Source organism: Roseburia lenta (genome assembly GCF_014287435.1).
In the GTDB taxonomy this organism is placed as follows: domain Bacteria; phylum Bacillota; class Clostridia; order Lachnospirales; family Lachnospiraceae; genus Pararoseburia; species Pararoseburia lenta.
The window spans coordinates 1-115,343 of sequence record NZ_JACOPG010000004.1 but is presented as its reverse complement, the minus strand read 5'-3'; the positions used below and the strand labels follow the sequence as shown (position 1 = coordinate 115,343).

Annotated in this window: 85 protein-coding genes and 4 pseudogenes (1 of these 89 running past the window's edge); 17 read left to right on the top strand and 72 right to left on the bottom strand. The window is 44.0% G+C overall.

The window, feature by feature from the left end; translation table 11 throughout:
- Positions 1–2,736: the 5' portion of a pyruvate:ferredoxin (flavodoxin) oxidoreductase gene (nifJ, locus tag H8R94_RS10335; protein ID WP_186854605.1), read on the bottom strand. Its footprint begins 813 nt before the window's first position; only the first 2,736 of its 3,549 coding nucleotides appear in the window; the start codon lies at positions 2,734–2,736; the stop codon falls past the left edge of the window.
- Positions 2,737–2,988: 252 nt separating this feature from the next.
- On the opposite strand from nifJ, the gene H8R94_RS10330 reads away from it, so the two are divergent.
- Positions 2,989–4,629 carry an ABC-F family ATP-binding cassette domain-containing protein gene (locus H8R94_RS10330; protein WP_186854604.1) on the top strand — a complete coding sequence of 547 codons (1,641 nt, stop codon included), beginning with the start codon at positions 2,989–2,991 and terminating at the stop codon, positions 4,627–4,629.
- Between the two features lie 119 nt (positions 4,630–4,748).
- On the opposite strand, the gene H8R94_RS10325 is transcribed toward H8R94_RS10330, so the two are convergent.
- Together H8R94_RS10325 and H8R94_RS10320 are read right to left on the bottom strand one after the other, a co-directional pair.
- Positions 4,749–5,369 carry an ECF transporter S component gene (locus H8R94_RS10325; protein ID WP_186854603.1) on the bottom strand — a complete coding sequence of 207 codons (621 nt, stop codon included), beginning with the start codon at positions 5,367–5,369 and terminating at the stop codon, positions 4,749–4,751.
- Positions 5,370–5,448: 79 nt separating this feature from the next.
- Positions 5,449–8,127, bottom strand: a complete 2,679-nt coding sequence (locus H8R94_RS10320; RefSeq protein WP_186854602.1) for a glycoside hydrolase family 3 protein — start codon at positions 8,125–8,127, stop codon at positions 5,449–5,451.
- A 265-nt stretch (positions 8,128–8,392) separates the two neighbouring features.
- Between H8R94_RS10320 and H8R94_RS12205 the strand changes: the two genes are divergently transcribed.
- The gene (locus tag H8R94_RS12205) at positions 8,393–9,262 is read left to right on the top strand and encodes a chaperonin (RefSeq protein ID WP_243098746.1); all 870 of its coding nucleotides are present in this window, start codon (positions 8,393–8,395) and stop codon (positions 9,260–9,262) included.
- A 175-nt stretch (positions 9,263–9,437) separates the two neighbouring features.
- Here H8R94_RS12205 and H8R94_RS10310 read toward each other — a convergent pair whose 3' ends face one another.
- From H8R94_RS10310 to H8R94_RS10255, 12 genes and pseudogenes are all read right to left on the bottom strand, one after another.
- The gene (locus tag H8R94_RS10310; protein WP_118535618.1) at positions 9,438–9,989 is read right to left on the bottom strand and encodes a GNAT family N-acetyltransferase; all 552 of its coding nucleotides are present in this window, start codon (positions 9,987–9,989) and stop codon (positions 9,438–9,440) included.
- A gap of 143 nt (positions 9,990–10,132) precedes the next feature.
- Positions 10,133–11,503, bottom strand: coding sequence for a TrpB-like pyridoxal phosphate-dependent enzyme (locus tag H8R94_RS10305; protein WP_118282094.1), 1,371 nt, complete (start codon positions 11,501–11,503; stop codon positions 10,133–10,135).
- A gap of 491 nt (positions 11,504–11,994) precedes the next feature.
- Positions 11,995–13,623 (bottom strand): annotated as a pseudogene (gene ppdK / locus H8R94_RS10300) (pyruvate, phosphate dikinase); the annotation flags it as partial.
- A gap of 268 nt (positions 13,624–13,891) precedes the next feature.
- A complete protein-coding gene (locus tag H8R94_RS10295) occupies positions 13,892–14,116 on the bottom strand; it encodes a DEAD/DEAH box helicase family protein (RefSeq protein WP_186854601.1) in 225 nt (74 codons plus the stop codon).
- Between the two features lie 33 nt (positions 14,117–14,149).
- Positions 14,150–15,628 (bottom strand): family 43 glycosylhydrolase, encoded by a 1,479-nt coding sequence (locus tag H8R94_RS10290; protein ID WP_186854600.1) that lies wholly within the window; start codon positions 15,626–15,628, stop codon positions 14,150–14,152.
- Between the two features lie 217 nt (positions 15,629–15,845).
- The gene (gene ppdK / locus H8R94_RS10285; RefSeq protein ID WP_118535626.1) at positions 15,846–18,482 is read right to left on the bottom strand and encodes a pyruvate, phosphate dikinase; all 2,637 of its coding nucleotides are present in this window, start codon (positions 18,480–18,482) and stop codon (positions 15,846–15,848) included.
- Positions 18,483–18,767: 285 nt separating this feature from the next.
- On the bottom strand, positions 18,768–21,332 hold the full coding sequence (locus H8R94_RS10280) for a family 78 glycoside hydrolase catalytic domain (protein ID WP_186854599.1): 2,565 nt from the start codon (positions 21,330–21,332) through the stop codon (positions 18,768–18,770).
- A gap of 6 nt (positions 21,333–21,338) precedes the next feature.
- The gene (locus H8R94_RS10275; RefSeq protein WP_186854598.1) at positions 21,339–22,358 is read right to left on the bottom strand and encodes an alpha/beta hydrolase; all 1,020 of its coding nucleotides are present in this window, start codon (positions 22,356–22,358) and stop codon (positions 21,339–21,341) included.
- Positions 22,358–23,743, bottom strand: a complete 1,386-nt coding sequence (locus H8R94_RS10270) for an MFS transporter (RefSeq protein ID WP_118282617.1) — start codon at positions 23,741–23,743, stop codon at positions 22,358–22,360. The genes H8R94_RS10275 and H8R94_RS10270 overlap by 1 nt, the downstream gene beginning before the upstream one ends.
- Positions 23,740–24,546: an MBL fold metallo-hydrolase gene (locus H8R94_RS10265; RefSeq protein WP_118282621.1), complete on the bottom strand. Its 807-nt coding sequence runs from the start codon at positions 24,544–24,546 to the stop codon at positions 23,740–23,742. Before H8R94_RS10265 ends, H8R94_RS10270 begins: the two co-directional genes overlap by 4 nt.
- Positions 24,547–24,552: 6 nt before the next feature.
- Positions 24,553–25,761 (bottom strand): serine hydrolase domain-containing protein, encoded by a 1,209-nt coding sequence (locus H8R94_RS10260; protein WP_118282624.1) that lies wholly within the window; start codon positions 25,759–25,761, stop codon positions 24,553–24,555.
- Between the two features lie 65 nt (positions 25,762–25,826).
- Positions 25,827–27,242, bottom strand: a complete 1,416-nt coding sequence (locus H8R94_RS10255; RefSeq protein ID WP_186854597.1) for a GGDEF domain-containing protein — start codon at positions 27,240–27,242, stop codon at positions 25,827–25,829.
- 420 nt (positions 27,243–27,662) lie between these two features.
- Here H8R94_RS10255 and H8R94_RS10250 point away from each other — a divergent pair, with 420 nt between their 5' ends.
- Positions 27,663–29,294 carry an alpha/beta hydrolase gene (locus tag H8R94_RS10250; RefSeq protein ID WP_118282629.1) on the top strand — a complete coding sequence of 544 codons (1,632 nt, stop codon included), beginning with the start codon at positions 27,663–27,665 and terminating at the stop codon, positions 29,292–29,294.
- Positions 29,295–29,369: 75 nt separating this feature from the next.
- Here the strand turns inward: H8R94_RS10250 and H8R94_RS10245 are convergent, their stop codons facing one another.
- Genes H8R94_RS10245 through H8R94_RS10230 form a run of 4 tightly spaced genes read right to left on the bottom strand, consistent with a single transcriptional unit; the run spans position 29,370 to position 35,042 of the window.
- Positions 29,370–30,809 carry a methyl-accepting chemotaxis protein gene (locus H8R94_RS10245; RefSeq protein ID WP_186854596.1) on the bottom strand — a complete coding sequence of 480 codons (1,440 nt, stop codon included), beginning with the start codon at positions 30,807–30,809 and terminating at the stop codon, positions 29,370–29,372.
- A gap of 16 nt (positions 30,810–30,825) precedes the next feature.
- The gene (locus H8R94_RS10240) at positions 30,826–31,866 is read right to left on the bottom strand and encodes a family 43 glycosylhydrolase (RefSeq protein ID WP_118282634.1); all 1,041 of its coding nucleotides are present in this window, start codon (positions 31,864–31,866) and stop codon (positions 30,826–30,828) included.
- Positions 31,867–33,435, bottom strand: coding sequence for a tannase/feruloyl esterase family alpha/beta hydrolase (locus tag H8R94_RS10235; RefSeq protein WP_118282637.1), 1,569 nt, complete (start codon positions 33,433–33,435; stop codon positions 31,867–31,869).
- Between the two features lie 2 nt (positions 33,436–33,437).
- A complete protein-coding gene (locus tag H8R94_RS10230; RefSeq protein ID WP_186854595.1) occupies positions 33,438–35,042 on the bottom strand; it encodes an MFS transporter in 1,605 nt (534 codons plus the stop codon).
- Between the two features lie 89 nt (positions 35,043–35,131).
- Here H8R94_RS10230 and H8R94_RS10225 point away from each other — a divergent pair, with 89 nt between their 5' ends.
- Positions 35,132–36,091, top strand: a complete 960-nt coding sequence (locus H8R94_RS10225; protein WP_186854594.1) for a helix-turn-helix domain-containing protein — start codon at positions 35,132–35,134, stop codon at positions 36,089–36,091.
- Between the two features lie 8 nt (positions 36,092–36,099).
- Here H8R94_RS10225 and H8R94_RS10220 read toward each other — a convergent pair whose 3' ends face one another.
- Entirely contained in the window at positions 36,100–37,455 is a 1,356-nt protein-coding gene (locus tag H8R94_RS10220) for an MFS transporter (protein ID WP_158573089.1), read from the bottom strand.
- A gap of 20 nt (positions 37,456–37,475) precedes the next feature.
- Positions 37,476–39,839, bottom strand: coding sequence for a beta-glucosidase (locus H8R94_RS10215; protein WP_186854593.1), 2,364 nt, complete (start codon positions 39,837–39,839; stop codon positions 37,476–37,478).
- Positions 39,840–39,992: 153 nt separating this feature from the next.
- Between H8R94_RS10215 and H8R94_RS10210 the strand changes: the two genes are divergently transcribed.
- Positions 39,993–40,799, top strand: coding sequence for a helix-turn-helix transcriptional regulator (locus H8R94_RS10210; protein WP_186854592.1), 807 nt, complete (start codon positions 39,993–39,995; stop codon positions 40,797–40,799).
- Positions 40,800–40,836: 37 nt separating this feature from the next.
- Here H8R94_RS10210 and H8R94_RS10205 read toward each other — a convergent pair whose 3' ends face one another.
- From H8R94_RS10205 to H8R94_RS10190, 4 genes are read right to left on the bottom strand one after another with little or no spacing between them, the layout of a single operon-like run.
- Positions 40,837–41,799, bottom strand: a complete 963-nt coding sequence (locus H8R94_RS10205; protein WP_118282654.1) for an aldose 1-epimerase family protein — start codon at positions 41,797–41,799, stop codon at positions 40,837–40,839.
- A gap of 32 nt (positions 41,800–41,831) precedes the next feature.
- Positions 41,832–43,349, bottom strand: a complete 1,518-nt coding sequence (locus H8R94_RS10200; protein WP_118282656.1) for an FGGY-family carbohydrate kinase — start codon at positions 43,347–43,349, stop codon at positions 41,832–41,834.
- Between the two features lie 23 nt (positions 43,350–43,372).
- Positions 43,373–44,779, bottom strand: a complete 1,407-nt coding sequence (locus tag H8R94_RS10195) for an L-fucose/L-arabinose isomerase family protein (RefSeq protein ID WP_118282659.1) — start codon at positions 44,777–44,779, stop codon at positions 43,373–43,375.
- Positions 44,780–44,822: 43 nt separating this feature from the next.
- The gene (locus tag H8R94_RS10190; RefSeq protein ID WP_186854591.1) at positions 44,823–45,689 is read right to left on the bottom strand and encodes a class II fructose-bisphosphate aldolase; all 867 of its coding nucleotides are present in this window, start codon (positions 45,687–45,689) and stop codon (positions 44,823–44,825) included.
- A gap of 113 nt (positions 45,690–45,802) precedes the next feature.
- Here H8R94_RS10190 and H8R94_RS10185 point away from each other — a divergent pair, with 113 nt between their 5' ends.
- A complete protein-coding gene (locus tag H8R94_RS10185) occupies positions 45,803–46,675 on the top strand; it encodes a PocR ligand-binding domain-containing protein (protein ID WP_118282664.1) in 873 nt (290 codons plus the stop codon).
- Here the strand turns inward: H8R94_RS10185 and H8R94_RS10180 are convergent.
- Positions 46,648–47,724, bottom strand: a pseudogene (locus tag H8R94_RS10180) (glycine--tRNA ligase); the annotation flags it as partial. The gene H8R94_RS10185 and the pseudogene H8R94_RS10180 sit on opposite strands and share 28 nt — an antisense overlap.
- A gap of 106 nt (positions 47,725–47,830) precedes the next feature.
- On the opposite strand from H8R94_RS10180, the gene H8R94_RS10175 reads away from it, so the two are divergent.
- Positions 47,831–48,778 (top strand): DDE-type integrase/transposase/recombinase, encoded by a 948-nt coding sequence (locus tag H8R94_RS10175; protein WP_186854590.1) that lies wholly within the window; start codon positions 47,831–47,833, stop codon positions 48,776–48,778.
- 237 nt (positions 48,779–49,015) lie between these two features.
- Here H8R94_RS10175 and H8R94_RS10170 read toward each other — a convergent pair whose 3' ends face one another.
- Both H8R94_RS10170 and H8R94_RS10165 read right to left on the bottom strand, forming a co-directional pair.
- Positions 49,016–51,784, bottom strand: coding sequence for an alpha-L-rhamnosidase (locus H8R94_RS10170; protein ID WP_186854589.1), 2,769 nt, complete (start codon positions 51,782–51,784; stop codon positions 49,016–49,018).
- An 86-nt stretch (positions 51,785–51,870) separates the two neighbouring features.
- On the bottom strand, positions 51,871–53,382 hold the full coding sequence (locus H8R94_RS10165; RefSeq protein ID WP_186854588.1) for an MFS transporter: 1,512 nt from the start codon (positions 53,380–53,382) through the stop codon (positions 51,871–51,873).
- A 166-nt stretch (positions 53,383–53,548) separates the two neighbouring features.
- Between H8R94_RS10165 and H8R94_RS10160 the strand changes: the two genes are divergently transcribed.
- Positions 53,549–54,781: a helix-turn-helix transcriptional regulator gene (locus tag H8R94_RS10160; protein WP_186854587.1), complete on the top strand. Its 1,233-nt coding sequence runs from the start codon at positions 53,549–53,551 to the stop codon at positions 54,779–54,781.
- A gap of 67 nt (positions 54,782–54,848) precedes the next feature.
- Here the strand turns inward: H8R94_RS10160 and H8R94_RS10155 are convergent, their stop codons facing one another.
- The 33 genes and pseudogenes from H8R94_RS10155 to H8R94_RS09995 form a co-directional block, all read right to left on the bottom strand.
- Complete coding sequence (locus H8R94_RS10155; protein ID WP_118282124.1) at positions 54,849–56,246, bottom strand: glycine--tRNA ligase; 1,398 nt, start codon at positions 56,244–56,246, stop codon at positions 54,849–54,851.
- 57 nt (positions 56,247–56,303) lie between these two features.
- A complete protein-coding gene (locus tag H8R94_RS10150; RefSeq protein WP_186854586.1) occupies positions 56,304–57,017 on the bottom strand; it encodes a hypothetical protein in 714 nt (237 codons plus the stop codon).
- A gap of 103 nt (positions 57,018–57,120) precedes the next feature.
- Positions 57,121–57,849, bottom strand: coding sequence for a DNA repair protein RecO (gene recO / locus H8R94_RS10145; protein ID WP_118282129.1), 729 nt, complete (start codon positions 57,847–57,849; stop codon positions 57,121–57,123).
- Positions 57,850–58,012: 163 nt separating this feature from the next.
- Complete coding sequence (gene era / locus H8R94_RS10140) at positions 58,013–58,924, bottom strand: GTPase Era (RefSeq protein WP_186854585.1); 912 nt, start codon at positions 58,922–58,924, stop codon at positions 58,013–58,015.
- 16 nt (positions 58,925–58,940) lie between these two features.
- Complete coding sequence (locus H8R94_RS10135; RefSeq protein ID WP_186854584.1) at positions 58,941–61,844, bottom strand: insulinase family protein; 2,904 nt, start codon at positions 61,842–61,844, stop codon at positions 58,941–58,943.
- Positions 61,845–61,894: 50 nt separating this feature from the next.
- Positions 61,895–62,761, bottom strand: a complete 867-nt coding sequence (locus H8R94_RS10130) for a mechanosensitive ion channel family protein (RefSeq protein ID WP_178009255.1) — start codon at positions 62,759–62,761, stop codon at positions 61,895–61,897.
- A gap of 165 nt (positions 62,762–62,926) precedes the next feature.
- Complete coding sequence (locus tag H8R94_RS10125) at positions 62,927–64,090, bottom strand: phosphoglycerate dehydrogenase (RefSeq protein ID WP_186854583.1); 1,164 nt, start codon at positions 64,088–64,090, stop codon at positions 62,927–62,929.
- Positions 64,091–64,111: 21 nt separating this feature from the next.
- Positions 64,112–65,194, bottom strand: a complete 1,083-nt coding sequence (serC, locus tag H8R94_RS10120; RefSeq protein WP_118282140.1) for a 3-phosphoserine/phosphohydroxythreonine transaminase — start codon at positions 65,192–65,194, stop codon at positions 64,112–64,114.
- A gap of 2 nt (positions 65,195–65,196) precedes the next feature.
- Positions 65,197–66,882 (bottom strand): biosynthetic-type acetolactate synthase large subunit, encoded by a 1,686-nt coding sequence (gene ilvB, locus H8R94_RS10115; protein ID WP_186854582.1) that lies wholly within the window; start codon positions 66,880–66,882, stop codon positions 65,197–65,199.
- A 23-nt stretch (positions 66,883–66,905) separates the two neighbouring features.
- Positions 66,906–68,573, bottom strand: a complete 1,668-nt coding sequence (gene ilvD / locus H8R94_RS10110; RefSeq protein WP_118282145.1) for a dihydroxy-acid dehydratase — start codon at positions 68,571–68,573, stop codon at positions 66,906–66,908.
- Positions 68,574–68,780: 207 nt separating this feature from the next.
- Positions 68,781–69,887 (bottom strand): 3-isopropylmalate dehydrogenase, encoded by a 1,107-nt coding sequence (gene leuB / locus H8R94_RS10105; protein WP_118282148.1) that lies wholly within the window; start codon positions 69,885–69,887, stop codon positions 68,781–68,783.
- Between the two features lie 215 nt (positions 69,888–70,102).
- Positions 70,103–71,578, bottom strand: coding sequence for a methyl-accepting chemotaxis protein (locus H8R94_RS10100; RefSeq protein ID WP_186854581.1), 1,476 nt, complete (start codon positions 71,576–71,578; stop codon positions 70,103–70,105).
- A gap of 179 nt (positions 71,579–71,757) precedes the next feature.
- A complete protein-coding gene (locus H8R94_RS10095; RefSeq protein ID WP_118282153.1) occupies positions 71,758–72,324 on the bottom strand; it encodes a GtrA family protein in 567 nt (188 codons plus the stop codon).
- 11 nt (positions 72,325–72,335) lie between these two features.
- Positions 72,336–74,732 carry a beta-glucosidase family protein gene (locus H8R94_RS10090; RefSeq protein ID WP_186854580.1) on the bottom strand — a complete coding sequence of 799 codons (2,397 nt, stop codon included), beginning with the start codon at positions 74,730–74,732 and terminating at the stop codon, positions 72,336–72,338.
- Between the two features lie 220 nt (positions 74,733–74,952).
- On the bottom strand, positions 74,953–78,381 hold the full coding sequence (locus H8R94_RS10085) for a glycoside hydrolase family 3 protein (protein ID WP_186854579.1): 3,429 nt from the start codon (positions 78,379–78,381) through the stop codon (positions 74,953–74,955).
- 113 nt (positions 78,382–78,494) lie between these two features.
- Positions 78,495–79,877: an ATP-binding protein gene (locus H8R94_RS10080; protein ID WP_186854578.1), complete on the bottom strand. Its 1,383-nt coding sequence runs from the start codon at positions 79,875–79,877 to the stop codon at positions 78,495–78,497.
- On the bottom strand, positions 79,874–80,578 hold the full coding sequence (locus H8R94_RS10075; RefSeq protein WP_186854577.1) for a LytR/AlgR family response regulator transcription factor: 705 nt from the start codon (positions 80,576–80,578) through the stop codon (positions 79,874–79,876). Before H8R94_RS10075 ends, H8R94_RS10080 begins: the two co-directional genes overlap by 4 nt.
- Positions 80,579–80,646: 68 nt before the next feature.
- A complete protein-coding gene (locus H8R94_RS10070; RefSeq protein WP_178011161.1) occupies positions 80,647–81,939 on the bottom strand; it encodes an O-acetylhomoserine aminocarboxypropyltransferase/cysteine synthase family protein in 1,293 nt (430 codons plus the stop codon).
- 233 nt (positions 81,940–82,172) lie between these two features.
- Positions 82,173–82,610, bottom strand: a complete 438-nt coding sequence (locus tag H8R94_RS10065) for an RrF2 family transcriptional regulator (protein WP_118282168.1) — start codon at positions 82,608–82,610, stop codon at positions 82,173–82,175.
- Positions 82,611–82,687: 77 nt separating this feature from the next.
- Positions 82,688–83,623 (bottom strand): cysteine synthase A, encoded by a 936-nt coding sequence (gene cysK, locus H8R94_RS10060; RefSeq protein WP_186854576.1) that lies wholly within the window; start codon positions 83,621–83,623, stop codon positions 82,688–82,690.
- Between the two features lie 151 nt (positions 83,624–83,774).
- Positions 83,775–84,032: a zinc-ribbon domain-containing protein gene (locus H8R94_RS10055; RefSeq protein WP_118282174.1), complete on the bottom strand. Its 258-nt coding sequence runs from the start codon at positions 84,030–84,032 to the stop codon at positions 83,775–83,777.
- Complete coding sequence (locus H8R94_RS10050) at positions 84,023–84,508, bottom strand: hypothetical protein (RefSeq protein ID WP_186854575.1); 486 nt, start codon at positions 84,506–84,508, stop codon at positions 84,023–84,025. The genes H8R94_RS10055 and H8R94_RS10050 overlap by 10 nt, the downstream gene beginning before the upstream one ends.
- A 150-nt stretch (positions 84,509–84,658) precedes the next feature.
- Positions 84,659–85,039 (bottom strand): metal-dependent transcriptional regulator, encoded by a 381-nt coding sequence (locus tag H8R94_RS10045; protein WP_186854574.1) that lies wholly within the window; start codon positions 85,037–85,039, stop codon positions 84,659–84,661.
- A gap of 259 nt (positions 85,040–85,298) precedes the next feature.
- Positions 85,299–85,637: pseudogene (locus H8R94_RS10040) on the bottom strand (hydrogenase maturation nickel metallochaperone HypA); the annotation flags it as partial.
- Positions 85,638–85,816: 179 nt separating this feature from the next.
- Positions 85,817–88,690 (bottom strand): FAD-dependent oxidoreductase, encoded by a 2,874-nt coding sequence (locus H8R94_RS10035; protein WP_118282340.1) that lies wholly within the window; start codon positions 88,688–88,690, stop codon positions 85,817–85,819.
- Between the two features lie 89 nt (positions 88,691–88,779).
- On the bottom strand, positions 88,780–89,520 hold the full coding sequence (locus H8R94_RS10030) for a carbon monoxide dehydrogenase (protein ID WP_178011153.1): 741 nt from the start codon (positions 89,518–89,520) through the stop codon (positions 88,780–88,782).
- Positions 89,517–89,684, bottom strand: coding sequence for a hypothetical protein (locus H8R94_RS10025; protein WP_178011150.1), 168 nt, complete (start codon positions 89,682–89,684; stop codon positions 89,517–89,519). The genes H8R94_RS10030 and H8R94_RS10025 overlap by 4 nt, the downstream gene beginning before the upstream one ends.
- A gap of 1 nt (position 89,685) precedes the next feature.
- Complete coding sequence (locus tag H8R94_RS10020) at positions 89,686–90,492, bottom strand: acyl-CoA dehydratase activase (RefSeq protein ID WP_118282184.1); 807 nt, start codon at positions 90,490–90,492, stop codon at positions 89,686–89,688.
- Between the two features lie 13 nt (positions 90,493–90,505).
- Positions 90,506–92,068: a 2-hydroxyacyl-CoA dehydratase family protein gene (locus H8R94_RS10015; RefSeq protein ID WP_118282187.1), complete on the bottom strand. Its 1,563-nt coding sequence runs from the start codon at positions 92,066–92,068 to the stop codon at positions 90,506–90,508.
- Positions 92,068–93,264, bottom strand: coding sequence for a 2-hydroxyacyl-CoA dehydratase family protein (locus tag H8R94_RS10010; protein WP_118282190.1), 1,197 nt, complete (start codon positions 93,262–93,264; stop codon positions 92,068–92,070). The genes H8R94_RS10015 and H8R94_RS10010 overlap by 1 nt, the downstream gene beginning before the upstream one ends.
- 12 nt (positions 93,265–93,276) lie before the next feature.
- Positions 93,277–94,056: an ATP-binding protein gene (locus H8R94_RS10005; protein WP_118282193.1), complete on the bottom strand. Its 780-nt coding sequence runs from the start codon at positions 94,054–94,056 to the stop codon at positions 93,277–93,279.
- A 315-nt stretch (positions 94,057–94,371) separates the two neighbouring features.
- Entirely contained in the window at positions 94,372–96,354 is a 1,983-nt protein-coding gene (locus tag H8R94_RS10000) for a hypothetical protein (protein ID WP_186854573.1), read from the bottom strand.
- A gap of 17 nt (positions 96,355–96,371) precedes the next feature.
- Positions 96,372–97,442, bottom strand: a complete 1,071-nt coding sequence (locus tag H8R94_RS09995; RefSeq protein ID WP_186854572.1) for a hypothetical protein — start codon at positions 97,440–97,442, stop codon at positions 96,372–96,374.
- Positions 97,443–97,650: 208 nt separating this feature from the next.
- On the opposite strand from H8R94_RS09995, the gene H8R94_RS09990 reads away from it, so the two are divergent.
- Together H8R94_RS09990 and H8R94_RS09985 are read left to right on the top strand one after the other, a co-directional pair.
- Entirely contained in the window at positions 97,651–98,379 is a 729-nt protein-coding gene (locus H8R94_RS09990) for a LytR/AlgR family response regulator transcription factor (RefSeq protein WP_186854571.1), read from the top strand.
- Positions 98,380–98,399: 20 nt separating this feature from the next.
- Positions 98,400–99,668: a sensor histidine kinase gene (locus H8R94_RS09985; RefSeq protein WP_186854570.1), complete on the top strand. Its 1,269-nt coding sequence runs from the start codon at positions 98,400–98,402 to the stop codon at positions 99,666–99,668.
- Positions 99,669–99,836: 168 nt separating this feature from the next.
- On the opposite strand, the gene H8R94_RS12390 is transcribed toward H8R94_RS09985, so the two are convergent.
- From H8R94_RS12390 to H8R94_RS09945, 8 genes are all read right to left on the bottom strand, one after another.
- Positions 99,837–101,240, bottom strand: coding sequence for a sensor histidine kinase (locus H8R94_RS12390; RefSeq protein WP_178011135.1), 1,404 nt, complete (start codon positions 101,238–101,240; stop codon positions 99,837–99,839).
- Positions 101,233–102,000 carry a response regulator transcription factor gene (locus tag H8R94_RS09975; protein WP_243238498.1) on the bottom strand — a complete coding sequence of 256 codons (768 nt, stop codon included), beginning with the start codon at positions 101,998–102,000 and terminating at the stop codon, positions 101,233–101,235. Before H8R94_RS09975 ends, H8R94_RS12390 begins: the two co-directional genes overlap by 8 nt.
- A gap of 103 nt (positions 102,001–102,103) precedes the next feature.
- Positions 102,104–102,481, bottom strand: coding sequence for a PAS domain-containing protein (locus H8R94_RS09970; protein ID WP_118282214.1), 378 nt, complete (start codon positions 102,479–102,481; stop codon positions 102,104–102,106).
- 27 nt (positions 102,482–102,508) lie between these two features.
- The gene (locus tag H8R94_RS09965) at positions 102,509–103,387 is read right to left on the bottom strand and encodes an alpha/beta hydrolase (protein ID WP_118535672.1); all 879 of its coding nucleotides are present in this window, start codon (positions 103,385–103,387) and stop codon (positions 102,509–102,511) included.
- 76 nt (positions 103,388–103,463) lie between these two features.
- Positions 103,464–105,908: an ABC transporter permease gene (locus H8R94_RS09960; RefSeq protein ID WP_186854569.1), complete on the bottom strand. Its 2,445-nt coding sequence runs from the start codon at positions 105,906–105,908 to the stop codon at positions 103,464–103,466.
- The gene (locus tag H8R94_RS09955) at positions 105,905–106,579 is read right to left on the bottom strand and encodes an ABC transporter ATP-binding protein (RefSeq protein WP_118535676.1); all 675 of its coding nucleotides are present in this window, start codon (positions 106,577–106,579) and stop codon (positions 105,905–105,907) included. The genes H8R94_RS09960 and H8R94_RS09955 overlap by 4 nt, the downstream gene beginning before the upstream one ends.
- A gap of 161 nt (positions 106,580–106,740) precedes the next feature.
- Positions 106,741–108,006: a sensor histidine kinase gene (locus H8R94_RS09950; RefSeq protein WP_186854568.1), complete on the bottom strand. Its 1,266-nt coding sequence runs from the start codon at positions 108,004–108,006 to the stop codon at positions 106,741–106,743.
- Complete coding sequence (locus tag H8R94_RS09945) at positions 107,982–108,671, bottom strand: response regulator transcription factor (RefSeq protein ID WP_186854567.1); 690 nt, start codon at positions 108,669–108,671, stop codon at positions 107,982–107,984. The genes H8R94_RS09950 and H8R94_RS09945 overlap by 25 nt, the downstream gene beginning before the upstream one ends.
- Before the next feature lie 344 nt (positions 108,672–109,015).
- Here H8R94_RS09945 and H8R94_RS12455 point away from each other — a divergent pair, with 344 nt between their 5' ends.
- The 7 genes and pseudogenes from H8R94_RS12455 to H8R94_RS09910 all read left to right on the top strand — a co-directional run.
- Entirely contained in the window at positions 109,016–109,282 is a 267-nt protein-coding gene (locus tag H8R94_RS12455) for a helix-turn-helix domain-containing protein (RefSeq protein ID WP_186854566.1), read from the top strand.
- Between the two features lie 137 nt (positions 109,283–109,419).
- Entirely contained in the window at positions 109,420–109,692 is a 273-nt protein-coding gene (locus tag H8R94_RS09935; protein ID WP_118535682.1) for a type II toxin-antitoxin system RelB/DinJ family antitoxin, read from the top strand.
- A complete protein-coding gene (locus tag H8R94_RS09930) occupies positions 109,689–109,970 on the top strand; it encodes a type II toxin-antitoxin system YafQ family toxin (RefSeq protein ID WP_118282235.1) in 282 nt (93 codons plus the stop codon). Before H8R94_RS09935 ends, H8R94_RS09930 begins: the two co-directional genes overlap by 4 nt.
- A 98-nt stretch (positions 109,971–110,068) precedes the next feature.
- Positions 110,069–110,506 carry a radical SAM mobile pair system MarR family transcriptional regulator gene (locus H8R94_RS09925; RefSeq protein ID WP_119226565.1) on the top strand — a complete coding sequence of 146 codons (438 nt, stop codon included), beginning with the start codon at positions 110,069–110,071 and terminating at the stop codon, positions 110,504–110,506.
- Positions 110,503–111,192, top strand: coding sequence for a radical SAM mobile pair protein A (locus H8R94_RS09920; protein ID WP_118282241.1), 690 nt, complete (start codon positions 110,503–110,505; stop codon positions 111,190–111,192). The genes H8R94_RS09925 and H8R94_RS09920 overlap by 4 nt, the downstream gene beginning before the upstream one ends.
- Positions 111,180–112,088 (top strand): radical SAM mobile pair protein B, encoded by a 909-nt coding sequence (locus tag H8R94_RS09915; protein WP_186854565.1) that lies wholly within the window; start codon positions 111,180–111,182, stop codon positions 112,086–112,088. The genes H8R94_RS09920 and H8R94_RS09915 overlap by 13 nt, the downstream gene beginning before the upstream one ends.
- 131 nt (positions 112,089–112,219) lie before the next feature.
- Positions 112,220–112,861, top strand: a pseudogene (locus H8R94_RS09910) (phage tail tape measure protein); the annotation flags it as partial.
- A gap of 110 nt (positions 112,862–112,971) precedes the next feature.
- On the opposite strand, the gene H8R94_RS09905 reads toward H8R94_RS09910, so the two are convergent.
- The 3 genes from H8R94_RS09905 to H8R94_RS09895 form a co-directional block, all read right to left on the bottom strand.
- Complete coding sequence (locus H8R94_RS09905; RefSeq protein WP_118282246.1) at positions 112,972–113,304, bottom strand: type II toxin-antitoxin system RelE/ParE family toxin; 333 nt, start codon at positions 113,302–113,304, stop codon at positions 112,972–112,974.
- A complete protein-coding gene (locus H8R94_RS09900; protein WP_118282249.1) occupies positions 113,301–113,609 on the bottom strand; it encodes a type II toxin-antitoxin system RelB/DinJ family antitoxin in 309 nt (102 codons plus the stop codon). The genes H8R94_RS09905 and H8R94_RS09900 overlap by 4 nt, the downstream gene beginning before the upstream one ends.
- 576 nt (positions 113,610–114,185) lie before the next feature.
- Positions 114,186–115,343, bottom strand: a 1,158-nt coding sequence (locus H8R94_RS09895; protein WP_186854564.1) for a tyrosine-type recombinase/integrase, incomplete at its 5' end; no start/stop codon positions are given.

Genomic DNA, 115,343 nt, shown 5'->3' with positions numbered 1-115,343 from the left:
TTCTGCGGATGCCTTGTCGCTTTCAGCGCAAGCCTTTGCAGACTCGATAGCCATATCACGGATATATTTCTGTCCAACGTACATACCAAGACCATGCTCAGCGTTGTCTTCGAACAATGAGTTAGACCATGCCGGTCCCTTCTTAGAGTCCTTATTTACTGTGTATGGTGATGTTGCTGCCGGGTTACCCCAGATAGAAGAACATCCTGTTGCGTTAGAGATGAACATCTGCTCACCGTAGAGCTGTGTGATCAATCTAGCGTAAGATGTCTCAGCACATCCTGCACAAGAACCAGAGAACTCAAGGAGTGGCTGGTTGAACTGTGATCCCTTAGGAGTGATGTCTGATAATCCAACATCCTTCTTACCAACGTTTGCAACTAAGTAGTCAAATACCGGCTGCTCATCTGCCTGTGATTCCTGTGGAACCATAGCGATTGCTGCTGTAGGACATACAGTAACACATTCGCCGCATCCCATACAGTCAAGAGGAGATACGCTCATTGTGTACTTGTAATCTCCACCCTTAGGCTTCATATCAGCAAGTTTGATATTTGAAGGTGCAGCCTTAACTTCGTCGTCACTCAGTAAGAATGGACGGATGGTTGCATGTGAACATACAAATGCACAGTTGTTACACTGAATACACTTCTCTGCATCCCACTCTGGAACCATAACGGCTGTACCACGCTTCTCGTATGCAGAAGCACCTGTTACGAACTGACCATCTACGCAATCTGTAAATGCAGATACCGGAAGGCTGTCACCATCCATCTTTGCGATCGGATCAAGTAAATCATTGACAAGTTTAACAACTTCCGGACGACCTGTACGCTCTGCCTTAGGAGCATCTGCTTCTGGGTTAGCCCAAGATGCAGGAACTTCTACCTTATGTACAGCGTCTACACCGGCGTCGATTGCCTTGTAGTTCATTTCTACGACTGCGTCACCCTTCTTGCTGTAGGACTTCTTAGCAGCCTGCTTCATAAATTCAACAGCCTCGTCGATCGGCATAACATCAGCTAACTTGAAGAATGCTGACTGTAAGATCGTGTTGGTTCTCTTACCCATTCCGATTTCGATAGCCTTATCGATAGCGTTGATCGTGTATAACTGAATGTTGTTATCAGCGATATACTTCTTTGCTTCAGCGTTCAGATGATGTCCTAATTCTTCATCAGACCACTGGCAGTTGATCATGAATACTCCGCCCGGCTTAACATCCTGAACCATCTTCATACCCTGTGTAACGTATGCTGGGTTGTGACATGCAACGAAGTCAGCCTGGTTGATGTAGTATGGGCTTCTGATTGGGTTGTCACCAAATCTCAAGTGAGAAATTGTAACACCACCGGTCTTCTTAGAGTCATACTGGAAGTATGCCTGGATGTACTTGTCTGTATGGTCACCGATGATCTTTGTAGAGTTCTTGTTAGCACCTACAGTACCATCTCCACCAAGACCCCAGAACTTGCATTCCTTTGTACCAGGAGCAGAAGTGATCGGAGCCGGCTTAACCTCTGGAAGTGAAAGATGTGTAACATCATCTTCGATACCGATTGTGAAACGATGCTTAGGAGCATCCTTCTCTAATTCCTTATATACTGCAAATACAGATGATGGAGGTGTATCCTTTGATCCAAGACCATAACGTCCGCCAACTAATACAACGTCATTCATACCTGCTTCACGAAGTGTGGTAGCAACATCAAGGTATAATGGCTCGCCAAGAGATCCTGGCTCTTTTGTTCTGTCAAGTACAGCGATCTTCTTTGCTGTCTTAGGGATAACCTTAAGTAATGCTTCTGATGACCATGGACGATACAGACGAACCTTAACAAGACCAACCTTCTCGCCTGCTGCTGTCAAGTAATCGATAACTTCTTCAGCAACATCATTGATAGATCCCATTGCTACGATAACACGCTCTGCATCCGGAGCACCATAGTAGTTGAATAAGCCGTAGTTTGTACCAAGTTTTTCGTTTACCTTGTTCATGTACTTCTCTACAACTGCAGGTAACTCATCGTATGCTGTGTTACATGCTTCTCTATGCTGGAAGAATACATCTCCGTTTTCATGAGAACCACGAGCTGCTGGGTGGTTAGGATTCAAAGCGTGTGCTCTGAACTCTTCTACTGCTTCCATTGGACACATTTCTTTCAGATCTTCATAATCCCATTTCTCGATCTTCTGGATCTCATGAGATGTACGGAAACCATCAAAGAAGTTAAGGAATGGAACCTTGCCTTCCAATGCTGCCAAATGAGCAACCGGGCTTAAGTCCATAACTTCCTGTGGGTTTGTCTCACATAACATTGCAAAACCTGTCTGACGACAAGCGTAAACATCACTGTGATCACCAAAGATGTTCAGTGCGTGTGATGATACTGTACGAGCAGATACATCAAATACACATGGCAACTGCTCACCAGCGATCTTGTACATGTTAGGGATCATAAGTAAAAGTCCCTGAGAAGCGGTAAATGTAGTGGTAAGTGCACCAGCTGCAAGTGAACCATGTACAGTACCTGCTGCACCGGCTTCTGATTCCATCTCTACTACTTTAACAGTGCTTCCAAAAATGTTCTTCTGTCCTGCTGCAGACCACTGGTCTACCATATCAGCCATTGGACTAGAAGGGGTGATCGGATAGATACCTGCTACTTCTGTGTAGGCGTATGCTACATGAGCTGCGGCGGTATTACCATCCATAGATTGTTTTGATCTTCCCATGTCGTTTCCTCCTAAAAGACTCTTTTCTTAATATGTACATAAGCATTTGCCGGGCACCAAAAAGGGCGCAGTAAATGCGTAATGTCTCTAATTCAATAATATAAGATTTTGACAAAAAAAAATCAATACTTCCCACTGTTTAAAATCAAGTACATTCCAGCACATTTTATCCCGAAAATCCTTGCAAAATAAGGAAAGTACGATACAATAGTAGACGGTGTTTAAATTTAGCAAATTTATGAGGTGTAAAAAATGATACAGGCAAGTAATATCACCCTGCGTCTAGGGAAAAAGGCACTCTTTGAAGATGTAAATATCAAATTTACGGAAGGTAACTGTTATGGACTGATCGGTGCCAACGGTGCCGGCAAGTCAACATTCTTAAAGATCTTATCCGGACAGTTGGAGCCGACCAGCGGCGATGTCATCATCACGCCGGGACAGCGTCTTTCTTTCCTGGAACAGGATCACTTTAAATATGATGAGTTTACGGTCTTAGATACTGTCATCATGGGAAACCAGCGTCTTTATGACATCATGAAGGAAAAAGATGCTATTTATATGAAGGAAGATTTCACGGATGAAGACGGTATCCGTGCAAGCGAACTTGAGGCTGAATTCGCTGACATGGACGGATGGAATGCAGAAAGCGACGCTGCTACTCTCTTAAACGGTCTTGGCATTGAGCCGGATATCCACTACTCTCTGATGGCAGATCTGACCGGTGCCCAGAAGGTCAAGGTTCTTCTTGCAAAGGCACTTTTCGGAAATCCTGACATCCTGCTTTTGGATGAGCCTACAAACCACTTGGATCTCGATGCCATCGCATGGCTGGAAGAATTTTTGATCAACTTTGACAATACCGTTATCGTTGTATCCCACGACCGTTATTTCTTAAATAAGGTATGTACCAATACCGCGGATATCGATTACGGCAAGATTCAGTTGTATGCCGGAAACTATGACTTTTGGTATGAATCCAGTCAGCTTCTGATGAAGCAGATGAAAGAAGCAAACAAGAAAAAGGAAGAAAAAATCAAGGAATTGCAGGACTTTATCTCCCGCTTCTCTGCCAATGCATCTAAGTCAAAGCAGGCTACTTCCAGAAAGCGTGCTTTGGAAAAGATCGAACTGGATGAGATCAAGCCTTCCAGCCGCAAATATCCTTACATTGATTTCCGCCCACAGCGTGAGATCGGTAACGAAGTTTTGAGCGTTGAAAATCTGACAAAGACGATTGACGGCGAAGTTGTGTTAGATCATATTTCCTTTAACCTGCGTCGTGAAGACAAGGTTGCTCTTGTTGGTGCAAATGAGCATGCCAAGACTATCCTTTTCAAGATCCTTGCAGGCGAGATGGAACCGGATGAAGGTTCTTACAAGTGGGGCGTGACCACTTCACAGTCCTACTTCCCGAAGGATAATACAGAGATCTTTGATACCGATGATGTCATCGTAGACTGGCTGACACAGTTCTCCGAGATCAAGGATGCGACTTATGTCCGCGGTTTCCTTGGCAGAATGCTTTTTGCCGGTGAAGATGGTGTCAAGAAGATGCGCGTCCTCTCCGGTGGTGAAAAGGTGCGTGTTCTTCTCTCCCGCATGATGATCGAAGCATCCAACGTCCTCATGCTCGACGAGCCGACAGACCACTTGGATATGGAGTCCATCACCGCTTTAAATAACGGTCTGATCAAGTTCCCGGGTGTTGTAATCTTTTCTTCCCGCGATCATCAGTTTGTGGAGACAACCGCAAACCGTATCATCGAGATCATGCCAAATGGTCAGATCATCGATAAGATCACGACCTACGACGAATATCTCGAAAGCGATGAAATGGCACGTAAACGTCAGGTCTACGCCATGAGCGATGATGACGCTGCCGACAACTAATTGATTTTAACATGCTTTCTAGCCCTTGCATGCCAAAAGCCATCCAGTGCCACGATTACAAAATCGACACTGGATGGCTTTTTCCAATAACTTTTTTCAATTGTGACACACTTTATGTGCTATTTTTCTTCCTGTAAGATCAGCCGCGCTTTTTTGAGTGCTACGGAGATCACACCTGTTAAAATGGTTGCAGAGATCATCTCGCAGATGGCATTGACACCTACAAAAGCACAGATAAATACGATGATGTTACGTCCACCGATCAGATTCTTCACATAGTCTGTATTTCCGAACAGAACAACCAATGCCACCATGAAAAATACCGTGTTTAAAAAGGCGGATAAAAATCCGGTGATATAGCCGGCCAGTGTCGTATTTTTGGTTACTTTACGAAGCCAACGGAACAGATAGCCCAAAAGCCAGCCATCTAAAAATCTTGGTACAAAACGCTGGATAAAAGCAAGTATCGGGCTAATACTAAAAAGTGTTGCCCCCATGGCACTGACACCACCGATACCGATACACTGTCCAAAACTGGTCAGTCCAAATACGGCTCCAAGCACGGCTCCGCCCAATGGGCCACAGGCAATGGCTGCGATTGCCACCGGAATCATATTAAATGTGATCGCAAGTGGTCCGATATTAAGATATCCTAGCGGCGTGTATGACATAAGTACCAAAACTGCGATCATGAGTCCTAATACCGTCAACTGTTTTGTTGATAATTTTTTTGTTTTCATTTCTCTATCCCTTATGCTGAATGTTAATATTTACCATAGAGATAGTACCACAGCACAAGGCACACCGCAAGGAAGAACTTTATTTGGTCATCAGACGATAAGATACGGAATCCGCCAACTGCTCTAAAGTTCTTGTAGCACAGGTCTTGACATCCTCCATATCCAGATACTGTCCTCTGTTGTAACCGCGATAAGTAACCGTCTTACTTCCGTCTGCATTTTCTGTCACCGTAGCGATTCCTTCTTCTATTTTTTTCTGCACTTGGTCGGAAAGTTCCACACCAGGAGCAACCGTCGTTGCGACCCAGTCCGGGCCTTGTGCATCCGGTTCAAAGGCATTCCAGAACTCAACTACATTTTTAAAGAATCCACCATAGACCTTAAATTCCTGTTCACGCACATAGCCGTTGTCTGCAAACTCTGCCGGCGTTCCGTGTACGGCTACCTTTAAAAACTGGCTGCGATATCCTCCCATGATCAGATCATTTCCTGCTGCAAGGTCAAGATGTTTTTGACTCTTTGAACCCCAGTCTGTCATAACCAGTCCTCGGAATCCCCACTCACCGCGCAGTACATTTGTGATCAGTTCATAACTTGATGATGTGTGCGTGCCATTTAAGCAGTTGTAACTGGTCATCACGGTCTTTGGATCTGCTTCGCGCACGCAGATTTCAAACCCTCGGAGATAAATCTCTCGCAGTGCACGCTCTGTCACCGTGTTGTTTTCCCGCGTTCGATCCTCCTCCTGGTTGTTCGTTGCAAAGTGTTTGATGGAAACACCTGCGCCCGGAGTCTTCTGCACACCGATCGTCATGGCAGCAGCCATTTTACCGGAAAGAAGCGGATCTTCAGAAAAATATTCAAAGGCACGACCGCCTAAAGGATCTCTGTGAATGTTCATACCAGGACCTAGGATAATGCTATGGCTGTATGCTTCCAACTCTTTTCCAATGCCACTTCCCATCAGATCTGACAGGTCGTTGTCCCATGTCTGTGCTAGAACCATACCTACCGGATATCCTGTCACGCCCATAAACGGCAGATGACAGCCCGCCGGACCATCCGTCACTTTCCAGTTTGGAATACCAAGAGAATCTACATACAATGCTGTGGTAGAGCCGGAAGAAGTCGGACCACCTACCGGCTTATACTTTCTGTTGGTTCTCTTTGGAACAGAATGTGGCACCTCATCAGCTGCGCCCGCTACCAGACGAAAAAGCACTTCCTCGTCCAAGGAATCCACAAAATCAGCCATAGGCACACGTTTTTCCACAACATCGATAAAAGTAGCCTTGGCATTGCCTTTGCCGGAAACACGTTTTTCAACCGGCTTGGCTGCGCCGTCAACAGTCTGACAATCTGCCGCTGATAGTTGGATCATTTTCAAGTTTCCGCTCTCGGCCTGATTTCTTGCTTCTGCCGTTTCCTTTTGTACACGTTCTATACATGCCTGTGGTGTCGTAAGGACATCCATCTCACGATCTGCCTGCAATTGATTGCTTACCTGACGCAGTCTTGCTGTCGCATCTAGGCAAAGTAATGCCGCCACTGCCGTATTCTTAGAATCGCTTCCCAGACGGATCAGATAATCTCCGGCTTCCATGATAAAAGCTGCGGTTTCCATATCATAACTTGCTAAAGATTCCGTTGGAATTTTAAGGGTAAGTTCCTCTGCTTCTCCTGCTGCAAGTGCTTTCGTCTTGCCATAGGCTTTTAATTCCTGATATGGTTTGCAAAGTTTACCATTTGGTGTGCTCACATAAACCTGTGCCACAAAACGTGATCTTATAGGACCAACATTTTTTACCTTAACCTTTAATGTGACCTCTTTCCAATCTGCTGCGATCTCCACCAGTTCATACTCCGGTTTGCCATAAGAAAGTCCATAACCAAACGGATAGAGTGGTTCTACGCCAAAACTGTCAAAATAGCGGTAACCGACAAAAATATCCTCCACGTAATCTTCCTGCAGATTGTTGCCGTCATTGGAACCAAAAGTAGCACTTGCCGGATTATCCTGGTAATTTTTTGCCCAGGTATCGGTCAGATGACCGGATGGACTGCTTTTTCCTGTCAGAATATCTGCCAGCGCATTTCCGGCCTCCATACCTGCCTGTCCTAAAAGAAGTGCCGCATCAATTCCTTCGATCTCCCCGATAAAATTAGCGTCAATCACACAAGTATTCAGTACGATAATGGTATGTTCAAAGGATGCTGCAATCTTTTTTATGTTATCCATTTCCCGATCAGACAGATAATAATCCCCTTTTTTTGCACGTCGATCATGATTCTCTCCGGCATTTCTTCGGACAACATAAAGCGCCGTCTTTGCACTACTACTTTCTTTGATATCTGCATCTGTCACTTCAATATCATCAATCAGAATGCTAAGGCCAGACCATGACCGATCCAGTTTGGACAAAGTCTTATCTTCCTTATTTGCTTTTTTACTGGCCTCCTGATAACGCTTTAACCAGTTTTTTGATGTAATTTGAATGCCTGCATTTTCCAATCCCTGCATGACATTTATCGTATAAGGTGCCATAACATAACCAGAGCCGGATCCGCACACAATGGTATCCACTGCGCCCGCCCCAAAAAGTGCCAGTTCTTTTTCAGCCAGCGGCAATAGATCCCCCTCATTCTTCAACAGCACAATACCGTCTGCTGCGATCTTTCTTGCATCCTGCATATGCTCCGGATATGGATGTTTTGCTGCTTTTCCGGTGATAAAGCCAATCGCCTGCCGAATATCCATAATAAAAACCTCCTGCCTGTTTTTTTATTATTTTAACATCTTAAAGATACAAAAAGAATATTCATTTTATATGATTGATTTACTTAATAAACATAATGTATACTTAAAGACTCTATCCGGGATTATCTGCATCGGAAAATATCATCATAAGCACTCATGCACGCCCCTATGTTTATGATTCACTATTGACCCGGTAGTATTCCCATGCACATTGTGCTATCATAGATTACTGAACCAAAACACATTTTAACAGAAAGAAAAACACATGAAGATAAAAAATACACTCAGCATACTTCTTTGCATCATCACCATCGCTCTTACTCTTATTTTCCATGAGCGTTTGGAAGAAAAAATACCGCATCTGCATGCACAAAATGTAAACGCTGCCGAGGATTTCTTGCCAGATTCACTGTATGCCGGCATTGTTTCCCAGACCTATCAATACAACCACAAAATCATAACCGGAGAGATTTCTCTCGATGATATTGCTCCTTTTTCCGAAGACCAGGTCTACACCTTTTTACAGGGACACCGTGCCTGGAGCGCCGGTGCCACATGGTCTGGCCAATGGTGTCAGAAATACGCCAAGGGACAGTATTTCAGTGGTTTTGGCTGTGGTTTCTGCTGTGTTGCCAATGTCTATAGCACCCTTTCGCCTTACACTTGCTCTCCCCTTGACGTCTACGATTATGCCTATAAGGAAACCGGCTATGCTCCTACCAAGGCATCCGCAGCTTTGGATTGGGGCAATATGAAAGTCATTCTTCGAGATATGGGAATGGACTGCGATGTGTATTATAAGGCGAACGACTATGCAGATTTTCAAAAGCAGGTAAAGACCAGCAAGATGACCATCGCCCTCGTCAGCAGTGCCAATGATGACAAACTCTGGCAAAGAGTTCCGGGTCACTATGTGACGCTCTGCCTCTATAACCCCACGGATGACACGATTCTCCTAGGTGACCCGGGATCTCCGACCAACAACCGGTCGCGCGTTCCCCTATCCTACGTTTATGACGCACTAAAAACGACCAGCAAGTTTCAATACCTACTGGTCGATGATTACGCAGAGGCAGACAATACTTGGCTGCATGACGGGATCGATGACAACTGGATCGCACCGGAGAATTTATAAATCTACCGATATTCCATGTCGGCGTAGACAGAGGCTACTGTAGTTCTGGCGGATTGCTGCTGAAGGACGAATATTCATATTGGCACCTCCTTGAAATAGCTGCGATAGTAATATTCTACTCATCTCATACAACAAATACAGAAAAATTGATCAGATTGGTTCTTAATGAAAAAACCTATCCCTCCAGATCTAGGCGCATATAGATCAGTTCCTGATATCCACTCATTCTGGAACAAAAGCCCTTGGGATTGCGTCCATATTCCACAAAACCCAGTTTCTGGTATAAGTGGATGGCAGATACATTATCCGCTACCACATCTAATTCCACTTGCGCATAGCCTGCATCTTTTGCACACTGCACACAGGCTTTGGTCAATGCCGTACCAAGTCCCAGTCCCCAGTATTCCTTTACAAGGCAAATACCAAATTCTGCCCGATGGCTGACTTTGTGACATGCGCCCACAGCATCGATCCCTGCCATTCCTACCACCTGATTTCCCACCAACGCAAGGATTTCCACCTCATTTGCACTTGCTGTTTTTCTTTCCAAAAACTCGCTTTCCTGTTCAGCATCCATAGAGGACTCATCCGGATAAGATAGAAGGAAATCTGTTTCTTCATGCGTAAGGTTAAAAACTTCCAGCGCTGCCTGCCCATCAGAAGCCACTCCACTTCTTAAAATTGCCGCCTGTCCATTTTTCATGATCAAATTTTTTCTGTATTGCATACCTGTTCCTTTCGTGTCATGTACTTTTTATCCATCATAACACAAAGAATAAAAGCATTGGTGAGTTCTCTATTTTATCAAGATCATCAATGCTTTTTCCTCGTTTTTTCTCCGTGAAATCTTACGATTTTCCTACAAATATTTTAGGTCTGTGGTAAGTCAGCCAATGATTTTGCCAGTTCTTCATCGGTCGGGATGTAATCGCCCATCTCGCCGTCATTGTATTTCTGGTATGCCACCATATCAAAGTAACCGGTTCCCGTCAAGCCAAAGACAATATTCTTTTCTTCTCCGGTCTCCTTGCAGCGCAGGGCTTCATCAATAGCAACCTTGATGGCGTGGCTGCTTTCCGGTGCCGGTAAAATACCCTCCACTCTGGCAAACTGCTCTGCTGCTTTAAAGACTTCAGTCTGCTCTACGGAACGGGCCTCCAACAATCCCTGATCGTATAATTCGGATACGATGGAACTCATGCCATGATAACGCAGGCCACCGGCATGGTTGGCAGACGGAATAAATTCACTTCCCAAGGTGTACATCTTTGCCAGCGGGGTAACCTTTCCGGTATCGCAGAAGTCATATGCATATTTACCTCTTGTCAGGCTCGGACAACTTGCCGGCTCCACTGCGATGATCTGGTAATCATTCTCGCCCCTTAACATTTCGCCCACAAATGGGGAGATCAGACCGCCCAGATTGGAACCGCCTCCGGCGCATCCGATGATAACATCTGCTTTGACGCCATATTTATCCAGAGCTGTTTTGGTCTCTAAACCAATGACAGACTGATGTAACAAAACCTGTGCCAAAACGGAGCCTAACACATATCGGTAACCTTCCTGCTTGGTCTCAGCCTCGACTGCTTCGGAAATAGCACATCCCAGACTTCCGGTCGTTCCCGGAAATTCTGCATTGATCTTTCTTCCGATCTCCGTTGTCATGGAAGGGGAAGGTGTTACCGTCGCACCATAGGTTCTCATTACCTCCCGGCGGAATGGCTTTTGCTCATAAGAACATTTCACCATATAGACCTGACAATCCAGATCAAAATAAGAGCATGCCATGGAAAGTGCTGTTCCCCATTGTCCGGCTCCGGTCTCTGTCGTCACGCCCTTCAGACCCTGCTTCTTAGCATAATATGCCTGGGCTATGGCGGAGTTCAACTTGTGACTGCCGGATGTATTGTTGCCCTCAAACTTATAGTAAATATGTGCCGGTGTGCCAAGTTTTTCCTCCAGGCAATAGGCTCTTACTAAAGGCGATGGGCGGTACATTTTATAAAAATTCCGGATCTCTTCCGGGATATCAAAATACGCTGTCGTATCATCCAGTTCCTGCTTTGCCAGTTCCGTGCAGAATACCGCTTCCAGATCCTCAACGGTCATAGGCTGCAAGGTTGCAGGGTTTAAGAGTGGTGCAGGTTTCTTCTTCATATCTGCTCTAACGTTATACCATTGCTTTGGCATCTCCTGTTCATCCAGATAAATCTTGTAGGGAATTGTTGTCTTGTTCATGTTTCTTCCTTTCCTTGCTTTGCGAAATTTATTTACATGGAATGAGAGTGTGCGCTTACCTGATCTGATTAGCGGTCGTCAAATACACCATATAAATGCGTGTATTTTCCTCGTTGCCATAACAAAAAAACTCCCGTCCTAAATACATAGGACAGAAGTTATACTCCTGCGGTGCCACCTAATTTCATCCTGCTTCGGACAGAATACCCTCATTTATGTACCAACATACATAATCTGCTGTAACGTGCATCCCACGTCTCCCCTACTCGCCTGTGCTTTCAGTTCGCCCTCTGCAGTCCATTCTAGCACCCTTTCACCACTGTTATCCCACCACCAACAGTTCTCTGTGCACTTCCAAATGCTATACTCGTCTGCATCATCGGTTTTAATATAGTGACAGGATAATACATTAGTGCGGTAAAGTCAAGAGGTTTCTAAAAAAATATCTCCCCACCATACGGTAGGGAGATAAATTACATATGAATCCGCAATTACTTATTAGCAATAGCTGCCTGTGCTGCTGCCAAACGTGCAATAGGTACACGGAATGGTGAGCAAGATACATAGTCAAGACCGATCTTGTGGCAGAACTCAACGGAAGAAGGATCTCCACCATGCTCTCCACAGATACCAACATGAAGTGCCGGGTTGACTGGCTTACCAAGTTTGATAGCAGTCTCCATCAACTTACCAACACCTGTCTGGTCTAACTTAGCAAATGGATCGTTCTCAAAGATCTTCTTGTCATAGTAAGCATCTAAGAACTTACCAGCATCATCACGAGAGAATCCAAATGTCATCTGTGTCAGATCGTTTGTACCAAAGCAGAAGAAGTCTGCTTCCTTAGCGATCTCGTCAGCAGTAAGTGCTGCTCTTGGGATCTCAATCATAGTACCAACTTCGTATTCTAATGTGACGCCTGCTGCTGCAATTTCAGCGTCTGCTGTCTCAACAACGACTTTCTTAACATACTTCAATTCTTCCACTTCACATACAAGTGGGATCATGATCTCAGGCTTAATGTTCCAGTCAGCATGCTCTTTCTGAACTTCGATTGCTGCACGGATAACAGCCTTTGTCTGCATCTTGGCGATTTCAGGATAAGTAACAGCAAGACGGCATCCTCTGTGACCCATCATTGGGTTGAACTCATGGAGTCCATCGATGATTGTCTTGATCTGCTCTACAGTCTTGCCCTGAGCATCTGCTAACTTCTTGATGTCTGCTTCTTCTGTAGGAACGAACTCATGAAGAGGTGGATCCAAGAAACGAATGGTAACCGGGCATCCTTCCAATGCTTCATAAAGAGCCTTGAAATCTCCCTGCTGATATGGAAGAATCTTCTCAAGTGCTGCTTCTCTTTCTTCTACTGTATCAGAACAGATCATCTCACGGAATGCTGCGATTCTGTCTTCTTCAAAGAACATATGCTCTGTACGGCAGAGTCCGATGCCTTCTGCTCCAAGTTCGCGTGCCTTCTTAGCATCTGCAGGAGTATCTGCATTTGTACGAACCTTTAACTTTCTATACTTGTCAGCCCAAGCCATTACACGACCGAACTCACCAGCGATGGTTGCATCAACTGTCTTGATCTCGCCATCGTAGATATTTCCTCATGTACCATCGATAGAGATGTAATCTCCTTCGTGGAATTCCTTGCCTGCAAGTGTGAACTTCTTGTTCTCCTCGTCCATAGCAATGTCGCCACAACCAGACACACAACAGGTTCCCATACCACGGGCAACAACTGCTGCATGTGATGTCATACCACCACGAACAGTCAGGATACCCTGAGAAGCCTTCATACCTGTGATGTCCTCTGGTGAAGTCTCAAGACGAACAAGTACGACCTTCTCGCCACGCTCGTTCCAAGCCTCAGCATCTTCTGCTGTAAAGACGATCTTACCACAAGCTGCTCCAGGAGATGCTCCTAAGCCCTTTCCAAGTGGTGTTGCAGCCTTAAGTGCTGCTGCATCAAACTGTGGATGAAGAAGTGTATCCAGGTTACGAGGATCGATCATTGCTACTGCTTCTTCTTCTGTCTTATGTCCTTCGTCAACAAGATCACATGCGATCTTAAGAGCAGCCGGAGCTGTTCTCTTACCATTACGGCACTGCATATGTTCCTATATTATAAACAGAATTTCAGGACTCTGCCAAGTACTTTATGCTCGAGGCATCTGCAGTATCTGTTCGAATGACCTTATATTTCAAATCCTATCCCTCCCGCAGCATCTGTCTTAAATCATCAAATGTTCCACTAATCGGTGCCACTCTATCAGTTCTTACAATACCTCTCTTTCTTCATAGTCACATTATATTCTAATTTGCATATCTTATATATCATTTCTGTATATAGAAAAAGTGTGCTTTACCGCACACTCTTTGCTATAAATATACTCTTAAATCACTACACAAATCAGTTTCCAAATTGATCAATTTCTTCGTGATTGCCTTTGCCCTATCATCCGCTGCCTTATACTGATTTAAATACCGACTCAAAGATTTCACTCCCATATTACATCCGTCCGTCATAAGTTCCGCAATGGTTTCATCCGATGTATTCATCGCAAGTCTCATATTCGTTTTGATCCAAGACATTCCTTGCGCCATTACGTTCGGCTCCTTAGTGACATGTATGAACATTTATTTTAGTTCAAAACTATAAAAATCTAGATATCCCTTACCCTTGTATTCAAAGTAAAGTGCACTATTCTTTTTTGGAACAGTTAAAGAGTCTTTTACACAGCAAAAATTCTTCTTGTCATTCACAACTATAGCGATCTTTCCTAGTATATTTTTCTTGTCAGCGTCATCGTATATGTAGAAATACCCATTAGCCTTTCCACGAATCTTTACAGAAATCGAATCCGGCTCATAGCTTTCAAAATCAAAATACCGAAATCCAGCAACAGCACCATCTTTCATATTCTGAATGTATTGGTTTGGATTGTCCTCGCGATCTAATCCGTCTTGCATAAAGGCTGGATGCTCTTTGTTTTGGACCAGTTTATGAGCAGACCAAGTCGGACCTTTCTTTGAATACAAATGACAGGCTATCCTTGCCTCATATTCACCAACTCCCATCAGAGGGCCGTCATTAAGACCGCAACTTGTAAGTTCGGCATATTCAAATTTTCCGTTTTTAAACTTTATCTCCTCTGCATACCCCTGTCTGGAAAACATATTTCTGGCAGTATGTCTATGTCCAAAAACATAATACCTGTCCTTTATCTTTTCTACACTACCATGATTATTTCCAATGTAATTCTTGACTTCGTATCCCAATGGCTTAGCATAACTTTTTGTAGATGTAAAGCCAAGAGGACCCACATCACCATTAGAAGTTAATACACCACCATAAGTAAAATCTCCATCTGGTCTGTCAGATACAGCCCAACACAACTCGTGACTCTGCACGGATGAATAAATAAAATAGTATTTATCGTCAAATTTTCTAATGGAATTTGCCTCAAAAAACTCATGGTTCTCAAAGCCCGTGCCTGCAGAATCCATTATATTTGGTAATAATCTAACCGGTTCTTGTTTCATCGTAAGCATATCGGTCTCAAGTTCCACAAAATAAGAACTATCTCTGAAATGTCGCTTATACTCACTCTTGGCCATTTTTTCCATCATAGGTCCCTGACCTGCGTAAAGATATACTCTGCCATCGTCTACAAGAATACCCGGATCAAACGGCATAAAATCCTGCGGTCTTCTCCCCCAGTATTCACCATTTTTATCCTGCACACAACCTAAAAAATGATATTTTCCAGCCGGGCTATCACACACAGCCACACCAATTTTGTTGTCGTTTTCAAGACCATAGTAGAGATAATATTTTCCATCTACTCCTCTTGCCACATCCGGAGCATACATCACCTTATCTCCATTTGCATTGTCAATATCCTGCGTCTTTTTATATATAACTCCTTCATATCTCCAATCAGCCAAATCATCAACTGGAGTTGACCATGCCACATAGTCATTTTCACAAAATCTTTTGCCATTAAACTTGTCATGAGAACCATAAATATATAATCTGTCCCCAAAAACATGTGGTTCTCCATCCGGCACATATTCATAACTTGGTAAATATGGATTAAATGCTTGCTTTTTCATGTTTGTTCTCCTTCTTGTATCACTGTCTTGAAATTTCACTGTAGTGATTTCTTACATCTGCTGATGGTCTCCTGTAATACCTGCATATTCCTCTCCTTCGTCATAGTCCTAGTATATCCTAATTTGCATATCGTATCAATCATTTCTGTATAAAAAACAGCCCTGCATTGAGTGCAGGGCTGACTCTCAAAATCCTTATTTGAATTTGAATTTTAAATTACTTATTAGCGATTGCTGCCTGTGCTGCTGCCAAACGTGCAATAGGTACACGGAATGGTGAGCAAGATACATAGTCAAGACCGATCTTGTGGCAGAACTCAACGGAAGAAGGATCTCCACCATGCTCTCCACAGATACCAACATGAAGTGCCGGGTTGACTGGCTTACCAAGTTTGATAGCAGTCTCCATCAACTTACCAACACCTGTCTGGTCTAACTTAGCAAATGGATCGTTCTCAAAGATCTTCTTGTCATAGTAAGCATCTAAGAACTTACCAGCATCATCACGAGAGAATCCAAATGTCATCTGTGTCAGATCGTTTGTACCAAAGCAGAAGAAGTCTGCTTCCTTAGCGATCTCGTCAGCAGTAAGTGCTGCTCTTGGGATCTCAATCATAGTACCAACTTCGTATTCTAATGTGACGCCTGCTGCTGCAATTTCAGCGTCTGCTGTCTCAACAACGACTTTCTTAACATACTTCAATTCTTCCACTTCACATACAAGTGGGATCATGATCTCAGGCTTAATGTTCCAGTCAGCATGCTCTTTCTGAACTTCGATTGCTGCACGGATAACAGCCTTTGTCTGCATCTTGGCGATTTCAGGATAAGTAACAGCAAGACGGCATCCTCTGTGACCCATCATTGGGTTGAACTCATGGAGTCCATCGATGATTGTCTTGATCTGCTCTACAGTCTTGCCCTGAGCATCTGCTAACTTCTTGATGTCTGCTTCTTCTGTAGGAACGAACTCATGAAGAGGTGGATCCAAGAAACGAATGGTAACCGGGCATCCTTCCAATGCTTCATAAAGAGCCTTGAAATCTCCCTGCTGATATGGAAGAATCTTCTCAAGTGCTGCTTCTCTTTCTTCTACTGTATCAGAACAGATCATCTCACGGAATGCTGCGATTCTGTCTTCTTCAAAGAACATATGCTCTGTACGGCAGAGTCCGATGCCTTCTGCTCCAAGTTCGCGTGCCTTCTTAGCATCTGCAGGAGTATCTGCATTTGTACGAACCTTTAACTTTCTATACTTGTCAGCCCAAGCCATTACACGACCGAACTCACCAGCGATGGTTGCATCAACTGTCTTGATCTCGCCATCGTAGATATTTCCTGTTGTACCATCGATAGAGATGTAATCTCCTTCGTGGAATTCCTTGCCTGCAAGTGTGAACTTCTTGTTCTCCTCGTCCATAGCAATGTCGCCACAACCAGACACACAACAGGTTCCCATACCACGGGCAACAACTGCTGCATGTGATGTCATACCACCACGAACAGTCAGGATACCCTGAGAAGCCTTCATACCTGTGATGTCCTCTGGTGAAGTCTCAAGACGAACAAGTACGACCTTCTCGCCACGCTCGTTCCAAGCCTCAGCATCTTCTGCTGTAAAGACGATCTTACCACAAGCTGCTCCAGGAGATGCTCCTAAGCCCTTTCCAAGTGGTGTTGCAGCCTTAAGTGCTGCTGCATCAAACTGTGGATGAAGAAGTGTATCCAGGTTACGAGGATCGATCATTGCTACTGCTTCTTCTTCTGTCTTATGTCCTTCGTCAACAAGATCACATGCGATCTTAAGAGCAGCCGGAGCTGTTCTCTTACCATTACGGCACTGCAGCATGTATAACTTCTTGTTTTCTACGGTAAATTCCATATCCTGCATGTCATGGTAGTGATTCTCAAGAGTCTCACATACCTGAATGAACTCTGCATATGCTTCTGGGAATTCCTGCTCCATCTGAGCGATCGGCATTGGTGTACGAACACCGGCAACTACGTCCTCGCCCTGGGCATTGATCAGGAACTCACCCATCAACTTCTTCTCACCTGTAGCAGGATCACGTGTAAATGCAACACCTGTACCGGACTCATCATTTAAGTTACCAAATACCATTGGCATTACGTTAACTGCTGTTCCCCAAGAGTAAGGGATGTCGTTGTCACGACGATATACGTTTGCACGTGGGTTGTCCCAAGAACGGAATACAGCCTCGATTGCTAACTTCAACTGCTCTACAGGATCAGAAGGGAAGTCCTGTCCTAACTGGTTCTTGTACTCAGCCTTGAACTGCTCTGCTAATTCCTTGAGGTCAGCAGCGGTAAGTTCAACGTCATACTGAACGCCTCTTTCTTCCTTCATCTTGTCGATCAACTGCTCGAAATACTTCTTACCAACTTCCATAACAACGTCTGAGAACATCTGGATGAAACGTCTGTAAGAGTCATATACGAAACGCTCGAACTTCGGATCAGGGTTACCAGCGATCATTGCTGCTACTACCTCATCATTCAGTCCTAAGTTAAGAATTGTATCCATCATACCAGGCATAGATGCTCTAGCACCGGAACGAACGGAAACAAGAAGAGGGTTCTTCAGATCGCCGAATTTCTTTCCGTTGATCTCCTCCATTTTCTTAACGCCTTCCATAGCCTGTGCCATGATCTCGTCGTTGATCTTGCGTCCGTCCTCATAATACTGAGTACAAGCCTCCGTTGTGATTGTGAATCCCTGTGGTACCGGAAGACCGATATCAGTCATCTCTGCAAGGTTGGCACCTTTACCACCAAGAAGATTACGCATGGTCATGTCGCCTTCACTAAACATGTAGACCCATTTGTTTGCCATTTTCAATTTCCTCCTAAAAAATACTTTGTGTCCTTCAACTCATTCGTATCTGAATGCATATGGAACACACCACTCCATGTGCTAAGCCGCACATAATTGATTTTAGCATAATTTCCAATTTATTCAATATCTAATCTTCTTTATTATGACAAATTTATCCAACAGACAGAGCCATCTTCTTCTCTTTCTTATTCACCTTCCATAAATAAGTAAGAATTCACACAAGCAAAAACCAGCTTTTCAACACCTGTTTGTGTAAAAAGCTGGTTTTTGATACATTATTTTTTAAAAACGATATTTACCGCTGCCGATATTTTTTATCTGTCCTTTCCAATAAACTGTTGCACTTGCATTACATGGAATTTGTACATCCAAGACATCCTGTGTCCATTCCACTGTAATCGGTCCTGCTTCGCTGACATAGGTACATTTGCATTGTGTCAAACGGTCATCCATATTTGGTCGGATAATAATGTGGGAATATCCTGGTGTATCGGTGTCGATACCAGCCACATAACGGCAGATCCAATCATAAACACAACCGAATGCGTAGTGATTATAACTGATATATGCGCCTGTATGTTTAGCATCGTCTGCATCCCATCCCTCCCAGATGGTTGTTGCTCCATGATCTACCTCATACAACCAGGAAGGTCTTTTATCCTGCCACAAAATCTCATATGCCAGTTTTTCTTCTCCCAACTGGCACAACACATCCATCAGATACGGCGTTGCTAAAAAGCCGGTATCCAGACAATTTCCATTCTTTTTTACCAAAGAAATCAGTTTTTCCTTATAAGCTTCTTTCAAATCATCCGGAACAAGATCAAATGCAAAAGCTAGCACATACGCCCCCATCAGATAATCTGGCAGCATATCCCGGCGGATAATACCCCCAACAATCGCCTGCTTCATTTTCGCAGCAATCCCACCATAATAGGAAGACATCTCTTCATCTTCTAAAATATGGCAGATTTCTCGCATTTTAACCATAGTCATATAGCCAAAGAATGGTGCAATATAGAATGCCGACTCTTTACACATGCCATACGGATCGCCGGTTGTATTCGGTCTGCTTGGCACCAGCCACTCTCCAAAATGGAATCCTGTATCCCATATTTTTTCATCATATTCCTTCGGAATCCCCCAGGTTCCTTCCTTCTGTGATGCAGTTCTTATAATATTATCTGCCCACTTTTTCATAGCATCATAGTTTTCAGTCAGTACACTGGTATCTCCTGTCATCTGATACATATCATATGGAACCCAGACAATGGCATCACTCCATCCTGCAACACCGGTAATATCCGCATCGCCAAAAGTCTGACAGACATTCCGAAGCATGCCATCATATAACTGCATATAAGGCGAAACAATCATAACCGTTCCATCTGCTGTCTGATCCATACGCACAGAGTGTAGCCAGCTTTTCAAAAATGGCGTCATCTGTTCATTCAACATTGCTGTTCTCGCATAAATCAGAATATCTCCCGTCCATCCGGCCTTTTCCCTGGAAGGGCAATCGGTAGGGACCGACATCATATTGCTGTACTGTGACCAGCGAATATTCTGGTAAAGACGATTTAAGCGTTCATCTGAACATACAAAGTCTCCCGCATTTTCTTTCTGGCTTGTCAATAAAACAGCCGTAAAGTCTTCCTTTCTTGCATCCGGCATACCGGTTACACGAATATAGCGAAAACCATGAAATGTAAACAACGCTTCATGTTCTATCGGTCTGCCATCCGATACCACGGTATCTTTCTGTGGTGCAAACATGGTATTAATATAATTTTCATTTTCATCCAATGTCTCAAAATATTCAAAAACAACTTGCTGTCCCTGCGGCACATCTACGTGGATTCTGGCTCTGCCTGCCATAACCTGACCAAAATCTACCACCATTTCCCCTGCCGGTGTCACCATAAGATCAATTGCCGGAATCAAACGGTAAGGAATGACCGGATCCAATGGTTGGGCCTTTAGAAATTCATACCCATAGTCCTTAATATTAACCGGCTGCTCTTCCTGTTTTTCCAGCGTAAAATCCTGTTTTTCCCCTTGGTAGAGATCCGAATAAACAATATAATCGGTCCGGCATGTCTCACTTCCATCTGAAAAAAACCACTCGCGGCTTTCATCCTCATATTCCACCCGCATCTGATAAATGACAGATGGTTCCTCATGGTGTTCTTTCATAACCGGTCTTGCCTGGGCACTAAAGTACCACCCATCTCCTACATACATTTCCAATATATTTTCTGCATCCTGTAAGAGTTCTGTTACATCATATGTCTGATAGTACATCAGACGATCATATGGTGTAAATTCCGGAGCCATTTCTCTGTTATCCGGTCTCTTTCCATTTACATATAACCGGTATACCCCATGAGCAGATGCATATAGAACTGCTTTTTTAACTTTCCGGTTCAACGAAATTTTTCTGGTAAACATAACCGCAGGATATGTTGCACCAAATTTATACTCATTAGCAGCTTTTCTTGTAAACGGACATTCCACCCAGCAGGCTTTCCAGTCCTTTTTATCCAAAAAGGCTGTAGTAAAAGCAGACGTCTTCTCTGCCATATCTCCATGATTATCCCAGACTTTGACACTCCAGGTGTAGTCCACACAGGATGCCAGCATATCTCCCTGGTATTTGATAAAATTCTGTTTTGGCGATACGACAATCCCGGAATCCCACACAGTCTTTTGCGCATCTTTTACAATAATCTGATACTTTTCCTGCAATTCGTTCTGTGCATCACTCTCTATCTTCCATGAAAATTCCGGCATTTCATCGATAACCGGTTGATTCCTGTGCAAAACTTTTAATTCGTGTAATTTCATACTATTCTAGTCCCTTTCCAACTTGTTCCAAAAAGCAAATGCCCGATCCACCCAGCCAACTGCCTCCGTATTTGTTCCCAATCCAAATCCATGCAACCCATGCTGCGGATGTTCATAACAATATGGTATCTGCAGCGTTTGTAATTGTTCTATGAACACCTGACTGTTCCATACCGGTACGGTTGGATCGTCTTCTGCCTGCACCACAAATGCCGGTGGATATGTTATATCCATATGTTGTTCAACATTATAAACGTCACACACCTTCTGGCTATGATCCTTTCCCAGATAACCGGAAAGCATCATAGCGCGAATAGGAAGCGGTGCCAGGGAGACTGTCTTCCATACATCAATCATAGGATATGCCAGGAGGATGATATCCGGTTTTGACACCTGATATGCAGCATACCCCAGTTCCGGTGTGCCCCAGCAGGCTGCCAGATGTCCACCTGCCGAAAAGCCTCCAACTGCATAATGTTCCATATTGATTCCCAGTGTATCCTGATGTTGCATCAGGAACTGGCAGGCTGCACCCATATCCTCCATTGGACGTGGAAACAAAGCCTTGCCATCTGCCACCCGATAATTCAAGCAAAAAGCGTCTACGCCAAGTTCAGCCAATCTGGCTGCCACCGGAAAGGATTCCACCATAGAACAAACACTTCCATAAGCGCCACCTGCTGCAAGAATAATCGTCTTTCGCGACCCATTATTGCATTGTTTTGCAGGAAAATAGATTAGTTTTACACATTCCTTATCCGGACTTTCCTGCACTTCTTTGGAATCGTACACATCAAATAACACCTGACCGCCAGATGCACAGATTTGTTCCAATTGGCGCAGACCATATACCATATCCTCGGCTGCCCAGGTTGGATTTTTCTGTTCTATCTCTTTCAGACATGTAGCATCTTTTTTAAAATTCCCGGCGCCATCTCCCACCTGATTATAAATAAAATAAGGAAACAAGGTTTTTAAATCCTTATGTTTTCTAAGGTCTTCTACCTTCGTATTCTCTGTAATCATCAACGTAATCCCTTCTCTCTCAGTTCCTTCTGAATTTCTGCGATTCCATTTTTCTCCAGATCTATCTTATAAAAACATAATGCTGCAAGGGCAAATAAAATAGCCGGATAGAAGCTGGACAATATGCGAATCATGAAAATGGCAGAAACCGGCTGACTTACCAGCGTCTCGGCAGAACTGCTGACATATCCTGACACCGCCAGCATAACGCCTGAAATACCTGCTGCCAGACCAATACCTATTTTTCCACCCATAGTAGCGGCTGATGAGATTGTTCCATCCATCGGTTTTCCACAACGATACAATGCATAATCACAGATTTCACCGGTCAATGGGATTAAAGAAATTGTAAACGGTACCACTGCTATACTGGCAACGGATTTCGCTAACATAAATAGTGCAAGATTATCGTTGGCAAAGAAAATAATCGTATGTCCAACAGCTGCAAGAAGCATACCACCAACAACGCAGTTTCGTTTTCCAAATTTGTTCATCATTGGCACAGCAAATGGAAGTAGGAAAATCATAATCATTCCCGGCAGATTGATGAGTGTCGTAACCCCCACATCATGGAACACATATTTTGCATAATAGGTTGCCACTGGTGCAGATGTCAAATTGTAGAGAATTGTCCCGAGTGCAAGGAAAATAAAATACTTGTTATGTAATAACTCATGTAAAGTCTCTTTCACCGGCTGTTTTTCTACCAACTGTTCCTTAGATCTTTCCGTAACTGTCTCTCGAACACAGGCAACGCCAATAATGGAAGCCACAATAGACATAACGGCAAAAATTAAGGTTGCCGTAGTATATGCTGCCTGGCTCTCGTGCATAGCAGATAAAATCTTCGGAACCACCAATCCGATAATAACAACAGGAACCAAAGTACCATAAGCAGAAAATACACCGAGTACACCTCGCTTTTTAGAATCTGCAGTCAAAAGGTTGTTTAGCGTTCCACAGGAAACACTTGCCATAGTTCCGAAGAATGGATTGGCAAGAAAATACATACCTGCACAAAATGCCACCTTTGCGCTGGTAGATAGCGATGCCGGACAAGAAAATAAAAGCATGATCGATACACCAATTCCTATGCCGCCTGCTAAAACCCACGGACGAGCCTTTCCTAATCTGGTATTGGTTCTGTCCACAATCATTCCCATAATAATATCTGTCACACCATCAGTAATCTTTGTAATCATGAGAATCATTGCAACTGCACCCATAGAAATTCCTACTGTATCTGTATAATACAAATTGATATACCCAGGTACATATCCGGTTGCGACTGCACTGACCATAGCGCAGAACATGATTCCGATTTTCTGATTCGCACCTAATTTTTCTGTCATTGTAACAGTTTCATCTAATTTTTCTTTTTTCATTCTTCTTCTCCTTTTTGATACTGATCCTCCGGTATAACAAAATCAAAAAATTCCACATCTTCTTCTGTTTCCCCTAACAGAATGCGGCGAAAGATTCTGCCATCCACCGGAGATTCCCATTTTTCCTGTGTACTCGCAATATTGCCTCTTATATTTGCAATCATCCTTGCCGGCATATCTGCCGGGAGTTCCACATCGTCATGGGCAGAAAAGACTCGTGCAATCGGCAATGCCTGCAAAGCCGCCAGATGCTGCAAATATATCTCTAATGGTGTCCAATCAGACATGCCATACAATACTCTCCGTGTAACTGCATCGCCCCCAAACAAGGTTTTTGTCATGGCATCATAAAACACATAACATCCTCTTGTGTGCCCCGGCACATGAATTGGCAATATCTCCCGGTTTCCGAGCGAAATTATCTGTCGATCCACCAACGGATGCAATTGGTAGGGAAGTTTGCTATCCTGGTATCCAGCAGGATCCGGGGCAATACCGCCGCCACAGGCAAGAGCCCAATCCTCTTTTGCCATATAGACCTCTGAAAACTGTGCGTTGCATCCTATGTGATCGATATGGCCATGAGAATTGACCATAATAACCGGCAGCCCAAAAGTTGTTTCTATACTATCCCGAAAAGCAGGATTCTCCGGCACCGGACTATCTATCACCATAACTGCGTGACTTCCGGTTACGACCCAACTTTGCATAATGGCTCCTCCTGCCGTCTGTCTCTGCATCCATCGTTCTGTTCGCAAGGCATAAATTCCATTACCATACTCTGTAAAATAAATCTCATCCATGCTGTTTTATTTCTCCTCCTTCTCCCAGATGGAGGCAACCAATTCTTCTATCTTTGCACTAATATAGGATCCTGACCCCTCCAGATCTGAACGATTTGTCATAAACACAACCTCCAGGTCATCTGCAGGGCTGATAAAAAAATGGGTTCCAAATGCACCACTCCATCCATAAGTACCTTCTGATACTGCAAATCCACCTTTTTCCTTGTCCTGTCGGATCTTCATTCCCAGCCCCCATACAAATCCCTGTTCTGGCTCTAAATGTTCTTTTGGTGCTTCTGTATGTAACAGTTGTACAGTCTCCGGTTTTAATATCCGCTTACCGTGATAAGAACCTTCATGCAACAACATATCACCAAAATGGTCATAATCATGCAGTGTGGAAAATAATCCACCGCAGCCATGTTCAAAAAGTATTTCTTTCTGATGCATGATGCCCTGCATATCTTTTTTTGTTCCTGTAACATTTACCAGTTTGTCTTTCTTTCTTTTATAAACATCTACCAAACGTTTTTTCTGTTCATCGTTCAAAAAGAACGTTGTATCTTTCATGTCAAGCGGCTGGCAAATCTCCTTTTGCATAAAGTCTTCAAAAGGCATCCCTGATACTACAGAAACCAGGTAACCTAAAATATCAAAGCCTGCCAGTGGAGAATATCCTGTTCCTCTTCCCGGCTGGAAGTCCAGAACATAATCTGTATAATGCAGCACAAAATCACGCAAGTTGTCATACTGCTTCTTTTCTTTCATAAGAGCCAGCAGACCTACCAGCCCCTGCTGCAGACCGGAAGAATGAGAAAGTAAATCCCGTATCGTAATCTCACGTTCAGCGTCTGTTCTCTTCACTTTATTCATAGAAAAGGTCAACAGCAAAAGTGGTATCTTTTTCATCTTATCCATAGAAAATTCATACCGTGGATCCTCCATAACCTGCATTCCGGCAAATTCCGGAATATATCTTGATAATGGAGCATCGAGTTCCAACAATCCTTTTTCGATACAAATCATAACAGCCACAGCAGTAATGCACTTTGTCATAGACATCAGTCGATATATGCTGTCCTCTTTGATTTCTTGATTCGTCTCACATCTGCTATATCCCCACCGGTTCTCGTACAGGATCTCATCCCCCCTGCGTACCAAAAGTGCTGCTCCTGATATCTCCTGATTTTTCACATAATCTTGCATGACTTCATTGATTTTATCCATCCCCATGATTTTTCCTCCCTGTATAGTATTATTCTAATAATTCCGGTTATCATCTGCACATACCATCTTGCTCAAAAATCATATAATTTTGCGTTTTGTTTCAGTTCCTTTTTATTCTCATACATCATCTTATCCGCCTGCTCTATCATTTCCTGCAAGGTAGTTTTATCGCTGGCTTGTGCATATCCCACGGCAATCTGAAAAACAAAACGATGTTCCTGCTGTCGAATCCTATCCCATTCCCCTTGTAATTCTTCCAGCATACTCGCAAAGGAATCTTTTGAAATATTTAAAAGTAAAACAACGAATTCATCCCCGCCGATGCGGTAACAACACCCATGAGGTTCTAAAATTTTACGGATGCTTGCTGCTGCTTTCATAATATAATCATCCCCGACCCTGTGCCCCAGGATATCATTACATTGTTTCAGATTATTCAGATCCATCATAAGAACATAGGACGCTGCATCTGTCTTAGAATTTTCCATCAGATACTCTTCATAGGCTGACCGGTTATGTAGCCCTGTCATCTCATCTATATACGCAAGCTGCTTGTAAAGTTCTCCCTCTTCAGCCTGCTTCAATTTATGATTACCCATCCAGACGGTAATCAAAAACAACATAATATCAAGAACCAACAAAGCAAACAGATCCAGATGGGGAAATAATAAAACCCCTAGTATGGTGAGCAGACTCTTTAGTTTCTGCCCCAGATTCAAATGTTTGTAGTGAAGACACAGACAAATGGCAAAAACCAGACACAGACCTGCAAAAACCATATAAGAAGCATACATACAGGCATCCAGTGAAAGTACACCGATCATATGCAGACACAAAATGCCAACAAAAAGCAGATTCATTGCTCTTGTTAACATAGTTGCATGCTTTTTCTTCATATTGGTATTGCATTGCATAAAGCCAATAAAAGGCGTCACGCACAAAATCCCTTGTAGAACTGACAAGTACAGAAAACCCATAGCATTATCATACATAATGGTGGTCATTCTGAAATCATTAACCTTCACCAGGCTAAACAAAATGCAAAACTTTCCAAAATATAAATTACCACTAACTGCCTCTATTCCCGGATCCAATGTCTTAGATAACATGATAGAAATAGCACCTAATATAATCGTTATGGTCAGTATGGTCATACGCGTCATCTCATCTTTCAGAATCATGCGCATAAAACCGTCACCTGTACCATAATAGAACTGTATATTTTTAATTTCATCCTTACCGGCTGTCACAAGCACCTGAATTTTTTTCCCTCCATCTGTTTGCTTGAGAGGAACAGATATCATGTAATCTCCTGTGTCCGAGAAATACCATCCATCCTCTTCTTCAATTTTCGGAGATTGATATATGATGTGATAATCTTTATAAATGGTGACGTTAGCATTGCGCACATAACCATACAATGACATACGGTCATCCGGCAACTGTGGCAATGTATAATAAAGAATCTTCGTTTGTATTTTTTCCATCATGTGTCTGTCTTCTGCTATTTGTTCCTCTTGCTGCAGGTGCAGAATGTTGCAAATCAGCTCCTCATTCCACATATCATATAATCGGGTTTTGCCAATGACGATTCCTACCATAATCACACATAGTCCTAGCAAAACCATATACAAAATGTCCACACCTTTTAATTTTTTCTTCATAACGTTCTATCTCACCGCCTCCAAGCCACTCCCACATCCCTGATCCTTTTTATTTTAACTACTCTTTTTGGGACGGTTTCTCCCTTTCTTGCCCTAATTTCATAGAATGTTGCGCAATCTCATCAGGCTCAAAAAAGCGCAACATTCTATGACAGAACAGCAATTTTCTATGGCTCGTCCTCATATTTCCGCCACTATAATCACAGAGTAACCATATAATTACTATTTTAGAAAGGGGTTTTCATGAAAAGGAGAAGAAAACAACTATGCAGCATCCTATTTGCTGCTGTCATGGTATTCATGACATTCGGAACCTGCGTAAATGCACAGGAAGTCACTAATACAACAACCATCAGACGTAACACGACCTGGTCCGAAGATACAGACATCTACGGAACCTGCGTTGTAAATTGGGGAAAGTGCCTGACGATTCCTGAAAATGTAACCGTGACCATCCATGATGGTGGAGCCTTGCAAGGCTGGGGAGATATCATTGTCAAAGGACGAATCATCGTAGAAGCAGGTGGACACTTCTACCGTCACGAATATGGTGTTTACCAGCAGACAGTTGGACCGGAGTCTGACATCAAAGGTAGTATCTATATCCCGGTACTAGCCATCAAATGTGGTTCTGTTATCATCAGTTCCGATGCACTGACCATCACTTCCGGTTCTGCCGTAAGAGCAGCTCGTTCCAGTTTGAGACCATGGTTTGAAAAATGGAACTTAGAGGCTGAAGCCGAACTTATGTACATGAATGGTGTCACAACCAATGTGCCAATTGTTTGTCCTGACTACACTACTAATCCAACCACTGATTTTTCCCGTCTCATTCTAGGACTCAACGCTTCCAACAATCAATTGAACTTAGATGGGCTTTCTACCTACTACTGGATTTATGACTCCGTCAACGGTGGTGGAAAATGGTATAAACTGGATGGATTCAAGCTCATGTCTGATGGTAACCCTTCTGATCTGTCCGGTGATGACCTGACATTGTACAATGCTTTTGCAGCTGCATCAAGACAAAATGAACCTGCGCCAACGGAAGATGAGGCAATCGTATTACGCAATCAGGTCTATGACACTAGCCGTGATACCAGAAACACCTATAATTTATTCATTCCAAAAAATGCGCCAAAGAATCGGCCAGTTTCACTTATCCTCTACACCCATGGAGGAAGCTGGATTAGTGGTAATAAAGAATCCATGGACTATGCCTGTGGCAAAATGACACGTCAGGGTTATATCACTGCAGATATTGATTACCGTCTCTTTGAAGCAGAACGCAATGCAGCAACCAGTATGAATGACATCATGGATGATATGCAGAACTGCATCAACACCATTGTTGCACAGGCAGCCGAACTCGGTTATACCATTGATTCCGTAGCTACTTCCGGTTATTCTGCCGGTGGGCACTTGGCTCTTCTATACGCTTATAGCCGTACCAATAGTGCCTGTGTACCTGTTAATCTGGTATTTGAGCAGGTCGGTCCAGCCGACTTATGTCCAGAGGCCTTTGCTCCGGGCGTGATGTCTTCATCATTGACTTTTAACGCATTTGCGCAGAAACTAATTCCAAATTATCAAAACATGTCTGATGCAGAAAGAAAATCTGCACTGGCAGAGATTTCACCAATCTCTTATATTTCGCCACAGGCAGTACCTACCATCATGGTATATGCAGATGAAGATATCATCGTCGGCAATATACATGGTGCACATATGAACGATGCATTAGCATCCAACGGCATAGATTATGCCTACCTGTATATGCCTCGTTCCAATCATACCTGCGAGTTTGATAGTGCTGTAATGGATCAATTCTGGAATACCACGTATCAGTATGCCAATAGCTATCTTCATAGATAAAACACTTCATGCTACATAACAAAAACAAGCGTCCGGTCTAAAGCCGGGCGCTTGTTTGTTATTTTTCTACACTTGTTATCCTGCCATATGGATAACAAGTTCTGTTATCTTATCTAATTGTTCCTGTACCGTCTGTATGCATTCATCAATATGCACATTATTGTTTTCTGCTTCAGATACAGAAGCAGATACTTCCTCACTGCATGCTGACAAATCCGTCGATTGACTGGAAATGCTATAATTCATCTTATCCATATAATCCATCTGCTCACGTATCTTGTCCATACTGCTGCGGAACTGATTAAATTCCTTTTGCAATTCATCAAAATCCTCTACCATGACAAGAATAGATGCACTCTGCTGATTTGTCACATTATTATTATCCGTTATCTGTGTATGAACGATATCCGTTCCATCACACAATTCATTCAAAAGATTAGAAATGTTTTCTGTAGCTTTTTTTGTCTGTTCTGCCAGCTTACGAATCTCTTCTGCCACCACTGCAAACCCTTTGCCAACCTCACCTGCCCGTGCTGCCTCAATGGATGCATTTAGGGCTAAAAGATTTGTCCGCGAGGAAATATTGAATATCGTATCAGTAATCGTACGAACCTCCTCCGTTTTGTCTTTTAACTGTGCAGATGCTTTTTTCATATTTTCACCAGTCTGCATAGACTGCTTCTCCTGATCCACAATCCGCGTCAGTACACCTGCGTTTTTATCAAAAGCTTTTGCTAACTGGTCAATATAGGTATCCGCCGTAGAGACCGTATCGTTTGTATGTACAATCACTTCCTGTATTTCTCCAGCCATCTCTGTTAGTCTTGTCGCAGCACCTACCGTTACTTCATTCCCTTCGCCAATACTCTTCATATTCTCGTCAGAAATAGAAGTTGCTTCCTTTACATTCTGCAGATTTTCTTTCAGGGTATTCACTTCCTGGACAACTCCCTTTGCCTCATTTTTGAGTTTTCTTGCCCTGTCCTGATCATGGCGTGCGGCCTCAGCAATCTCACACATGTTTTCTGTGTTCTGCTTTACCAGGCACCAGATTGTCAACTGTGCAAAAATAAGGCACATAAGCAATGGTGTAAAAACCATGGAGATGAATGCCTCTTTTGCTCCTCCTTTTGCCACAAACTGCACATAAAAAATGGAATCAATAAGATATACTATGTTCATAGCTCCCACAAATTTACGATTCTGATATAGCATAGATACCATCACAACTACAACAGCTGTAGGCAGTTCACGTACGCCACTGATATTTAATCCCACAAAATAGATCAAAGCATATGCAACAACCGATACCGGTAGAAAAAGCTTTTTTCCTTTTTCCAGATTTGCTGTCACAATAACCAACAATAAAGCAACGACGCTGCATATACTGAATATTCCAAAAATTGTTTCACCTTTTATGGCACGTACAATTGCGGTAAATAATCCTCCGGCGCTATATAAACACAATATGCCTACAAAAATCCTATTTGCCCTTGTCTCTTGTAGTCTGTTCATAGTTGTACCTCCCACACTATGCAAAATCATCCAATGACCACGTATCCATCCATTTTATGTACGGTCTGTCTCCATCGAAAAAAATGGGAAGCCAGACATAATCTGCGATTGCTGTATTCTCTATCACTGCCTCTCCCATCATATCTGGACTGATTTCATCCCTACGCCCCGAAAACAAAAGTTCAAAAATCCGACTGTAGTTTTCATATTTCCGATCCATATGTTCCGGCAGCCAGCGATCAGCACACGCAATATACAAATCCTTTTTTCCTTCCACCTTGAATACGGATGAAATTTGGGAATGAAAAGAAGTCTTACTCTCATCCTGTCTGTGAATAAGTCCCAGTTCTCTATATGGACCATGCCAGGTATCTGCCACTGCCACCTCGGATGGATTCGGATAATAGCCCGTCGTTCCCGAAGTAATCAGGTAATGCTTTCCATTTCGCATAAAGTGCGCTGGTGCCTCTCTTACAAAAGGCGGATATAGTCTCGGAAAATGGGTACTGTAATACCCCGTCACATTCGTATAATCCTCTGTTAAATCTGCGCAGATCAGTTCACTATGAACCCTTTCAAAATAATAGTATGCCTTTCCATCCTCTGCCACAGCCAGATCAAAGTCGCCCGCACTCATTCCCAAAGGACGTAATCCCGTATGAATAATCTGATAAGGACCTAATATATCGTCTGCTTCCAAGATTGTTTCACTCTGACTTCCATCCTTTTCCATGATTTTGAGCCAACAGATAAATTTTTTTCTTTTTTGATTGTAAATGATATGCGGTCTGTCCATGCAATTTTCAGGATATAGGGGAGACTCCGGATTTTCCGTATCTGGCGGAATAATGATGCCACAGTCCTCCCAATTATATAAGTCAGAGGATTTATAACACCTTACCCCCCAATGCCAGATACCATTTTTTCCGTCCGTTTTTTCCTTGTTCTCCCCGTACCAATAATAAACATGTTTCAGGCAAATCACAGAACCTCCATGTGCCTGGATACGTTTGCCATTGGTATCGAGCCACACACCACCCGGTATAAATTCTCCCATTTATTCATCCTCCAAACGAAAAGGAGCTTCCATCCCTTCTTCCAAAGTCTCACCTGTTTTCCTGTCTACGCGAACCTTTCGCATTTCTTCGGGTACACACCCATCTTCTACCCATGCCATCAAAGCACGCATACCATCCGACTCTGTCAGACCAGGACCATTCCCCTGACAGTTCCCATGATTATCCCCCGGCGTGATGTAAACACGCAGGAACTTGTCCAAAGCTTTCCAACCACCAAAATGCTCCTTAACTTTCTGCAGATAATCTAATGTGCCATCTACCGGAATCAGAGGATCATCTATACCATGATCTATCATCAGTTTTCCTCCACGTTCAACAAATGCATCAATAGCCGGATTATCGCCCAGATTGTCAGAAAACTTTTCCAATCCTGTATCATATAAAGTTTCATATTGTTGTCTTGTCATTTGTTTAAAATTGTCTTTCGGATGATTTGTAATCCATCGTATATAAATCGGTCCTAATGCAAACGGCTTAATCCGATGTCCAAAAAGTGGATAGTAATAGGTGCCTATTGGAATTACACATTGCCAGTTCTGTACACCCGGGCGGAATCCATACCACATCTGTTCTCCATTTGCCCTTCGCGGTCCATCCAGAATGTCTTTCATAACCGCGGCATCCTTGTCCGTAATGATACCACCTTTTGTCTTCGTTCCCACATACCTGTATGGATCAAATTCCTTGCATGTATCCAGATGAAAATACTTGTCCCGTCCACCATTTTCATTCCAGACCGCCTCCAAAAAGAACTGATTCTTTTTTGCATTCAGAAAATGGTTCTGTTCCTGCATCACAACTTCCGGCCAATAACCACCCATCAGAAACTTATGCCAGTTAATTGCCGGACAGGATGCCCACACGCCATCATAATCCTCCGGATAATTCTGCACCTCCATCAGACACTGTCTGCCACCGCCAGAACCACCATTCATATAAGAATAGCGTATAGGACGGTCGTGTAAAATCTCTGTCACGGCTTTTCCAAACATTGTCATGTTATGTGTACTGCGCAAACGCCAGTTTTCATATAAATCCTGTTGCAATTCACCTGTCTTAGAATCAATCGTGTGGTCATTCCAGCCTTCGATATTTCCTGCATACATGGTGGCAGCTGAAAATCCATTCATGACAGCAAATGGTACGGTCCAGCCTCTCTGGGTATTATTGGGTCTGGTCAGGTACCCCCTGCCACCTATACCGGTTCCACCACCGGCGGTACCAGCAAAGCGGTCATTCCAGGCCAAAGGGCTCCAGACGATAAGCTGTTCTTCATAATCACCCGTCTTATGAAAGAGTTCCACCTCGTAATAAGGCGGCAGATTCTCAATTGGCTTACCTCCACCAAAAAACTTCTCAATCAGGCTTACCTTTGCCTGATATCTGCCGGTATCATTAAAAGACACCTGAATCCGGTTAAAAACTTCGTCTGGAAATCTACATTCTAATTCCTTTCTGATGTAGGATACCTCTGCCCTCTTTTCTATGCCTTCTGTGTTTTTCAATGTTGATGTGTCAAAAAATTGGATTTTATCTTTTTCCAGCATGATTATTCATCTTCTCCCTGTGCTTTCTTTTCAAAATATGATGTCACACCCGGTGCATACTTTCCTTCTTCCAGATCCTTTTGAATATCATCATAGAATTTGTCCAAATCATATCGGGTAACTGCAATAATAGCTACGAATTCCAAGATAATCGGAATATAAATATAAATCGCCTTAAATCCCATGATAGCACTGGCAGGCTGCACGGCAAGTCCAGCCACATATCCAGTAGCTGACATAATAGCGCCCATGACAATCGTACCCAGACTATTTCCCACTTTGTTGCAGAACGAATTGGCTGCATTTCCCATACCAATCATACTAAAACCATTTTTCCACTCGCCATATGTCAACGTATCCTGAATGACAGATGCAAATGCACAACCGGCAATACCATAACCAATACCTGCCATGACGCCGCCAAGCAGAATTGTCATCTTGCTGATATTAACTGCCATAACCAGTCCTCCACCAACGCGGATAACGAGCCCCAGTAAAACTGCGTTTCTCTTGCCCATTTTACGAAGCAGAACAAAGCCAAGCAGCATGGAAAGCAACATGGCAACAGCATTAACAGAAGCAGACACCTGATAGAAGGCCACATCCTTTAACACATAGGTACAAATCAAAGATGCAACCGTAGATTCCAGACCCATCAAAAAGCTGATTACGAGTCCACACACCAGATTGATAATCCAGTACTTGTTGGTAAAAAGGGCTTTCATCGTCAGAAGGAATGGAACATTTAAGGATTTTTCATGCGCCTTCTTTTTCTCATCCTCTGTCATCTCTTCCTGTGTTTCCATTACCCCGGTATTTTCCTTCACACGTTCTCTGGTGCCGTAGATCAGGATCAGTTCGCTAATAACATAAATAATCATATAGATCAGAACAACCATGAGCCATCCGCGACGATCACCGTAGGCAGAATGCTGAACGTCCCCGCTAAACTTATGTAAAAGGGTAATAATCGTCGCATTACCAAGAACAGATAGGAGTACGGCTCCCATCATCTGCAATCCTGCATTCATACCTCTCGTCTTCTGATCTGTTGTGATCAGACCGTTAAGCGTCATATAAGCCACATACACCATCGTATAGCAGACAGTTGATGCCAGATTATATGTAATAAACATATATACTGCCTGAGCTGCTTTTCCCATGTTCATTGGCATCAGATACATTGAGAAAACAGATACAATAGTAAATGGTATCATTCGAAGCAGCCATATTCTGGCCTTACCCATTTTATGATGGGTATTATCCAGGATTCGTCCTGCCACAAGGTCAGACAGACCATCCAGCAATTTGGATATACCAATAACAGAAGATGCCAAAAGTGGGTCAACTTTCATAATCTCTGTATAAAAAATCAAAATAAAACCAGCCGTAAAAAAATTAATGGCACTGGCTCCAAAAGAGCCACCAAATCCATAGGCCAGTTTTTCTCCCATGTCAATTTTTGCATTTGACGACATGTCACGTTCTTTTCTTTTCATATTGTTCTCTCCATTCTGTCTGGCATCATTTACCTTCTCCTCATTGCTATGCGATACCAGACTCTTGTATTTTTCTATACTTATCTTACTTCTCCAAAACTTGTTCATCTCATGTCATCTTGTTGTCTTATCATATTATCTTGCTTTTTTCAATCTATCTGTTATGATAATAAAAAACATTTAAAGGAGGCATTCACATGGAAAATCTGTTCCCTGACATTCATTTTTTAACTACAGTATCCCAAGGACGCTTGTCCTCCAAACATATTGATACGACTTGTCTGACTGCAGAAGTAAATCAAGCTGCCGTGCACAACACCAATTTTTGTATTTCCGGAAGTGTAGATGCTTTCCAGCGCCCACCCATTTCCGATTTTGCCAGACAGAATCTCTTTTATATACAAGATTTTGATATCTTTCACTATCAGTTTGGCTCCTTTACAGAACGTTCCGGTTTTGACTCATTTTTATTGCTTTATACCTATGACGGTAGCGGTTCCCTTACATACGAAGGCAAAACCTATCCGTTAAAATCCGGTGACGGTTTCTTTATCAATTGCATGAACTACCATCTTTATAAGGTTGAGGGAAACCATTGGGATACTGGCATACTGCACATAAACGGTATTCTGTTACCAGCTTTCTATGAAATGTTTCAGGAACATTATGAGCCAATTTTTCATGAAGAGCTTAATGGTCAACTACATCAGGATATCCATAAGCTTCTCAAGACCTATCAAGACCCCCAATACTATCGCGACTGGCAAGCCTCATCCTGTATCGATCAATTGCTAAACCACCTGTTAATTCTCTCACACGCCAACAATGTTTTACATGATACACCTGACAATATTCGTTATCTCATCAAATATATCGAAAGTAATTTTGCACAGCCGCTAACACTGGACTCTCTTGCGGCATTTGCCAACACAAGCAAATTTTACCTTTCCAGAGAATTCAAAAAACATACCGGATATTCGCCAAATGAGTACATTATCTCCCTGCGCATAGAACGGGCCAAATCGCTTTTAAAGAACACCACTCTCCCTGTCTATGCCATAGCTCACGAGATTGGTATACATGATATAAACAACTTTACGAATCTGTTTAAAAAACGGGTGGGAATGACTCCCACCCAATATCGCAAATATTTATAAAAATCTTCCTAGTGTTCCTGATGTAATACTTTTTGAATATCCCAGAATGCCATTGCCACGATGCAAATGATACACATCAGAATTGGAAGACCATAAATCAATGCCGTTTCTGCAGTTGCAACCGATGCCGGCTGTACATCAAGGGCTCCATTATATTGACCTATGGCAAGTCCCCATCCAAGAAAAGCAGATGCCAGTCCCGTTCCGACTTTGACACCGACGCTATTGACAGCAGTAACCATTCCTTCAAATCTTTCCCCTGTCTGTACTTCCAACAAATCAACAATATCCGGTGCAAAGGTAAAGATTCCAGTAACATAAGGTGCCAGACCAAGGCCGGTAATCGCTGTAGCTAATAATACGAGCGGCAGATTTCGTGCACCAAGTAATCCAACAACACAACCTATAATATAAATAACGGAACCAAACATCAATGTTCTACGTTTCGTAAGTTTTACAAACATTTTCGGAGCAATAGCAATTCCTATGATAGTAGACACAACACTGACAATCGCAACAATACTGTAGAAATCTGCGTTACCAAGTACATCTCTTGTAAAATAAACGTGTGCTGCCAAAACCAGTCCATTTAAAATATAAGTACATACGAAAACAATAATAGAAATATAAAAATACTTTGTGTGAAGCAACGCCTTGAGACCTACCTTAATATCACCATGTGGCATTTCTGTTGTGTTATCTTCGCCAACATTTCTCTTTTCTTTTACGGTAAAGAACGTAATTGCCTGCAAAATCAAACAGAGAATAGAGAAAATTAATGCCGTTTTTGTCCATGCCGCCTGCACCTTAGACCCACCATTTCCATTTAAGATGGCCGGTGTCATAATTGATAAGAGCAATCCTGCAAGAAAGGCAAATATGCCTCTCACAGAACTAACTTTAGATCTGTCATCCGGATCCAAACTAAAACGGGATAACATAGCATGATAACTCAGATTATTGATTGTATAAAAAACAACTGTCAAAAGGAAATATGTCACGATAACCCATACTGTTTTTGCACCTAAAGACGCCTGTGAAGGCACATTATAGACCAATAACTGGGTTACAACCAAAGGGATAATACTTGCACCAAACCATGGTCTTGCTTTCCCCATTTTCGTATGAGTCTTTTCTATCATAATCCCAAATAGGATGTCGCTAACGCCATCAAATAAACGTAAGATTAACATCATTGTTCCTACCATACCCGCAGCTAATAAAACACTGTCTGTATAGTATAAAGTCAGCCAGGAAGAGCAAAAAGTCCATACAAAATTTGATCCCAGATCACCCAATGCGTACGCCAGTTTTTCCCCTCCACTTGTCACACCATAAGGTTTTTCTTGTTTATTTTTCGCCATAGTGAAACCTCCTTTTACCATCATAGTTTCTTAAATTCTTTTACTATATAATCCCACGCCTGCTTTTTCTCTTCTGCTGTCTTACCTTGTTTGCTAAAAAGCGTTGAAACTGCCGAACTTTCTGTCTCCCATAATTCCTTTAATGTATAGTCCGGTGCATACTGGATTGGAACTGCTGCCACAAGATTAATATCATCTCCGATTGCTTGGTTCATGATTTCTACAGCCTTTGGATTAGATACCAGTTTTCCGATTCCGGTAATCACATTCCAGCCAAAAGGATCATGGCAAATCACTTGGATTTCCTTCGATAAAACAATATCTCTGGACGAATTTCCAACTAGAATTCTATAGGTTCCAGATTCTGTCACAAACTCTTCCAAAGCAGTGTGATAATGTGCAAGATCCTCCTTTGACACTGTCAGCGTAACTTCAGTTTTTTCTCCTGGCTGCAGATATACTTTTTGGAATCCTTTTAATTCTTTTTCCGGTTTGTCAAAGGATGATTTTGGAGAGGCCACATATAATTGCACGACTTCTGCTCCCGCCATATTACCGGTATTTTCTACAGAAACCTTTACCATAATATCTTCTTTTTCCACGTCCGTATCTTCTACCTGCAAATCAGAAAATGCAAAACTTGTATATGAAAGTCCGTAACCAAATGGGAAGAGCGGTTCAATCTTTCTGGCATCATACCATCGATATCCTACATAGATGCCTTCTCCATACCAGACTTCCTTGTTCTCCCCACCATAGTTCTTGTATGACGGTGTATCACAATATGCTTTTGGCCAGGTATCCGTCAGTTTTCCAGATGGATTGTACAATCCAAAAATGGCATCTGTCACAACCTTTCCTCCTGCCTGTCCTGCAAAATATGGGCACAGAATTGCATTACAGTCCTGCACATATTCCGTAAGTGTAATCGGTCCTGACGAGTTGCAGACCAGAACCAGTTTTCTATTATGCTCTTTTGCTGCTTTGATAGCATTTTGCAGAGCCTCCTGATCCTCTACATCCATATCCATTGTTAATCGGTCTGCCCCTTCCTGTCCGTCTGCTCCTACAACAGCAACATATAAAGTTGTATCTTCTGATGGTGTTTGATATGACACATTTTCGCTTCCTAATATTTCCACTGCCCGGTCATACGGATTGCTAATGAAACTGGAAGGTACCTTGCCGCTTCCTTCTGAATTAGCTGCAAATTGTTTTGCCCGCTTTCCATAAAAACAAATCTTTGTCTGCTCTGATTGAACCGGAAGTGTCCCGTCATTCTTAAGCAGAATCATTGCTTCTCTGGCTGCATTTTCCACAATTTTCTTTGCTTCTTCTAAATCAAATGACACCTCTTTCTTCTCAAGCATGCCACTCTTTAAAATCACATACATGATGCGACGACAAGAATCATTTAAGACTTCTTCTGACAAACTTCCATCAGCAATCGCATCCAAAATGCACTGAATACCACGAGGTCCTGGCATAGTAAGATCTGTTCCCGCAGCGAGTGCAGGAACCTGTTCATAAGAAGCGCCCCAATCAGAAATTACACACCCTTTAAATTTCCACTCATCTTTTAAAACATCTGTAAGAAGCCACTTATTCATTGCGCAGGATTCATCATTGATCTTATTATATGCACTCATAACAGTAAGCGCTCCGGCGTCAATACATGCTTTAAATCCTGGCAGATAAATCTCACGAAGTGCCCGCATAGGAATCTTTTCATTAATCTTCAATCGATCCTTTTCCTGTGAGTTTGCTGCAAAATGTTTTGGATCAGCAATAACACCCTCATCCTGTAAACCACAGACAACTGCCTCGGCTATACGGCTGACCAAATATGGATCTTCCGAATAACTTTCTGTAAGGCGACCACATAACGGATCCCTATGAATATTAATATTTGGAGACAAAATCAAATCCACGCCATATTTAACAAATTCTTTTGCTACTGTTTTTGCACATATATTTGCCACGTGCGGATTCCAGGTGCTTGCCTGGGAAATTCCTGTAGGATAACTGATAACGTCATGCGTCTTTTGTCTCTCTATACCAGCTGCTGCCTCTTCTTTTGCCTTTTTTTGCATTTCGTTTACCGTGACCAATAGTCCGCCCATCGTGCCAAACGACTCTCTATCAAATTTCTCTCCTTTTTCCTTCTTTGCAGCCTCCAGCGCACGATATGTCTTTTCTACTGTATACTGAAAAATATTTAAGCCATTACAACAGTCACTCGTCCATATACTAGGAATTCCATACTTTTCCATTGCCATGGAACTCATCGGCGATCCTCCTATCACCAGACTTGCTTTCTCGACCAATGACATCTCATTCAGTATCATTTCCACAGATGCCATATCTTTTAACTTAGTTCCCATAGTTTTCCTCCAATACACTTTCATTGTCCAATGAATTATTTATTCTAATCTCATTATGTCTTGAAAAACACCTTTTCAATATCATATAATTGATATAAATATAATTTTTTTCACATTATACAAAGATTTTTAGTGAATACACGGAGTAATACAATGGAAAGAGAGAAAATCACCCTTAGCAAAACCTATTTAAATCAATATCAGGCTTCTTTTGAGAAAAGATACGAAGCTTTGGTTTTTGAACGACAAGAACTTAGTTATCTTCATAATAGTGTAGAATGGGGAAACTGGATCTACGATTGTCTAAAACAAAATGATATTGATAGTATGATTGATGCCTTAAGCACTGTCACAGTTGATTATCATCCAGGCAGATTGGCTGTCAACGATCTTCGTTCCAAGAAAAACCTATTTATAGGCCTCATAACAGCTGTTTCCAATTGGGCAGCCCGAGATCGTCTGGTTGATAATGAACTTGTACTTACTGCTGCAGATGTATGTATTCTCATGTGTGAAGAAACCAATTCCTATCCTGAATTATTACAATGCGCCTATGCCGGTCTTGCTAAAATCAGTGATTTAATGAAGCAATACCGGGAAAGACAATATCATCCGTTAGTCAAAGCCACCAAAGAATATATTTATCAGCACCTACATGGCGACATAAAATTAACAGATATTGCCTCCTATCTCGGGGTTACCTCCGGGCATCTGTCTCGTACCTTTCACCATGCAGAGGGAATTACTTTAAAACAATACATTACCGAAGAACGCATTCATCGTGCCAGAAACCTACTTCGTTACTCAGACTATCGTATCACCGAAATCGCATCCTATCTTGCTTTTTCCTCCCCTAGTCATTTTACCGAAATATTCAAAGCTTCCACCGGCAAAACACCTACAGAATATCGTAGAGATTTTTCCACTTCTCCTATAGAAAAAATTTCTCCAAAAAAATAAGGGAGAATCCTATCAAACGGATCTCCCTTATCTTCTTCTATTCAAGTGTCACTTTTACCTGATATCTCTTTTTTTCACCCGGCTTTATAAACTTTAACATACCTGTATTACGCATAACATCTCTTCCATCAGGATAACAATTTCCGCATTCTAAACCCAGCACGTAATCCCGTACCCCCATCATTTTCCATTCCACAAAACCATCCAGTTCATTTGCATCAAAAGATATACTAAGTCTTGTTTTCAGTTTCGGTTGATAAATGGTTGCCATTCCACGCGCATCTGCAAACCGGTGATAGTAACAGCGTTCCTGATAGCCTGCTGTTGGCTTTTCCATCTGCATCCAATGTTCGATATCATCTTTTGCATGTTCATTTCTTGGTCTTACTTCTACCGAAGGAATTACCAGTTCACTGTCTTCATCCAATAGCGGGTATCCCATATTCATATGATATAATATTTCAAATGGTATTTCCTGATCCCCTGTATTTTCAATTTCATCAGAAATTGTAAATGTATTCTCTGTCTTAGACAAACAAATTTCCCTTCTTAATGCTAGTTTTCTGCCAAAGATTGTTTCGTCGTATGTCACCAGATGCAAACAAATTTCTTCTTCATTCTCTGTCACATAAGACTGCGCGCAGGGTTGATTTGCAATACTTCCATGCAAAGGAATTTCTTCTCCTTCATCACAACAGGGAGTACCTACACCCTGCAATCCACATGTTGTCAAAAATCCTGCTGTAAAAGATTGAAGCCAGTGATCTCCTATAGCATCATAGTAGGCTGGGGCTACATAGCCACAAGGACTCATATAATTCATCTGTATGCCCCGAAAACGTAATCTCGTAATATCTCCACCACGATCAGGAGACACCGTCAATTCTATTCCTTTTCCATTGTATGCTTCATAAAGGCGCATACCATCACCTTTTGCTCCAACAAGCCGATGCTCTTCTACACCACAGACCTGACTTCTATGACCTATATATGGATTCATTATTCTCTCCTCCTCTTCTTCACACCATGCATTTATACCAACGGTCGGATAGCATCATACAATTTTTCATATCTTGCAAAATGTGCCATGTATTTTTCATGCTGTTCCTTTCGTGGTTCATAAGTCTTTGTTTTTTCTACCATATGCTGTGCTGCATCCTCCAAGTCACGAAATATTCCTATGGCAATCCCCGTCATCATGGCGCAGCCCACGGTTCCAGCATCTACCGTGTTAAGTGCCACAAAAGGAACATTTAATACATCTGCCTTCATCTGCATCCAGACAGCTGAATGCGCGCCTCCGCCTGTTGCATGAAACCTTTTATAACAAATACCTGTTGTTTTCAAATATTGATAGGTTTGGAACATCTCATAACAAACGCCTTCCAGACATCCCATATAAATCTCTTCCACAGTCGTATCGGTAGTCAACCCTATCACAGCCCCCTTGGAACCGGTATCCATATAGGGTGTGGCCGCCCCTGCAAAATGGGGCAACACTAAAAGACCACTTGGTTCATCCTCTGCAAATCCCATTTTTTTCATTTTGGCGGCATATTTTTCTTCCAATAACAGATTTACTGTTTTATTCTGTTCTTTTGCCTCTATGATTTCCTGCTTTGCCAAGGTTTTTGTACACCATTGTGTCAAGGCTCCCCCTGTATATGAAAATGCATAAGTCACATACTTACCAGGAACGACATACGGAACTGTCGCAAAATATCCCTTGTACAATTCTTTTATATCTGGTCTGGTATCAAAAATAGGTGTCATACATTCCACCGTTCCTGCACCGTCCACCGCAACATCTGAGGTAAACGCTCCGGCACCGATTGCTGCTGCCACCTGATCCTGCGACACTGACACAATTATCGTATTTTCGCACAAACCTGTTCGTTCTGCCATCTGCTTTTTTATTTTTCCTGCTGGTGTTCCTGTCGGCACAACCTTGGAAAATAGTTTTTTATCTACATCTGCTGCACGTATAATCTCATCACTCCAACTAAGATGAGTCACATCTAATACCATAGAACGAGTTGCAAGCGAATAGTCAATCTGCGCCACGCCGCTTAACACAAAGACAATAAAATCTTCCACCTGAAACATATGCTTGGCAGCATGATAAATCTCTGGCTTATGCTTTTTCATCCACATCAGTTTACAGATACCATACATCTCATGAGGACGTAATCCTGTAATTTCAGCAATGTGCATATCTCCTAACTTTTCTATCAGTTCCTGACACTCTTCTTTCCCTCTTGGGTCTGTATAGAGCATAGCGACATCCAAAGGATTTCCTTTTTCATCTGTCAGTACAAACGTTTCTCCAAAAGATGTCACCCCCAGACCCATAATATCCGGATATCTGAATGCCATCTCAGAAACGACATGTAAAACTGCATCCCGAAGTACCCACATATCAATTTCATGACCTGACATACTTCGCTTTACCGGGTAATCCTGATAAGCATGATCCAGATACTTGCCCCTTTCATCAAAAACCGTACATTTACATCCGGTTGTGCCAATATCAAGTCCAGCAATTTTCATCTTCTTCACCTCGCCAAGTACTTTTATGCATCAATATCTACCCACTCATAGCCTAAATACGTCGTAAATGCTTCTTTTAAAATTTCTTTCATATGTCCAACACCAACGCAAGTATGATGTTTGAAACCTCCCCTTGCAAGTCGTATCATCTTGTCCTGCATATTTTCCATTTTACACACACCTGCACAGCCAAAATACGCATCTTCAATTGGATCATCCGTAAACTCTGCTTCACTGGCATAAATCACAATCTTACCATCCACTGTCAGACAATTTGAAATTGTTGTCTTCATTGGGCGGATTCTTCCTTCATTCGTTCCCCAGCCAGAACCCGGATCCTCCTTTGCGAACATTTTATGCTCTGTGACCTTACCCTTTTCTGTCATAAGCCCCTGCGCTGTCGATCCGCAATGGAATAAAATCACTTTATTTTCATCATCCCCATAATTATTATTCCAATCTAGAACTGCAGTTGGTTCTTCACTTGCCAATGCCATAGCACGCATAGAAATGGCGGACGTCAGATCAATCTCGCAAGAAGTCACAATACCTCTGTCGTTCAATTCCGATAACAGAACACAAGGGCACACACGAAGGATTGTTTCCATTTCGTTCCAACAACGAATGGCCAGCGCATCCAGATGATAGCATTCAATATACGAGTCAATGACAACAGAAATCTTTGCCAAAATGTTCCTGTTTTTCTCCGGAACACCACTAAAATCTGCGTACTGCATCAAATGTGCTTTTTTCGTCAAAACAGCATCGTCCTGATCAGACAGTGCATTTACTTTAAAGATTAATTCTGACAGATCGAACGATTCCACCGTAATACCATTCTTCTGTAACCCCACTTCATCAAACCTCGTCGTCTTAAAAGCAGTTGTTCGAGCACCTATGCAACCAATAGTAAAACGTTTCATGCCATTGACAACGCGACAAATAGCTGCAAAATCCCGCAGATTTTCTTGAAACTTTGGTGACAATGGATGCACAACATGAGGCTTTAGCACTGTAAATGGCACCTGATACTGCGTAAAAACATCTGTCACAGAAAACTTACCACAAAAAGCATCACGTCGATGTGCAAAATCCATTTTCCCTATTTCATCCGGATATGCCTGCATCAAAATTGGAACGCCTGCATCCTGCAGAGCTGTAATCGCACCATTCTCGTCTGCAAAAATTGGCATAGAAAAGATGACACCATCATACTCTCCCTCATGTTTTTTTAGCCACTTTGCATACATAGCACCCTCCTCTCTGGTTTCAATTCCACCATATCTCGTCAGCTCTGCATCCATCGCTATATAATCATATCCTGCTTCTGTCACTGCCTGGATCATATCCTCTCTTGCACCGTAAATCAGTTCTCCCGGCATAAATCCCCTATTACAAAAAGCAAGTGCAAATGTCATTTTCTTATTCATTTTTCTTTCCGTCCTTTCCTAATCTCTATTTTCTATCCAACGGCTATTTTACTAATGCAAACGTCTGCATAGCACTCTGTACATTTTCTTTCATTGCTTCTCTTGCCACCATGTACATAGATGAAAAAAAGATGGGTTCCTTTTTCTCCTGCTTAGCAAGATAATCTGCAACAGCGTTTCCACCTGCCTTGTCCATATAAGTAAAATAATTAATCTTTCTTACACCGGCTTCTACTGCCTTATGATAATCTTCTGTGCTAACTCCCGAACCACCGTGCATAACGATGGGAATATTACCACACTTTCTTCTAACATTTCTGACCACATCAAAATCCAATCTTGGCTCACATAGATAAATACCATGGGTCGTACCAAAAGAACATGCCAGCGCATCGATTCCTGTCGCCGTCACAAAGGAAGAAGCCTGTTCCGAGTCTGTATAAATTTTAGTTTCATCTTCTTCACCACTATGGTCTCCACTTCCCGACTCCCTCCTTCCCATAGAGCCAAGTTCTGCTTCTACGCCAGCCCCATATTTTCTTGCCATTGCAACTGCCTTTTTTGTATTCGCAAGATTTTCTTCATATGAGAGGACAGACCCATCATACATAATACCGGTAAAACCAATTTCAAGTGCCTTTGCCAGATATTCCAGTGTTTCTCCATGATCTAAATGTACACAAACCGGTATGCTTGCCCTTTTTGCCATATGTACCATAATTGGTCCTATCGTATCCAATGGTACCCATGGTTCATGGCACTGTGCAAACTGGATAATAATTGGAAGTTGCAATTCTTCTGCTGCAGCCAGTTCTGCTTCAATCGCTTCTAGCCCGGAAGCATTAAATGATCCAATCGCAATCTTTTTCTTCTCTGCAATTTCCAAGATTTCCTTTAACGTTACTAACATTTCCATCACTCCTTTATCCATATTTATATACTGCATCATAGACTTTGACATTAAAAAGAAATAGTGTATTATGTACTTAAAAACTGTAAATTTGTTTTGGAGAAATGCTATAAATGGATATGTTGACTTTAAATCTTAACAAGGATGCTTTGTTAGATCTTATGAAAAATTTTTATTTACTTACGAATATCAAAATCGCCCTTTTCGACTTGGATGGATATGAGATTCTGTCTTATCCAAAGGAACATTGCGCCTTTTGCGCCAAGATACGCTCTTATAAAAAAGGCAATGCTAATTGTATGCAAAGCAATCGAAATTCTTTTGCGCGATGTCAGCAGACACAGACCTTAGAAATCTTTCATTGTCATGCTGGATTATTAGAAACTACGGCACCACTCATTGACAATGGACAAATCATTGGCTATATCATGATTGGGCAATTCACGGAAAACCCGGATCATGACAAACTCATTTCTTCCCTCCGTCTCTACCTACACTCCTATACCTCTCATACTTTTTGCGATTCGGATCCTATTTTTAACATGGTATACAAAAGTTCGGAACAAATCCAAGCCACGGTCAGAATCCTTGAAGCATGTACTCTCTATGTATTGTTTCGGGACATGGTATCCCTGCAACGTCAAAATTTTGTACAAAATCTGGATTGTTTTCTGTTGGCACATTTGGCGGAGGATCTGTCAATCGAAAGACTGACAAAAGAATTTCATATTAGCAAAAATAAGCTCTATGAATCATGTAATAAATATATGCAAAATGGTATTGCAGAACACATTCGGGGATTACGTTTGGCAGAGGCCAAACGACTTTTAAAAGAAACAACCCTGTCCGTTCACGAAATATCAGACAGGGTTGGTTTTAATGATTATAATTATTTTTGTCGTATTTTCAAGAAATACTTTGGTACTTCCGCTGGGAAATATCGGAAAGAACAATCCAATTACCATTCAAATTTCTTAGCAAAGTAAGCATCCAGATCTTCGATCTTAACACGCTCCTGTTCCATGGTATCACGGTCACGAACGGTAACAGCACCGTCTTCTTCAGAATCGAAATCATAAGTAACACAGAATGGTGTTCCGATTTCATCCTGACGACGATAACGCTTACCAATGTTACCTCTGTCGTCAAATTCACAGTTATACTTCTTGGCCAGCTGTGCGTATACGCTTTCTGCACCTTCATTTAATTTCTTAGAAAGTGGAAGCACACCAATCTTAACTGGTGCAAGTGCTGGATGGAAGTGAAGTACGGTACGCATATCCGGCTTCTCTTCTGTTCCAATGTTTTCTTCATCATATGCTGCACAAAGGAATGCTAAAAGCACACGGTCTGCACCAAGAGAAGGCTCGATAACATATGGCACATAACGCTCACCCTTTGTATCATCAAAGTATGTCAGATCCTGACCTGATGTGTTCTGATGCTGTGTCAGATCATAATCGGTACGATCTGCGATTCCCCAGAGTTCGCCCCATCCAAATGGGAATAAGAATTCGATATCTGTCGTTCCCTTAGAATAGAATGCAAGTTCTGCCGGATCATGATCACGCAGACGTAATTCTTCTTCTTTCATACCAAGAGAAAGTAACCAGTCGCGGCAGAAGCCTCTCCAATACTGGAACCATTCCAGGTCTGTTCCTGGCTCACAGAAGAATTCAAGTTCCATCTGCTCAAACTCTCTGGTACGGAAAATAAAGTTACCCGGTGTAATTTCATTACGGAATGATTTACCTACCTGACCGATACCAAATGGTAATTTCTTTCTTGATGTACGCTGTACATTCTTAAAGTTTACAAAAATACCCTGTGCTGTCTCTGGACGAAGATATACTGTATTTTTGGCATCTTCGGTTACACCCATGAAAGACTTAAACATCAGGTTAAACTGACGAATATCTGTAAAGTCATGCTTACCACAAGTAGGACATGGAACGCTATGTTCCTTGATGAATCCCATCATTTCCTCTGCGCTCCAGCCGTCTACAGAAGTCTCAAGTGTAATATCATTTTCCTGTGTAGGGTTACAATTGATGTGACACCTACCCCTATACAAAAACGGTTGAGTCCTATAGAATTTTAATCGCCAAACCAAAACTCTATATAAAGGATTATCAACCGTCATGAATACAATAACATACTCACAACGATATTTTCCACATGAACTTAATACAAAATTTTATGCAGTCAAACTTTATCGTACCGGTGTAGGTGTATCGTTTGTCTGCCGTCGATATCATATTTCCAAATCATCTTTGATGCGATGGAATAAGAAATTCGATGGTACAAAAGAATCCTTAATCGACAAGTCGCATCGTCCTCTCTCCAAGCATCCCAATGCTCATACAGACGAAGAACTAAAATGGATTCAGGACTATCACAGACGCAACCCTAAAATTTCCGTCTGTGAGCTTTATGGTAAGCTCCGTTCTAATAAAGGGTATTCCAGACATCCAGGCTCATTGTACCGCGTTTATCGTCGTCTTGGTTATTCTAGTTCTGCACCTTCTACTAAGAACAAGCGCAAACCTCAGCCTTATGACACTCCATCTACGCTTGGAATCAAGTGGCAAATGGATGTAAAGTACGTCCCTGCCGCCTGCTACTCAGGATCTATTCCGCAAAAGTTCTATCAATACACCGTTATTGATGAAGCTTCTCGAGAACGATTTATTTATCCTTACATGGAACAAAGCAGCTATTCCACTGTTGACTTTTTAAAGCGTGCGATCGATTACTTTGGCTATCAGCCACAGATTTTGCAAACAGATAACGGAGGCGAATTCACCCACTTGAAGAAAACAGACCGAATCCATCCTCTTGATGTTATCTGTGGAAAAATCGGAATAAAGCATAAGCAAATTCGCCCTAGAACACCCCGACATAACGGTAAAGTTGAACGTAGCCATCGTAATGATCAAGAACGATTCTACAATCATATGTCGTTTTTCAGTTATGATGATCTAATGATTCAAATGAGACGATGCCTAAATCGCTCTAATAAAATACCAATGCAGGTTCTAGGCTGGAAATCACCTTTAGAAAAACGTCTCGAACTCGAGACACAATAATTCTTATTCCGTTTGTTCAATAAAATCTTGCAGATAAAAAGTAATCAAACAGAACAAGAATGAGGTATAGTATCTTATGCTTACCGATTAGATTCTATAGTACCATGCCAATCTTTTTATTTTTCAAAAGTTGGTGTCACATCATTAACTAATGTACAAAATCCGTTTTATTCTGACAAATTTATCCAAGTATTTTTATCGGTATCTTTTCTTTCTTATCACTTTTCCATAAAAACTTTAAACAGACTGGTTCAATTGTCCTATGATCTGCTCAAACATATCCTTTTTCCCCGCATCGTAGGCAAGCATTTCATTTGGCGACTGATTCAGTATAAAGGATGCCATAGGGCCATCCAGCATACCCGGAAGTGCCGCATCCAGAATAGCTTTCGCTGCCGGATCTTCGACCATATCCCGGAATTTTGTATTCATGTTGTATCTTCCCGCGATAAGCACCGTATTTGTCTCATATACATAATGATATTGACCGGAGCCAAGCACCAATGCATCTTCCTTTTCCGGCAGATAAAGTGTAGCGGTCGTATTTACCGGCACCTTTACATCAACCTGAATCTGTCCATCCTTGCAGATTGTATGGACACAGATACTGCCATACATGGTCTCCAGTGAGGCCTGCACTTCTTCCAATCCTTTGGTCAGATAAGGTCTAATGTCAAAAGACGCATAGCCTGCTGAGGTCGGCGTAATCCCGGCAACTTTCCGATAAAGCCAATCTCCTATAGAACCATAAGTATAATGATTCAAAGAATTCATGCCCGATGTATCAAAAGTTCCATCTGGCAAAACAGAATTCCAGCGCTCCCAGATCGTCGTTGCCCCCATCTTCACTGCATAGAGCCAGCCCGGGTAATCCTCATTTAAAAGAAGTTCCGCCGCCAGATCATGAAGTCCATTTTCAGAAAGGGCATGGCACAGATATGCCGTCCCGACAAAGCCTGTCGTCAACTTGTTTTTGTGCTGTTTGAGATTTTGTTCCAGTGTCTGTACGATGCGCTCCTTTTTTGCTCCCTCGACCAAATCAAAATAAAGGAGCAGGGCACAGGCGGTCTGTGTCTCTGAAACCAAGCGTCCGGTTGCTGTTACATACTCTCTTAAGATGGCATCCGCGATAGCCTGATAGCGCCCATCGTATATCTTTGCATCCTCCTCTTTTCCAAGTATATGTGCCGTATCGCACACGATCTTGGTCGAATATGCATAAAAGACATTTGCTACCAGATTCTTATCTGTGCCGCCCGACATCAGATGCAGGCTTTCATCACTGTCCAGTGCCAGCCAGTCACCTCTTTGGAAACCATGCATCCATAGGACTTCTCCCTGACACTGGCCAAAGATCCAGTCCACCCAGAGGCGCATATTATCATATTGATCGGCAAGCACACCGGTATCCCCATAGGTCATATAAAGATTCCATGGAATCACGGTAGCACAGTCACTCCAAATAGAAGTTCCCATACTGCCCTTTACCACATTGGGTACGATCTGCGGAATGCCTGTTTTTGCATCCGATTCCACTGCCACATCACGCAGCCATTTTTTGAAAAAAAGTCCCGCATTAAAATTCTGCATGGCGGTCTTGCTGAAGATCATGGCATCCCCGGTCCAGCCCAGTCTTTCATCCCTTTGCGGACAATCGGTCGGAATATCAAAGAAGTTGCTTCTCTGCCCCCATTCGATATTTTGGATCAGGCGGTTGACCAGACGGTTTGATGTTGTCATCGTCCCCGCTTTGTGCATATCACTATGCATGGCGCAGGCCGTAAAATACTTGGGATCCACACTGCTATCTACACCCTCAACGCAAATATAACGGAAACCGTGATAGGTAAAATGCGGCATGACTTTTTTCCCGACATCTCCCTCACCATATCGGTAAAGGTCCTTTGATCTTGCTGTCCGATAATTTTCATTGTAAAAATTGCCATCTTTGTCCAGGGCTTCGCCGTGTGTGATACGGATTTCTTTCTTCTCACCGGTAAGCAGAGAAAGCGGCGGTAATTCTACTTCCACCAGTCCTGCCATATTCTGACCGAAATCAAACACCAACTCACCCTTTGGCGTAAGAATCTTCTGAACCACCGGGAAACGTTTGGTAATACGGATAGGCTCTGCCTCTTGCGAAAGCAAACGTTTCGGAATCGCATCTTTTTCCAAAAGCACTGCCTGACTGTCACCGGCATAATTTTCGGATAACGGCAAGGTCAGATCCAGTGTCTCACCCATATAGATTTCCGACGACCGGATCGCATTTTCTGATACCAGCCATGAGGCATCGGTTCCCATGACGTCCACCGAACCGTCTTCGTATGTAATACGGATCATGGCGATACAGGCTGTCTTTTTTCCATAGAGATGATGCTCCCCTTCGCCGTTTAAGTAGCCTGCATACCAACCATTGCCGACAACCAAAGACACTAGGGATTTCTCCTGTAACTCATCCGTCACATCGTAAGTCTGATATTGGACGCGGTTGCCATAAGACGTCCAGCCGGGAGCCAGATATGCATCCCCCATTTTTTTGCCGTCAATTTCCAGATCATAGACACCAAGTGCAGATGCATAGATTCTTGCCTGACGCAGTTTTTTTCCTTTCTGCAGACAGACCTCTTTGGAGAAAGTCTTAACGGCCGGCAATTCCTCTTTCGTAGTGATCCACACACCTTCCCAATTGTCCTCTGACATCAGTCCGGTCTCAAAAAAAGTGGTCGTTTCCGCAGCGTTTCCATGGTTGTCCCAGACACAGATATTGACATCATAATGGCTAAAGGCCTCCAAGGCACTGCCTTCATAAGTCACAAACAGGGACTGTCCGTTTTCCACCCTGCCGCTTGACCAGACACTCTTTCCCTCTTTTGCTACGCTTATTTCATAAGACTTTTGATAGGTGTTTTCCTCTTGACTTTCCAGTTTCCAGGAAAAACGTGGGCAGACATCTATGCCAATCGGTTCCTTCTGATATTCCACTGTCACATCATACAATCTCATATTTTTCTTCCTCTCTCTTTTTGAAAAAGAGACTTCGAAATCAAATCTCGAAGTCTCTATAATGAAGGGTTTTGTAAATTGCTAAATTATGCTTCTTTCTTCGCTTCCTGTTCTGCTTTCATGGCTACAATGTTCTTCTGTACTTCAACCATTCTTTCTTTGTCAAGATCATAGTACTTCATAGAAATAACATTAAAGATCCAGCCAATGACAGGCAGTCCAAATGCTAAGAACATAGTCATCCAGAATACTGCAGGTGTTGCCTTATCTCCCATCTGTGGCATCACGGTCTTATATCCGATCAGAGATACCATAAGAGCAGCAATGGTTGATGCCAGTGAAGAAATAATCTTATCGAGGAAGGAATACACACCGCCTACGGTACCCGGCATAAAATTGCCGGAACGCTCAAACTCATAATCACAAACATCAGCTCTCATAACACCACTTGCTGTAGAAAGGATCATCTTAAAACCGGTCAATCCAACATTAAGAACCAGATAAATGATCATTGGAACACCGAACTTACCAATGCTTGACATACCGGTTGGTCCTAAGATGGTACAGAATACAACCATCACAACAGACAAGCCGATACATGCCCATGACCAGACAGATGTTGCTTTCTTGGCTCCGAATTTTGCAACATACATACCGCCAATTGTCGCAAAGGCAATACCAATGATCGCCGTGATATTACCAAGCATAGTTGCTGTCTGATAGTTCGCGATCAGCACACCACTTAAGAGTGTCATAACGATAGACTGTCCGGCTGTGGTCTGTGCCAGTTTATCAGAAGCACCAGTAATGATCCACATCTGCATATTTCTGTTATCCTTGAGCAGATTCCACATATCCTTAAATCCGATCTTCTTTTCCTTACCATCATCACCAAAAGTCACACTGTTTAACACTTCCGGTTTGTCACATGGTGTCAGACCGATACATGCAAGAATCATAAATACAAAGGCACCCGCAACATACCACACACATGCTTCACGCAGACAGGCTGCATTATACTGATTGTCATATTTTGGTAAAACTGCAAATGAAATAATGGTGTTAAATACCATTGGTACACAGTATGAATAAATGGTTCCGATCAGGTTCATGAAAGGACGCTGGGTTGGATCGTTGGTGATCAGGTTGCCGACAGCTCCGGATGACATATTCATCATGGTATAACCAATGATATATACCACATAGATGCCGATGAACCATGCCACACCGGCTACACCTGTGTACTTGCCACTCATCCAGTCATACATCATGAAACATGCCAGTGCCATAACCGCCCATGCTGCGAATAGGAAGATTCGGATCTTTCCATGCTTTCCAGCCTTGATGCGGTCAAAAACAAATGCCACTAAAGGATCTGTGATACCATCAAAAATACGTGTTCCTGTAATAATAATTCCGGCAACCGCAACTGCGATTCCATAACCGGCATTGGCTATGTAGGATGCGTACATCATCAAAAGATAAAAACACATACCTCCACCATTGGTTGCGACACCAAGTGCCATAGATAATTTACTGGCGGTGCGGTATTCTACACCATCTCTCACGCTTGCCGCGCTTAACTTTTTATTCCCCATTGTTCTCCTCCTTTGAGTTGTCTTTTTTCTGTATCTTTTCACAATTTGATACACCCTCTGGCATTATCATATGACCTTTTTGCACATGCTTTAATACTAAAATTTGCTTTTTTATTCTATTTTTAGTAAAGTATGGTTACGATAGAAAAAAGGAGATGAAAATGCAATGGATATTTACGCATTATTCTCGGTCATTCCCCAACTGCATCTGATTACTTTCGACGCAGACCGGCGAATGATACGATCAAACGATAACATAGGTCGTATTTTTAGTGCTTTTTTAAGTACTGAGGAATATATGGAAATGATTTTTTCCCACGGAAAGAACCATGACACCCCCTTTGTTCTGGCGGCCTACATCGGCTTTGTCTGGGAAGCTGTCTATGAAAAAAGAGAGGGAAACTTGGTGCGTGTACATGTGCTCGGTCCCATCTTCTACAGTCCCTATTCCAACGAGGCTATGGAGCGTTGTCTGCGCCAATATGAGTCGCTTGGTATGTCCTTTTCCGACAAGCACAAACTTATTGCCCAGATGCAAGAACTCCCCGTCATGAAATACAGCCAATTTGCCCACTATGGCATGATGCTGCATTATCTGGTCAATGGGCAGCGCATCTCTATGAATGATTTTGACCATATGCAGGATACCTCCTTTCTTGCTACAGCCTCCTTTCCCGTGGCAAGTGATGTTTCCGAAGATCGGGATGTGGTCTACGAAAACATCTATCATTTTGAAAACCTGCTGTTAAACGAGGTTGCACAGGGACAAAGCAGCCTTTATGCTGCAGAATTAAACGACATGGTGCAAAAGGGTCGGCTTGCAACCGTGCCAACCGAATATGCCAATGTAGCGGAACCATCACGCAGCCGTAAGGACTCATTACTCATCCTGAACGCTTTAGAATGCCATAAAGCCATAGAAGCCGGTGTACTGATCTCCACCGCCTACCGCGCACAGGAGTCCTTCATCGAGGAAATTGAAAATACGCACTCTCCACTCGGCATGAACCAGTTACACCAAGACATTCACCAGACCTACTGCGCACTGGTACAAGAAGCGATGGACGAGAAAAAGCAATACAGCCCTGTGATAAGAAAATGCATGACATATCTGAAGAACAACATCACAAGTGGCGTCACGACCGCACAGTTGGCAGACCAGACCGGCTACGAGCCCTACTATCTGAACCGCCTTTTCAAAACAGAAGTCGGCATTTCCCCAAAACAGTATTACCGCGATCTCAAGATGCACTATGCCGCCAGGATGCTGCTGGAATCCGAAATATCCATCGCCGATGCCGCCGAATATCTTCATTATTCTTCTTACACGCATTTCTGCAGTGATTTTAAGGCTGTGATGAACTGCACGCCGACCGACTATCGAAGATCCCATAGATAGGATATCCCAAGCACAGAAAAAGGCCTCTCCCTTATGGGAAAGACCTTTTGTTTTCTTATGGATAAAATTACCACTCAAATTTCTTTGCAAAGTATGCATCCAGATCCTCGATCTTGATACGCTCCTGCTCCATAGTGTCACGGTCACGAACAGTAACGGCTCCATCTTCCTCAGAATCGAAATCGTAAGTAACACAGAATGGTGTTCCGATCTCGTCCTGACGACGATAACGCTTACCGATGTTTCCTCTGTCATCAAATTCACAGTTGTACTTCTTGGACAACTGGGCATATACGCTCTCAGCGCCCTCATTTAACTTCTTGGAAAGTGGAAGCACGCCAATCTTGACCGGTGCGATTGCCGGATGGAAATGAAGCACCGTACGCATATCCGGCTTTTCTTCTGTTCCGATATTCTCCTCATCATAAGCAGCGCAAAGGAATGCCAAAAGTACACGGTCTGCGCCAAGAGAAGGTTCGATAACATAAGGGATATAACGCTCGCCCTTGCTATCATCAAAGTAGGTCAGATCCTGACCGGATGTATTCTGATGCTGGGTCAGATCATAATCGGTACGATCTGCGATACCCCAAAGTTCGCCCCATCCAAATGGGAATAAGAACTCGATATCGGTCGTTCCTTTGGAGTAGAAAGCAAGTTCTGCAGGATCATGATCACGCAGACGTAATTCTTCTTCTTTCATGCCAAGAGAAAGTAACCAGTCGCGGCAGAAGCCTCTCCAATACTGGAACCATTCCAGATCGGTTCCCGGCTCGCAGAAGAACTCAAGTTCCATCTGCTCAAACTCTCTGGTACGGAAGATAAAGTTACCCGGTGTGATCTCGTTACGGAAAGACTTACCGATCTGACCGATACCAAACGGTAACTTCTTTCTGGAAGTACGCTGCACATTTTTGAAGTTTACAAAAATACCCTGTGCTGTCTCCGGACGAAGATAAACGGTATTCTTTGCATCTTCGGTAACGCCCATGAAAGACTTGAACATCAGGTTAAACTGACGGATATCTGTGAAATCATGCTTGCCGCAGGTAGGACATGGAACACTGTGTTCCTTGATAAATCCCATCATTTCTTCTGCGGTCCATCCATCTACGGATGTCTCTAAGGTAATATCATTTTCCTGCGCAAAATCTTCGATGATCTTATCCGCGCGGAAACGCTCATGACACTCTCTACAATCCATCAAAGGATCAGAAAATCCGCCCAAATGACCGGAAGCCACCCATGTCTGTGGGTTCATGATAATCGCACTGTCGATACCTACGTTGTATGGGCTCTCCTGTACGAACTTCTGCCACCATGCCTTTTTGATATTGTTCTTCAGTTCCACACCAAGATTTCCGTAATCCCAACTGTTCGCAAGACCTCCATAGATCTCAGAACCCGGATATACAAATCCTCTTGCTTTACATAAAGCAACAATCTTGTCCATTGTCTTTTCCATAATCTGATCCTCTCATTTCTTGTTCTATTGTGTACAGGCAATCTCCTGTATAACACTCTACTTATAAATAATATAGGTCAACTGTGTAGCATCTGCATTGCCATCCGGCTGTTCGATTGAGACGGTACTCTTATCCACCATGGTCGTGCAGGCATCGGAAACATAAAGGATGGTGCCGTCTACCGTGACATTGATATTCTCTTTGATGATGGCCACCTTTAACTTCTTTTGGGAAGTAATGTCTAAAGTATCAACCGATGTCCCCTTTTCTCCGTCCGTAACACTGACAAAAGCATCTGAGAAATCAAAGCCCTGCTTGACTGCCGACTTGATCGTACCGGTATAAAGTCCATAGCCGGTAAACTTGCTGTAATCCTCTGCAGACGCATAGGTAGTCTTGGCATGGGCAAGGTCACTGTAAAACTTTATTTTGTCTAATTTGACGCTGTCTTTGCCTTTGGTATCGTTGTATTCTTTGATCTCTTCCTTCATGTAAGTCTTTAACTCACTTCGGGAGTAATCCTCCGCAAAGTCTGTCAATTCTTCACAGATCACCTTGCCGTCATCTGAGATCGTAAGGGTACTTTGATCCGGTATCTTATCAAACCATCCGCTAAACTTGACAACCGCAACGATCGCAGCGATCACAAGGATAATGACGGCGATCAGGATCGCGATCCTGTGCTGGACGATCTTTTGGTTTCTCGCCTTTATCTTATTTTCTCTCGCATTTTGTGCTGCCTTGGCAGAATGCTTTTTCTTATTTTCCATGTATCAATGGTCCTCCTATTTGAAGCACTTAACAATCTGCACTATTATACTATGACACAATTATTTTTTCAACCGCCTTGTGCCACAGGAACGTCCCTGTGGCTCAGATAAAGTCCTCGCTCTTAAACTTATGTCCCACATAATGATTCCGGTAGGATTGCAGTAAATTCAGAAACTCTGCCTCCACCGCCGGTGTCAGACGGAAGGTGTATAATTTTTCCACAGAAGTGGAAATGATATACTGCATGGCATAAAGGGTCGATCCGTCTATCGGATTGCCACCGGTCTTGCCCTGGCAGGACGCACAGACACAGCCCCGCAGCCGCATGGAAAAGAAGTCCAGATGCTCTTTGCTACCACAGGATAAGCACTCAAAGACATTAGGATATTCCCCATTGATCGTCCAGGTCTTTAACTCGTAGATGCCCCGGATCAGCGCAAAAGAAAACTTACGGCTCTCAAGCGCCCGAAGTGTCTGGTACAAAAGCCGTAAGCGTTCTACTTCATCTGCATTTTCCTGTGCATAGTATTCCGCCATCTCCAGAAAATAGTAACCATAGCAGACCATATCAAAATCTTCTGCCAGTTCCCGGAAATAATTCTTGATGTCCGCACGCACCGCGGTATATGTACTCTTGCCCTGGTAGACCTCAAACTGACCAAAGGCAAAAGGATTGGCTGCCGCCAAAAGTTGGTTACCGGAACGACGTGCCCCTTTAGCAAAAGCCGTGATCTTGCCGCGCTCCCTGGTAAGTATCGTTATTCTCTTGTCGTACTCTCCCACAGGAATCGCCGAAAGAACCATCCCTGTCAGAACAATATTGAATCCCATGGGACTCTTCCTCCGCCATTTTACAATAAGCAAGGTAGTCACTTACCTTGCCGCTTGCCGTAAATCTCTCCCACCATTCATCCATAGACGCACACCTCTTTTTCGCTTCTCTATTCTTTAGATTCTCCAGCAAAAAAGAAGATATACCAGATAAAAAATGGAATTAGATCTCGTCCTTACGATAACCAAAATTTTTGATCAGATAATCACTGTCGCGCCAGTCTTTCTTGACCTTGACCCAGAGTTTGAGATTGACCTTGGCATCCAGCATTTTTTCACACTCGTATCTGGCATTGCTTCCGATCTTTTTTAACATGGCACCACCTTTGCCGATGATGATGCCCTTGTGTGAGTCTTTTTCACATATGATGGTTGCGTCAATGTCATACATGCCCTGCTTGCCCGAACGCCATTTCATCTGATCGATGGAAACCGCGATACCGTGTGGCACCTCCTCGGAAAGTGCATGGAGCGCCTTCTCACGGATGATCTCAGCTACAATCTGACGCTGAGGCTGGTCTGTTACCACGTCCTCATCATAATATGCCGGTCCGTAAGGCAGATACTTAAAGATCTGGTCTAAAAGGACATTGCAATTCTTTCCGCGTAAGGCAGAAAGCGGCACGATCTCAGCAAAATCATATAGTTTGCGATAAGCCTCGATCACGCCAAAGACCGCATCATGGTCTACCGTGTCAATCTTGTTGATCACAAGGATAACCGGGGTTTTGGTCTTTTGCAACTGCTCTACGATATGTCTGTCGCCGCCACCGATATAATCAGACGGCTCCACCAGCCAGAGAATCACATCCACATCCTGCATCGTGTGTTCTGCCACGCTGACCATATATTCGCCAAGTTTATTGGATGCCTGATGGATGCCCGGCGTATCTAAGAATACAATCTGCCCCAGTTCCGGATCCGTATAAACCGTCTGGATGCGGTTGCGGGTCGTCTGCGGCTTGTTGGAAGTGATCGCAATCTTCTGTCCGATCAAATGGTTCATAAGGGTAGACTTTCCAACATTTGGTCGTCCGATAATGGTGACAAAACCTGATTTAAAATTATCTTGCATGTAATGCTCCTTACTCTTATTCGTATAAATTGTATAACTCGTCAAACATATCTGCGGCTGCCGTCAGCGTATCCTCGTTTCCGACAACACAGAAATAATCCTGATCCATGGTTGCCTGTACCAGCGGTGCCAGCGCACGGATATCCTCTACTGTGGCATTCAAGACCTGGTCACGGTTGCGCTGCAAGTCTGCAAAAGTCACATCCCTTAGATAGCAGGACAGGGCTCTCGTGCCGCGCTGTGCCGGTGTCAGCGGCGTATCCATCTCACTGATCGTACCAATGATATATTTAGTCATATCTCGTTCATCCACATCAAAATCTCGGACATAGTCTGCCGTGTGCGCAAAGATCTCATTGGTCTTTTCCAGATTTGGATCACGATAAGATACAAAATAGGTATCCCCATTCATTCCAAAGGCACTGCGGCAGCCATAGGCGCCGCCCTTGACACGGACATTGATCCAGAAATAGTCATAGGAAAGGGCAACGCGCAGAATATTGAGTGCGCCGTTAAACTCATAGCCATCCTTGGTAAAATTACCGGCACGGCATACATACTGCACCTGAGAGGCATCCTTGAATCCCTCTTTTTTGCGAGTCAGTCTGATCTCCTGTGCCGCTTCCTTTTTACCGCCTGCAAAGAGATGCTCTGCAATGCCCGGCAGATAGGTCTCTACCTGGGTAAATGCCTGATCGTCTCCGGTAGAACTTACCAAAAGATGATCCCTGGTAAAGACTTTCTTTACCAGTTCCTGACACTTGCTGCGGATCTCGTCTTTCTTTTCCTCGTAATGTTCGTCCAGATCCTTGACAAACTGATAATAGGCAATACCACTGATGGAATCCGTGATGAGTGCCGGCACGGAGAAGCATGACATAGCGCGCCCTGCGGCAAGTACATTACCTGCACTGCTCATACGCATTTCCAGACGGGAACGCTGGGCAGCCACCAGTTCGCGGATACGATTTTCATCCGAAAAGTCAGAATGTAAAATGATCTCCTCGATAAGATTGATGGCATTTTCTACCTCGCCATATAAGAACTTGGCACGCACTTCACACATAAAGTGGGTCTTACCCTCCGCCGGATCATAGACATTCAAGGATGCCCCAATGCCACCGGTGTAGATATTGACTGCATTGGCAAGGTCTGCATAAGAATAATTCTCGGTATCCACAAGTCCGAGCATACGGCTCAAAAGAGACAGATACTTCCAATCCTCCTGCCCAATACCTGTCACATCAAAGACCAGATTCAGATAATGGATGCCATTGCTAAAGACTTTGTGATGCAGGACTTTGATACCGTCAACTTCTTTTTCGATCAGATCAAGCGGACGTGCTTCCCTTTTCAGATCACTTCTCTTTAACATCGGCAGACACTCGAGAGCCTCCTTGGAGGACGGTTCCTGCTGATGTTCTTTTAAGGTCTTGGTCTGCTCGACCAAAGCATCCAGTGCCTCATCTGAAAGGCTTGCCTTATATTCTGCCAGTTCCTTTTTTAACTCTTCTTCTGCCTCTGTGGTCAGCCCCTTCTTTGGCTCAACCATAAGAACAGATGCATGGGTATTGGCAAGCAGATAGGTTTCGATCAATTTCTCAAAATAACCGGTATCCACCTTTTTGCGAAGTCCGTCTAAGACATCGATACCATGCATATGGACAAACGGCTGATCCTCGTCATACAGCCAACTATCCATGCACTGCAAGCCAAAGATCAGTCCCTTAGGGAAACTGCCAAAGTCTGCCTCGCGGAACTGGAACTGTGACGCATTGATACCTGCGAGGAGTGCCTTTTTATCAATACCATCGACTACCTGATGCAATAAAACTTCCTGAATGGCATCGACAAAAGCCTGCTTATCTTCCGGGTTGGCACCGCGCGCCATAACAGAAAACATAGGCTGCAGCATACCGGTATCAAAAGAACCGATGATATCTTTTCCGATCCCCTTTTCCAAAAGTGCTGTACGCACCGGCGCACCCGGAGAACTGAAAAGCGCATACTCCAAAACGTCAAATGCCTGGTATAATTCCTGATCCAGCGCATCACTGATAACAAAGGTGTATGCCAAATAGGTTGCGTCTCTTTCATCCTCTGCTGAAGAAATCGGATAAGTCTTATCTACCGCGCGTGGGCGGGTAAAAGGTTCCTGCTTCTTGATCTCAGAATCCACTTCGATCTTGTCGTACTTCGACAGATATTCACGATCCAGATAATCCAGCCGCTCATCCATATCCATATTTCCATACAGATAGATATAAGAATTGCATGGATGGTAATATTTCTTATGAAATCCCAGAAAATCTTCGTAGGTCAGTTCCGGTATGACCTTTGGATCTCCACCCGACTCCACACTGTAGGTATTATCCGGGAACAAAGAATTTAAGATCTCGCGATTAACCACATCATCCGGGGAAGAAAAAGCCCCCTTCATTTCATTATAAACAACACCATTGATGGTCAGGTCGTCCTCTCGGCTTTCCAGTTCATAATGCCAGCCCTCCTGCATAAAGATCTCCGGGTCATGGTAGATGTTTGGATGAAAAACAGCATCCATATAAACATCCATCAGGTTTTTAAAATCCTGATCGTTGCAACTTGCCACCGGATAAACGGTCTTATCCGGGTAAGTCATGGCGTTCAAAAAGGTGTTCATGGAACCTTTGACAAGTTCTACAAAAGGATCCTTGAGCGGATATTTGTCAGAACCGCAAAGCACGGTATGTTCAATGATATGCGCTACACCGGTAGAGTCCTTTGGCGGTGTGCGAAAAGCAATGTAGAACACCTTATTGTCATCATCATTCTCAATCAAACTGATATGTGCCCCACTTTTCTTGTGACGCAGCACATAGCCCTTGGAATTTAAGTCCCCCAGATTTTCTTCTTTGATCAACTCATACGCATTATGCATATTTGTCTTCCTCCCATACTCTTTTTCTATCTTGTGTGGAAATTCCACCTCTATTGCTTGATATTGACATCGACCTGCTGGAATGGAATGGAGATTTTCTCCGCGTCAAAGCGGATCTTGATGTCTTCCAACAACTGCCAGCGCACCGGCCAGTATTGATCGGTCGGCACCCAGAAACGAAGTCCCAGATCCACGGAACTTGCCCCCAATTCCTTGACAAAGACATTGACATCCTCCGGCAGGCGTCTATTTTCTGCCTCCACCAGTTCCATTAAGATATCCTTTGCCTTTTTGATGTCGGCATCATAACCAATCGGCACGACCAGATCCATCTGCCTGCGGTCGCTCTTGGTCGCATTGGTTAGACTCGTATTGGCAAGTGTACCGTTTGGAATAACAATGATCTTATTATCAATTGTGCGCAATTTTGTATAAAATACACTGATCTCAATGACCGTTCCCTCATTCTTATGTGTATCTTCAATGATATAATCTCCCACGCGGAAAGGATGCAAAACGAGAATCAAAAGACCACCCGCAAAGTTCGACAAACTTCCCTGTAAAGCAAGACCTGCCGTCACACCCAAAGATGCCACTGCGGCTGCAAGCGAGGATGCCGTAAATCCAAACAAGCCCAAAATAATCACGATAATTACGATCCACAGGAAATATTTGAGCACCTGATCTGCGAACTGGCAAACCCCCTCTTCTGCATCCCGGCGACGCAAAGACTTTTGGAACATACGTCGCACCAGATTGATGATCTTACCACCAATGTAAGCGATAAGCAGTGCCAGCACCACACTCCAGAAAAAGCCCAGTACCGATGGAAGCACCGATTGCAGCCAACTTTTCATTACGCCTTCGTCCAAATTTTTAATCAGATTATCAGATAATACCTGTGACATTAAAATCATTTTGTATCCCCTTCTTTTGGTTAAAAATCATAAATTCTCATCTGTGTATTTTGAAAATACTTCCTCTGCCATGTTACAACAGTCTCGCTAAAACCACAAGGGAGAGCAACAAAAAAATGCTGCTCTCCTGCTTTCTTTTTCTATACCTATGTAGGATCAGAACCTTTATTTTACAACGCGCACACGGATCATATCCTCGATCGCATCCAGTTTCTCGACAACTTCCGGTGTCACCGGCGCATCAATATCAAGAAGTGCGTACGCAAAGTCTCCTCTGGTCTTGTTTGTCATATCGGAAACGTTGATATTGGCATCGCCAAGAATGGTCGTGTACTGTGCGATCACGCCCTGACGATTGTAGTGCAAAAGTGCGATACGTCCTGCCGTCTGGCAAATGCCCATCTGGCAATCCGGGTAATTGACGGAATGTGTGATATTACCGTTTTCCATGTAATCGGAAATCTCCTGCACTGCCATGATAGCACAATTATCCTCTGCCTCGGCGGTAGATGCCCCCAGATGTGGGATGACGATCACGCCATCCTGACCTGCTGTCGTCGGATTTGGGAAATCGGATACATACTTGCGGATCTTTCCTGCTGCAATACCGTCTAAAACTGCCTGCTCATCCACCAGCAGATCTCTTGCAAAGTTTAAGATGATGACATCCTTTTTCATCATCTGGATAGCAGACTTATTGATCATCTGTCTGGTCGAATCCAGAAGCGGCACATGGATGGTGATAAAATCACATTCCTTGTAGATGTCTTCCACAGCATCGATATGCTTTACGGAACGGCTCAGATTCCAAGCCGCCTGCACAGAGATATATGGATCGTATCCATAGACATCCATGCCAAGATGGGTTGCCGCATTGGCAACCTTGACACCGATGGCGCCCAGACCGATCACACCCAGTTTCTTGCCTGCAAGTTCCGTACCTGCATATGCCTTTTTCTGCTTTTCTGCCATCTTTGCGATATCAGTCTCGCCACTCTGGGATTTGACCCATTCAATACCGCCGACAATATCGCGGGATGCCAAAAGCATACCGGCGAAAACAAGTTCCTTGACACCATTGGCATTTGCACCGGGTGTGTTAAATACGACGATACCTTCCTTGGCGCAGCGCTCCAGCGGAATGTTGTTGACACCAGCCCCCGCTCTTGCGATTGCCTGCAAATTTCTGCCAAACTCCATATCGTGCATGGCTGCACTTCTGACTAAGATAGCATCGGCAGTCACCGCTGCCTCCACCTTTTTATAATCTGTTGAAAACTGATCCAATCCCACCTCGGCGATCGGATTCAGGCAATGATATGAAAACATAGGTCATCTCTCCTTTACGATTTATGCATTTTCTTCTTCAAACTTCTTCATGAAAGCAACCAGCGCCTCTACGCCCTCTTTTGGCATAGCATTGTAGATAGAGGCACGCATACCGCCAACCGTGCGGTGACCTTTCAGATTTTCAAAGCCTGCTGCCTTTGCCTCGGCTACGAACTTGGCATCCAGATCTGCATCTCCGGTTACAAAAGGTACGTTCATCAGAGATCTGTCCTCCTTGCGGACGGTTCCCTTGAAAAGTTTGCTCTGGTCTAAGAAATCATAAAGGATCTTTGCCTTTTCTTCATTGCGTTCCTTCATGACAGAAAGACCGCCCATCTTCTTTAACCACTTGAATACCTTGCCACAGATGTAAATACCGTAGCATGGCGGTGTGTTGTATAAAGAATCTGCATCTGCCTGTGTCTTGTACTTGAGCATGGTAGGTGTTCCCGGAAGCACATCATCGCGGATCAGGTCTTCACGGATGATCACAATGACCACGCCTGCCGGTCCGATGTTCTTTTGCACGCCACCATAGATCACGCCATACTTGCTCACGTCTACCGGCTCTGATAAGAAGCAGGAAGAAACATCAGCCACCAGGGTATGTCCCTTGGTATTTGGCAAAGTCTTATACTTTGTTCCGTAAATGGTGTTATTCTCACAGATGTACACATAATCCAGATCTTCAGGAATATCCAGATCCGAGCAATCCGGGATATAGGAGAATGTCTTGTCTGCCGATGATGCCAACTCCACTGCCTCGCCGTAGATCTTTGCTTCTGCAAAAGCCTTCTTTGCCCACTGTCCTGTCACAATGTAGCCTGCTTTGCGGTTTTTCATCAAATTCATCGGGATGGCTGCAAACTGCTGAGAAGCACCGCCCTGCAAGAACAGTACCTTATAATTGTCAGGAATCTGCATCAGATCACGCAGATCTGCCTCTGCCTCTTTGATGATATCGTCAAAGACCTTCGAGCGGTGCGACATTTCCATCACGGACATTCCACATCCTCTGTAATCCATCATCTCGTCTGCTGCTTCTTTCAGTACTTCTTCCGGAAGTACCGCAGGTCCTGCTGAAAAATTGTACACTCTGCTCATTTTTACATTCCTTTCTTTTCTATATCTTTGTCATCAAAACAATCACTGATCGGTGCACCCGGTGCGACCATTGGCCATACCTTGTCATCGCAGTTGATCACACAATCGATCACTACCGGTGTCTTCATATCCAGTGCTTTTGCAAAGACCTCTGTAAATTCCTCCTTGCTGGTCGCACGGAAACCGGTAGCCCCCATAGCTTCCGCCATTTTCACATAATCCACACCATCATTTAAGACAGTGGATGAATATCTCTTGTCATAGAATAAAGTCTGCCACTGGCGTACCATACCAAGTACATGGTTGTTGATGATGACCTCGATCAGCGGTAAGTTCTCACGCACCGCAGTCGCGACTTCATTCATATTCATACGGAAGCATCCGTCGCCTGCTACGTTGACGACCTGTTTATCCGGGTTTCCGATCTGTGCGCCGATGGCTGCACCAAGACCATAGCCCATGGTTCCCAGTCCGCCCGAAGTCAAAAGTCTGTGCGGCTTTGCATATTTATAATACTGTGCTGTCCACATCTGATGCTGTCCTACCTCGGTCACCATGATGGCATCGCCCTTTGTCTGACGATAGATCTCCTCGACCACAAATGGACCGGACAGTCCATCCGTGCAATAACTTGCCGGATACTTTTCTTTCAGATCCATCACATGCGCCATCCAGTCGCTGTGATCCTGCTTCTTTAACATTGGATTGATCCGTTTTAAGATCTCCTTGATATCCCCGATCACCTCTGCGGTCGCGATGACATTTTTGTTGATCTCTGCCGGATCTACATCAAACTGTAATAACTTGGCATTGCTTGCAAAAGTCTTTGGATTGCCAAGGACGCGGTCACTAAAACGCGATCCGACAGCGATCAAAAGATCACATTCGCTGACGCCCAGATTGGATGCCTTGGTACCATGCATGCCAAGCATACCGGTATAGGCAGGCTTGGTTCCGTCAAAAGCACCCTTACCCATCAGGGTATCACAGGCCGGCGCATCTACAAGCGATACAAAGTCTGCTAATTCTTCTGCGGCATCGCTGATCACGGCTCCACCACCGACAAATATGTATGGTTTTTTTGCTGCCTCGATCAGGGCTACTGCTCTTTCTAAGGCTTCCTCTGTCAGATCCTTTGTCACACGCCCGACCGGTTCTGCCTCTTTAAAAGTATATTCACACTTGGCACCGGTCACATCCTTTGGAATATCCACAAGGACCGGTCCCGGTCTGCCTGTCTTTGCGATCATAAAAGCACGCCGCATGGTGTCGGCAAGTTTTGTCACATCTTTTACGATAAAGTTATGCTTTGTGATCGGCATGGTAATACCGGCAATATCCACTTCCTGAAAACTATCCTTTCCCAGAAGCGGTACGGTAACATTACAGGTAATGGCAACCATAGGCACTGAATCCATCTGTGCCGTTGCAATACCGGTGACAAGGTTCGTTGCCCCCGGTCCGCTCGTTGCCAGACAGACGCCCACCTTACCTGTACTTCTTGCATAGCCATCCGCTGCATGACTCGCTCCCTGCTCATGGGATGTCAGCACATGATGGATCTCATCACTGTGCTTATATAATTCATCATAAACATTTAAGATCGCACCGCCCGGATACCCGAAAACGGTGTCTACCTTTTGCTCCTTCAAGCACTCAATAACGATCTGTGCTCCTGTCAGTTCCATGATTCTTCCCCTTTTCTTTCGACTTATTCCGGCTGTTTTAAGATAGCGCCCATGTTACCTGAGGTAACCTGTGCTGCATAACGTCTCAGATAGCCCTCTTTGATCTTTGGCTCTCTTGGCTGCCAAGCCGCTTTTCTCTTGGCAAGTTCTTCGTCAGAGACTTCCATATGGATCGTCATGTTTGGAATATCAATGGAAATAATATCGCCTTCTTCCACCAATGCGATCGGTCCGCCTACGGCTGCTTCCGGTGAAATATGTCCGATGGATGCACCTCTGGATGCACCGGAGAAACGTCCGTCTGTGATCAGGGCAACGGTAGAACCAAGTCCCATACCGGCGATCGCAGATGTCGGATTTAACATCTCACGCATACCAGGCCCCCCCTTTGGTCCTTCGTAACGGATGACTACCACATCGCCGTCAACGATCTTGCCGCCCTTGATGGCTGCAATAGCATCTTCTTCGCAGTCGAAGACTCTTGCCGGGCCGGAATGTACCAGCATTTCATCCACAACGGCAGAACGCTTTACAACACCGCCATCCGGTGCGATATTTCCCTTTAATACAGCAAGTCCGCCAGTCTTGGAATATGGATTGTCAACCGGACGGATGACTTCCGGATTTTTATTTACAGCATCTTTGATATTTTCTCCCACCGTCTTACCAGTCACGGTCATGCAGTCTGTGTTGAGAAGTCCGATATCTGCCAGTTCTTTCATAACAGCATAGACACCGCCCGCCTCGTTGAGATCTTCCATATAGGTAGGACCTGCCGGTGCCAGATGACAGAGGTTCGGGGTCTTTTCGCTGATCGGATTTGCATAGGAAATATCAAAGTCAAATCCAACTTCGTGTGCGATTGCCGGCAAATGCAACATAGAGTTGGTAGAACAGCCAAGTGCCATATCCACCGTCAATGCGTTGATGATGGCTTCCTTTGTCATGATGTCTCTCGGACGGATGTCCTTGCGGTACATATCCATGACAGCCATACCTGCATGCTTGGCAAGTTTGATTCTCTCAGAATAAACAGCAGGGATCGTACCATTGCCACCAAGTCCCATACCAAGAGCCTCAGTCAGACAGTTCATAGAGTTAGCGGTATACATACCGGAGCAGGAACCGCAGGTCGGGCAGACCTTTTCTTCATATTCTTTGACATCATCCTCTGTCATAGTGCCTGCTTCATAAGCACCGACGGCTTCAAACATGGATGACAAAGAACGCTTCTGGCCCTTAACATGTCCTGCTAACATCGGACCACCGGAAACAAATACGGTCGGTACATTGACGCGGGCTGCTGCCATCAAAAGTCCCGGTACGTTTTTATCACAGTTTGGCACCATAACCAGGGCATCAAACTGATGGGCTAAAGCCATACACTCGGTAGAGTCGGCGATCAGATCTCTGGTCACCAGAGAATACTTCATGCCGGAATGCCCCATGGCAATACCATCACAGACTGCAATGGCTGGGAATACCACCGGCACACCGCCTGCTTCTGCTACGCCAAGTTTTACGGCGTTGACGATCTTATCCAGATTCATATGTCCCGGTACGATCTCGTTGTAGGAACTAACGATACCTACCATAGGTTTTTTCATTTCTTCTTCGGTGAAGCCTAAGGCATTGAATAGGCTTCGATGCGGTGCCTGTTGCATACCACTTTTCACATTGTCACTTCTCATCTTTTTATTTCTCCTTTACTTCTGTCTGACGCCGTATATCTTAGGTGCGATTGTTTGCTTTCTGACACGTTCTCACTCTGTAAAAAACGTAGCCTCACTAAATTCGCTATCGCTCATTAAGTGACGACGTTTTTTAAAGGTCAGAATGCAAACAATCACACCTTATCATACGGCTGGATATACTAAAAATGATACTTCTTCCTTTATCTACTCCACGATGTAGCGGCAGATCAGATCACCCATCTCGGCGGTTCCGACCTGTGTGATGCCTTCCATGGATTCGCCTTCGCGCGGCATGATGTCGATCGTGCGATAGCCATCATGAAGGGCAGCTTTGACTGCCTGTTCAATGGCATCTGCCTCGGTATCAAGATCAAAACTGTATCGGAGCATCATGGCTGCACTCAGTATGGTTGCGATCGGATTGGCAATGCCCTTTCCTGCAATATCCGGTGCAGATCCGCCGGACGGTTCGTAAAGACCGAACTTAGTCTCATTTAAACTTGCGGATGAAAGCATACCGATGGATCCTGTCACCATGCTGGCTTCATCGGATAAAATATCGCCAAACATGTTTTCCGTTAAGATCACATCAAACTGCTTTGGATCTTTGACTAACTGCATTGCGCAGTTATCAACCAGCATATGCTCATAAGTGACTTCCGGGTAATCCTTTGCCACTTCCTCTACGACCTTGCGCCACAAACGGGAAGAATCCAAAACATTTGCCTTGTCAACACTGGTTACCTTCTTACGACGCTTCATTGCAATATCAAAGCCACGCTTTGCGATACGTCTGATCTCGTTTTCGTTATATGTAAGCGAATCATGTGCTGTTAAGACACCGTCTACTTCCTCTGTGCTTCTCTGACCGAAATAAAGTCCTCCGGTCAGTTCACGCATGATCATCATGTCAAAACCATCCCCGATAATATCATCGCGGAGCGGACATGCTGCCTTTAACTCCTCATACAGATATGCCGGTCTTAAATTTGCAAATAAATTCAGGGATTTGCGCAATTTCAAAAGTCCGGCTTCCGGTCTGAGTTCCGGTGCCAGTTTATACCATGGAGAAGTCGCGGTATTGCCACCGATCGAGCCCATCAATACGGCATCCGATGCCTTTGCCGCTGCGATCGCTTCATCGGTCAACGGTACGCCGGTTGCGTCAATCGAGCAGCCTCCCATCAAAATATCTTCATAATGAAACGTATGTCCGTAAACCTGACTGATACGATCCAAGACTTTCTTTGCTTCCGAAACAATTTCCGGTCCGATTCCGTCACCACTGATGACGCCTACTTTGTATTCCATATTATTTTATGTCCTCCTTATCCCGAGCACACCTCCTATATTGTGTGGCAAAAACAACACATTTCATAGAAGATTCTATACTTTACTATAATAAAGTATTTACATATGCATTTCAATAAGAAGATTGCATAAAAAATGGATTTTTATGCACAAAAAAACAGATACGAGAGTTACATTTTCTGTAACTTTCGTATCCGTCCTATTTCAAAAAACTGCTATTCCTGCGCTGCTTCCCGCATCGCCTGTGAGATCTGGTCTATCTTTTCCAGATTGCGGTTCATATCCTGTAAAGTCGCCATGCTGTGATCACTGAGTGATAAAGCATTGTCCGAAGATGCCGCTACTTCCTGTGATGTGGCAGATAAATTAGCAATGCTGTCCGCGATCTTTGTATTTGCTGTCAGTACCTGCTCCACGGAAGTCGTTACATGACTGACACTCTCATTGAGTTCCTGGGTATTGGTCTGGATGCTGTTTAACTTATCTCCTGTAGATAAGATCTTTTCATTCTGGCGTTCTGCATAATCCGTCGATTTTGTCATGCTCTGCGTTGCCGCGCCGACTTCTGTCGTCAGTTTGCTGATGATGGCACCAATCTGCTCCGTTGCTTCTTTGGTCTCCTCGGAAAGTTTGCGGATCTCATCTGCCACAACGGCAAATCCCTTGCCTGCTTCTCCTGCTCTTGCCGCCTCGATCGACGCATTGAGTGCCAGAAGATTGGTCTGGGAAGAAATACCAAGAATGGTCTCTGTGATGGCATCCACTTCCTTGATGCGGTCGTTCAGATTGTTGGTAGAAACACTTGCTTCACGATTGACGGAAGCGATCACCTTTGCCTGTTCTTCCAATGCATTGACCAGATCAACGCCCTCTTCTACCGCCTGTGCTGTCGTCTGCGACAGGTCATTCATCCGGTGTGCCTGTTCTTCTACCTTTTCCAAAATATTCTGGATATCCATGGTCTGGGCTGTCTGCGACTCAATGGCTTCTGCTGTAAGTCTTGTACTGTCTGCGATCTCATTGACCGAAGTATGACTGCTATCCATACTCTCATTTAACATCCGGGAGACATCCATTGCCTGATCAAACTGCTCTGTCAGTTCCTCGGAATGTTCCATGATCTCTTTTGCAATATTTGCCTGTCTTGCCGTGCGCTCCTGAATTTCCTCATAGGTCTCCGTCTGATGTCTTTCCCATTGCGCGCAGACTAAGAGTTCTGATGCTGCGGCAACAACGATCGCTGCCAACTGATAGCCCACATCTTCCTGCATCCCACTCAAGCCGTAATGCATGGCATAAAAAATATCAAATGCGATATTGCTGGCAATGGCAAAGAAGGATCCTACCTTGACCAGTTTGACCTTGCGATACATGAGGACCAAGACCGCGATCGGAAATATAACTACATAGCGCATAAAAATACCGCCTGTAAACAATTCGATCACGTAATAAAGGAAAACAGAATAACAACTGAAATGATAGAAAATATCCTGATACTTAAACTTTCGATAAGCAATCACCTGTACCACCATGGCTGCCACCCCTGCCAAAAGTGCGGCGATACCCTTGGCATCAAAGCCTACATCTATCATGCCCGTAAAGGACGATATCAGGAGTGCTCCTGTGATGATCATTCCGACAATAAATCCCGTACGGTTCTTTTCTCCTAACTGCTTTTCCTGTAATGTCATGCTAACCCCTCTTTTTGACTCGTTTTATCCAAAAGTTTCATGCACATATCATACGATATTGCCTGTATTTTCGCAATATTTCGTAGGAAATTTATACGTGTATTTCCTCGTCACCACAACAAAAATGGGCAGTATCCGAAGATACCGCCCTATATAAGGAAAGGATTTAATGAAAAAACTTAGTTATTCTTGGCTTCTCCCTCCGGGAAGATGATCTTATTTACGAAGAAGAATACCACCATGGAAACGCCACCGTTTAAGACAGTCGTTCCGATATTGTAAAGCCAATCCGGTACAAAGAGTGCTGCCACAGCAACCCAGATACAGTTGATGGAATTGACGATACAGGTAACGATACAAAATGCGATCAGATACCACAAGCCCTGATACCAGATATTTCCCTTACTGCGGAATACAAAACTTCTCTGGATCGGGAAGTTGATACATTCGCCGAGCACCATGGCTACCATATAAGCGCAGAAATATGGCAGTCCTCCGTGCTGAGCATCATATCCGATAATATTCCACTTGAATGTCTCTCCAAACAGGGTAATATCAATCCCCGGAAATCCAAAATCAATATTTGGCAGTCCGGCAAATGCCAATGGCAAAAACAATAACATCAAATACTTTAATACTGTGATCAGATTGCTGACGATCACAAACAAACCACCCTCGCGGATCCATTTGGACGCTCCCGGATGTTTTTCGGCAAATCCTGCCCATGCGTTTTTTACTGCGTTCATACTCTACTCCTTTATCCCTTAAAAATTGCTGCCAGGAAATGCCCCAGACCGATCATACCTCTACCGTTGACCATTTCCACCAGTCCATCGATCATGTCCTCATTCATGGCTCCGCCCGTCATCTTGGAAAGCCCACGGAAGGGCATATTGTAAATAAATAAAATGTTTAAGTTTGGTTTTCCTTTTTTCTCACTTGCCTTCTTGATGCTGCGTAAGATAAAGCAGATAAATCTGGCAAGATAAGACTTGGCATAATACATCTGGCAAATGGCATCATTTTTATCCAATTTACCGGAAGTATCCCACTTTGCCGGCGGCAGATCGCGTCCATACAGATAAGCATATTCCTGATCGGATACCGCCTTGACCTGACCGCTCGCATAGGAAGGCAGGCACTTCATATCGTATGGAAGGGGCGCACCGGAAGACTCTTTTTCTATCTCTGCGCGCAGGCGGATATCCTCTACACTGGCTCCAATGTAGATCTGATAAGCACCCCCTTCGACTTCCCAGCCATTCGTCTTTACATTGTAGTAACGGAAGGTCTTATCATCAAATGGGATGGTCACCTGCTGACTTTCTCCCTTTTTCAAAAATACTTTGACAAAGCCCTTTAATTCCTTTTTCGGTCCAAACAGATGGCTGCGCTCATGCCCGACATACATCTGGGCGATCTCTGCACCATCGCACTCGCCTGTATTGGTGATCGTAAAGGTCACGCCACCTCCATCGACCGCCAGATCACTGTAGGCAAACGTCGTATAACTGAGCCCAAAGCCGAATGGGAATCGCACCTTAACTCCAGCCGTGTCAAAATAGCGGTATCCCATGTAAAGTCCTTCACGGTATTCACTGCTGCGCTCGATAGCCGGATAGTAAGATGTACTAGCCACATCCTCCAGACTGTAAGCATAAGTCTCATTCAACTTTCCGCTAGGACAAGTCGCTCCGGTCAAGACATCCAGCATAGCGGATGCTCCCGCCTGTCCGCCCAGATAACCGTGCACGATCGCAGCCACCCGGTCTGCCCAAGGCATTTCCACCGAAGATCCGGCAGATAGGACAACCACCACATTTTTGTTGACCGCCGATACCTTTTCGATCAATTCAATCTGTGCCTGTGGCATACGCATATGGGTCCGGTCCAGACCTTCCGATTCACTGATCTCATCCAGCCCCACACAAAGCAATACGATATCCGCACGTTTCGCCAGTTCCTTTGCTTCTTCTAAAAGTCTTGCGTCTGTCTTTTTGTTGCGCACATAGCCTCTGGCATAGTCCAAATAATTGACCGGATAATTCGCGATCAGATCCAGGATATTCTCCGGCTCCTTAGTCGGATTGACCAGAGATGATCCTGCGCCCTGGTAACGCGGTGTCTTGGCAAAATCTCCGATCACTGCGACCGTCTTGTCTTTGGCAAGCGGCAGGATCTTTCCCTCATTTTTCAAAAGGACAATGCTCTGTGCGGCTGCGCATCTGGCAAAATCATGATGCTTTTTGACATCAAAGCCCTTGCCCTCATGCTGTGCCGTCGCCTCATGTGTGGCAAAAACAACACGTAAAAGTTCATCTACACGTTGATCCAAAATTGCCTCATCCAGACGTCCTTCCTCAACAGCCCGAATCAACTGCTTTGCCCCCATCTTTCCGGTGGAAGGCATTTCCAGATGAGAGCCCTGTCGCACGCCCTCGACGTGATCATTACTTCCGCCCCAATCCGATACGACCATGCCGTCATACTGCCACTCACCATACAGTATGTCGCCCAGCAGATGTTTGCTCTCATTTGCATAGGTGCCGTTGACCTGATTGTAGGCGGTCATAATGCCCTTTGCCCTGCCCTCTTTGACAGCGATCTCAAAGCCTGTCGTGTAAAGTTCGCGGAAGGTTCTCTCGTCTACCACGGAGTCCATCGCCATACGGCGTTCTTCCTGTGAATTAGCCGCAAAATGCTTCGGGCAGGCTGCTACTCCTTTGCTCTGGATGCCTCGGATATATGCCGCAGCCATCTTTCCTGCCAGATAAGGATCCTCTGCAAAATATTCAAAATTACGTCCACAGAGGGGGCTTCGCTTCATGTTCAGTCCCGGTCCAAGTACCATGTTCACACCAAGAGTTGCTGCCTCCTCGCCCAGACATTCGCCCAGTTTTTCGCCAAGCGATGTATCCCAACTGTTCGCCATAGTCGCCGCTGTCGGGAAACAGGTTGCCGGCAGGGAAGCATTGAGTCCCAGATGATCTCCTGCCCCCGCCTGCTTACGCAGTCCGTGCGGGCCATCGGATAAAAACATGGCTGGGATGCCCATTTTCTTATAATCCTTGGTACGCCAGATGTCCTGTCCTGACATCATGGATGCCTTTTCCTCCAGCGTCATTTTGGAAATGATTTCCTGATACTGTAACATATCCTTCTTCCTCTCATCCTCTTTGTTGATGCTATCATAACATGTTTTGGTTCCCCTGCTATCTTTATGGCACAATCTGTATCTTTTGCGTCATAAATTGCAACTTTCTTTCCTAGTTAGAATAAAGCATTCCGCAGGCAATCGTTTGTACTTATGTTTTCAATTTTGTAAAAAGGGCATCGCCATAGAAAAGCGACACCCTTTTTTTCAAACTTTCTAACTATTCTTCAAAAGACATCTGGCTTGGATTTGCATCATCCAGATAAGCCGTTCTCTCAGCACCGTACTGTGCAAAGAAATCTTCCTTTTCTGTCATGATGCCACCCGGCAGTTCGATCGGATATTCGTCGATGCTGTCGGTATCATACGACAAATTGTATCCTCCAACATCAGAATAACTATTGTAAACAATACGTGTTGCCTCTGACAACTTACATGCCGTTGCTCCGTCAGAAGAATCTCCCTTTTCATATGTACCATATGTCGTCACAGAGGTATGCCCAAGAAGCATATCATACGCAAATGTTGCCTCTGTCATCACCATCTCATATGTACCATCTTCCTTCAGGGTCAACTGATATTCATCATAATCGGTTCCGCCATAGGAATTTTCCTTATCTTCACCAAAAATGTATACACTACCCTTTGCCGCACCAGCATCAGATGCAGCGGAATTTCCTGCATTGCCGGAACCCTTTGTTCCACCAATCAGCCTTGTTCCAAAGCCGCCCACAAGAAGCCCAAGCAAGACAGCAACAACTACTAATACAACAACTTTATTCTTCTTCACAATATCATCTCCTTCTTCTTCCTGCTTTGGCAGACTCTTTGCATATTTTGCCCAACGGATGCTGGTCAAGATGATCAAAAGTCCACAAATACCAAAGACAATAATATCTAAGATTATCAGTGCGATCTCCCATGGAGCCTTCTGGCTTGCCACCGTTCCGTCATCGGAAACGCTGTCCATGGCATTGGATGTACCAACTGCATAGATCACATTCTTTGCAGCGCGTGCCACATTGTTCATAACGGTCGCATTGGATGTCCAGTCTGTCGTACTTCCATCTTCCTCTGCGTAGGAATCCAGTGCCCAGTAACTCTTGTTGGTGTTCAGCCACAGGTCGGTTCCTGCTGCAAGACCGGATACGATATCCTGATAGAACATTGCCGGTACGGAAGCCTGGTCTGTGATGACCATACCTTCAAATCCCCATTCACCACGGAGTACATTGGTCATAAGTCCCTTGTGTGCGCCGACCCAACGGGCACCGATACGGTTCATACCAGCCATGGCTGCGTTGGTATTTCCGATCGTAACGGTATATTCAAATCCCTTTAAGTAAATTTCACGGATTGCCTGCTCATTTGCAAACATAGCACCGCCATAACGGTTGGTCTCCTGATCGTTCAAAGCAAAGTGCTTCATATAAGTGATAACGCCTTTTTCTCTTGCGCCCTTAACCTCATTTCCTGCCAACTGACCGGAAAGGAAACCATCCTCTGAGAAGTATTCAAAGTTACGTCCGCTGTATGGAGAACGATGAATGTCAACACCCGGTGCATACCAGCCGGCAACGCCTGTGTTGATAGAGTCCTCGCCAAGGCTGAGTCCCATTTCATACAAAAGATCTGTATTCCAGGTACAAGCCATCACGGCTTCTACCGGATATGCCATAGCAGACTGCCCACCGACCAGTGTTCCGGAAATACCGGAGGTACCGTCTTTATCTGTGGTTGCCGGAAGTCCGATATCATCTGCCTGAATGGTTGCATAACCACCCTGACGTACCAGTTGCATTGCGCGGTCTGCGGATAATTCGCTGACAAGTTCTGACCAGATCTCATCATCATAAGATGCATCCTTTGCATCGGATACCTTTTTTTCACTATCCTGCTCAAATTCCGGCATAGCACTGCCGTCATTTACCACGTCATCGCTTCGATCCCATTGCAGATCAGAAAGCAAGGCATCACTTGCCGTCATGTTTCCATCTGCATAAGTGCTTGGGAATGATCCACTCCAGTCACTTCTGGTAAGATAAGCAAAGGAATCATCATAGTAACGGATATCGACATCTGCAAACTGGTTTGTGATGTCATTTCCTGTTTCCGTAGATTTCGCATAAGTTGTAGTATCCAGCGTATCTACAGTCGTCTTATAAGTCATATCCGCATTGCCGTCTGCATCCATACCATTTTCTGTGGTATAGCCCTTGGCTGCTAAGATATTATTGAGTGCCTCATGTGCATCGCTTGCTGCCGTAAAATAATAATCTCCGGCATCTACCACATAGGTCTTTGCATTTGCGGCATCATAGGCTTTCATGACTTCTTTATCCACCGATACGGTAACTGTCTGGTCTTTGCCCGGTTCAATGGAATCTGTCTTTGTAAATCCGATCAGTTCTACGGCTGATTTTTCAATACCGTTTTCCTTGTCATAGTCGGTATATGGCGACTGCATGTAGACTTCTACAACATCCTTGCCTGCCACATCTCCAGTATTCTTTACGGTCACACTGACTTCGTATGTATCGCCCTTATCCTCTACGGAATAATCAGACCACTTGAAGTCGGTGTAGGAAAGTCCATAGCCAAATGGGAACTGTACGGTAGAAGTGTAGTCATAATCGCCTGCATTTCCGCTTCCCATCACGGCATCTTCGTAACGTGTCTCATAATAACGATAACCAACATAGATACCCTCAGAATAAACGGTATATTTGTTACCGTTTGTCACATCACTGTTGGTGATGGTAAAGTCACCAATGTTTTCTGCCGATGGAGCACTCAGGGAATCATAGGCATAGGTATCTGCTAAATGTCCCGAGAAGTTAGTCTTTCCGGCAAGTGCTTCTGCAACAGCCTTGATACCTTCCTGACCAACACCGCCAACCCATACACAAGCCTTGACATTCTTGTAGGCTTCGTCATTTAAAAAGCCCAGTTCCATGGCATTGTTGGCATTGACAAGCACAACAACATTATCAAAATTCTGACAAGCCATGGTCAGCATGTCTCTTTCATCCTGATCCAGTTCCAGATATTTGTAGCCGTTTGCCAGTGGCTCGGTTGGGATATCTGCACTCTCGCCGCCACTGCGTCCGATACAAACGATAGCTGCATCATTATAGTCTTTGAAACTATCCTTCACATCATCTGTGTAGACGCTTGCCGGCACCTCATTTACGGCAAATTCGCCTGCGCCGGTCTCATCCGGCACACTCTTGCGATAATCCTTACCGGCACCGCTGTCATAGAAATCCCACAAGGTTTCATTGACATCAAAACCGGATGCTTCCATCGCCTCCTTCAAATTAAGAGCCAGGGAAGTATCAACCGAGCCGGAACCGGAACCGCCATAGACAAAGTCTACGGAATCCTGTCCCAGCAAAGATACCTTTGCGCCTTCTTTTAATGGCAATCCGTCCTCATTTTTCAAAAGGACCATGCCCTCTTCCTCAATGGTCTGGCAGACTTTTGCAGATTCATCTGTCGTAACCACATCGGAACCACTGGTGTAGACCGTAATCAGATCTTTATACAAAGATGCGTAATAATTGCCGATGGCAAGTGCAACGATCAATACACCACACACAACATAAGTCACTATGGACTTTGTTTTGCTAAATGGTTTTGTCTTCATTGTTTCCTCCTTTTAAGCCTTTGGCTCAATCTTTCTATGCCTACCATAATAAAAAAAGCCAGACCCTACAATGGGTCTGGCACATCTGACCGATTTCTGACATATTTGGCAGATTATCTATGTTCCGCTTCTTTATAAAGGCGCAAAAATTCCGCCGGCATAGGCAGGAGGATCTGCAGGGTAAACATATTATCGGCGACCGAGGTTGCCATGGAACCGCCGTATTTTTTAGCGATATGCCGCATACTCTTCATCCCAAAGCCGTGATAATCTTTGTTGCGCTTAGTCGTGATCGGCAGCCCGTCCGCAAAGGCTACCTTTTCCTCACAATAATTGTTGATCTGGATACTAAGGAAATCCCCGACCGCCCGGATGGTCAGGCTGATGATACGCTTGTCGGTATCCTGATACTTGCTGACATTTTCTATGGCATTATCCAGAGCGTTTCCCAGCAATGCATAAATATCCAGTGTCGACATAAAATCCAGATGACTGGCATCCACGATACAGGACAGGCGGATATCACGCCTGCCACAGATCAGGGTCTTCTCGGAAATAATGGTATTTACCACCTCATTTCCGGTCTCAACAACAGCATCATAGATACCGATGGCATCCTCCAGTTCCCGGATATAATCACTGCGCTCCCCTTCGCTGACATGCTCTAAGGCACGGATCTGGTGCTTGAGGTCATGGCACTTGTGATTGATGGTCTCGATATTTTCCCTGGAGAGTTCGTACTGGCGTTTTCTCTCATATAAGAGGTGCTCCACGATCTCCTTTTCCTGATTGATATTGCGGATCTGCAAGATCCCATGCTGCACCCAAAGTAGCAGGATACAGATCAGAAAATCTACCGTTGCCCCCTGATAATTTACATGATCATAGGTATTGGAATTGCTCACGAAAATTGCCTGACACATAAAGGTTGCCAGATAGACGATGCCAAACAACATCCCACAAAAGGCGATATTGCTTGGATTATCTTCAAAGAGCCGCCCCCCGCTGTCCTTTAGTTTCTGATGAAAGACCTTGTAAAAAATAAAATAAAAGAGCGCTGTTGTAAAGATACACATAAGTCCGTAATCCCATAGTCTTTCCAACAAAATCTTGCAGACACCGCGTGCGATCACTTCATTGATGATGACATATTCAATGTGCTGCAGACTGTAGGCTCCCGCGCACAAGAACATGGCATCCGCCTTGCTCAGATCAAAACTGTAATAAATATAGAGGATGGTTCCCGCGGACAAAAGGACATACCACAAAATATTTACGGCATTGATCCAGATCCCCGATACCTGTTTGGTCAGATCCAATACATAGGTCACATAAATCCCTGCGGACAGACTAAAGACCAGCCAGCCCACCGGCAGCAGCCATTTCCCGGTCGTACGCTTCTTGGTAAAACAGGCGGCAAAGAGGATCTCTGCCAAAAGCAGTTCCCAGATAAAGCGGAGTTCTTCAAAGACATCCAGTGCAGAAATTCCCATCATGCCATACCTCCGATATATCTGGTCAAGGCATCCACAAAGGCTGTCTTTTTGTTGCGGCTGATCGGCAGTTGGTCAGACCCTACCGTAACCGTATTTCCATGGAGACAGGCTACCTTTGCAAGATTGACTAGGTAAGATTGGTTACAACGGACAAAATGATAGCGTTCCAGTTCTTCCTCAGCCTCTTTCATGGCGCCGCGTACTTCATAGACCTGCCCGGTCGTATGGTATTGCAGATAATGACGGATAACCTCGACATACAGGATGTCCTCGATCGCCACCGGCTGTATACCATCTGACGTCTGCAGCATCATCTGCTTTTTCTCATGCCGCCCCATATAGCGCATTGCCTTTTTCATCTTGAGGGCAAACTCCTGATAGCCCAGCGGCTTGATGACATAATCGATTGCCTCGACCTCGTAGCCATGCAGGGCATACTGTGCCATATTGGTAATAAACATAAGCAGGACTTCCTTGTCATCCTGTCGGATCCTGCGCGCCAGAGAAATGCCGTCCATGCCCGGCATTTCCACATCCAGAAGGATCAGGTCTGCATCCTTTTGATAATGCTCCAAAAAATCCTCCGGACTTTCATAGACTTGTGCGATCACGCTGACCTTCTGCTCTTTTTCAAAAGTTTTCAGATAATCAGCGATCTCATCCCGCATCTTTTTTTCATCATCTACTACGACTACTCGCATACGTTTCTTCCTTTTCTTACACTGTAAAAGAGGTGCCGCTTTTGCGACACCTCTTATTCTATCATGGATTATTTTACTTTTGCAAATGCCTGATCCAGATCTGCGATAATATCATCGATATGCTCGGTACCGATAGACAAGCGGATCGTGTTTGGCTTGATGCCCTGATCTGCTAATTCTTCCGGTGACAACTGTGAATGTGTTGTTGTTGCCGGATGGATCACAAGGCTCTTTACGTCTGCTACATTCGCAAGCAGTGAGAAGATCTCCAGATTGTCGATAAACTCATGTGCTTCCTTCTGTCCGCCCTTGATCTCGAAGGTAAAGATAGAACCGCCACCATTCGGGAAGTACTTCTCATAGAGATCATGCTGTGGATGATCCGGCAGAGAAGGATGGTTTACATGCTCAACCTGCGGATGCTTTGACAGATATTCAACCACTTTCTTGGTATTCTCTACATGACGCTCGATACGGAGTGACAATGTCTCTGTTCCCTGTAATAAAAGGAAAGCATTGAACGGAGAAATGGTTGCTCCTGTATCACGAAGCAGGATGGCTCTGATGTAAGTAACAAAAGCTGCCGGACCTGCCGCATCTACGAATGAGATACCATGGTAACTTGGGTTTGGCTCAGCGATCGGCGCATATTTGCCGCTTGCCTTCCAATCGAAAGTACCACCATCAACGATCACACCACCAAGGCTGGTGCCATGTCCTCCGATGAACTTGGTTGCGGAATGAACAACGATATCTGCACCATGCTCGATCGGACGAATCAGATAAGGTGTTCCGAAGGTATTGTCGATCGCAAGCGGAAGACCATGCTTGTGTGCGATCTCTGCGATAGCATCGATATCAGGAATATCTGAATTTGGATTTCCTAAGGTCTCGATAAAGATGGCTGTGGTATTGTCCTGGATAGCACCCTCTACTTCTGCAAGATTGTGAACATCTACGAAAGTTGTCTCAATGCCGTAAAGTTTCAGGGTATGTGCTAAAAGGTTGTAACTTCCACCATAGATGGTCTTCTGTGCTACGATATGGTCGCCTGCTTTAGCAAGTGCCTGGATCGTATAAGTGATGGCTGCTGCACCGGATGCAACGGCAAGACCTGCCACACCACCTTCCAGGGCTGCGATACGATCTTCAAATACACCCTGGGTTGAATTGGTAAGTCTTCCATAAATATTACCTGCATCTGCCAATCCGAAACGATCAGCGGCATGCTGTGAATTGCGGAATACATAAGATGTTGTCTGGTAGATCGGAACGGCTCTTGCATCGGTTGCCGGGTCTGCTTCTTCCTGTCCTACGTGTAACTGTAATGTCTCAAATCTGTATTTTCTTTCTTCACTCATTTTCATTTTCTCCTTTAAATCTGTTCTTGGTTTTTACTCGCTCTTTCTTATCTCATCTCTGCCTTGCGGCAACATCGCCAGGAACACATTCGAAAATGAACCAGTTCATCAAAATAATTCATGATCTTTTCCTCTCCCTATATTCATACTAACTTACTAGGAATTGTGATGTTAGAATCATATCCTATAATTCCTAGTATGTCAATAGGTTTTAGGACTTTTTCAAAAAAACTTTAAATGACATAATTATTCGCCATCATTCCCTGTTCTTCCTCGACAAGGTCAGCCAGCGTCGTGTTGTCGATCACGCTGCTGATGGCGGCATCCAGTTTCTTCCAAAAATGCAGTGTCACGCAGTTGTCCGCACGATCACACTGATTGATGTCATCTGCCAAGCATGCGACCGGCACCATATCTCCTTCTGTCAGGCGCAGGATCTGACCCATTGTGTAATCTTTTGGATCACGTGTCAGGACGTAACCGCCCTGGGGTCCACGGATCGATCTGACAAAGCCTGCCTTGTTTAAAATAGATACCACCTGTTCCAGATACTTGTCTGAAATCCCCTGTCTTCCAGATACATCCTTGATGCGTACCGGCTCACCAGTATTGTGGAGTGCCAGATCTAACATAAAACGAATGGCGTATCTGCCTTTTGTTGAAACTCTCATATGAACCTCTTTTTCTATCAATAAATCTAATGTCCTGCCGCAAGTGCGACAGGACAACAACATACAAACCGATGCGATTAGTCTGCGAATAACGGTGTAGACAGATATCTGTCACCGGAATCCGGAAGAAGAACAACGATATTCTTACCCTTGTTTTCTTCTCTCTTCGCCACAATCGTAGCTGCCTTTAGTGCTGCGCCGGAAGAGATTCCAACCAGAACGCCCTCCGTTACTGCAAACTTTTTACCCTCTGTAAATGCATCCTCATTCTCGATTGGAATGATTTCATCATAAATGCTTGTATCCAAAGTATCTGGTATAAAACCTGCACCAATTCCCTGAATCTTGTGTGCGCCGGCCTTACCTGTGGAAAGAACTGCACTTGTCGCCGGTTCTACTGCAATTACCTGAATGCCAGGATTTTGTTCTTTTAAATACGCACCAACACCAGAAATCGTTCCACCCGTACCAACACCGGCAATGAAGATATCCACAGCCCCATCTGTCTGTTTCCATATTTCCGGACCTGTTGTAGCTTTGTGCGCAGCCGGATTTGCCGGGTTCACAAATTGTCCTAACACAATCGAATCTGCAATCTCGTTCTTTAACGCTTCCGCTTTTTCAATGGCGCCTTTCATGCCTTTTGCACCTTCGGTCAAAACAAGTTCTGCCCCATACGCTTTCAAAAGATTACGACGCTCTACACTCATCGTATCCGGAAGGGTAATAATGGTGCGATATCCCCTTGCTGTCGCAACTGCGGCAAGTCCAATTCCTGTATTCCCGGAAGTAGGCTCAATAATGGTCGCGCCCTCCTTCAAGAGGCCTTTGTTCTCCGCATCCTGAATCATCGCAAGTGCCACACGATCCTTCACAGAACCCGCCGGGTTTAAGTACTCCAACTTTGCTAGGATGGTTGCGTCCTTGACACCGACTGCCTCGGTGTAACGATTTAATTTCAAAATAGGTGTGTTACCGATCAATTCTACTGCACTGTTCTTAATGTCTGCCATTTGCTTTTCCTCCTACAAATCCTGTCTGCTCACATCCGCTGATGCAGGCAACTAAGTATCAACATGTTTCATTTCATCACAAAATTCACAATTCCTATATTCCTAGTCAAATAGTAGGTTTTCTATGATTTGTAGTTTAAAGGATAGGATTTTATTTGTCAATACCTTTCTTTACCTTATCTCTGGCTTCTTTATACTCCTGCCTGTCCATCGGATAGATATAGCCACAACTTTCACACATAATGCCGCGTTCCTTTTCAATATTTACAACCGGTATCCAAAATAAAGTGCCCTGGTTTAAGTGGCGACACAAGGTCATATATGCATCGTGTCCACAGTTTTTGCAAATACCTCTTCCTACATGTCCCTCGCGTTTGAATACCATTTTCTGTCCATGTACTACTGCCATTGCGCACCTCCGTTCAAGCGTGTGATCTGTTTCAGATTGGCAATCATACCGCTGAATTCCTCGGTCATCTTAGCGGCACTTCCCACCAGCGTTCGGCTGCCATCGGCGGTTTCTAATGCTATGTAAATCGTCTCCTGGGGCTCGCCATCGACCATATTACAGCGGAAGACATTGTGAATCTCCTGTAAGTCCATGATGCGAAAGCCCTCCTTAGCCGCTGCAAAATCCAAAAGATACCGACGTCCATATGCCACCTGATATTTTTTGGAAAATTTTGCTCCCGTATAGGAAAAATCATTGTAAAGAATTTGCAGGCTTCCCTCCTCCTCCATTTCCCTCAACTGGGCTTTGATGCGCTTCTTCTTGGTTCCAGCTGTGCCAAACATCAGTATTGCAACAAAGGCAAAAATACCAGCCGCCAGAAGATATACATCCCCTTCGCTGTCTCCAATGCCCAGCAAAGCAAAAAAAGCCATCCAATGCCACGATTATGAAGTTGGCACTGGACGACTTTCGCCTTTTTCTTCGATTGTTCTTATCCCCTGTCTCATCTTCTGCCTCTACTTCTCTGCTAAACCAACGTCAACTTACCCAGTTTAGCGCCGTAAGCGATGCAAGACCACAATCTAAAGTTGAAGTTTACTCTGAATCAGTTTCTTTACAGCATCAAAACTCTCCTTGCTAATGACATGCTCAATACGACAGGCATCTTCCAAAGCAATTTCTTCCGGAACCCCCAGTGCCATGAGTCCCTGTGAGATCATTTCATGGCGTTCGTAAATCATCTCTGCAATCTCACGTCCTGCATCTGTAAGATAAATATATCCTGCATCTGTTACCGTAATCTGCTCCTTTTCACGCAGATTTTTCATTGCAATACTGACACTTGACTTTTTGAAATCCAGTTCATTTGCAATATCAACTGCTCGGACAACCGGTAATCTCTTACTAAGAATCAAAATGGTTTCCAAATAATTCTCAGCTGATTCATTAATAAATGTTCGCATACAATTTCAACCTCCTAAAATCTATGACTGACTCTGAGAGTAGCAAATAATCTTTTTCAAATGATTCTGATGTCAAAACTCTTTAGATATGACTATCATAACATATTTAGGATAGCAGGTGAAGATATTTCTATGCTTCCTTTTACTCTGCTACTGTTTCATCTGCGATCGGCATGGCACCGTTATCCTCGTGTGCGATTTCCTCTAATGCCTCGCTTTCGGCCTCTGCATCCGCATTCTCCTCGCAGTCCTCATCATAAACTACGATCTCCCTGATCGCATGTTCATTTCCCTGCACCAGATAGGTATGCTCACTTCCGCAGTACGGACAGATCTTTCCGTGTTCTACCGTACCGTAAGTCTTTTCGCAGTCCTCACAGAAAGTAACTGCCGGGATCATCTCCACTTCCAACTGGCAATCCTTTAAGATCTCACTCTTGGTACACTTCCACTTCCAGCAGTCCTCCAGATAGGACGGAATGACGGTAGATACTTCTCCGATCTCTAAGACAACCTTGGCAACATGATTGACATGGTTTTCCACTGCCAGAGATTCTACTTTCTTTGCAATATGAAATACGATTCCTAATTCATGCATGTTCTTTTCCTCTTTAATCTCCATATTCCCCGGACAAGCGCAGTTTCTCATCCCCGCCTGCCTCGTAAGGCATCCGCATCTTGCAGACGCTGTACCAGTATAACATATCAGCCGCCTACTTGCATCCTTTTACGCAGGTAGACGGCTGATTATCACCATATTTTTATTTCTGGTAAAAATTATTTGTTCTGCATTGCCTCTTTATGCGCCTTGATTGCAGCCTTTTCCTCTGCTGTCTTTGGTGCAAAGACAATCTTAACGGCACGCTTCAACTCATAAGGAATGATAGCCTTGAACTTGTCTTCTGCTGTCACCATGGTTGAGCACTCTGGGTGATCTCTGTGGAGTGTGATAGCATCAAATGCACACTTGGTCGTACATACACCACAACCGATACACTTGTTGGCATCTACGATCGTAGCACCACAGCCTAAGCAACGGGAAGTCTCGATCTTGACCTGTTCCTCGGTAAGTGCGATATGCGCATCCTTGAAGGACTTGTTGCCAAGTGTCTCGTCAAATCCTTCTGACTGACGGGAAGAATTGTCGTAACTCTCTACTAAGATATCATCCTTGTTGAGTTCGATGAATTCCCACTTGTTACGTCCGATGGTCATATGACCATTCTGCACATATCTATGTAAGGATTCAGATGCCCAGTGACCTGCTGCGATCGCATCGATTGCGAACTTCGGTCCTGTCATGACATCACCACCGATAAAGAGATCCGGTGCACCCTGCACCTGATAGGTAAGTCCGTCTGCTACCAGAGCCGGTCCTCTGAATTCTACATCTTCGCTCTTTAAGAGATCGCCCCATACAGACTGCTGTCCTACGGCAAAGATCACGCGGTCACAGTCGATCGTGATGGTCTCGCTTTCGTCATATTTTGGAGCAAATTTCTTGCGTCCGTCTACTTCTTCAAATACAGATACGCACTTCTTGAAGATGATGCCGGATACCTTTCCGTCTGTAACGAGAACTTCCTTTGGTCCCCATCCACACTTGATGGTAACACCATCTTCACCTGCTTCTCTTACTTCTTCATCAGATGCAGGCATTTCCTTCTCTGACTCCAAGCAAAGCTGTGTAACTTCTGAAGCACCGTTTCTTGCGCTGACACGAGCTGCATCGATAGCAACATTACCACCGCCGACAACAACAACCCTGCCATTGTAGTCTGCACCACCGCAGTTTGCATTCTTCAGGTAATCAATGGCTGTAAAGGTGCCTTCTGCATCATCCCCCGGTACACCAGGACGACGGCCTGCAGAGCATCCGATAGCAATATAGAATGCCTTGTATCCCTGTGCACGAAGTTCGTCTAAGGAGATATCCTTACCAACTTCTACGCCGGTCTTGATCTCAACGCCCATCTCGCGCATGATGTCGATCTCAGCCTCGATGACGTCTTTTTCCAACTTGTAAGATGGAATACCATAGCGAAGCATACCGCCGGCATTCTCGTTCTTCTCAAATACGGTTGGCTTGTAGCCTCTCTCTGCCAAGTAGAATGCGCAGGAAAGTCCGGCTGGTCCACCACCGATGATAGCGATCTTTTCTTCCCATCCGTTCTTGTGGATGCTGGCTGGAACAACGATTGGAGGAACGTATCTGGTATCTGCATGCAGATCGCGCTCTGCGATGAAACGCTTTACTGCATCGATAGCGATCGGTTCGTCAATGGTTCCTCTGGTACAAGCATCCTCACAACGTCTGTTACAGATACGTCCGCAGACAGCCGGGAATGGATTCTGCTTTTTGATCAGTGCCAGAGCCTCTGTGTACTCACCCTGTGCTGCCTTCTTTAAGTATCCCTGTACCGCGATATGTGCAGGACATGCTGTCTTACATGGAGCAGTACCGGTCTTGTGGGAATTGATACGGTTGTTGTCTCTGTAATCCGGGTCATAGTATTCCTTGCCCCATTTTACCTTATCCGGAAGCAACTGCTTTGGATAGGTCACTTCGGTTCCGTCTGCCTTGCAGAGTTTCTGTCCCAGTCTGGTTGCACCTGCCGGGCAATACTCTACGCAGCGTCCACAAGCCACACACTTGTCCTTGTCTACGTGTGCCACATAAGCGGAACGTGACATATTTGGTGTATTGAATAACTGTGATGTACGGAGTGCATTACAGATATTTACGTTACAGTTACAGATACCAAAGATCTTGTTCTCGCCATCGATATTGGTGATCTGATGTACGAAACCATTGTCCTCAGCACGTTGTAAGATCTCAAGTGCTTCTTCTTTTGTGATGTCATGACCCTTACCGGTCTCACGGCAGTAATCTGCGAAATCGCCGACGCCGATACACCAGCCGTAATCATCATCTGCAACACCTTCACCGATCGCCTTACGGGAAGCACGGCAGGAACAACGTCCTACACCGATCTTGCCTTCGTATTTAGACAGCCAGTAAGATAATTTCTCGATGTCGATGGCCTCATTTTCCATAGAGATTGCTTTCTCTACCGGGATAACGTGCATGCCGACACCTGCACCACCAGGAGGTACCATCTGTGTAATACCATCCAATGGGATATAAGTCATACGCTCGAAGAAAGAAGCAACATCCGGGTGCTGTTCCAATCTAGGATTGCCCTTGACATCCCCCGGGATTTCTTCCATGTTGAAAAGTTCAGCAGAACCAGGTACAAACATCGGAAGTGTGTAGCGTCTTTCTGACTGTGGTGCTGTACGGCCATTGTGGTCATAATGATAGCCGTAATCATACTCCAAAAGTCCGATATAAGACATTTCATCCAATAACTTCTGAAAGCCTTCTTTCCCTTTTTCTGCTACCTTGTCTTTGTTCATTTCACAGAGTTGATCAAACGTGTAATGCACACGTCTTTTCATGGTAAGACCTACCTCTGCCATTTCCTCTGTAATGATCTCTGCGAGTCCCCAGTATTCCGGATCCTCTGCGGTAACGCCACCGATCATATGACCGGCAACATCTGTGATTCGCTTTCCTAAAGCGATGATCTTTGGACTTGGATTCTTGTCGCCTTTGTGATTCGCAGGCCACTCATTGTACTTATTCATGTCCATGTCTATACTCTCCTTTTCTCATTTCTTATTACTTGTTTCTATTGTCTGCACCGATGCGGTGCTAAACATTCTCTTGTAATTACTTATGTATGTTCTTCACTCATGCCAAAATGCATTTCCCGCAGACCCTCGACCTCGTCGCAGATCTCCTGTAAGCCACAGGAACCACAATCCATATTGACATCTTTTAGCATATGATCGATGGTCGCCGTGATCTGCTTGGTCTTTTTGAGCCCTTCCTGCAGACCGGCGTAATCAGCACCCGGATCTGTGATAAAGATGATCTTTACTGCCTCGACTTCCTTGTGCAGGTGGAGTGCCTTTTGCATGGCATTACCGATCGCCGTAAAATTCAGCCCCTGTTCCAGTGCATCTGCCGCCACGCGCACGCTCTCCCTGTCATTGGAAGATGAAACGCGAAGCATAAAGCCCTTAGGGTAGATGTGGTAACGGAAGTAGCCGATGTTCTGGATGGTATTGTATAACTTGTCTCCCGTTCCAATACTATCCTCGGCAACACGTACCAGGGCGATCCTTGCATATGGGGTGTCCTCTGTGATCTGTGGCAGATCTTTTCCTATGAGGATGATCTCATCCTCTCCTACCAGATCTGTCTCCGTCGTCACTAAGGTATTGCCCACGGCAGGAAGATTATGCCCGCCCAGTTCATATGCCATATCTGCCTGTAAGATCATCATTGCTTTTCCGGCATCCTGCCAGTCTCTGCTGATCGGATCTGCAGCGTCACCGACCGGAAGTTTCACGACATCCTGACCTGAAAGGTCAGTCAGAATGTCATTGATAATCTCATCATAAAGTCTCATAGATGTGTGTCTCTTTCTATCTTATCGTAATGCTTTAACATCAACGGTTCGATCGCTGCCGTAAGTTTCATATCCAAGTTGAAGAAATATACGATAAAACTCAAAACAAAGAGGCAAACCAAAACGATTGCAATGATCAAAAGTACATGAAGAAATGTTGCCATATTAAACCGCTCCTTCCTTAGCCATTCCCTTTTGACGTGCAAACTCTGCCGCCCCAAGTGCTCCCATCAACTGTGGGTCGATCGGAAGATCGATGACTTTCAAATTCAATACCTTTTCGATGGCTTCCTTCAAGCCGTCGTTCTTGGCACATCCACCGGTCAAAGTGATGGAATCTACAGCACCTGCCTTCTTTGACATAACGAAGCAGCGCTTTGCAACGGATAACTCGATACCTGCTGCGATCTCATCCATCGGCTTGCCCTCTCCTACCAAAGAGATAACCTCTGACTCTGCAAATACGGTACACTGTGCCGTGATCGGGATCACATTCTTTGCCTTCAAAGATAACTTGGAAAACTCAGACAGATCCATTTCAAATGCCTTTGCCATTGCCTCAAAGAAACGTCCGGTTCCGGCTGCACACTTGTCATTCATGGCAAAGTTTAAAACGGTTCCGTCAGCATCAATGGCAATACCCTTGACATCCTGTCCGCCGATATCGATGATTGCCTTGACATTTGGGTCTGCTACATGCACGCCCATGGCATGACAGGAGATTTCTGAGATATTCTCGTCTGCGGAAGGTACCTTGTTACGTCCGTATCCGGTACCTACCAGATAAGCCAGATCATCTGCTGACTTTAAGTCCGGCACCTGGGCAACTGCCTTTTCAATGGATTCTTCACAGGAAAGTACCGCATTGATACGGCTGCGTAGTGTTACATCTGCTACCATCTTTCCTGTCTCATCGATGATGACACATTTTGTATAAGTTGATCCGGAATCACATCCGCCATAATATTTCATCTTGTTCCTCCTTTTACCATGAATGCTCGTCGTGCAATACTTCCAGCGACGGATCCAGTGGTTCTTCCTTAAATACAGTTCTCATATAACGATTGACCTGATCACGAACACCCTGACGGGATACGATACGAGGATCGAACAGATCGTGGGTTACCCAGATCAGATGAATACCTTTTTCTCTTGCCTTTTCCTCGAACTGTCCATGCATACCATCCAGTGCCTTACATGCCATGTGCTCCCAAAGGATGACCACATCGGCATTGAACTCTTCACAGAACTCCCAGAGTTCGTCTAAGAGAACCTTGTAACCACCGTGGGTACGGTTTCTCATGATCATATTCTCTGTCAGCCAAGCCATATCATAATATGCCTTTTCGCGGTTCTCCGGTGTATCTTCCTCTGCGATCATTTCGGTATTGACCATGGAAAGCATATCGGTCAGCGGAACGATGCCCCAGCAGTTTAAGATCCAGAGCAAAAAGTCCATATAAAAGTGTGACTGTACGCCCCATACGATAGCACGGTGACGATACTCTCTTGCCATCATCATCTTGTCTTTGTATGCCTGATTGGCAAGTGCGGTCAGTTTGCGGTCTACATTGACGAACTCCGGTACCTTACCACAGATAGCCATGTAGTTGGTCTCTGTATAAAGCGCAAGGTTGGAACCAAAGACCTGTGGATAATCGGTCTTGTTCATGTCCAGCCACTCCATACGGTGTCTGGTAGACTCATTGACACGCTTTGCACACTCAAAGTAGTAAGACCAATCCCATTTCTCGCCTGTCTTTTCTTCGATAAAGGCGATACAATTCTTGATCTCCTGTGCTGCGTAATCCTGTACGTCGTCCTCTCTGTGGCGCATCGGGGCTGCCAACTGGAAGATCGGGATACCGTCTTCTAATTCCAGACGCTTAGCAATACCACCGTTACTCATAAGGGAACCGTCACAGGTCGTATTACACTGTACGGCGCAGGCACCAAGGATCGGTGCATCATCATCAATGGAAACGCCAAGTTCTGCCTCCGGCATCGGACAAACATCACCGGCAAGTCCGTATTCCTGTGCCACATCAATATAATGAAGGGCTGCTGTTTGGTTCAGAAGAACGGATACATAGGTGGACGGCGTCTCACGGGAAAGTCCCTTCAAGGTAGGAAATCCCATCATAACGGCTGTCATTTCGTTCTCATCTACCAAAACGACCTTCTTAGAAAACTCCTCATCATTGCCGATGCGGCGGTCGCCACGGAAAAGATTGTCGAGAAGTTTTGCTACGTCATAAACGACCAGATCCTGCTCTAAATGGCACATACGAAGGTATGGTCCACGCAGTCCCTGTGTATGCTTATCTACCATCATCGGTACTGCCAGATAGTTTGCCATCCAGCGGTAACGGAACATGGCTTTGATATTTCTAGGTTTGATGATAAAGCCTGCCAACTGCTTCATAATATAAAGCCAACGTGTGTAATCATAAAAGGTATCTTTGAATCCACGCCACTCACGTCTGCTTCGTACTTTTCCATCGGTAAAAAATCTACCCAGCGCTTCTGCGCCTACTTCTTTTGCCATTATTTCTTACCTCCTTGAATCTTCTTGATCTCAATGCTCTCTACGAATGCCTGCACACGTGTGCGCATCTGACCGGAAGAGCCAATGGAATATGGACGATCCACAGCAAGTACCGGATAGCCGTGCTCATCACGGAGCACGATCGTACCGATCATACGCTCATAAGCCCATGGATCACAGAACTTCATCTGTTCGTAGATAATACCGTCTGCGCCGTATTCCTTGGCAAGATCTGCAACGTAATCACGTCTGCCAGTCATCTTTGCCATATCCCAATAACGCGGGCACTGTGCTCTGCCCTGCACCTGACGGCAGATCTGTTTTACCACGTCTTCCTCGTCATTTAGGATGATCTCATCACGTCCCGGCAAAGATCCGTAGCAGAAACGGTCTGCACATACATAAGCGCCGGATTCTTCTACCAGTTTGATGACATCAACATCATCCACCTCAGAGCCGACAAAAACAACACGAGCACGGTACTTGTCAGCCGCATCCGGCTCCCTGGTCTTGATCTCCTCCAAGGTCTCGCGGAGTTTGTCTAGGATCAGATGCTTTGGTGCCACGTAACTTGCCATGGTAAGGATGTGGAACTCATAGCCTGTCACGCGCGGATTGGCTTCCTTACGGAAGTCTCCGATCTGACGGATCAGACGGCATACTTCATTATGCTGATCTACTGCTGCACGGATCGCCTCATCGGATGTGTCGATACCATATTTTTCTGCCAGAGGCTTTAAGATATGGTTGCGGCACTGTAAGGTATACATTTCCAGCGCATTGTCATCGTTTTTCTGTGGAATCTCCATGTATTCCCAGAAAAATCCGTCCTTGCCCTGACCCATGGTCTTAAGCAGTTCCATGTTCTCTACGCAACGATTCATCATGGTACAGCCGTCCGGTGTCACGATACCATCTACGAAGTTGTAGCCGCCCTCAATGGCTCTCTCCAAAAGTGCTCTACTGTACTCGCACAAGAAACTTGTCATGTAGTAAGTAGCCATCTCCATAGAGCCTGTACGCGGTGCACGAAGTCTTACCGAAAATGTGCCCGGAAGATTTAAGAGTGGTTCCGGTACATTCTCGCAAGTCGTTGCGATACACTTAAGACCCTCGTCCTGTGCCTGACGCACAAGTTCGTTATTGGCATCTTCCAATAACTTTTCAAAATAATATAAGTGCTTTAAGTCTTTCACGCTTGCCCTCCTTTACGCTTCTAAGATTCCTATACCGATCAGAGCTTCCTTGGCTCCCCTGACGATTGCCGCATCATCATCCAAATAAAATACGCTCTCTCCCTTGAGATCGAACTCTGCCAAAGAGGCATCCGATAATATGTAGGAAAGTACCGGGATATCGCCCACGTCCATGTACTGTTTGACGTCTAAATTCGGAAGGCGGTTTGCGATCACGCCGACCTTGTCGTACATAACGAGTTCGTCTGCTACCTGCTTGATGGTCTTTACGACCTGTGTCCCCTTCTTGGAAGAGTCTGTGATCAGCATGAGGTGTGTCACCTTTTCCATGACACGACGGTTGATCTGCTCGATCCCCGCCTCGCCGTCGATCACGATATAATCATAATTCTCTGCCAAAAGACCAATAACTTCTTTCAGGTAACTATTGATCTTGCAATAGCAGCCTGCTGCCTCCGGTCTTCCGATAGCAATAAAAGAAAAGCCATCCATCTCGACGAGCGCGTCGAAAATACGGTATCTGGCTTCTCCTAATAATTCAATTGCCGCCTTAGCGTTGCCGTCCTCTGCGTTTGCAACCACCTCTTTGCGGATATCGTCTACCGTGAGTTTCACGTCCACACCCAAGGCGGTAGACAAGCCAACAGCCGGGTCTGCATCAATGGCAAGGATCCGCTTATCCGGATAGGCTGCCACCAAGAGTTTGACCATAACTGCTGCAAGCGAGGTCTTACCAACGCCACCCTTACCGGCAACGGCAAGGATCTTGGCATCAATCTTGTCTGTATTCATTTGCTGTCTCCCTTACTTTACTTATGCATAGCCCTTTATAAGAAGTTTATAAAAAGATTATTTAAAGTTTATCATAATCTATGCGCTTTTTCGACACATAATGCCACGATTGTGTAAAAATGTCATATTGCACAAATTATGTCCATTAATTTCATACATAATTACTATGCGTCGTTTATGCCACATATGTCTGTATTTATTACAAAATTACTTTTTTATAAGCCAACGGGACACTCCTTATGACAAAAGGGACGCTCCTTGTGGCAAAAGGAACGTCCCTGATTTTAATATCTTATTTACTTTTTATCAACAATTTTAGTGCTTCTTTTGCATCTGTCGACTTCTGCGAAGTTCTGCAATCAAAAGTGCAAATCCACCAACAATAATGAGGGCAAGTGCCATGCATGATACCGGTGAAGTTTCTCCGGTTACCGGTGCTTTGGCATTTACTGTTGTTTTCGGTGCTGCCTGATTATTGGTATTTGATGCCGCCTGCGTTCCACCGTTTGGCTGGACATTTGTAATGCCTGCAGTCGGGGTGGAAGGGGTTGGTGTTGTGACAGAGCCAGTATTTCCACTATTAGAAGATGCTGTAACTGAAAAGTTTGCCGTTGCTGTTCCGCCGATTGATTGAATAGCAATCGTATGGCTTCCCTTAGATAGCATATCTAGGAAAGACTGTTTCAGACGTACAATCGTACTACCTTCCGACACGTCATAATTGGACGGATCCACTATTACGCCATCGACCAATACAGCTACAAATTCGTTGAGTGGCGCACTAGAACGGAAGGTAAGTGCCTCTGCCTTGCCTATAACATGCTGTCCGTTATCTCCATCCTTCATTACCGGCTTTTCAGGAGCTGGCGTTGGCTCTGGATTCGGCGTCGGTTCCGGATTCGGTGTTGGTTCTGGATTCGGTGTTGGTTTCGGATTCGGTTCTGGATTTGGTGTTGGTGTTACATTGCGTGCTATTGCTGCTGGCAATGTAATTGTAGTATCAGCCGTAGGCGTTCCATTTACAACGATAACCGGTCCCCACCCTTCCAATACATATCTTGCCACTGTAATGCCATTTTTTGTAATCATCGGATAATCATCTTGAATATAGTAATCTTCGTCTGCGGTATAATATACCGGCTCCATTGCACCCAACAAATTGGTCTGTTGTTCTGCGCCATGATATGGATGACGCGTTAATCCTTCTCCTGCAATGAGTGTCACACTATACGTCTTTGGTTTTGCTTCACCACAATAGATACATTTATCGTTCTCATTATAAGAATGGCAGCACAGTTGGTAATATGTCTTGTTCAACTGTGGAGTTCCAATATTTACATTTGTACACCCTTTAAACATATCTGTGTTCCAGTCTGATCCCAACATTGTAGCACTCGGCAATGTAGCATTTGGTAATGTCCATGCTATCGTGTGACTACTATCCTTTGTACTCGTCATGGATAAATTCTTGCAATTCTTAAACATACATCTATAACAATCTAGCGCTAATTTTGTAGCTGGCAGATTTGGAATTTGCTGTAGCGATGTACATCCCTGAAACATGCCATAATAGCATTCCTGCCGCAATGTCGTTGCTGGCAGTTCTGGAGCTTTTGTTAGGGATATACAATCTTGAAACATATTAGAGTAACACCAGTCATCCAGAGTTGTTGCCGGCAACTTGTCTGGTCCTGTTTTCATATTCGTGCATCCTGAGAACATACTTATATAGGCATTATACCCCAGCGTAGTTGCTGGTAATTCCGGGGCTGTGACTAAGTTCTTACAATTCTGAAACATACACGCATATCCATTACTCCCTACCCGTGTTGATGGTAATTCCGGGGCTTGTGTAAGACCATCACAATTCATAAACATGCCTCCAAAGCCAGACGCTACTGTATCAGGATTTCCACCATTCCCATCTTTAAGACTAGTTATACTGCCAGACGCAGCGATTTTTCCCGTCATGGTAAAAGCTGGGTTTATATAAGTATTTATATTAAGTTTGGTAAGTTCTCCTCTAAATTGCACACTGTCGTCTACCTTGGCTAAGGTGATTTTTGTTCCTTTCACATAAGTTGTCCAATTCGTACCACTATCTTTACTAATCTCCACACTTTCTTCTGTGTTCCATGTGAATGACAGGGTCGATCCAGCCTCCTCTGCCGTAAAAGTTAGATAATTCGGCGTTGTCTCTCCCTCTGCAAACACCTGTAATGCCTGACTTGGCATCAATCCAAGCACCATTCCTAAGCATAAGAAAGCTCCTAGAATTTTTCCAAATGTCTTTTTCATAATCGTTCTCCTCGTCCTTATTTACAATGTTTACGCATCTTGCAGACTCCCACAAGGATTACAGCAAGTCCTCCTGCGATGAGCAAAGCAAGTATCACAGATGCCATCGACGATGCTTCTCCCGTTACCGGTGCTTTGACATTTGCTGTTGTGTTCTGTGCTGCCTGATTATTGGTATTTGGTGTAGTCGGCGTTCCACCATTTGGCTGGGCATTTGTAATGCCTGCGGCTGGTGCTGCTTCCGGCGTTGGTGTCACGATGTCCACAGCCTTTTCTGTGCCACAGTAGATGCACTTTCCATCACTACCATAGGAATGATTGCAGGTCTGATAATAAACGGTATTCATCTGTGGTTCCTTAGAGCCATTTCCCAGATCAACATTTGGGCATCCCTCAAACATGATTGCATTCCAATTCAACTCCTCAGTGGCATCCGCAAGCGACCATGCTAATGTATGATCTGCATCCTTTGTGGTCGTAAGAGAAAGTCCAGTACAACCATCAAACATACCGCGATAACAAGCTGTTGCCAATGTGGTTGCCGGTAGTTTTGGAACCTGTGTCAATGATGTACAATTTTGAAACATAAAAACATAACATATACCTGATAAAGTCGTTGCCGGTAATTCCGGTGCCTGTGTCAGACTGGTGCAATCTTGGAACATATGTGCAAAACAATCACTAGGCAACGTTACATTCGGGTCTCCACCATTTTCGTCAATCAGGCTGGTCACACTGCCGGATGCCGCAATCTTACCGGTCATCCTTACATGATTGACATTGGCTCTGTTATTTGCCACAAAACCTCTGCCTTTAAAAGAAACGCTATCGCCTACATTTGCCAATGTAATTGTCGTACCCCTTGCATAGGCAGACCATGTTGTGCCATGATCTGTGCTGGTCTGAACATCACTTGCGCTCGCCCATGACAAGGATAAGGTCGAGCCTGCCTCCTCTGCCGTAAAGGTCAGATAATTCGGCTCCGTAGCCGCCTTTACCTGTAATGCCCCGCCAGGCATACATCCAATCAACATGCCCATGCATAGACCTGCGCCAAGTATTTTTCCGAATAACTTTTTCAACTTCATAAGCGTTCTCCTCCGTTTCACTGGTGTCAAACATTGTAGTAGCCACCATATCTTGTATCTATCATACCGAATTTTGGGGCTTAAAATTTCGCTCAGCGCGAAGTGTCGTTTTTAGGGTGTGAAATGCAATCGCTGTCATTGAAAAAGAAATTTACATATACTAAGATAGAACTATCACTGATAGATCATTTTTTGAGGGAACTATAAAATGCTGGCACGGACAAGCTTACGGATTGCCGTTTGTGACGACAGTCCCATCTTTTTAAACAAAACAAAAACATACATAGAAACATGGTCTGCCAACACCGGACATGCGGTTCAGATTTTTACCTACGACAATGGTGATGCTCTCATCGAAGCACACAAGGACTGTCATATGGATATCATTTTTCTTGATATCATTATGCCTCTGTTGAACGGGATGGATACTGCCCGCGAACTGCGTCAGCACGACCGTGCTGTTCAGATTATATTTTTGACATCATCGCCGGAATTTGCCTTAGAATCTTATGAAGTAAGGGCACAGGGATATATCCTCAAGCCCGTATCACAGGAAAAATTAACAAAAGAATTAAATGAACTTGCCATACAATATGACGAAGAGCCAAAGCATCTGATTTTAAAAACAGCCTTTGGCTATCAGAAACAATATTTTCACGATATTGAATATATAGAAGCCCAGAACAAACGCGTTCTCTTTCATCTTTGTTCCGGGCAGACTTTAGAAATACCAGAGCCACTGAACCACTTTGAACAACAGCTATTGAACACAGACGGTTTCTTCAAATGCCATCGTTCCTATCTGGTTTATTTGCCCAATGTCAATCATTTCAACAATAACGAACTCACAACACGATCCGGGCAGACCATTCCGATTGCCCGAGGATACGGAAAAGTTTTCAAAGAAGCTTATTTTTCAACCCTGTTTGCTGAATGATTTTTTATGGAGATTATTGTATGATTTTAGGAATGCTACAACTTACCCACAATGCGACTACATTACTTTTTGGCGTTTACCTCTCCGCTGCCTTTCTCGGCATTGTGATGAAACGCTCTAATATCCTGCGGTTACTTGGATTTTCCTGTGCAACCGGGCTGCTTTATCTCGGTGTGTTTCTAACCTTAGGCGAAGCCATGACGAGGGAGCTCTATCCTTTGATTGTACATCTGCCCTTGATTCTCTTACTGGTCTTATATTATAAATATCGCCCTCTGGTAGCAGCCATTTCCGTTCTGACGGCTTATCTCTGTTGTCAGATTAGTAACTGGGTTGGCATAGCTTTTCTTACACTGACCCACGAACAGTGGTGCTATTATGCTATCCGCATCGTTGTGACTGTGATGGTTTTCTTATTTTTACTGCTGCATGTATCAGACGCAACAGCAAGGCTCTTGGAAAAATCAACAGAATCACTTGCCATTTTGGGTATCATTCCCTTTGTCTATTATATTTTTGACTATGCAACGAACGTCTATACATCACTTCTATATTCTGGAAGCAAAGTTGTCGTTGAGTTTTTAGGTTTTGTTCTCTGCACCACCTATCTGCTCTTTCTCTTTTTATATTTCAAACAATACGAAGAGCAACAGGAAACCCTGCATCAAAACCAGTTGATGGAACTTATGCGCGACCAGTCTCAAAAAGATCTCGTCACCTTGCATCAGGCGCAACAGTCTGTTTCCATCATGCGACACGATATGCGGCATTTTCTCCTTGCCATTTCTTCCATGATTGAAAACGACAAAAAGGAGGATGCACTGAACTATATCCATGAGCTCGTGTCTACTTCCGATCAAATGGCAATCCAGAAATACTGCACCAATGAACTGGTCAATACCGTTTTATCTGCCCAGGACGACCTCTTAAAAAAGCAGGATATCCGCCTCGAACATACCATACAAATCCCAAATACTCTGCCACTATCCGATGTGGATGTGACAGCAATTTTATCCAATGGTTTGGAAAATGCGATGCACGCTGTATCTAAACTTCCCATCGAGCAGCGCATTATTACACTCCATATGCGCATGCACGATGAGAAGCTGCTCATTTCCATCAAAAATCCTTGTGCCACTCTGCCTGAAATCAAAGATGGCATGCCACAAAGCAAAAAGCTTGGACATGGTTTTGGCACCAAGAGCATCCGCTACATTGCAGAAAAAGCAGGTGGAAACTGCCAATTTACAGTGGATGGGAATTACTTTGTCTTGCGGGTAATTGTGTAGAGGGTTAGGAAATCGGTTTGAATATGTAACCAAAAGCATCCACTGCGTAGCCACGAATTGCGCACGATAATCTTGTATATCTCTGCATAGAATCCTCCTCGTTCCATCAACACATCATGGCTGCCGCCAGCCTGCAGTATAAAATGCCCGCAACTGTCTGAGAGCCACTTAGGACTGCGGAGTTGAAATGCTGATAACCGGCAGGAGGATATGGACGCGGAACTGCTGTTTTTCATGGTAGACATGCATCTGTCCCTTGTGAAGTTCTACCATCTTCTGACTGCTGCGCAGTCCAATATGATTGCTTTCCACCGTGCCGACATCCTGCTTGATCGTATTGATCAAAAGAATACCGAGCATGCCCTGTTCCACCCGCAGGCGCACATAGATAGGCTTTCCCTTGTCAGCATATTTTAGGATATTGGAAAAGAGATTGCTCGACATACGTTTTAACATCATCTCATCCGCATACATAATCCCCTCGATATCCTCCATCTGCCCCTCGATCGTAAAGCCTGCCAGTTCCACAAACTCGCAGTTGCCCAGAAGGATTTCTTTTACCTGCCCGATCTCCATGCGTTTTAAGACCGCTTCTTCATTAGTCTCATAGGCAAAAGCATACTCAAACATGTGATCCGTCAGTGCCTTGATATCGGCTGTTTTTTGCAGGCACTTGTTCAGATATAAAGCCCTCTTTTCCTCATCCGCGTTATCCATGCGCAAAACTTCCAGATAGCCGTTTAATACTGTAAGCGGGGTGCGCAGGTCGTGTGAAATTGCGGAGATCAGTTCCTGATTGGTCTGGCGGATGGCATCTTCCTGCTTGATATTTTCATCCAGGGTCTTGCGCAGGATATCCAGTTCTTTTGCCACGATCCCGACTTCATCCTCGCCGCATTGGGGAATGGCATGAGTCAGATCGCCCTGGGACATATTAACGACAGCATCCTTGAGTCCGTCCATGCGCTTGATGACGCTCCCCATATAGGAAAGTACCCCCAGGAAAAATATGAAGATACTAAAAAGGGCAGATGCGATCACATAAGGATAGACAAACCTCGTCCGCATAAAGGAGGAATAGACGACATCATAGGTACCGTTGGCAAATTGCACCGGCACAATGTTAGTGTACTCTCCCAAAATGTCCATGCTGTCTGATATGATGGATCCGTACATGATCTTTTCTATGACTTTCGCCGCGTGTCCCGCACGAAAGAGTCCGTCATCATGGCCATAGATATAACATCCGATATAATAACTGGTATGTTTTTTCAAAAATGGACGAAATGCCTTCTGCGCTGTTTTGTCGCTCTCCAATTCCGGCACATTGTAATTGACGGCATCTTCCTTTATCTGTTCAATATAGGTATCCTCGTCAAACCAACTGATCAGATGCAGGTTTTCAAAGACATGACAGACCGACTCCTGCAGATTCCAAAGTCCCCAGAAAAGAAGAATGCTGACCGCCAGCATAATAAGAATAACCACAAAGAGTTTGGTGCGGATCTTCCATTTGCCCGGACGATGTTCCTCTAAGCAGTGGAGCATGGCATTTTTCTTCTCTTTAGTCACAGCGGTACCCCCTTCCCCAGACCGTCTTGATTATGGTCGGATTTTTCGGGTCCTTCTCGATCTTGCAGCGGAGATTTCGCATATGCACCATGACCGTGTTGTTGGCTCCATAATAATATTCTTCCTGCCAGATACTCTCATACAGATGCTCCGCCGAAAAGATCTGCTTGCGGTTGGTCAAAAGCAGATGCAAAAGGGCATATTCCGTATCGGTCAGTTCAATGACCTGCCCATTCCGGCTGACTTCCCGTCTTGTCTCATTGAGGACGATATCCTGATAAGAAATGATGCGCTCTGCCGTGCCCTTCTTTGATGCCGCTTCCCTGACCGACATATTCTTCCCCTGATATACATGATAGCGGCGGATCAGTGCCTTTGCCCGACTGACAAGTTCGTTATAGGAAAAGGGCTTTACCAGATAGTCGTCCCCACCGCTGGAAAATCCCAGCATCTTATCATCTTCCTGGGATTTGGCACTCAGAAAAAGGATAGGCGCGTTGCTGTTCTTTCGGATCTCCACACAGGTCTGATAGCCGTTCATCCCCGGCATCATGATATCCAGGATGATCAGGTCAAAAGCATATTTTGCCGAAGCCTCGATCGCCTGCTCGCCATTTGCCGCCTCGGTCACCTCATATCCCTCGCCCCCCAAAAGAAGATAGATGACCTCCCGGATCTCCGGATTGTCATCCACCACCAAAATATGGGAAGCCGCCGGCTTCCCTTGTTCTTCCATTGTCCTTGTCTGTATCTCGCTCATCTGTCGCTTCTCCCAACCCCATTTTCTGTCTGTATTTGCCTACAGTATAACAATTTTTTGCCGGCTTGGAAGAAAATTAAGAAAACTTTAGAAATAGATCCTCCTACCAGAGATCGTAAAACGGCATGGTCTCACGGTTACGGAATTCGTGTTTTTCATAGTAGCCGATCAAATGTCCGTCCTCGGCACGCAGGGCGATCATATAGATATCTTTCTGCTGTTTTTCATTGAAAAAGGTATGCACGATATTGTGATCTTTGTCTGCCGCAAACCAGTCCACCACACGCTTTATCATTTCTTTTGACTTATCATTGTGGCAGGCAAGCAGACTGCGCCCGATCAGATCTGCCCCGCCCCACTTTACATAATCTTTGATGGCAGCCGGGTTCATGTAGATGATCTCATGCTCCAGATTGCAAAGTACCACGTCGCAACGGTCCTGATCGACCAGGCTCTTAAAATATTCTAATGCATTTTCCATGATGTCTCTCCTTTTAACTTGTTATCTTTATGCGTTTTCTATCCCTTTGCCTGTGGCTTCCTGCGGCAATGGGATGCCCAATTCTTTGATCGCATCCATAATGTGACTGGTGGATATGTCCCGAAATTCTAATTGCCCGAATACAGAAAAAATCCATTCTACCGAAAGATCCAGCCATTTTTCCACATGCGGATCGATGACCTGGGATGAGCCATCTGCACATGCTTCGTTGGCAAGACTATAGCCGTGTGGTCCCTTTTGGAAAAGATGATACTCTAAGAGACAGCCCTTTTCTTCATATGCCATCACCAGATCCAGGGTCGATCTCCTGGTGAGCGTATCCTCTGCGGTCGTAAACATAAATAGTGGTGGTGCGTCCTTGGTCACTGCCTGCACCGGGTTCAGCCAGATCTTTTCTTCTTTCGCCGGTCCCTCTTTTCCGAAAAAGAGCATCTGCATCAGTTCCGAGCCCTGTCCGCTCATGTCTGTCGCCGGATAGCCCAAGATCAGCCCATTCGGTCGGTTCTTTCCCAGCAGACCGCTGGATAATGCCAGATGTCCGCCTGCCGAAAAACCACAGGCAAGGATCTTGTCCGCATCCACATACCAGTCGTTCGCATGTTCACGGATCAGACCGATCGCCCAGTCCATTTCCTTTAATGGCTGGAAACCTTTGACTTCCCAGCCCAGGGAATAATGCAGGACAAATGCCTGTATGCCCTTGGCTGCATATGCCAAAGCCACCGGTTCTGCCTCGCGTGGTGATAAATACACATAACCACCGCCGGGACAGATCACAAGAGCCGGTCGCACCAGATCCTGTCCTAATTTCAGACCGCTATCCTGTATATAGCACTCCAGCCAGACCTTATCATTGTCCGGGTAATTTATCTTTTGATAATGCATGTCTTTTACGCCTCCTGTTACCACTTTGTTGTCCTCTATTATAGCATGCGATCAAAAAAAGACCACTACCTCTTTGCTATCCCTGATACCTTATTCTTTCTACCAGCGTTTCCTTTTTCAGATTACTGCTTAAAACGAGGGAAAGCACAATCTGTAAAAGACCGACCAGCAAAATCATAGCAAGAATTGGTGTAATTGGAACATGATAGACATTCATTCCAAATATTCCATTATGTTTTGCATAGGAAAAAAGTGCATAGCCAAGTGGCAGACCAACGATAAGTGCTACACATATAGTGCCAACCGTAAAAATCAGTCCCTGTAACTGCAGGCATAAGTTTAATTGTTTATTTGTCATGCCCACAGCCTGCAATACACCATATTCCTGCTTTTTTGTCGTAATATTCATGATCATGGTGTTTGCCATATTCATAAAACCGATGAATCCTACAACCGCCATAAACAGATAACAGCCAAGCTTCATCGTGCGAGCTGAGAATTCTGCAGATTGTAACTGCGCATGATAAGTATCCATTTTTATATGCGAAGTATTAGAAATCAATGTATTCAGATTTTGCTCCACAGATGCCACATCTTTTTTGTCACAGTCCACCCACAGATAGCCATAGGCTGTTCCTCTCGGATTCATGGAACGGTATACGCCTTCCGGAATGACAAGGTAAGTGTCCGCACTTACAAAGGATCCTGCAATCTTTCCCTGATAGGTATAGGTTCCACTTCCATTCTCAAAGTCAAATGCAATGGATTCACCCGGAGCATATCCATCTTGTTCCATCCACATCGACCAACCAAAGAAAATTTCACCATTCTTTACCGCCTGATCATAGTCCATAGAGCCAATATCCCCGTCCTGGCGCATAAAATCAAAATCCTTTTTACTCACAACAGCAGCCGGATATCTTGTTCCGTTCAGATTTACAGAGACAATCTCTCTCGTCATGACATCTGTCACTCCCGGAATGCTTTTGATTTCTTCAATCAGCGAATCATTCAATGGATCATCCGTCAGAATCGTATCCAGATTATTCTCCGGATATCTTTCATCATACTCAGCAGAATAGTCAAGCTGCAGTTCAAATTGTCCATGATTAACGGAAAGACGTGCTTCATGCTCCGTGTCAATATTTCCCACATAATTAGAAATAATCACAAACAATGCGCAGGAAAGCCCCAGTGTGAGGATGGTACCAATGGTTCTTTTTGGGTTACCCATTACATTTGCCATTGCCATAGAAAACACAGTGACATTTTTTCTGCCATTTCGTTTTCCTTTTTTGTGTGTTTCTGCATTTTCTAAATACCGTGTTGCTTCGATAGGTGAAATCCGTGAAACAATTTTCATTGGTTTACGCAGTGCCAAAGCAACGGTAAGAAATGATACGAAAATACATAGGAGCATAACAGGCAGGGAAAACAGTGGCACCTGCTGATTTTGAACTCCCATAGAGCCAGTTTCGGTTGATACAAGATTCCCCTGTTCTACCAGCCAGTTAAAACCGCATTTTGCAATCAGAAAGCCAAGAAGCAATCCAACCGGTCTGGAAGAAATTGCCAAAAAAATACCCTCTCTGAAGATCAGTTGTTTCATCTGCTTTTTTGTCGCTCCCAGAGCCTTGATTTTTCCATACTCCTGTATCTTGTTGGCAATACCGACCTGAAAAATATTATAAATGACCACAACAGAGAAAAGTACAATTGCAAGAATCAAAACCCCGCATACCGCAATCGTTTCATAACTCGGCTGCAAGACCCATTGCAAATAGAGATCATTGACTATAACGTTTTTTTCTTCGATCCCACAAGCTGCTGCAATCTGCTTTATAACCGAATCAATATTATTCATAGATACATTTGCAGAATCATTTAAAGTAAAATAAATATTATACTGTCTGTCATTCTCTGCGACGTGCTCATCATAAAACTCCTGTGACCCGAAAGCAACATAAGATGCCTCGATGGTATACTCATCCCGATCATATAGGATTCCGCTGACAACAAATTCTTCCGGCTTATATTCTGACTGCATCCCTGCGCGGTAATCCAGTGTAACCGTATCTCCGATCTTTACATCACCATACCCCATTGCACGAAAAAATGCTCTTCCTGCGGCAATTTCCTGCATTTTTTCCGGATACTTTCCTTCCTTCAACTCATATTCTTTATTATAAGGAAGCATTTTTCTTGCAGTCTCATCCATGCAAACAAACCCGCCTTTTTCATTGCCTTTTATGATACCTTCGGTGCACATAGTGCCTGTAGCATCTATTTCCGCACGGCGGTTTACTTCTTTTAACTGCGCTCCGTCTGCGGAAACAAACAGACCATAATTGCTTCCATATGATCCTGCCGCCTGACTTTTCTGTAAATGAATTACCCCATTTCCCACAGTACTGATGATAACAAGCAGCATCGTGGCCAGACAGATTGCCATCATGATCAGTATACTTCTTGTCCTGTTCCTTTTGTCATTGCTATATGCAATCCTGCTTATTGTCTTCATCTGAAATCCACCACCTGTCCATCCTCAATTACCAGAATACGATCAGCGACCTGTGCAATTTCTTCATCATGGGTAATCATTACAATTGTCTGTCCATATTTTTTTGCTGTCATCTTAAGCAAAGCGATTACCTCATCACTGGTCTTAGAATCAAGATTTCCTGTCGGCTCATCCGCAAATATAATTTCCGGACGATTTACCAGGGCTCTTGCAATCGCTACTCTCTGCTGCTGTCCTCCGGATAACTGATTTGGCAGATTATAAATCCGGTTTTCAATCCCCAGAGTTGCAATAATATCATTTACATATGCTTCATCCACGTTTCTTCCATCCAGTCCCAGGGGCAGTACAATATTTTCCCAGACATTAACAGATGAAACCAGATTAAATGCCTGAAAAACAAATCCGATTTTTCTTCTGCGGAAAACAGCAAGGGCATCTTCCTTCATCCTGTATAAATCTTTCCCTGCTAAAGTAACACTGCCTTTTGTCGGGGTATCAAGCCCTCCAAGCATATGAAGTAATGTACTTTTACCGGAACCTGACTTTCCAACAATTGCGACAAATTCTCCCTGCTCAATCTGAATGTCCACCTGATTGACCGCTTTGACCTGATTCTCACCTGCGCCATAAAACTTACAAAGCTGCTTGGTTTCTAATATCACACTCATGTGTTGCCTCCTTCTCAATTCTGTAAAGCGTATCTTTTCAGTACGCTTTCTTTGGTCTTTTTTCAACCTACATCCAGATTGTAGCAGGACAATCTTTCATTTCACTTTCAAAAAACGAGCAGAAGTCTTACAAAATTGTAAGATTTCTGCTCGCTTAAAATTTAACCAACATATGGTAATTGAATCACGAACGTGCTTCCTTTTTTCTTTTTGCCAGAGGCTACCGTAATCGTTCCTCCGTGTTTTTCGATAATTTCTCTCGATAGAAAAAGTCCGATTCCTGTACCACTCTCTTCCCTGACCTCCTTGGAACTTCCTCTGTAAAATCGTTGAAAAATTTTGTGATACTCATTCTGCGGAATACCGATTCCCTGATCCTCAATTTCCATTCTTACAAGATTGTTTCTTTTTTGTAACCGGATAAATATTTTTGAACCACCCGGACTGTACTTGATTGCATTATCCAAAACGTTGATCACAGCTTCACCAAGCCATCTTTTATCCTGCATAACCATGCATGTTTCCAACTCTTTTTCATAGTCAAAAACGAATTCAATTCCTTTCTCATCCGCTTTGGGATAAGTACGGTTCACAGCAGATATGACAGTATCCATAAGCGGAAGTTTTTTCTTATTAATCTGAATCAGCCCAGTTTCCATCTTGGATATTTCAAGAAGCGACTGCAATAATGTCTCCAGTCCATCCAGAGCACTCCGACAACGGATACGAAACTCCTCCTGTTCTGTGGCACTTAAGTCATTCTGCATCAGTACACTAAAACATGTATCCAAAGCTGCAACCGGTGTCTTTAACTGGTGAGAGATATCAGAAACCATTTCTTTCGTGCTCTCTTTTTCTGCCCGTGCTTCTTCCTTTAGCAACTGAATATGATGTCCGATTGCTTCAAGCTGGTCATTCAATTTTTCCAGTTCTTCGTAATTTTCCGTTTGCAGTAAATCATCAAATTTATTTTCACGAAATCTGATCAGAATTTCTTCCAACTGGTCTAAAATTTTCTGATGACACGCATCTTCTTTTTTCCTCCAATAAAGTAAAAAAGTCAAAAGAAGCACGCATATCACAGTGCTTACAGCACTGGTCACCATAACCTGATGCCGGAATTGCGAATAAAATGCATTCCCTTTATTCTCCCAGTATCCATATTGCTCCAATAATTGCCTGCCCTGTTCGTTGGTTTCAATATCCTTATCCTTAAGCAATTCCGAAACAGCATCCAGCCCGGAAATTTCTTCCTTTGCAGCAATCTCTGTCATAAGATTCATTTTATCTTTATAATCTTCATAAAACACATACGTGGTAAAGCAATTTAATATTGCAAACAATACTATGACAGGTAATACCAAGGAGAGCACTACTGTAATCTTCTTGCGATATCTCTTTGTCACTGCCTTACCTCCTGATTCCATATATACCCAAGACCTCTGATATTCTTTATATAGACCGGTGCAGCCGGATTGTCTTCGATTTTCTCACGGAGTCTTCTGATATTGACAGCGATTGTATTTTCATCCACAAAATCCCCTTCTAGATCAAACACATTTTCCAATATTTGTGTTTTTGAAAGAATCTTTTTCGGATTTTGAAGAAAAAAAGTCAGCATTTTCAATTCCGTTTTTGTCAGACTGATTTCACGACTCTTTATCAGGACTTTCATTTCTCCTGCAATAAATACGATATCTCCCGAAATCATCTTGCGGGCTTCCGTTTTCTCCTGTCTGCGGCGGAAATGTGCTTCTATTTTCAAAAGAAGTACCGAAAGACTAAACGGCTTTGTAATATAATCATCTGCCCCTGCTTCATATCCCATAACCTGATCCATCTCCTGATCTAGTGCTGTAAGGCAAATAATATATGTATTATAATTGCATCTCATCCACCTTATAAATTCCAGTCCATTCCCATCCGGAAGATTCACATCACAGATCGTAACATCCACATTATTATCACTTGCAATTCTTTTCGCTTTTTTCATTGATTCTGCTGAAAAAACCTCATATCCGGATTTTTTCAGTGAGAATGTAATTCCACGATTTAAATTTTCATCATCTTCAACCACGAGTATACCTGGCATAGCATATGCACCTCTCTTTATTAACTATGTATTTAAGTGTAATTGCAACTTTTAGACAATCTCATCAAATTCCGATTTGTATAATCACTTAATTTAAGGGTTTCATTAGCTGTTATATTTTATTAATAAACTCCCCGCTAACCCTTATAAACACTAACTTTTCTGTAGGTGAGTTTTCCCTTAGATATTCCCTTGTGTTATATCGTTTCACAAGGCTTTACGAACCCTCATAAGAGAAAAAATAAGGGAAGCAAAATCGCATACCACATTATAGCATAATATGAACGGACTGTGTGAACTGCTTGAAATGCTTTTTGAATTTTACAGAAAAGAGGATTGGTTTAATGAACATAATATATGCACTTGCCAAAGTTGGGGAAGTGAGTATCAGTACTGCCTTGAATTTGTTTCGTAATGTACTGAATACATCTCCTGTCAACTATCTGATATGCTACAGGTTAAGGAAGGCAGCATTACTTCTTACCAATACAGGAAAAAAAGTAAGTGCCATTTCAATAGAAACTGGATTCAGTAATACAGATTATTTCTGTAAAACATTTAAGAGAAGGTATTCCTTAACTCTTACAGAGTATAGAAACGTAAAGAAATGAATTATCCGACGAAAAAAAGGCGACTGCTGAATTGGATTTCGATGCATTTTAACAGAAAATTCACGGCTTGTATAATGACATTGTGTTGACATCGCCCGAATTTCTGCATATACTATACTTGAATGGAGGTGTTCTGTATGGCAACAACTAATTTAAATATTCGTACAGACAAGGCAATCAAGGATCAGGCGGAAGAAATCTTCAATGAGCTTGGTCTGAATATGACAACTGCTGTAAATATGTTCCTGAGAACCGCTATCCGTGAGAATGGTATTCCTTTTGAATTAAAACTGGAAGTACCGAATGATACTACAGCCGCTGCCATTGAGGAAGGCAGAAAAATAATGAAGGATCCTTCTGCTCCACGTTATTCCAGTATGGATGCGCTTAAGGCAGCTCTCGACGTATGAAATACGACATTCAGTTTACCAATCAGTTTAAAAAGGATTTGAAGCTTGCCAAAAAGCAAAATAAAAATCTTGATAAGCTGTTTGAGGTAATCGATATTTTAGCGAATGGCGGTACGCTGGATGCAAAATACAGGGATCATGATCTTACAGGCAACTATAAAGGAACGCGTGAGTGTCACATTGAACCGGACTGGTTGCTTATTTATGAGATTCACGGAGATGTGCTTGTTTTAATGCTCTACCGACTTGGTTCACATTCTGAGTTGTTTAAGAAATAAGTACAAATCGAAATTTACTTCTACTTAGACATACAAACTGTTGACAGTAAAACTCCTATATAGTATTATTTGATAAAATACTATATAGGAGTTTTTGTGTGAAAATGAATGGCGGATTTCTTGTGACCAAAATAAAACAGCTTGGAGACCGGATTTTCGAGAAGATTCTCAGTGAAAAGAATATTGATGCGTTTAATGGAGCTCAGGGACGTATTCTTTATGTGCTGTGGCAGGAGGATGGTATCTCAATCAGGTCACTCTCGACTAAATGCGGATTAGCGATAACATCTCTTACTACGATGCTGGAAAGAATGGAAAATCAAGGGCTGATAAGCCGTGTTCAGTCTGAAACGGACAAAAGGAAAACACTCCTGTTTCTGACTGAGAAAGCACATGCCTTAAAGGGCGAGTACGATTCTGTATCTGATGAGATGGGCAGTATTTACTACAAAGGTTTTTCAGAGGAAGAAATTACCCGGTTTGAGGAATGCCTCGACCGCATCAGAAAGAATCTTGAGGAGTGGCAGAAGTCATGAGTATTTGTATCAAAGATCAGATTCAGAACATGAATATCGTCATTGGCTGCACAGTGGGGTGTACATATTGCTATGCCCGCAACAACGTGAAACGCTGGCATATGATTGATGATTTCGCTGACCCTGAATTCTTTCCGGGTAAGCTCAAGATGATGGAAAAGAAACGTCCGCAGAACTTTCTTCTTACCGGGATGAGCGATCTCTCCGGATGGAAGCCGGAATGGAGAGACGAAGTATTTGCAAAGATCCGTGAAAATCCGCAGCATCAGTTCCTGTTCCTTACCAAGCGACCTGATTTGCTGGATTTTGATACCGATCTGGAAAACGCATGGTTTGGCGTTACGGTGACGAGGAAAGCAGAACTGTGGCGTATCGACGCCCTTCGGAAAAACGTCAGAGCAAAACATTACCATGTTACCTTTGAGCCGTTATTCGACGATCCCGGCACAGTTGACCTTTCCGGAATCAATTGGATCGTTGTCGGCACCATGACCGGAGCTCAGAGCAGGAAGATTCATACGGAGCCGGAATGGGCATGGTCTCTGGCGGACCAGGCACATAAGCTCGGCATTCCGGTGTTTATGAAGGAAGACCTTGTCCTTATCATAGGGGATGAAAATATGATTCAGGAAATGCCGGATGAATTCAATAAAGTGTTAGAGGTACAGAAATCATGGAAGAAGTAATAAATGGAATCCTCATTCGTGAGGTGGAAACAAAGAACATCATGACTAAGTCTAGTCTGCCGGTAGGCGGTTACTCGGTCAATCCCTATGTGGGCTGTACACATGCCTGCAAGTATTGCTATGCTTCTTTTATGAAGCGCTTTACCGGGCACAAGGAGGAATGGGGCACTTTCCTTGATGTGAAGCATTGGCCGGAAATTAAGAATCCGAAGAAATATGCCGGACAGCGGGTGGTCATCGGTTCTGTGACAGATGGCTACAATCCACAGGAGGAGCAATTCGGGAATACCAGAAAACTTCTGGAGCAGCTGATCGGCAGTGACGCAGATATTCTGATCTGCACAAAGTCGGATCTTGTGGTACGAGATATTGATCTGCTAAAGAAGCTTGGACGAGTAACCGTTTCATGGTCGATTAACACACTAGATGAAAATTTCAAGAACGATATGGACTCTGCTTCTAGCATTGAGCGCCGTATCGCTGCAATGAAGCAGGTATATGAAGCAGGTATCCGTACAGTCTGTTTCGTATCTCCGGTATTCCCCGGTATCACGAATTTTGAAGCAATCTTTGAGAGGGTAAAGGATCAGTGCGATCTGTTCTGGCTCGAAAATCTCAATCTTCGAGGCGGTTTCAAAAAGACAATTATGGATTATATCGCCGAAAAATATTCTGATCTTGTACCGCTTTACGATGAGATCTATAACAAGCATAACCGCAGCTATTTTGAAGCGCTTGAAGTAAAAGCTGCGGAAATGGCTAAGAAGTATGATTGTCCCTTTGTGGATAATGAAATGCCTTATGGCAGAGTCCCGCAGGGACATCCGGTGATCGTAGATTATTTTTATCATGAGGAAATCCGAGGGACAGAGAATACAGGAAAAAGAAATCGCTAACTTCCAGTTTGTAAACCTCAATAGAATAGCAGTTTATTAGCATCGGTCGGAGAAATCTGATAGGTGCTTTCTTTATGCTCGGCAAAAATGCCGGGCAATTTTTATACCCATTTTGCAGAGAGGAGGAGCCTATGGCGGGAAGTAGAATCAAGGGTATCACTGTCGAGATCGGCAGCGATACCACCAAACTACAGACAGCCTTAAAGGGTGTAAATTCAGAAATCAAGAATACGCAGAACCAGCTCAAGGATGTCGAAAAGTTCCTGAAACTAGATCCAGGCAACACCGAGCTGCTGGCGCAGAAGCAGAAGTTCCTCTCCAGCGCCGTCAGTGAAACAAAGGAAAAACTCACTACTCTCAAGACTGCTGCAGAGCAGGCAAATCAGTCTGCCACTGCTGTGCAGAAGATTGCTACTGCTGGTGAAAGCCTGAAGTCTGCAGGCGATAAGGTTTCCTCCGCCGGTGAAAAGTTCCTTCCTGCCTCTGCTGCAGTTACAGTTCTTGGCGTTGCTGCTGTAAAAACAGCATCCGATTTCGATTCTTCTATGAGCCAGGTAGCCGCCGTGTCCGGTGCAACCGGAGAGGATTTCGACAAGCTCCGCGCAAAGGCTCGTGAGATGGGTGCGAAGACCAAGTTCTCTGCATCCGAGGCTGCGGATGCCATGAACTATATGGCGATGGCCGGATGGAAAACCTCCGACATGCTGGATGGTATCGAAGGTATCATGAACCTTGCTGCGGCATCTGGTGAGGGCCTTGCCACCACATCGGATAATTCTGTTAGCCACGGCCGATACCTCCTTCCGTAAAAATGGGCATAAAAAAAGCCCCGATCTCTCCAGGCATAAAAAAGCACCAACCATTTCTGATTGATGCTTTCAAATTACTTTGTTTTTGTAAATCTGTTTAATTGCGTATCTACATCTCTTCCACCGTACATAACACGGATAATCGTAACCACTTGTGTATCATCATCCGGAATATATAGAACAAGATAATTGTCTACTAGCGCTACGCGTAGCCCTCGACTTTTCCATGGTTGCAATTCATATTGTCGATATCTCTTCGGCATATGATCAAGATCCATAATACATGCTTCAAGCCTATCAAGTTGACCACTTGCATTTTCTGGTGCCTGCAGTTCAAAAGCAATGTATTCGAAGATTCCACGAAGGTCTATCTCGGCCTGATCTGAAATCTCGATATCATAAATCATAAACTGTAATCATTGCGGATATCAGCAAAAACAGATTTTGCTGATCTAGTACGACCAGCCTGCATATCCGCATATCCTTTTTCTAGTTCTGCATTCATCTGTGCTTCTGATAATGCACTAACGTCTACAGGACGAGTGGATGGCATTTTCACTTCAAAAGGAAGCCCTCTTTGAAGAATAATTTGTTTGTAAAACATATTTATTGCATTGGATGCAGGAATTCCTAATGCTGCTAAGATTCCTTCTGCCTGTTCTTTTACATCAGGCTCTATGCGTGCGTATAAATTTGCTGATTTTGTTGCCATAGTAAACACTCCTTTCGAGTTTTTTCTAACTATATTATATCCATTTGTCCTGACAAGGGCAATACAAAATCAATATTTTACAAATTGTTCATACTCCAAAATCTACCAGTTGATTAAAAAGAGCTCTACAATAAGAATTATCGTTAATGACGTGCAGCGGTCGGAAACTTCTCCAGCCGCTGTTTTTCTCACTTTTCTTATCGTTATAAAGTGAACCCCAGGGTTCATTTTTGACATCAATACTACCGTCTCCACATGGCTCGGTTGTTCAACGAAAAACATACTCACCCCCTATTGTACAAGGAAATGGTGGAACGCACCTTTTCCCTTAAAATCTAGGCTTTCGAGCCTGCGATAACCTTGAATTGTCCTATAATTTGTATAGGCAAACAGGGTAAAGTTCTGTTCCTTAAACTTCATTTTTCATGTCATCCCTGCAAACTTGAATTTATATAATTATTCCTCTAACTTTCCCCATTTTATAGGCTTTCCTGCCTGTCCATTAGTGAAATGATATGTAGTTTCCCTTATTTTTGCCCTTATGAGATAATCACAAGGGAAATAAGGGAATTTTTTTTAATCATTGCCTACCACTTTATCAAGAAGCCGAACCGATTTTCGTTTCGCATCTCTTGTGGAGTGAGCATAGACATTCATTGTGGTACTTACATCTGAGTGTCCTAATAATTCCTGCACATCTTTTGGAGCAGCTCCATTTGCCAAAAGGTTGCTTGTATAGGTGTGACGTAACTGGTGGAAATGAAAGCCTTCAAATCCCTCTAATGTTTTTGCCACCTTTCTGCATACCGTCCCCAAAGTAGTCGGAAGTTCCAGACAACCATCCGGTCTTAAGCAGACGAAAGAAATTTCTTTATAATCTGCCGGGACTTCCTCTGTTCTGTCTAAGCAGTAATATTCGTAGTACACTCTGTTTTTCTCTTTGACCGCTTTGTAGTAGTTCGTGTGATAAAGTTCTCCGTACTGCATTCGATTTTTTAACTGCTCTTTCCGGGCATTACGGAAAATCTCTACCAGCGTATCTCCAAAATCAACAATCCTCACTTTTTTCCGCTTGGTTGGTCCGATGATATATTTGCGCTTTGAGCCATCGTATCGGATGCTACGTCTTATGGTAAGGCATTGTTCTTCCAGATTTACGTCCTGCCACGCCAAACCGCAGGCTTCTCCAATACGAAGCCCGGCATAATAGGCTATCTGGATTGGAAGTATTGCGGCTGGGTTCTTTTTTTTCAGATAAGCAAGCAATCTTTCATAATCTTCTCGTGAAATTGGTTGGATATTTCCGTCCATGTCCTCGTCTGAAAACAAATCAACTTCATCCGTCTGATACCGCAGTTTAATATACTGCATGGGATTAAACGTAATATACTGTTTTGGAAATACTGCAAAGCGGAAGGACTGCTGCATGACTGCGGAAAAAGAATGGATGTAATCTTTGCTGTAACCCTTTCTCTCTTTTCCGTCGGGATGAACTCCCCCGAAGGAAAGCAAATCAAAAAAGGATTGCAAATGTTCAGAGGTTACATTTTTCAGTTTCCGTTCTGCCAATGGGTGTTTCTTAATATTTCGGATTGTTCCGAGGTAATTCTCCACCGTACCATTGCTGAGCGTACCTGTTTTTAATTCCTCCTCTGCCCACACATCCAGAAGTTGTCCGACTGTGAGATTTTCCGCTTTGGCAACAAATTTCTTTTTCTCATAATCATCCATTGC

Bases quoted from the DNA above. Each gene is read 5' to 3' on its own strand.
- H8R94_RS10330 (WP_186854604.1), top strand. From the start codon at position 2,989: ATGATACAGGCAAGTAATATCACCCTGCGTCTAGGGAAAAAGGCACTC.
- H8R94_RS10325 (WP_186854603.1), bottom strand. From the start codon at position 5,369: ATGAAAACAAAAAAATTATCAACAAAACAGTTGACGGTATTAGGACTC.
- H8R94_RS10320 (WP_186854602.1), bottom strand. From the start codon at position 8,127: ATGGATATTCGGCAGGCGATTGGCTTTATCACCGGAAAAGCAGCAAAA.
- H8R94_RS12205 (WP_243098746.1), top strand. From the start codon at position 8,393: ATGAAGATAAAAAATACACTCAGCATACTTCTTTGCATCATCACCATC.
- H8R94_RS10310 (WP_118535618.1), bottom strand. From the start codon at position 9,989: ATGCAATACAGAAAAAATTTGATCATGAAAAATGGACAGGCGGCAATT.
- H8R94_RS10305 (WP_118282094.1), bottom strand. From the start codon at position 11,503: ATGAACAAGACAACAATTCCCTACAAGATTTATCTGGATGAACAGGAG.
- H8R94_RS10295 (WP_186854601.1), bottom strand. From the start codon at position 14,116: ATGGCGCAAGGAATGTCTTGGATCAAAACGAATATGAGACTTGCGATG.
- H8R94_RS10290 (WP_186854600.1), bottom strand. From the start codon at position 15,628: ATGAAAAAGCAAGCATTTAATCCATATTTACCAAGTTATGAATATGTG.
- ppdK (WP_118535626.1), bottom strand. From the start codon at position 18,482: ATGGCAAACAAATGGGTCTACATGTTTAGTGAAGGCGACATGACCATG.
- H8R94_RS10280 (WP_186854599.1), bottom strand. From the start codon at position 21,332: ATGAAATTACACGAATTAAAAGTTTTGCACAGGAATCAACCGGTTATC.
- H8R94_RS10275 (WP_186854598.1), bottom strand. From the start codon at position 22,358: ATGATTACAGAGAATACGAAGGTAGAAGACCTTAGAAAACATAAGGAT.
- H8R94_RS10270 (WP_118282617.1), bottom strand. From the start codon at position 23,743: ATGAAAAAAGAAAAATTAGATGAAACTGTTACAATGACAGAAAAATTA.
- H8R94_RS10265 (WP_118282621.1), bottom strand. From the start codon at position 24,546: ATGGATGAGATTTATTTTACAGAGTATGGTAATGGAATTTATGCCTTG.
- H8R94_RS10260 (WP_118282624.1), bottom strand. From the start codon at position 25,761: ATGGGGATGGATAAAATCAATGAAGTCATGCAAGATTATGTGAAAAAT.
- H8R94_RS10255 (WP_186854597.1), bottom strand. From the start codon at position 27,242: ATGGAAAAAATACAAACGAAGATTCTTTATTATACATTGCCACAGTTG.
- H8R94_RS10250 (WP_118282629.1), top strand. From the start codon at position 27,663: ATGAAAAGGAGAAGAAAACAACTATGCAGCATCCTATTTGCTGCTGTC.
- H8R94_RS10245 (WP_186854596.1), bottom strand. From the start codon at position 30,809: ATGAACAGACTACAAGAGACAAGGGCAAATAGGATTTTTGTAGGCATA.
- H8R94_RS10240 (WP_118282634.1), bottom strand. From the start codon at position 31,866: ATGGGAGAATTTATACCGGGTGGTGTGTGGCTCGATACCAATGGCAAA.
- H8R94_RS10235 (WP_118282637.1), bottom strand. From the start codon at position 33,435: ATGCTGGAAAAAGATAAAATCCAATTTTTTGACACATCAACATTGAAA.
- H8R94_RS10230 (WP_186854595.1), bottom strand. From the start codon at position 35,042: ATGAACAAGTTTTGGAGAAGTAAGATAAGTATAGAAAAATACAAGAGT.
- H8R94_RS10225 (WP_186854594.1), top strand. From the start codon at position 35,132: ATGGAAAATCTGTTCCCTGACATTCATTTTTTAACTACAGTATCCCAA.
- H8R94_RS10220 (WP_158573089.1), bottom strand. From the start codon at position 37,455: ATGGCGAAAAATAAACAAGAAAAACCTTATGGTGTGACAAGTGGAGGG.
- H8R94_RS10215 (WP_186854593.1), bottom strand. From the start codon at position 39,839: ATGGGAACTAAGTTAAAAGATATGGCATCTGTGGAAATGATACTGAAT.
- H8R94_RS10210 (WP_186854592.1), top strand. From the start codon at position 39,993: ATGGAAAGAGAGAAAATCACCCTTAGCAAAACCTATTTAAATCAATAT.
- H8R94_RS10205 (WP_118282654.1), bottom strand. From the start codon at position 41,799: ATGAATCCATATATAGGTCATAGAAGTCAGGTCTGTGGTGTAGAAGAG.
- H8R94_RS10200 (WP_118282656.1), bottom strand. From the start codon at position 43,349: ATGAAAATTGCTGGACTTGATATTGGCACAACCGGATGTAAATGTACG.
- H8R94_RS10195 (WP_118282659.1), bottom strand. From the start codon at position 44,779: ATGAATAAGAAAATGACATTTGCACTTGCTTTTTGTAATAGGGGATTT.
- H8R94_RS10190 (WP_186854591.1), bottom strand. From the start codon at position 45,689: ATGTTAGTAACGTTAAAGGAAATCTTGGAAATTGCAGAGAAGAAAAAG.
- H8R94_RS10185 (WP_118282664.1), top strand. From the start codon at position 45,803: ATGGATATGTTGACTTTAAATCTTAACAAGGATGCTTTGTTAGATCTT.
- H8R94_RS10175 (WP_186854590.1), top strand. From the start codon at position 47,831: ATGAATACAATAACATACTCACAACGATATTTTCCACATGAACTTAAT.
- H8R94_RS10170 (WP_186854589.1), bottom strand. From the start codon at position 51,784: ATGAGATTGTATGATGTGACAGTGGAATATCAGAAGGAACCGATTGGC.
- H8R94_RS10165 (WP_186854588.1), bottom strand. From the start codon at position 53,382: ATGGGGAATAAAAAGTTAAGCGCGGCAAGCGTGAGAGATGGTGTAGAA.
- H8R94_RS10160 (WP_186854587.1), top strand. From the start codon at position 53,549: ATGGATATTTACGCATTATTCTCGGTCATTCCCCAACTGCATCTGATT.
- H8R94_RS10155 (WP_118282124.1), bottom strand. From the start codon at position 56,246: ATGGAAAAGACAATGGACAAGATTGTTGCTTTATGTAAAGCAAGAGGA.
- H8R94_RS10150 (WP_186854586.1), bottom strand. From the start codon at position 57,017: ATGGAAAATAAGAAAAAGCATTCTGCCAAGGCAGCACAAAATGCGAGA.
- recO (WP_118282129.1), bottom strand. From the start codon at position 57,849: ATGGGATTCAATATTGTTCTGACAGGGATGGTTCTTTCGGCGATTCCT.
- era (WP_186854585.1), bottom strand. From the start codon at position 58,924: ATGCAAGATAATTTTAAATCAGGTTTTGTCACCATTATCGGACGACCA.
- H8R94_RS10135 (WP_186854584.1), bottom strand. From the start codon at position 61,844: ATGCATAATGCGTATGAGTTGATCAAAGAAGAAAATCTGGGGGACTTA.
- H8R94_RS10130 (WP_178009255.1), bottom strand. From the start codon at position 62,761: ATGATTTTAATGTCACAGGTATTATCTGATAATCTGATTAAAAATTTG.
- H8R94_RS10125 (WP_186854583.1), bottom strand. From the start codon at position 64,090: ATGTTTTCATATCATTGCCTGAATCCGATCGCCGAGGTGGGATTGGAT.
- serC (WP_118282140.1), bottom strand. From the start codon at position 65,194: ATGAGCAGAGTGTACAATTTTTCAGCAGGACCTGCGGTACTTCCGGAA.
- ilvB (WP_186854582.1), bottom strand. From the start codon at position 66,882: ATGGAACTGACAGGAGCACAGATCGTTATTGAGTGCTTGAAGGAGCAA.
- ilvD (WP_118282145.1), bottom strand. From the start codon at position 68,573: ATGAGAAGTGACAATGTGAAAAGTGGTATGCAACAGGCACCGCATCGA.
- leuB (WP_118282148.1), bottom strand. From the start codon at position 69,887: ATGGAATACAAAGTAGGCGTCATCAGTGGTGACGGAATCGGACCGGAA.
- H8R94_RS10100 (WP_186854581.1), bottom strand. From the start codon at position 71,578: ATGACATTACAGGAAAAGCAGTTAGGAGAAAAGAACCGTACGGGATTT.
- H8R94_RS10095 (WP_118282153.1), bottom strand. From the start codon at position 72,324: ATGAACGCAGTAAAAAACGCATGGGCAGGATTTGCCGAAAAACATCCG.
- H8R94_RS10090 (WP_186854580.1), bottom strand. From the start codon at position 74,732: ATGTTACAGTATCAGGAAATCATTTCCAAAATGACGCTGGAGGAAAAG.
- H8R94_RS10085 (WP_186854579.1), bottom strand. From the start codon at position 78,381: ATGAAGACAAAACCATTTAGCAAAACAAAGTCCATAGTGACTTATGTT.
- H8R94_RS10080 (WP_186854578.1), bottom strand. From the start codon at position 79,877: ATGATGGGAATTTCTGCACTGGATGTCTTTGAAGAACTCCGCTTTATC.
- H8R94_RS10075 (WP_186854577.1), bottom strand. From the start codon at position 80,578: ATGCGAGTAGTCGTAGTAGATGATGAAAAAAAGATGCGGGATGAGATC.
- H8R94_RS10070 (WP_178011161.1), bottom strand. From the start codon at position 81,939: ATGAGTGAAGAAAGAAAATACAGATTTGAGACATTACAGTTACACGTA.
- H8R94_RS10065 (WP_118282168.1), bottom strand. From the start codon at position 82,610: ATGAGAGTTTCAACAAAAGGCAGATACGCCATTCGTTTTATGTTAGAT.
- cysK (WP_186854576.1), bottom strand. From the start codon at position 83,623: ATGGCAGACATTAAGAACAGTGCAGTAGAATTGATCGGTAACACACCT.
- H8R94_RS10055 (WP_118282174.1), bottom strand. From the start codon at position 84,032: ATGGCAGTAGTACATGGACAGAAAATGGTATTCAAACGCGAGGGACAT.
- H8R94_RS10050 (WP_186854575.1), bottom strand. From the start codon at position 84,508: ATGGCTTTTTTTGCTTTGCTGGGCATTGGAGACAGCGAAGGGGATGTA.
- H8R94_RS10045 (WP_186854574.1), bottom strand. From the start codon at position 85,039: ATGCGAACATTTATTAATGAATCAGCTGAGAATTATTTGGAAACCATT.
- H8R94_RS10035 (WP_118282340.1), bottom strand. From the start codon at position 88,690: ATGAATAAGTACAATGAGTGGCCTGCGAATCACAAAGGCGACAAGAAT.
- H8R94_RS10030 (WP_178011153.1), bottom strand. From the start codon at position 89,520: ATGAGACTTTATGATGAGATTATCAATGACATTCTGACTGACCTTTCA.
- H8R94_RS10025 (WP_178011150.1), bottom strand. From the start codon at position 89,684: ATGGCAACATTTCTTCATGTACTTTTGATCATTGCAATCGTTTTGGTT.
- H8R94_RS10020 (WP_118282184.1), bottom strand. From the start codon at position 90,492: ATGAAATATTATGGCGGATGTGATTCCGGATCAACTTATACAAAATGT.
- H8R94_RS10015 (WP_118282187.1), bottom strand. From the start codon at position 92,068: ATGGCAAAAGAAGTAGGCGCAGAAGCGCTGGGTAGATTTTTTACCGAT.
- H8R94_RS10005 (WP_118282193.1), bottom strand. From the start codon at position 94,056: ATGAATACAGACAAGATTGATGCCAAGATCCTTGCCGTTGCCGGTAAG.
- H8R94_RS10000 (WP_186854573.1), bottom strand. From the start codon at position 96,354: ATGAAAAAGACATTTGGAAAAATTCTAGGAGCTTTCTTATGCTTAGGA.
- H8R94_RS09995 (WP_186854572.1), bottom strand. From the start codon at position 97,442: ATGAAGTTGAAAAAGTTATTCGGAAAAATACTTGGCGCAGGTCTATGC.
- H8R94_RS09990 (WP_186854571.1), top strand. From the start codon at position 97,651: ATGCTGGCACGGACAAGCTTACGGATTGCCGTTTGTGACGACAGTCCC.
- H8R94_RS09985 (WP_186854570.1), top strand. From the start codon at position 98,400: ATGATTTTAGGAATGCTACAACTTACCCACAATGCGACTACATTACTT.
- H8R94_RS09975 (WP_243238498.1), bottom strand. From the start codon at position 102,000: ATGAGCGAGATACAGACAAGGACAATGGAAGAACAAGGGAAGCCGGCG.
- H8R94_RS09970 (WP_118282214.1), bottom strand. From the start codon at position 102,481: ATGGAAAATGCATTAGAATATTTTAAGAGCCTGGTCGATCAGGACCGT.
- H8R94_RS09965 (WP_118535672.1), bottom strand. From the start codon at position 103,387: ATGCATTATCAAAAGATAAATTACCCGGACAATGATAAGGTCTGGCTG.
- H8R94_RS09960 (WP_186854569.1), bottom strand. From the start codon at position 105,908: ATGAAGACAATAAGCAGGATTGCATATAGCAATGACAAAAGGAACAGG.
- H8R94_RS09955 (WP_118535676.1), bottom strand. From the start codon at position 106,579: ATGAGTGTGATATTAGAAACCAAGCAGCTTTGTAAGTTTTATGGCGCA.
- H8R94_RS09950 (WP_186854568.1), bottom strand. From the start codon at position 108,006: ATGGAATCAGGAGGTAAGGCAGTGACAAAGAGATATCGCAAGAAGATT.
- H8R94_RS09945 (WP_186854567.1), bottom strand. From the start codon at position 108,671: ATGCCAGGTATACTCGTGGTTGAAGATGATGAAAATTTAAATCGTGGA.
- H8R94_RS12455 (WP_186854566.1), top strand. From the start codon at position 109,016: ATGAACATAATATATGCACTTGCCAAAGTTGGGGAAGTGAGTATCAGT.
- H8R94_RS09935 (WP_118535682.1), top strand. From the start codon at position 109,420: ATGGCAACAACTAATTTAAATATTCGTACAGACAAGGCAATCAAGGAT.
- H8R94_RS09930 (WP_118282235.1), top strand. From the start codon at position 109,689: ATGAAATACGACATTCAGTTTACCAATCAGTTTAAAAAGGATTTGAAG.
- H8R94_RS09920 (WP_118282241.1), top strand. From the start codon at position 110,503: ATGAGTATTTGTATCAAAGATCAGATTCAGAACATGAATATCGTCATT.
- H8R94_RS09915 (WP_186854565.1), top strand. From the start codon at position 111,180: ATGGAAGAAGTAATAAATGGAATCCTCATTCGTGAGGTGGAAACAAAG.
- H8R94_RS09905 (WP_118282246.1), bottom strand. From the start codon at position 113,304: ATGATTTATGATATCGAGATTTCAGATCAGGCCGAGATAGACCTTCGT.
- H8R94_RS09900 (WP_118282249.1), bottom strand. From the start codon at position 113,609: ATGGCAACAAAATCAGCAAATTTATACGCACGCATAGAGCCTGATGTA.